The sequence below is a fragment of the Candidatus Villigracilis saccharophilus genome (assembly GCF_016711665.1).
Genome location: NZ_JADJSO010000082.1, coordinates 1 through 115343, shown reverse-complemented (window position 1 = coordinate 115343; position 115343 = coordinate 1). Strand labels below are relative to the sequence as shown.

The 115343-nt window shown below is 51.7% G+C and carries 93 protein-coding genes, 3 tRNA genes and 3 pseudogenes (1 of these 99 running past the window's edge); 67 read left to right on the top strand and 32 right to left on the bottom strand.

The genetic code is table 11. The features are described 5' to 3' along the window. Positions 1 to 1241, bottom strand: the 5' portion of a protein-coding gene (locus IPL17_RS26215) for an ATP-binding protein (protein ID WP_345310041.1). 112 nt of this gene lie to the left of the window's left edge; 1241 of the gene's 1353 nt are visible here — the first part of the coding sequence; its start codon is at positions 1239 to 1241; the stop codon falls past the left edge of the window. Positions 1242 to 1541: 300 nt separating this feature from the next. Next, complete coding sequence (locus IPL17_RS26210; protein ID WP_345310040.1) at positions 1542 to 1940, bottom strand: hypothetical protein; 399 nt, start codon at positions 1938 to 1940, stop codon at positions 1542 to 1544. Between the two features lie 96 nt (positions 1941 to 2036). On the opposite strand from IPL17_RS26210, the gene IPL17_RS26205 reads away from it, so the two are divergent. Together IPL17_RS26205 and IPL17_RS26200 are read left to right on the top strand one after the other, a co-directional pair. After that, the gene (locus IPL17_RS26205) at positions 2037 to 2810 is read left to right on the top strand and encodes an enoyl-CoA hydratase-related protein (RefSeq protein ID WP_345310039.1); all 774 of its coding nucleotides are present in this window, start codon (positions 2037 to 2039) and stop codon (positions 2808 to 2810) included. A gap of 2 nt (positions 2811 to 2812) precedes the next feature. Then, entirely contained in the window at positions 2813 to 3598 is a 786-nt protein-coding gene (locus IPL17_RS26200; RefSeq protein WP_345310038.1) for an AAC(3) family N-acetyltransferase, read from the top strand. 147 nt (positions 3599 to 3745) lie between these two features. Here IPL17_RS26200 and IPL17_RS26195 read toward each other — a convergent pair whose 3' ends face one another. Continuing rightward, positions 3746 to 5731: an alpha/beta hydrolase gene (locus tag IPL17_RS26195; RefSeq protein ID WP_345310037.1), complete on the bottom strand. Its 1986-nt coding sequence runs from the start codon at positions 5729 to 5731 to the stop codon at positions 3746 to 3748. Between the two features lie 553 nt (positions 5732 to 6284). On the opposite strand from IPL17_RS26195, the gene rlmB reads away from it, so the two are divergent. The 8 genes from rlmB (at position 6285) to IPL17_RS26155 (ending at position 15763) form a co-directional block, all read left to right on the top strand. Continuing rightward, complete coding sequence (gene rlmB, locus IPL17_RS26190) at positions 6285 to 7013, top strand: 23S rRNA (guanosine(2251)-2'-O)-methyltransferase RlmB (protein WP_345310036.1); 729 nt, start codon at positions 6285 to 6287, stop codon at positions 7011 to 7013. 100 nt (positions 7014 to 7113) lie between these two features. Continuing rightward, positions 7114 to 8439, top strand: coding sequence for a family 1 glycosylhydrolase (locus IPL17_RS26185; RefSeq protein WP_345310035.1), 1326 nt, complete (start codon positions 7114 to 7116; stop codon positions 8437 to 8439). A 65-nt stretch (positions 8440 to 8504) separates the two neighbouring features. Next, positions 8505 to 8834, top strand: coding sequence for a hypothetical protein (locus IPL17_RS26180; RefSeq protein WP_345310034.1), 330 nt, complete (start codon positions 8505 to 8507; stop codon positions 8832 to 8834). 93 nt (positions 8835 to 8927) lie between these two features. Beyond that, on the top strand, positions 8928 to 11084 hold the full coding sequence (locus tag IPL17_RS26175; protein WP_345310033.1) for a Tex family protein: 2157 nt from the start codon (positions 8928 to 8930) through the stop codon (positions 11082 to 11084). After that, positions 11050 to 12057: an aminoglycoside phosphotransferase family protein gene (locus IPL17_RS26170; protein ID WP_345310032.1), complete on the top strand. Its 1008-nt coding sequence runs from the start codon at positions 11050 to 11052 to the stop codon at positions 12055 to 12057. The genes IPL17_RS26175 and IPL17_RS26170 overlap by 35 nt, the downstream gene beginning before the upstream one ends. 3 nt (positions 12058 to 12060) lie before the next feature. Next, positions 12061 to 13272: an ABC transporter ATP-binding protein gene (locus IPL17_RS26165; RefSeq protein ID WP_345310031.1), complete on the top strand. Its 1212-nt coding sequence runs from the start codon at positions 12061 to 12063 to the stop codon at positions 13270 to 13272. Continuing rightward, the gene (locus IPL17_RS26160) at positions 13175 to 13825 is read left to right on the top strand and encodes an ATP-binding cassette domain-containing protein (protein WP_345310061.1); all 651 of its coding nucleotides are present in this window, start codon (positions 13175 to 13177) and stop codon (positions 13823 to 13825) included. Before IPL17_RS26165 ends, IPL17_RS26160 begins: the two co-directional genes overlap by 98 nt. 123 nt (positions 13826 to 13948) lie before the next feature. Then, positions 13949 to 15763 (top strand): ABC transporter ATP-binding protein, encoded by a 1815-nt coding sequence (locus IPL17_RS26155; RefSeq protein WP_345310030.1) that lies wholly within the window; start codon positions 13949 to 13951, stop codon positions 15761 to 15763. 88 nt (positions 15764 to 15851) lie between these two features. Here the strand turns inward: IPL17_RS26155 and IPL17_RS26150 are convergent, their stop codons facing one another. The 16 genes from IPL17_RS26150 to IPL17_RS26075 form a co-directional block, all read right to left on the bottom strand. Then, entirely contained in the window at positions 15852 to 16532 is a 681-nt protein-coding gene (locus tag IPL17_RS26150; protein WP_345310029.1) for an NAD-binding protein, read from the bottom strand. A 1-nt stretch (position 16533) separates the two neighbouring features. Next, a complete protein-coding gene (locus IPL17_RS26145; RefSeq protein ID WP_345310028.1) occupies positions 16534 to 17202 on the bottom strand; it encodes a TrkA family potassium uptake protein in 669 nt (222 codons plus the stop codon). A gap of 11 nt (positions 17203 to 17213) precedes the next feature. Next, a complete protein-coding gene (locus IPL17_RS26140) occupies positions 17214 to 19175 on the bottom strand; it encodes an APC family permease (RefSeq protein ID WP_345310027.1) in 1962 nt (653 codons plus the stop codon). A 78-nt stretch (positions 19176 to 19253) separates the two neighbouring features. After that, positions 19254 to 22565: an ATP-binding protein gene (locus tag IPL17_RS26135; RefSeq protein WP_345310026.1), complete on the bottom strand. Its 3312-nt coding sequence runs from the start codon at positions 22563 to 22565 to the stop codon at positions 19254 to 19256. Positions 22566 to 22604: 39 nt separating this feature from the next. Then, the gene (locus IPL17_RS26130; protein ID WP_345310025.1) at positions 22605 to 23333 is read right to left on the bottom strand and encodes a lysophospholipid acyltransferase family protein; all 729 of its coding nucleotides are present in this window, start codon (positions 23331 to 23333) and stop codon (positions 22605 to 22607) included. Continuing rightward, entirely contained in the window at positions 23334 to 24017 is a 684-nt protein-coding gene (locus IPL17_RS26125; protein ID WP_345310024.1) for a lysophospholipid acyltransferase family protein, read from the bottom strand. A gap of 4 nt (positions 24018 to 24021) precedes the next feature. After that, on the bottom strand, positions 24022 to 24699 hold the full coding sequence (gene cmk / locus IPL17_RS26120) for a (d)CMP kinase (protein ID WP_345310023.1): 678 nt from the start codon (positions 24697 to 24699) through the stop codon (positions 24022 to 24024). A gap of 39 nt (positions 24700 to 24738) precedes the next feature. Further along, positions 24739 to 26433 carry a hypothetical protein gene (locus IPL17_RS26115; protein WP_345310022.1) on the bottom strand — a complete coding sequence of 565 codons (1695 nt, stop codon included), beginning with the start codon at positions 26431 to 26433 and terminating at the stop codon, positions 24739 to 24741. Between the two features lie 50 nt (positions 26434 to 26483). After that, positions 26484 to 28958 (bottom strand): DUF2298 domain-containing protein, encoded by a 2475-nt coding sequence (locus IPL17_RS26110; RefSeq protein WP_345310021.1) that lies wholly within the window; start codon positions 28956 to 28958, stop codon positions 26484 to 26486. A 17-nt stretch (positions 28959 to 28975) separates the two neighbouring features. Further along, entirely contained in the window at positions 28976 to 29350 is a 375-nt protein-coding gene (locus tag IPL17_RS26105) for a DUF952 domain-containing protein (protein WP_345310020.1), read from the bottom strand. Then, on the bottom strand, positions 29347 to 34212 hold the full coding sequence (locus IPL17_RS26100) for a DUF2298 domain-containing protein (RefSeq protein ID WP_345310019.1): 4866 nt from the start codon (positions 34210 to 34212) through the stop codon (positions 29347 to 29349). The genes IPL17_RS26105 and IPL17_RS26100 overlap by 4 nt, the downstream gene beginning before the upstream one ends. A 91-nt stretch (positions 34213 to 34303) precedes the next feature. Beyond that, a complete protein-coding gene (locus IPL17_RS26095; protein ID WP_345310018.1) occupies positions 34304 to 36481 on the bottom strand; it encodes a glycosyltransferase family 39 protein in 2178 nt (725 codons plus the stop codon). 13 nt (positions 36482 to 36494) lie between these two features. Further along, positions 36495 to 37208, bottom strand: a complete 714-nt coding sequence (locus tag IPL17_RS26090; RefSeq protein WP_345310017.1) for a class I SAM-dependent methyltransferase — start codon at positions 37206 to 37208, stop codon at positions 36495 to 36497. 58 nt (positions 37209 to 37266) lie between these two features. Then, positions 37267 to 38034 carry a class I SAM-dependent methyltransferase gene (locus tag IPL17_RS26085; RefSeq protein WP_345310016.1) on the bottom strand — a complete coding sequence of 256 codons (768 nt, stop codon included), beginning with the start codon at positions 38032 to 38034 and terminating at the stop codon, positions 37267 to 37269. Continuing rightward, positions 38035 to 38247 (bottom strand): transcriptional regulator, encoded by a 213-nt coding sequence (locus tag IPL17_RS26080; RefSeq protein WP_345310015.1) that lies wholly within the window; start codon positions 38245 to 38247, stop codon positions 38035 to 38037. A gap of 2 nt (positions 38248 to 38249) precedes the next feature. Continuing rightward, positions 38250 to 39413, bottom strand: coding sequence for a glycosyltransferase family 4 protein (locus IPL17_RS26075; RefSeq protein WP_345310014.1), 1164 nt, complete (start codon positions 39411 to 39413; stop codon positions 38250 to 38252). Positions 39414 to 39530: 117 nt separating this feature from the next. Here IPL17_RS26075 and IPL17_RS26070 point away from each other — a divergent pair, with 117 nt between their 5' ends. The 5 genes from IPL17_RS26070 to IPL17_RS26050 all read left to right on the top strand — a co-directional run bounded on the left by IPL17_RS26070 (position 39531) and on the right by IPL17_RS26050 (position 48689). Then, entirely contained in the window at positions 39531 to 39938 is a 408-nt protein-coding gene (locus tag IPL17_RS26070) for a hypothetical protein (protein WP_345310013.1), read from the top strand. Between the two features lie 209 nt (positions 39939 to 40147). Continuing rightward, on the top strand, positions 40148 to 44140 hold the full coding sequence (locus tag IPL17_RS26065; protein WP_345310012.1) for a hypothetical protein: 3993 nt from the start codon (positions 40148 to 40150) through the stop codon (positions 44138 to 44140). Positions 44141 to 44159: 19 nt separating this feature from the next. Beyond that, on the top strand, positions 44160 to 45197 hold the full coding sequence (add, locus tag IPL17_RS26060) for an adenosine deaminase (RefSeq protein ID WP_345310011.1): 1038 nt from the start codon (positions 44160 to 44162) through the stop codon (positions 45195 to 45197). Positions 45198 to 45285: 88 nt separating this feature from the next. Then, a complete protein-coding gene (acnA, locus tag IPL17_RS26055) occupies positions 45286 to 47982 on the top strand; it encodes an aconitate hydratase AcnA (protein WP_345310010.1) in 2697 nt (898 codons plus the stop codon). 86 nt (positions 47983 to 48068) lie between these two features. Further along, on the top strand, positions 48069 to 48689 hold the full coding sequence (locus IPL17_RS26050) for a PH domain-containing protein (protein ID WP_345310009.1): 621 nt from the start codon (positions 48069 to 48071) through the stop codon (positions 48687 to 48689). Between the two features lie 82 nt (positions 48690 to 48771). Here the strand turns inward: IPL17_RS26050 and IPL17_RS26045 are convergent, their stop codons facing one another. Continuing rightward, positions 48772 to 49689, bottom strand: coding sequence for a CPBP family intramembrane glutamic endopeptidase (locus IPL17_RS26045; protein ID WP_345310008.1), 918 nt, complete (start codon positions 49687 to 49689; stop codon positions 48772 to 48774). Positions 49690 to 49942: 253 nt separating this feature from the next. Here IPL17_RS26045 and lepA point away from each other — a divergent pair, with 253 nt between their 5' ends. The 6 genes from lepA (at position 49943) to IPL17_RS26015 (ending at position 57061) form a co-directional block, all read left to right on the top strand. Continuing rightward, the gene (gene lepA, locus IPL17_RS26040) at positions 49943 to 51742 is read left to right on the top strand and encodes a translation elongation factor 4 (protein ID WP_345310007.1); all 1800 of its coding nucleotides are present in this window, start codon (positions 49943 to 49945) and stop codon (positions 51740 to 51742) included. Between the two features lie 77 nt (positions 51743 to 51819). Continuing rightward, entirely contained in the window at positions 51820 to 52809 is a 990-nt protein-coding gene (locus tag IPL17_RS26035; RefSeq protein ID WP_345310006.1) for a lysylphosphatidylglycerol synthase transmembrane domain-containing protein, read from the top strand. Positions 52810 to 52922: 113 nt separating this feature from the next. Then, on the top strand, positions 52923 to 53948 hold the full coding sequence (locus IPL17_RS26030) for a GDP-mannose 4,6-dehydratase (RefSeq protein ID WP_345310005.1): 1026 nt from the start codon (positions 52923 to 52925) through the stop codon (positions 53946 to 53948). A gap of 297 nt (positions 53949 to 54245) precedes the next feature. Further along, on the top strand, positions 54246 to 55370 hold the full coding sequence (gene hutI / locus IPL17_RS26025) for an imidazolonepropionase (RefSeq protein ID WP_345310004.1): 1125 nt from the start codon (positions 54246 to 54248) through the stop codon (positions 55368 to 55370). An 18-nt stretch (positions 55371 to 55388) separates the two neighbouring features. Continuing rightward, on the top strand, positions 55389 to 56288 hold the full coding sequence (gene rocF, locus IPL17_RS26020; RefSeq protein WP_345310003.1) for an arginase: 900 nt from the start codon (positions 55389 to 55391) through the stop codon (positions 56286 to 56288). A 2-nt stretch (positions 56289 to 56290) separates the two neighbouring features. Beyond that, positions 56291 to 57061 (top strand): inositol monophosphatase family protein, encoded by a 771-nt coding sequence (locus IPL17_RS26015; protein ID WP_345310002.1) that lies wholly within the window; start codon positions 56291 to 56293, stop codon positions 57059 to 57061. Between the two features lie 46 nt (positions 57062 to 57107). Here IPL17_RS26015 and IPL17_RS26010 read toward each other — a convergent pair. The 7 genes and pseudogenes from IPL17_RS26010 to mscL form a co-directional block, all read right to left on the bottom strand. Beyond that, a tRNA-Ile gene (locus tag IPL17_RS26010) sits at positions 57108 to 57180 on the bottom strand. 73 nt (positions 57181 to 57253) lie between these two features. Continuing rightward, positions 57254 to 58129 (bottom strand): pentapeptide repeat-containing protein, encoded by an 876-nt coding sequence (locus IPL17_RS26005; protein ID WP_345310001.1) that lies wholly within the window; start codon positions 58127 to 58129, stop codon positions 57254 to 57256. A 256-nt stretch (positions 58130 to 58385) separates the two neighbouring features. Continuing rightward, positions 58386 to 58457 (bottom strand) — tRNA-Gly (locus IPL17_RS26000). A 135-nt stretch (positions 58458 to 58592) separates the two neighbouring features. Next, positions 58593 to 59045 carry an NUDIX domain-containing protein gene (locus IPL17_RS25995; protein ID WP_345310000.1) on the bottom strand — a complete coding sequence of 151 codons (453 nt, stop codon included), beginning with the start codon at positions 59043 to 59045 and terminating at the stop codon, positions 58593 to 58595. Beyond that, a pseudogene (locus tag IPL17_RS25990) lies at positions 59046 to 60022 on the bottom strand (aldo/keto reductase). Positions 60023 to 60068: 46 nt separating this feature from the next. Further along, entirely contained in the window at positions 60069 to 62276 is a 2208-nt protein-coding gene (locus IPL17_RS25985; protein WP_345309999.1) for a UvrD-helicase domain-containing protein, read from the bottom strand. 148 nt (positions 62277 to 62424) lie between these two features. After that, positions 62425 to 62814 (bottom strand): large conductance mechanosensitive channel protein MscL, encoded by a 390-nt coding sequence (mscL, locus tag IPL17_RS25980; protein ID WP_345309998.1) that lies wholly within the window; start codon positions 62812 to 62814, stop codon positions 62425 to 62427. Positions 62815 to 63189: 375 nt separating this feature from the next. On the opposite strand from mscL, the gene IPL17_RS25975 reads away from it, so the two are divergent. The 19 genes from IPL17_RS25975 (at position 63190) to recO (ending at position 84857) form a co-directional block, all read left to right on the top strand. After that, positions 63190 to 65109: an ABC transporter substrate-binding protein gene (locus IPL17_RS25975; protein ID WP_345309997.1), complete on the top strand. Its 1920-nt coding sequence runs from the start codon at positions 63190 to 63192 to the stop codon at positions 65107 to 65109. Between the two features lie 162 nt (positions 65110 to 65271). Further along, on the top strand, positions 65272 to 66471 hold the full coding sequence (locus tag IPL17_RS25970) for an ABC transporter permease (RefSeq protein WP_345309996.1): 1200 nt from the start codon (positions 65272 to 65274) through the stop codon (positions 66469 to 66471). A gap of 16 nt (positions 66472 to 66487) precedes the next feature. Next, positions 66488 to 67486 carry an ABC transporter permease gene (locus IPL17_RS25965; RefSeq protein WP_345309995.1) on the top strand — a complete coding sequence of 333 codons (999 nt, stop codon included), beginning with the start codon at positions 66488 to 66490 and terminating at the stop codon, positions 67484 to 67486. Positions 67487 to 67521: 35 nt separating this feature from the next. Continuing rightward, positions 67522 to 68556 (top strand): ABC transporter ATP-binding protein, encoded by a 1035-nt coding sequence (locus tag IPL17_RS25960; RefSeq protein ID WP_345309994.1) that lies wholly within the window; start codon positions 67522 to 67524, stop codon positions 68554 to 68556. Positions 68557 to 68571: 15 nt separating this feature from the next. Continuing rightward, complete coding sequence (locus IPL17_RS25955) at positions 68572 to 69564, top strand: dipeptide ABC transporter ATP-binding protein (RefSeq protein ID WP_345309993.1); 993 nt, start codon at positions 68572 to 68574, stop codon at positions 69562 to 69564. Between the two features lie 207 nt (positions 69565 to 69771). Further along, entirely contained in the window at positions 69772 to 70761 is a 990-nt protein-coding gene (locus tag IPL17_RS25950) for an ABC transporter ATP-binding protein (protein ID WP_345309992.1), read from the top strand. Continuing rightward, positions 70761 to 71750 carry an oligopeptide/dipeptide ABC transporter ATP-binding protein gene (locus tag IPL17_RS25945; protein ID WP_345309991.1) on the top strand — a complete coding sequence of 330 codons (990 nt, stop codon included), beginning with the start codon at positions 70761 to 70763 and terminating at the stop codon, positions 71748 to 71750. The genes IPL17_RS25950 and IPL17_RS25945 overlap by 1 nt, the downstream gene beginning before the upstream one ends. A gap of 102 nt (positions 71751 to 71852) precedes the next feature. Then, complete coding sequence (locus IPL17_RS25940; protein ID WP_345309990.1) at positions 71853 to 73670, top strand: peptide ABC transporter substrate-binding protein; 1818 nt, start codon at positions 71853 to 71855, stop codon at positions 73668 to 73670. A gap of 132 nt (positions 73671 to 73802) precedes the next feature. After that, positions 73803 to 74804, top strand: coding sequence for an ABC transporter permease (locus IPL17_RS25935; RefSeq protein ID WP_345309989.1), 1002 nt, complete (start codon positions 73803 to 73805; stop codon positions 74802 to 74804). 3 nt (positions 74805 to 74807) lie between these two features. After that, the gene (locus IPL17_RS25930) at positions 74808 to 75797 is read left to right on the top strand and encodes an ABC transporter permease (protein WP_345309988.1); all 990 of its coding nucleotides are present in this window, start codon (positions 74808 to 74810) and stop codon (positions 75795 to 75797) included. Positions 75798 to 75970: 173 nt separating this feature from the next. After that, on the top strand, positions 75971 to 77758 hold the full coding sequence (locus IPL17_RS25925) for an alpha/beta fold hydrolase (protein WP_345309987.1): 1788 nt from the start codon (positions 75971 to 75973) through the stop codon (positions 77756 to 77758). Beyond that, positions 77755 to 78507, top strand: coding sequence for a dipeptide epimerase (locus IPL17_RS25920; RefSeq protein ID WP_345309986.1), 753 nt, complete (start codon positions 77755 to 77757; stop codon positions 78505 to 78507). The genes IPL17_RS25925 and IPL17_RS25920 overlap by 4 nt, the downstream gene beginning before the upstream one ends. Next, positions 78461 to 78772: an enolase C-terminal domain-like protein gene (locus tag IPL17_RS25915; RefSeq protein WP_345309985.1), complete on the top strand. Its 312-nt coding sequence runs from the start codon at positions 78461 to 78463 to the stop codon at positions 78770 to 78772. The genes IPL17_RS25920 and IPL17_RS25915 overlap by 47 nt, the downstream gene beginning before the upstream one ends. Before the next feature lie 180 nt (positions 78773 to 78952). Further along, complete coding sequence (locus IPL17_RS25910) at positions 78953 to 80887, top strand: ABC transporter substrate-binding protein (RefSeq protein ID WP_345309984.1); 1935 nt, start codon at positions 78953 to 78955, stop codon at positions 80885 to 80887. 65 nt (positions 80888 to 80952) lie between these two features. Continuing rightward, positions 80953 to 82032 carry a response regulator gene (locus tag IPL17_RS25905; RefSeq protein ID WP_345309983.1) on the top strand — a complete coding sequence of 360 codons (1080 nt, stop codon included), beginning with the start codon at positions 80953 to 80955 and terminating at the stop codon, positions 82030 to 82032. 27 nt (positions 82033 to 82059) lie between these two features. Beyond that, positions 82060 to 82130, top strand: a tRNA-Gln gene (locus IPL17_RS25900). A gap of 90 nt (positions 82131 to 82220) precedes the next feature. Continuing rightward, complete coding sequence (glmU, locus tag IPL17_RS25895) at positions 82221 to 83582, top strand: bifunctional UDP-N-acetylglucosamine diphosphorylase/glucosamine-1-phosphate N-acetyltransferase GlmU (RefSeq protein ID WP_345309982.1); 1362 nt, start codon at positions 82221 to 82223, stop codon at positions 83580 to 83582. A gap of 23 nt (positions 83583 to 83605) precedes the next feature. Further along, positions 83606 to 84010, top strand: coding sequence for a cytidine deaminase (cdd, locus tag IPL17_RS25890; RefSeq protein WP_345309981.1), 405 nt, complete (start codon positions 83606 to 83608; stop codon positions 84008 to 84010). 88 nt (positions 84011 to 84098) lie between these two features. After that, complete coding sequence (recO, locus tag IPL17_RS25885) at positions 84099 to 84857, top strand: DNA repair protein RecO (protein WP_345309980.1); 759 nt, start codon at positions 84099 to 84101, stop codon at positions 84855 to 84857. On the opposite strand, the gene IPL17_RS25880 is transcribed toward recO, so the two are convergent. The 4 genes from IPL17_RS25880 to IPL17_RS25865 all read right to left on the bottom strand — a co-directional run bounded on the left by IPL17_RS25880 (position 84847) and on the right by IPL17_RS25865 (position 88769). Then, on the bottom strand, positions 84847 to 86037 hold the full coding sequence (locus IPL17_RS25880) for an NAD(P)/FAD-dependent oxidoreductase (RefSeq protein ID WP_345309979.1): 1191 nt from the start codon (positions 86035 to 86037) through the stop codon (positions 84847 to 84849). The genes recO and IPL17_RS25880 overlap by 11 nt on opposite strands. 74 nt (positions 86038 to 86111) lie before the next feature. After that, entirely contained in the window at positions 86112 to 87401 is a 1290-nt protein-coding gene (locus IPL17_RS25875) for an MFS transporter (RefSeq protein ID WP_345309978.1), read from the bottom strand. Positions 87402 to 87410: 9 nt separating this feature from the next. Further along, complete coding sequence (locus tag IPL17_RS25870; protein ID WP_345309977.1) at positions 87411 to 88520, bottom strand: winged helix-turn-helix domain-containing protein; 1110 nt, start codon at positions 88518 to 88520, stop codon at positions 87411 to 87413. 21 nt (positions 88521 to 88541) lie between these two features. Beyond that, entirely contained in the window at positions 88542 to 88769 is a 228-nt protein-coding gene (locus tag IPL17_RS25865) for a hypothetical protein (protein WP_345309976.1), read from the bottom strand. Positions 88770 to 89027: 258 nt separating this feature from the next. Between IPL17_RS25865 and IPL17_RS25860 the strand changes: the two genes are divergently transcribed. The 7 genes from IPL17_RS25860 (at position 89028) to glyS (ending at position 95209) form a co-directional block, all read left to right on the top strand. After that, entirely contained in the window at positions 89028 to 89456 is a 429-nt protein-coding gene (locus tag IPL17_RS25860; RefSeq protein WP_345309975.1) for a helix-turn-helix transcriptional regulator, read from the top strand. A gap of 148 nt (positions 89457 to 89604) precedes the next feature. Beyond that, entirely contained in the window at positions 89605 to 90036 is a 432-nt protein-coding gene (locus tag IPL17_RS25855) for a toll/interleukin-1 receptor domain-containing protein (RefSeq protein ID WP_345309974.1), read from the top strand. Between the two features lie 61 nt (positions 90037 to 90097). Continuing rightward, positions 90098 to 90946, top strand: coding sequence for an SUMF1/EgtB/PvdO family nonheme iron enzyme (locus tag IPL17_RS25850; protein ID WP_345309973.1), 849 nt, complete (start codon positions 90098 to 90100; stop codon positions 90944 to 90946). 111 nt (positions 90947 to 91057) lie between these two features. Next, positions 91058 to 91591 (top strand): transposase, encoded by a 534-nt coding sequence (locus IPL17_RS25845; protein WP_345309972.1) that lies wholly within the window; start codon positions 91058 to 91060, stop codon positions 91589 to 91591. Between the two features lie 208 nt (positions 91592 to 91799). Further along, positions 91800 to 92246 carry a peptidylprolyl isomerase gene (locus tag IPL17_RS25840; RefSeq protein WP_345309971.1) on the top strand — a complete coding sequence of 149 codons (447 nt, stop codon included), beginning with the start codon at positions 91800 to 91802 and terminating at the stop codon, positions 92244 to 92246. Between the two features lie 135 nt (positions 92247 to 92381). Beyond that, positions 92382 to 93332 (top strand): glycine--tRNA ligase subunit alpha, encoded by a 951-nt coding sequence (glyQ, locus tag IPL17_RS25835; protein WP_345309970.1) that lies wholly within the window; start codon positions 92382 to 92384, stop codon positions 93330 to 93332. Positions 93333 to 93340: 8 nt separating this feature from the next. Next, a complete protein-coding gene (gene glyS, locus IPL17_RS25830; protein ID WP_345309969.1) occupies positions 93341 to 95209 on the top strand; it encodes a glycine--tRNA ligase subunit beta in 1869 nt (622 codons plus the stop codon). Between the two features lie 196 nt (positions 95210 to 95405). Here the strand turns inward: glyS and IPL17_RS25825 are convergent, their stop codons facing one another. Then, complete coding sequence (locus IPL17_RS25825) at positions 95406 to 95618, bottom strand: hypothetical protein (protein WP_345309968.1); 213 nt, start codon at positions 95616 to 95618, stop codon at positions 95406 to 95408. On the opposite strand from IPL17_RS25825, the gene IPL17_RS25820 reads away from it, so the two are divergent. From IPL17_RS25820 to IPL17_RS25725, 20 genes and pseudogenes are all read left to right on the top strand, one after another. Beyond that, on the top strand, positions 95617 to 96330 hold the full coding sequence (locus tag IPL17_RS25820; protein WP_345309967.1) for a hypothetical protein: 714 nt from the start codon (positions 95617 to 95619) through the stop codon (positions 96328 to 96330). The two genes, IPL17_RS25825 and IPL17_RS25820, sit on opposite strands and share 2 nt — an antisense overlap. Before the next feature lie 4 nt (positions 96331 to 96334). Next, on the top strand, positions 96335 to 97069 hold the full coding sequence (locus IPL17_RS25815) for a hypothetical protein (protein WP_345309966.1): 735 nt from the start codon (positions 96335 to 96337) through the stop codon (positions 97067 to 97069). A gap of 188 nt (positions 97070 to 97257) precedes the next feature. Next, positions 97258 to 97512 (top strand): hypothetical protein, encoded by a 255-nt coding sequence (locus tag IPL17_RS25810; protein WP_345309965.1) that lies wholly within the window; start codon positions 97258 to 97260, stop codon positions 97510 to 97512. A 153-nt stretch (positions 97513 to 97665) separates the two neighbouring features. Continuing rightward, a complete protein-coding gene (dnaG, locus tag IPL17_RS25805) occupies positions 97666 to 99594 on the top strand; it encodes a DNA primase (protein WP_345309964.1) in 1929 nt (642 codons plus the stop codon). Positions 99595 to 99664: 70 nt separating this feature from the next. Further along, positions 99665 to 100033 (top strand): annotated as a pseudogene (locus IPL17_RS25800) (sigma-70 factor domain-containing protein); the annotation flags it as partial. 486 nt (positions 100034 to 100519) lie between these two features. Next, a pseudogene (locus IPL17_RS25795) lies at positions 100520 to 101308 on the top strand (sigma-70 family RNA polymerase sigma factor); the annotation flags it as partial. A 168-nt stretch (positions 101309 to 101476) separates the two neighbouring features. Further along, positions 101477 to 101833 (top strand): NADH-quinone oxidoreductase subunit A, encoded by a 357-nt coding sequence (ndhC, locus tag IPL17_RS25790; protein WP_345309963.1) that lies wholly within the window; start codon positions 101477 to 101479, stop codon positions 101831 to 101833. Beyond that, positions 101824 to 102327 (top strand): NADH-quinone oxidoreductase subunit B family protein, encoded by a 504-nt coding sequence (locus IPL17_RS25785; protein WP_345309962.1) that lies wholly within the window; start codon positions 101824 to 101826, stop codon positions 102325 to 102327. The genes ndhC and IPL17_RS25785 overlap by 10 nt, the downstream gene beginning before the upstream one ends. Before the next feature lie 64 nt (positions 102328 to 102391). Continuing rightward, positions 102392 to 102904, top strand: a complete 513-nt coding sequence (locus IPL17_RS25780) for an NADH-quinone oxidoreductase subunit C (RefSeq protein WP_345309961.1) — start codon at positions 102392 to 102394, stop codon at positions 102902 to 102904. Positions 102905 to 102906: 2 nt separating this feature from the next. After that, positions 102907 to 104136 (top strand): NADH dehydrogenase (quinone) subunit D, encoded by a 1230-nt coding sequence (gene nuoD / locus IPL17_RS25775; protein WP_345309960.1) that lies wholly within the window; start codon positions 102907 to 102909, stop codon positions 104134 to 104136. Then, a complete protein-coding gene (locus IPL17_RS25770; RefSeq protein WP_345309959.1) occupies positions 104133 to 104639 on the top strand; it encodes an NAD(P)H-dependent oxidoreductase subunit E in 507 nt (168 codons plus the stop codon). The genes nuoD and IPL17_RS25770 overlap by 4 nt, the downstream gene beginning before the upstream one ends. Further along, complete coding sequence (gene nuoF, locus IPL17_RS25765) at positions 104639 to 105886, top strand: NADH-quinone oxidoreductase subunit NuoF (protein WP_345309958.1); 1248 nt, start codon at positions 104639 to 104641, stop codon at positions 105884 to 105886. The genes IPL17_RS25770 and nuoF overlap by 1 nt, the downstream gene beginning before the upstream one ends. 10 nt (positions 105887 to 105896) lie before the next feature. After that, positions 105897 to 108344 (top strand): NADH-quinone oxidoreductase subunit NuoG, encoded by a 2448-nt coding sequence (gene nuoG, locus IPL17_RS25760; RefSeq protein WP_345309957.1) that lies wholly within the window; start codon positions 105897 to 105899, stop codon positions 108342 to 108344. 1 nt (position 108345) lies between these two features. Continuing rightward, positions 108346 to 109485 carry an NADH-quinone oxidoreductase subunit NuoH gene (nuoH, locus tag IPL17_RS25755; protein WP_345309956.1) on the top strand — a complete coding sequence of 380 codons (1140 nt, stop codon included), beginning with the start codon at positions 108346 to 108348 and terminating at the stop codon, positions 109483 to 109485. Further along, on the top strand, positions 109472 to 109993 hold the full coding sequence (gene nuoI, locus IPL17_RS25750) for an NADH-quinone oxidoreductase subunit NuoI (RefSeq protein ID WP_345309955.1): 522 nt from the start codon (positions 109472 to 109474) through the stop codon (positions 109991 to 109993). The genes nuoH and nuoI overlap by 14 nt, the downstream gene beginning before the upstream one ends. A gap of 232 nt (positions 109994 to 110225) precedes the next feature. Beyond that, on the top strand, positions 110226 to 110585 hold the full coding sequence (locus IPL17_RS25745; protein WP_345309954.1) for an NADH-quinone oxidoreductase subunit J: 360 nt from the start codon (positions 110226 to 110228) through the stop codon (positions 110583 to 110585). After that, positions 110585 to 110887: an NADH-quinone oxidoreductase subunit NuoK gene (gene nuoK / locus IPL17_RS25740; protein WP_345309953.1), complete on the top strand. Its 303-nt coding sequence runs from the start codon at positions 110585 to 110587 to the stop codon at positions 110885 to 110887. The genes IPL17_RS25745 and nuoK overlap by 1 nt, the downstream gene beginning before the upstream one ends. A 33-nt stretch (positions 110888 to 110920) precedes the next feature. After that, complete coding sequence (locus IPL17_RS25735; RefSeq protein ID WP_345309952.1) at positions 110921 to 113089, top strand: NADH-quinone oxidoreductase subunit L; 2169 nt, start codon at positions 110921 to 110923, stop codon at positions 113087 to 113089. Between the two features lie 23 nt (positions 113090 to 113112). Beyond that, a complete protein-coding gene (locus IPL17_RS25730) occupies positions 113113 to 114627 on the top strand; it encodes an NADH-quinone oxidoreductase subunit M (protein ID WP_345309951.1) in 1515 nt (504 codons plus the stop codon). Positions 114628 to 114693: 66 nt separating this feature from the next. Continuing rightward, positions 114694 to 115343 (top strand): proton-conducting transporter membrane subunit (locus IPL17_RS25725; protein WP_345309950.1); only part of this gene is annotated, 650 nt, incomplete at its 3' end.

Below are 115343 nucleotides of genomic sequence, written 5' to 3'. Positions count from 1 at the left end.
TCCCGCATTCCGGCCAAACCAAGATGTTCCTCCCACTTAATGGAATTGGCTGCATCAAAGCCGGGGCCTTTGTCGGATATTTCTATTTGCAAGAGATTGTTCGCGCAAACCACACGGACCCGCTGATCTGCGCAGCCCGCATGAATACAGGCGTTGTTCAGTGCCTCCTGGATCAAACGGTAGACCGTGATCTTTAATGGAAGATTCACCTGTTCCGGCAGGTTGATAACACTCAATATGACCTTTGAACGGGTGCGTTTTTCGTGAGAACGTACAACACGCGCAATCACATCCGCGAGGGTCATATGACTCAACTGTGGAAGACCAAGATTGGAGGCGATGCTTCTCATTTCCTCCAGAGCAATCTGCAAGGATGTTTGAACTGTGGGAAGATGATCATTACACTCAAAATCTTCGTTGACCACGCGGCAGGTTTCGTTCTGGACGTTGACGCGGTCAAGCCGTAAGAGCGCCAGACTGACTTCCTGCACCGGGCCATCGTGCAGTTCCGCGCTGATGCGGCGGAGAAATCGCTCATTAAGCGCGGTCGTGTTGGCGGCGGCGCGGCGCATACGCTTGTCCAGATCCCCATTCTTTGCGATCAACTCCGTCAGCCGGACCACTTGATCTCTTAATCCCTTTTCCTGGCGTCCGATCGTAGATGCAATGGATTGTACGAATCCGATCAGTATCAAATAAATGACTGTCATGGATGTGCCAACGACAAGCCAACTTTTTCTTTGAGCCGCAGCTATTTCTGATTCAAGCCCTTCAATTTTCCTGTAGAATTCTGCAACAGCGATAACTTCTTGTGTGTCATTCAATAGTATTGGAATATATATTTCAAGCAAACGTGAATAAAGTTTTCGCTCCTCAAAATTTTCATCATCTTGCAGATCACTGATCGCCGCAATGATCTCACCCTTGCGAGCCAGTTCCAGATCTTCCGCGCTGGGGAACGAAAGTCCGACCAGTGACGGGGAATTGCTATACAGGATCTGATTATTATTCCCCCATATTTTTATGGTCACGATCTGACGGCCAAGATCGGTCTTGCTAAGCGTATCATTTAAATTCCAGAGATGTTCCGGGGTCAGCGTATTTGCAGTGCCAAGTTCCTGAAGGTTGGGAGTGATAAAGCTGTCCATGTATAGTGCGGTGGTCGCAGCAGATTCGTTGATCACATTGGTTTTTATTTGCTCTGCAACCCAGGTGCCGATCACAAAAGCCCCAAGAATCATAAATACCAGACCTGCCAGCCTGAATCGTTGAACTAAACTCGAGCGTGTTAAAAAATTAGAAATACCGGTAAACAATATGAATATCCCTTTGGAATTTCAAAAAATAATGAGCTGGGAGTATATTTTCCCGGCCAAATTTTTAAGAATGCCATCACTCACTTCTAAAGCCACACTATTATATCTCTAATAAGACAAAATCCACCTGATTTATTTCGCACTTCCCTTTGCATAAAAACACCAGGGAAGACATTTGAATATTGTCTTCCCTGGTGTTTATGTTTGCGGATTTATTCTTTATCCCTATCTGTTCCAGCCACCGGGCAATCGCGCCACCCCAAGGAATACGATCACCAATACGCCCAGCACGATGAACAGGGAATTTCGAAAACGGAGCTTGTCTTCCGAGTTCTTCCAGCGCATCGGAAGGTGCGCCAGCACTGCGGCGAGGATCATGCTGATGGCATGTTCAATGCGGTACATTGGGAAACCTGAACCCGCCAGACCGTTCCCCACCAGAAAGATCAATCCCAGAGTTACCTGCAAATCCATCAAACCGCTAAAACCTGAAGAGAGACCGCGGTCCATGCCTTTGAACGCTCCGCCGCGCAGCCAGCCCAGCCCAAACTTGACAATTGCAATAACAGCCACGACAACGATCAGCCAGCGTAAAATTGAGTGGATCATTAATAAGATGTTCATATTCGTTTTTTCTCCTGACAAAAATTATGATTGCCAATGGTAGCATATTTCCATTTCTCGTGTAGAATCGAGAAAAAATCCAAAGAGGAATCTCCCATGACCTATACAACGATCCTTACAGAAGTCCGCGGACGAGTCGGCATCGTCACGCTCAACCGTCCGCAGGCGATGAACGCGTTCAATACCGTGATGCTGACCGAATTATTCGACGCACTTGAATCTTTTGACCGCGATGATGCCGTCGGCGCGATGATCGTTACCGGCAACGAGAAATCTTTCGCAGCCGGCGCGGATATAAAAGAAATGGCGGATGCCTCTCCGTTCGAAATGATCGGCCAGGGGCGCGTTGAAAAATGGGACCGCATTCGCGGAATCAAAAAAGTAGTGATCGCGGCGGTATCCGGATGGGCATTGGGTGGCGGATGCGAATTCGCGATTTCATGCGATATGATCGTTGCCTCTGAATCAGCCAGGTTCGGTCAACCAGAGATCACGATCGGCATCATCCCCGGCGCGGGCGGAACACAGCGCCTCGCGCGTTTGCTTGGCAAGAACCTCGCCATGGAAATGGTCATCAACAACCGCACACTGACCGCCGCTGAGGCGCTTCAATTTGGATTGGCAAACCGCGTCGTGCCCGTGGATGGATACCTCGATGCCGCAGTCGCTTTCGCGGAAGAGATCGCCTCGCGCGCACCATTGGCTGTCCGTATGGCAAAAGATGCGGTCAATGCCGCGTTCGAGACCACCCTTGCAGAAGGATTGAAAGCTGAGAAGCGGAATTTCTATCCGCTCTTTTCGACGGAAGACCAAAAGGAAGGAATGAAAGCCTTCATCGAGAAAAGAAAGCCGAACTGGAAAGGAAAATAAAATTGTCCGTATCTTTGTCTGACCTGAAAACTGGTCTTTCCAAATTAGGCTTGACCAAAAACCTGGTGATCGCGCACGCATCCCTGAAGGCGTTCGGCCTCATTGACGGCGGGGCGGAGGCGATGCTCAATGCGTTGCTGGATTCCACGCGCGGCATCATCATGCCCACCTTCACATATAAATCCATGCTCAACCCCGAAGTGGGTCCGCCGCAGAACGGGATCACCTACGGCAGTGAAGCCGACCTAAACAAACTGGCTGAGGCGTATCACCCCGATATGCCCGTGGACAAATTGATGGGCGTATTGCCGGAAATACTGCGCAAGCACCCGAAGGCGAAACGATCCCTGCATCCGATCCAGTCCTTTGCCGGCATTCGCGCAGACGGGATCATCGGCAGTCAGCGCATGTACGATCCGCTGGCTCCGATCGGATCGCTTGCAGACCAGGATGGCTGGGCCTTATTACTCGGCGTGGATCATACCGTCAACACCAGCATTCATTATGCAGAGAAACTTGCCGGACGGCTGCAGTTCATCCGCTGGGCGTTGGTGCAGGATCGTGTGGTGGAATGTCCCGGCTTCCCCGGTGATTCAGATGGATTCAATGTGATCGCACCTGCTTTGGAAAAACACACCCGCCGCGTGAAAATTGGAAATGCAACTGTTCAAGCTATTCATCTAAAAAGTTTGTTTAAAGTCGTGGTTGATCTAATTAAAGAGAACCCGTTCGCATTGCTCTGCCAGAGACCGGATTGCGAACGGTGTACTGCGGTGCGGTGGTCGTAACTTTGTTGCCGTGTTATCGGGTTGAAGCAATTTCCTCATAATGTTGGGTGGGGATTGCTCACCTGCACAGAAACATACCTGCTCTTTGCATCGCGTCACGCTGAGGTGCCAGGGAGTGCCGGGCAAACACCCTCGCAAAAGTATCTTCTATTCCGAAAGATCCACAGTCCCGCCGCCATATGTGCCGCTGACATGGATACTGCCCTCATTGTCGCGGGTGTAGGTTAGTGATCCATCTCTTAATCCTGTGACATCCACTTCCAACATGAATGAACCGTCGTCGGCGTTGTACGCACCGCCGCCTGTCATGGCAAAGCCGTTCGAGAAGGCGCAGTTTGTAAAAGTGTAAAGGTCGCCTGTGTCGAATGCGAATGTCCCGCCGTATGGGCAGGCGATGGCGCGCGCGGTCGTGGAATTCATGTAATAGTATTCAGGCAGGTAATTGATCTCATTATCCACCGCGGTAAACGCTTCCAGCAGATCTGCGTAATCGGCGGCATTGGCCGGAGCGAGCGGGACAAATTCGTCAGCTACAACACCTTCGCAGAGCGTTTCACGCTGGGCTGGCATTTTATCCTGCACGAGAAAATCTGTCACCAAACTATCCACACATTCCAATCCCCAGCTAAAGATGACGTGCGGACCGCCGACTTCGGTCACAAGATATCCATCTGTCAAATTCGAGTAAACCGACTGCGCGCCTGAATACGGCGTGGCCGGGTCCGTGGTGGCGTTCAACACCAGGGTCGGGAAGCCTTCGCCTCTGAACGGCTCGGCAAACGGCGCGGGGTGTGAGTCGTCCTGTGGATAAGGCCAATAGGCGCAGGGCAGGTCGCCGTAAAAGACAGATGCGAGGCGCGGCAGGCTGGTGTCGATCTCATCACCCTCTTTGATAAAGTTCGCGGCCTGTTCTTGCGGAGTGTTGCCTGGCTCGGCGTAATCACGGCAAGTGACCCCGTAGTAGATCGCGTCGGAATAGGACAGGTCAATAAACACTTCGAAGGTATCCGGGTTGAGATAAAGCGCGTTGTACACCACGCGCGCGAGCGGAATGATCGTGTTGTCGCGTGAGTACGCGGCCAGGGCGCGCAGGAAGATCATGCGCGCGGTTTCGGAATATAGAAAGCCGGAAGTAGATTCGAGATCTGAGAAGGTGAACTCGCGCTGGTCAACCTCGCCGGTGGAGCGGGTAAATTCAAAGGAAATGGGAGCCTGCTTTAACTGAGCGGCAAGTTCATCGTAAACACTGACTGCATCGCGGCCCATATCGGCGGCGCAGGCTTCATCGGCGTTGCATGCTTCAAGAGTGGTGAGCAGTACCTCGTTGAATGCGGCGGCCTGACCTTTGAGGAATTCTATATCTGTCAGCGTAAGGTCTACAACCCCGTCGAGAACAAGACCAGCCACATGGCCGGCGTGAGCCGCTGCGTAGGTCTGTGCAAATTGCGTCCCGTAACTTTCCCCGTACAGCCAGAATTTTTCATCCTCCATCAATACGCGGAAGTCTTCAAGGTCTTCCACCGCCTGCGTGGTGTCCAGATAGGGCAAAAGGCTGGCATCGCCAATCTCGGTGATGCAGTCGTTCACAAAAGTTTGTGAGACATCAAGCAGTCGTTGTTCGCCTTCGCTCGTGGCGGCATCGCCGCCGGCGCGATAGAAATCCACCGCGGCTTGTGCGCAATACAACCCGTTGGATTCGTTGATGCCGCGCTGGTCGAAGAAAACAATGTCAAAATTTTCCGGGATGGACGGGTCGAAATATGATGTGTAATTATCCGCACTTAACAAGCCGGAACCGCCGGGGCCGCCTACGGATGTAACGAACATGCCTTTGCGTTGACCTGTGGCAGGCAGGACAGCAAAAACAACATCGAACGTGCGCGAATCATTGGGGTCAAAGTGGTCGAATGGGACACTGACTTTGACGCAGGTGAAATCGCTCTCGGGGCATGGATACCCGCCCAGTCTTTTCAAACGGGAGGCTGTATCATCCACTGGAACTTCGGTGGCGCTCGCAGGGGACTCCGTCGCAACGGGCAGCGCGGTGGGAAGCGGCTCAAGCGTGGGCGCAGAAGAAGCGCAAGCCTGCGCGAGAAATAACAGAACGATAAAGCTAATGAATATTTTTTTCATTCAGATCTCTTTTTCTTTCATTTAAATATATTGATTAAAAAACCATAATAGAAAATGGAATTTCCCTGAAAGGTTTTGCGTGGACAAAAAATGTTCGGCGGGTTCCGAAAGGCAGTATACCAAAGGCTGAAAAGACGGGCAGGTATCTTGTTCGGCCTGACCGTGGCGTATTAGATCCATTTTTCTTATTGAGGTATGCAGACTTATTATCTGTATCGCATTAATCTTCTTGGATGGATACTCCCAATTTGTTGAGTGAGTAAGATCAATTTCAAATTATGTGGTTGGAAAGCATTTGATGTTTTAGAATGTTCTTGACCTTAAGAAACCGTCACGAGCCATTATAAAACTACTGGGATATCTGAAATGATGTTTCCCCACTTCACGCCACTCACCCCCACATCTTGTTATTATGCCCAGTATTTTTAGCCAGATGTCCCATTTTCGCTGTGGTTTTCCCTCCTTTTTGAAGGTAGACTCCCACCAGCCATATACTCATGCTTTTCCATCTCTAACCCGCATCCCATTTTTCTAAAGTAAAATCAACATTAATATGAAAGAACTCATCTATTCCCGTAATGCAGTCTATGAAACCTTGAGCGCAAGGCGCAGGCAGATATTCTCGATCGAGATCGCCGAAGGGGTTCAGGAAAAAGGCAAGATCGCCGAGATCATCAAGCTGGCGCTTCAACAGAAAATAAAGGTCAGCCGTGTGCCGCGTCCCAAGCTGGATAAGGTGCATCAGAACAATCAGGGCATCGTGGCCGAGGTCAGCGGATACCCGTACTCGGATGTGATCGAGATCCTCGAACGCGCGAAAGGCGAACTGCCTTTCATCCTGATGCTTGATTCGCTGCAAGACCCGCAGAACTTCGGCACGCTCATCCGCACGGCCGAGGCGCTTGGCGTGCATGGCGTGGTCATCCCGTCCGCGCGCACGGTGGATGTGACGCCCGCCGTGGTCAACGCGTCCTCGGGCGCGAGCGAGCACATGCTCATCGCGCAGGCGAATCTGTCCCAGACGATAGATGCGCTCAAAGAGAATGACATCTGGGTCGTCGGACTGGATCAGGCCGGGGCGGAAATCGAAGCGGGCTCGCGTCATCTGAAAGGTGCGCTGGCGCTCGTCGTCGGCTCGGAGGGCGAAGGGCTGCATGACCTCGTCCGAAAGAAATGCGACATCGTTTTGAAACTGCCCATGAAAGGCAGGATCGAATCCCTCAACGCCGCCGTCGCGGGGTCGGTGGCATTGTATCTCGCGTATTTATCACGCCCGAAATAAATTAACCGCAAAGCACCCAAAGAGCGCAAAGTTAAAACCTTTTTTCTTAGCGACCTTGGCGCTCTTCGCGGTAAAAAATAATCAATCAGGAAAACAATCCATGCCTCAAGCAACATTTCATTTTCCAAAAGGATTTTTATGGGGAACGGCAACTGCCTCGCATCAAGTGGAAGGCAACAACACGAACAACAATTGGCACGCGTGGGAAGAAGCGGGTCACACCGTGCACAAGTCTGGTCTGGCCGCCGATTGGTGGGGTGGCCGCTGGCGGGAGGATTTTGACCGCGCCGCCGAAACTGGGCAGAATGCGCACCGCTTCTCGATCGAGTGGAGCCGCATCCAGCCCACGCCTGACACATGGGATGAAGAAGCCATTGAAAAATATCGCGCCATGCTGCGCGGGTTGAAGGAACGCAACATGACCGCGCTGGTCAGCCTGCATCATTTCACTGATCCGCTCTGGGTGACAGAAAAAGGCGGATGGGAAACAGAAGCAATCGTCCCGTTGTTTGAACGCTACGTGCGCAAGGTGGTGGATGCGTTCAAGGAGTACGTCACGCTCTGGTGCACGATCAACGAACCGAACGTGTACGCATTGAGCGGTTATGTGCAGGGCGCATTCCCGCCTGGAAAAAAGAATTTGAGATTATCCATGCGCGTGCTTGGCAATATGATCCGCGGGCACGCTGCTGCCTATCGTGCCATCCACGAGCTGCAGCCCGAAGCGCGCGTGGGGTATGCGCTGCATTACCGCCCGATGGTTCCGCGCTTGAAGTGGTCTCCGCTGGATAGACTCATGCGCAACATCCGCTACGATGGAATCAATATGGGTTTTCCCTCCGCTGTTTCAACAGGCGTAATGAGATCACCCATCGGCAATCAGAATATTCCTGAGGCCAAAGGCACGCAGGATTATCTAGGGTTGAATTATTACTCTGTGGATACGGTCTGGTTTGACCTGTTTAAGCCTGGTGAGTTATTCTCGAACAGCGGCTACCCCAAAGATGCGGATATGAGCGATACGAATTTCCTCGCCAATATTCCCGAAGGTATTTACAACTCCATCAAATGGATCGACCATACCTATCCTCATCTGCCGATCATCATTACTGAGAACGGCGTGGAAGATTTCGATGATCACATGCGTCCGCGCTATATTGCCCAGCATTTGCATCAAGTCTGGCGCGCGTGTAATTTCAACTGGCCTGTGAAGGGGTATTTCCACTGGTCATTGGTTGATAATTTCGAATGGGAGCGCGGCTGGACCCAGCGCTTCGGTTTGTGGGGATTGGATGTAGACACGCAAAAAAGAATCAGGCGGCCTTCTGTGGATTTTTATGCCGAGATCTGCAAAGAGAACGGCATCTCCTCTGAGATGGTTCAGCAGTATTGCCCCGAGGTTTTTGAGAAGATTTTTCCATCATAAATTATCTTGTAAGCGTAGGTGCGGAGCATTGCTCCGCACCTACAGTTTAATAAAAGGAACAAAAGATGAAACTACGAATCACCTTGTTGGCATTATCCGCGATATTGCTTGCGGCTCATTTTCTGCGGGCTTCCACCCCCATCCCCTTGCTGATATGTTTAGCTGCGCCATTCCTGCTGGTCATCAAGAAACGCTGGAGTCTGAGAACCATCCAGGCATTGACAATCCTTGGCGCGGTGATCTGGTTGTTCACGCTAAGCGATATTATTCAGCAGCGTGTTTTCGAAGGCCGCTCCTGGACCGTCTCTGCAATTATCTTATGCGTGGTTGCAGGTTACACACTTTTGACAGGCTGGTTATTGGAAAGCCCCATCGTAAAAGAAAAATATCCGTAAGTGATTGACGGCGGCGCATTGAGAGTAGTCTCTGTGTGCAATTCTATTTGACGGCCTTCGACGTTTGACCTTTGGCTTTCAACCAATTTCCCCATGATAAAATCCATCCCTATGACTCACGCAGAACAGATCGCATCCCAACTCAATGTCAAGCCTTCGCAAGTTACGGCTGTTATCAACTTACTAGACGAAGGCAACACTGTCCCGTTCATTGCACGTTACCGTAAGGAAATGACGGGCTCGCTCGACGACGAACAGATCCGAATCATTGCTGATGAACTCATCCGCCTGCGCGGACTCGACGAACGCCGAGTTTCCATCCTTGCTTCTATTGAAGAACAAGGCAAGCTCACTGACGAATTACGCGACTCGATCAATGCTGCTGTCAGCATGACCGCGCTCGAAGACCTGTATGCGCCGTATAAAAAGAAACGCCGCACCCGCGCCATGGTCGCCCGTGAAAAGGGGCTGGAGCCGCTGGCTGATCTTATTTTGAAACAAGCATCAGATTCCCCTGAGGAAATTGCAAAGAAATTCTTAAATGAGCAAGTCCCCAACATCGAAGAAGCCCTGCAAGGCGCACGTGACATCGTCGCTGAAATGATCAGCGAGAATGCCAACGTCCGCGCGGCGACACGTGAGAAGGCGCTCAAGTTTGGCAAAGTCCGCGTGGAAAGAATTAAAGACTCTGTCGATGAAAAAGCTGTCTACGAATCCTATTATGAATTTGAAGGCAACGTCAACCGACTTCTGCCGCACCAGATCCTCGCCATCACGCGCGGAGAAAAAGAAGGCGTTCTGCGTGTGCATGTGGATGTGCCTGAACGCGATTGGCTGAATGCCATTCAAGCTGAATTTGAAGAAGACATCATCAGTCCCTTCGCGGAACAGCTCGAACTCGCGATTCGAGATTCTGCTGAGAGATTATTGCTCCCCGCCATCGAACGCGATGTCCGCCGTGAAAAAGGCGAAGTCGCAGACAACCATGCCATTCAAGTCTTCGCCACCAACTTGCGCGCCCTGCTCGGTCAGGCTCCGCTTGCCAATCATGTTGTGCTCGGCCTCGACCCTGGCTTCCGCACAGGCTGCAAAGTTGCTGTTGTGGATGCCACTGGCAAGTTACTCGACACAGGAGTGATCTATCCGCACGAGCCGAAGAACGATTGGAAGGGTTCGATCAACACCTTGCAGGATATGATCAACCGCCACCACGTCACGCTCATTACCATCGGCAACGGCACCGCCTCACGCGAAACGGAGAGGCTTGCCGCTGAACTCGTAAGGGCGCAGCATGCTGCGCCCCTACAAACCAAATATCTCATCGTCAATGAAGCAGGCGCATCGGTTTATTCTGCGTCATCTCTCGCCCGCGCCGAATTCCCCGATCTCGATGTCACCATCCGCGGCGCGGTTTCCATTGCCCGCCGCGCACAAGACCCGCTCGCTGAACTCGTCAAGATCGACCCCAAGTCCATTGGTGTGGGCATGTATCAGCACGATGTCGATCAAACCGCGCTCACGCATGCCCTCGATGGCGTGGTCGAAAGTGTGGTCAACAAGGTCGGCGTGGATGTCAACACAGCCAGTTCCGCGCTGCTGACGCATGTCGCGGGCATCGGTCCCAAACTCGCCACCAACATCGTCACGCATCGCGACAGCAACGGACCGTTCAAGTCACGCGCCGCATTGAAGAAGGTCGCTGGGCTTGGCCCAAAGGCTTTTGAACAGGCAGCAGGCTTCATGCGGATTCGAAATGGGGCGAACCCGTTGGATGAATCAGCGATCCATCCAGAATCCTACGCGATAGCAGAATCCATTCTCGCTCGCGCTGCGCTGACAGTTGATTCGTCCATCCCAGACAGAATCGCCGCCTTGGAATCCCTCACCGCAAAGACCTCCCTCGAAGAGTTAGCCAAAGAATTAAACTGCGGCGTACCCACACTGAAAGACATCCTCGAGCAACTCGTCCGCCCAGGCCGTGACCCGCGCTCCGATACCCCCGCCCCCATCCTGCGCTCGGACGTGCTTAAAGCCGAAGACTTGCTGACAGGCATGCAGCTCAAAGGCACTGTCCGCAATGTAGTGGACTTTGGCGCTTTCGTGGATATTGGTGTGAAGCAGGATGGCTTACTGCACAAGAGCCAGATCCCGTTTGGCACGGTTTTGAAAGTCGGCGACATCATTGACGTTGAAATCCAAAAGATCGAAACCGAACGTGGACGTATTGGTCTGGGCTGGGTCAAAGCCTGAGAACATGCAGCTCCCTGATCCATTCATCACCACCATTCAAAATGTATTCAAAGAGGACGGCAGGAAATTTCTTGCCGTCCTTCCTGTATTGATCGAGGATGCATCGCAACGCTGGGGATTAAAGGATGTACAGCCTGTTTCAAATCTCTCCTATAATTTTGTGGCATTCGCAAAACGTGGAAATCAAGATGTCGTTTTAAAGATCGGTGTTCCCAATCCTGAATTGACTAGCGAGATGGCGGCCTTGAAGTTATTCAACGGGGATGGCGCCTGCCGTTTGCTTGAGGCAGATGAAGAACATGGCGCTTTATTATTGGAAAGGCTTAAGCCAGGTACGATGCTTTCTGAATTGAAGAATGACGATGAACGTACCCACATCGCAGTGGATGTGATGCAAAAGATTTGGAAGCCAGCGGAGATTCTGGAGTCTGGCAGCTTGCTGCCAGATGTGGAACAACAAGCTGTTCCACTCCAGAATAATTTCATAAAATTATCTAATTGGTTCGAAGCGCTGAAAAGCATACGCCCGCATTTCAACGGCGGGCCGGGACCATTTCCAAAAAAACTGTTGGGATATGTCGAATTTGTTTTGCCTGAATTATTTGCGGATAAAAATATAAAATTGCTTCACGGGGATTTCCATCATTTCAACATCCTATCCTCTGAACGCGGCTGGCTGGTGATCGACCCCAAGGGAGTCGTTGGACCTGCGGGCTATGAGATCGGTCCGCTCATGATCAACCCATGGAACAGCACTTCGGACAGAGTCAATTTTAGGGCGCAGACAGAGAGGCGGGTCAGCATCCTCGCGGAGAGATTGGGCTGGGAGCGCGAAATCATTCTTAACTGGGCAGCGGCTCATGCGGTCCTTTCCACATGGTGGGATATTCAAGACGGCATGGATTGGAAATATACAATGGGATGCGCACAGCTGTTTTTCGAAATAAGCAATGGATCAAACTGGTACAATTAAAAAATGTCCTCGATCACACTTCCCGCAGAATTTACTCTACATCGCAAATACACTTATAACCACACCAGCGCCGTCAAATGGATCCTTTCGCATTCGCGTCCATATCTCTGGATCATGGTGATGCTCGTCGTCGGAGCGATCGGAAACGCAGCTCTGGCGGCGTATGTGCCGGTATTGACCGGCGATGCGTTCAATGCGATGATCAAACTGCCGCCGGACACTTCGGTATTGTTGCCGCTGGCCATCACGATTGGCATTTCACAGATCATTCGCGGCGTGCTGCAGCTTGGGCGCAACTTCGGCGCAGAATTGATGGCGCAGTACATGGAACGCGACATCCGCGATGAGTTGTATCTTTCATTGCTCGGAAAAAGCATGACCTTTCACAATTTGCAGCCCGTTGGCGATACGATGGCGCGTGCGACGAACGATGTGCGCGAAGTGAACTTCATGTTCAACCCCGGCGTGAACCTGGTCGTCGGTTCGTTCATGTTCATCGTGATGCTGCTCATCGCCGCGCCGCGCTATCACCCGTCCCTTCTGATCACGCCCGTCATATTCACCATCATTTATTTTATTGCGCTGGTCGGTTATCTAAAAACTCTCTCACCCATCACCGATGAAGTGCGCGCGACCTTTGGCGACATGAACACACATTTATCCGAATCACTGGACGGCGTTGAAGTGATGAAAGGCGCCGCACAGGAAGGCTCGGAGGTGGACCGCTTCGTTTCCAATGCCCGCCGCGTGCGCGATGCCTTTGTGCGTCAGGGCGACCTCGAAGGAAGATATATTGCCATGTTGATCCTCGGCATGGCCTACGCGGGCGGACTTGTGCATGCGCTGCTGCTTTTCCGCGCAGGGACAATTGATCTCGGTGCTGTGGTTGGGTACTTCGGCCTCCTGCGTTTGCTGGAATTCCCGACTTTCACTTCGACATGGGCTTACTCCCTGATCTCTTCAGGTTTTTCCAGCTCACGCCGAATTTTGGAACTTATCAACAGTGAGACTTATCTCGACCAGAACGCATCCGGCCTGACCTCGAACATGCGCGGCGAAGTTGAGTTTCGCGGCGTCTCATTTGCCTACCCCAAAAGGCGAGCCTGTTGTTCAGGATATTTCATTCAAAATAAAACAGGGACAGACCGTTGCCATTGTCGGGCAGACCGGCGCGGGGAAAACCTCGCTGGCAAAATTGATCAACCGCACCTATGATGTCACAGCCGGGCAGGTCTTGATCGATGGCGTGGATGCGCGCGAATGGAATCTGGCCGCGCTGCGTTCGCAGATCTCGATTATCGAGCAGGATATCTTTTTGTTCTCGCGCTCCCTGAGCAACAACATCGCCTTCGGCAAACCGGATGCGACCAGGGAAGAGGTCATCGCCGCATCTGTAGCATCGCAGGCGCATGACTTCATTCAGGGCTTTGACCAGCAATATGACACGGTCGTCGGCGAACGCGGCGTGACCCTCTCCGGCGGACAACGCCAGCGCATCGCGCTTGCCCGCGCATTCCTGACCGACCCGCGCATTCTCGTGCTGGATGATTCCACTTCCGCTATCGACTCTGCCACCGAGGACAAAATTCAGCGCGCCATCTCCAACGCTGCGCGTGGACGCACCACCTTTATCATCACACACCGCCTGTCGCAGATCCGCTGGGCAGACCTGATCATCGTCATGCGCAAGGGACGCATCGCCGCCATCGGCACACATGATGAATTGATGAAGACCTCCGAGGCGTATTCAAGAATTTTTAGGGAATAACCCTTTCAACCGCAAAGAGGGCTAAGAAAAGATTAAAAGGGTTTCTTGGCGACCTTCGCGTGCTTAGCGGTAAAACAACTTTTTAGAAAATCGTAAATCCAAAATCAAAAATCGGAAATCAAAATGGGCTTCTTTGCCGGACTAAACGAAGAAAAATACGACCGTCAGTATACCGACCGTGAACTCACGCGGCGCATCGCTGACTTTTTCCGCACACAGGTCACACGGCTTGTGTATTCATCGATCATTATCATCATCCTCGCCTTCATCGGCGCGGCGCTGCCGGTGGTGGTCAGCCGCATGGTGGACTTGCTGCGCGAGGAACCAACTCCGCAGGCGATCGCCCTGGTGGGCGTCACCCTCATGGGAGTTGGAGTCGGCTTGTGGGGACTGAACTGGATTCGGCGGAGTCTGATCGTGCGCGCGGTCGGAGATGTTGTGCTTGACCTGCGCACGCGCGCATTCCGTGCCGCCGCCGAGCATGACCTCTCGTTCTACGATCAATTTTCCTCGGGGCGCATCGTCTCGCGCATCACCTCCGACACGAATGATTTCGGCCAGCTGGTGGTCATTATCACTGACGTTGTTTCTCAAATGATGCAGGCGCTGATCCTTGGCGTGGTGCTGTTCCGCACCGAGTGGCGTTTGTCCCTGCTCTTGCTGGCGTTCATGCCGTTCATTTTTGGCGTGGCGGCCGGCTTCCGCGCATTGGCGCGCATCGTTACCAAGCGCGGCATGAAAGCCATGGCAGATGTGAACGCCGCCATTAAGGAAACCATCAGCGGTATTTCCATCGCGAAAAATTTTCGGCAGGAAGAAAGTATTTTCAAATCGTTCGACGAATCAAATCAGCAGTCCTATCACGTCAACATCCGGCGCGGATTTGTGCTGGCGCTTGTCTTCCCGACGCTCAACGCGCTATCCGGGATTTTCGTCGGCGTGTTGATCTACGCGGGCGGCATGAGTGCGCAGCAGGGTCTGGTCAGCATCGGCGCGTGGTATTTATTTATTATGAGCCTCGACCAATTCTTCTTCCCAGTTCTGAATCTCACTGCGTTCTGGGCGCAGATCCAGTCGGGATTGTCCGCCGCGGAACGTGTCTTCGCGTTGATCGATGCCGACCCCAATGTCCTGCAAACTGAAAAACAGGATGTGCCGCGGCTCAAGGGCGAGATCAAGTTCGAGAATTTTGATTTCAGCTATTCGGATAAGGAACCGATCCTGACGAACTTCAATCTGGTCATACAACCCGGAGAGACTCTCGCCCTGGTGGGGCACACCGGGGCCGGCAAATCATCCATAGCGAAATTGATCGCGCGCTTTTATGAATTTCAAAAAGGGAATTTATTGATCGATGGCCGCGACATCCGTACGTTTGACCTGGGTCAATACCGCCGCCAGCTGGGGATCGTCTCACAAGTGCCATTTTTGTTCTCAGGGACGGTCATTGATAATATTCGTTACGCAGTACCGGGCGTGCCTGAAGAGCAGATGCTCAAGCTCGCCAAAAAGATCGGCGATGGTGAATGGCTTGAAACTCTGCCCGACGGATTGCATACCGAAGTCGGCGAGCGTGGGAACAGGCTCTCGATGGGTCAGCGTCAGCTCGTAGCGTTGATGCGTGTGCTGGTTCAGAATCCGGCCATCTTTATTCTGGATGAAGCCACCGCCAGCATTGATCCATTCACCGAGTGGCAGATCCAGCAAGCGTTGAATCTAATTCTCAAAAATACGACCAGTATCCTGATCGCGCACCGCCTCTCCACGGTCAAAGCCGCGGACCGCATTGTGGTCATGCAAAAAGGCGCCATCATCGAGCAGGGCAGCCATGACGGATTATTGACTCAAGGCGGGCATTATGCCGAATTGTATAATACCTACTTCCGTCATCAAAGCCTTTCTTATATAGAGCAAGTTAAGGATATGGTGGGGAAGTAAAGATTGGCAGGTCTTAAAGTTTGGATCGCATCGATATATGATAAATCCCCTGATGATGTTTTTACATTTTCAGGGGATTTACTTTTTGTTACAAATTTTCTCTTGAAGGGGGTTCCAGCAATTTTGCCAATTGGATCGCGCCTTCATTATCTGTCACTGCCAGCACTTCGTCGCCTTCTTCGAGTACGGAAGTGCCGCGCGGCAGGGTGATCTGCCCGTGACGGATGATGGCTGCGATCACACATTGATCTGGCAAGCCAAGTTTCTTGAGTTCCATGCCGATGGCCTTCGCACCAGGCGGGACTTTCTCCTCCACCACGGCATAACGTCCGCGGCGCAGTTTTAGCAGGGTCATCATATCGCCGAGCGACATTTCCTCCTGGATCAAATGCGCCATTACATCGGCCTGGTTGATGGTCTCGTCAACATGGAAGTTTTTGTCAAACAACCAGGCATTGCGCGGATTATTGATGCGGGCGATCGTGCGCCTGGTCTTGAACATGGTGCGTGCCAGATAGCACAACACCAGATTGGTGGCGTCGTCTTTGGTGCATGCCACAAGGACATTCGCTTTATCCAGTCCCGCCTGCTTTAAAACATTCGGGTCGGTCGCGATGCCTTCATAAATAACTTCCGTGGGGATTTCGTGATGCAAGAGCGCAAGCAACTCACGGCGATGCTCGATCAGGCGCACTTGATGGTTTTGATCCAATAATTGCGCGGCCAGTTGCGCACCGGTCCTGCCGCCGCCAGCAATAAAAACAAACATATTAAGCCTCCGTACCTTCCTGCAAACGTGCCTGCAGGGCTGTTACACCTTCCAATGTCGCGCTGACGGTGAGAATATCACCGCTTTTCAGGATCGATTCGGGGGAAGCCAATTCTGCGCGGCCCGCACGAGTCAGCGCGGCGACAATGATCGTATTTTTGCAGCCATCCAGCAGGGCCGAAACGGAACGATCCTGCCAGTTATCGGGAATGTACATTTCATATAATTCCACTTCACCATTTCCGGCAGAGAAGACCGCGCGGAAGGAGGCGTTGATCAACAATTCCTGCAAACGTTCCGCACCCCAGGCTGTGGAACTGACGATCTGCAAGCCAAATGCTTCAAGCATTTCACGCATAGCAGGATCATAGTTACGAACTAGCACCTGTTTTACCTGAGGATAATGCATGCGAATGGTATGCCCGATGACCGCGTTCATGGTGTCTGAGTTGGTAACAACAGCCACGCCGTCAGCGTGGTCCATATCGGTCCGTTTCAATGTGTCAGCGGAGAGGGCCTCCCCTTCGACCGTGCGGCCATGAAAATCAGAGTGGATGCGGTTGAAGGCGTCTTTGTTGCTGTCTACAACCACCACTTGATACCCATTTTTGTACAGGCGGTAGGCGAGCTCTGCTCCAACCCTTCCGCAACCTATAACAACAAATTTCATTTTTATGCTCCTTATTCCACGCCTTCTTCATGTACATGATAAGGCACGTTTGTGATCACGATACCGTGTTGATTTTTTAGTTGTTCGCGCAAAATATTGGCCGTGTTGGTATGCAGCGCGCCGGTCATGCGGTTGTCAGAAACAAATTCTGGCACCACGATCGTGATCGTTTCGCCGGGCTGTCTCTTTGCTGCGATCTCGGAGATATATCCCAAAATAGGTTCAATAAAGAGCCGATAGGGAGAATCCAGCAAGACCATGCGCACGCCTTCGCCCCAGGTCTCCCACTTTGCGCGGACTTTTTCAGCGTCAGATGGTTCGATCACGACATGTACTGCGGTCACATCGTCGGATAACATGCGCGCGTAGCGAAGCGCAGCCAATGTCCCCTGATGCACGCCGCTGACCGGCAGGATCACACGATGGCGCATGGTGTGTGGAGGAATCACTCCAAAATTATCGAGCGATAGTTTCTTTGCAAGATTATTGTAATGACGGTGAATGAACCAGAAACCTGTGACCAGGCTTGGAATGAGAATCAAAACGACCCACGCGCCGTCCTTGAATTTCGTGATCGCGAAAACCAACATTACGACAGCGGTGCAGATCGCTCCAAATCCATTGACGAGCATTTTTACAGGCCAGTCTTTCACGAAGCGCAGAGTCGAACCGCGTTCCACTTTCTCTTCGTCAGGTCTGAGTTTGCCGATCTTATACCAGCGCAACGCCATGCCGCCTTGTGACAGTGTAAAGGATAAAAACACACCGATGGCATACAAAGGAATAAGGCGAGTCACGCTTGCCTGGAAAATGATCAAGATGATGGATGCGATCAACGCCAAAGCCACGATGCCGCGCGAGTAGACCAGACGGCTTCCACGATAGGTAAGCTGGCGGGGAAGGAATCCATCTTTTGCAACCAGCGCGCCCAATCGCGGAAAATCTGCAAAGGCTGTGTTGGCCGCCATGATCAGGATGACAGTGGTTGCGCCGATCAACATAAGATACAAGGTGCCGCGCCCGCCAAAGATCGTGCGCGCCAATTGCGAGATCACAGTTTCACTTTCCGACGGAACCGCACCGATCATTTTGGTGAGGTATGAAATCCCCAGGAAGAGTGATCCCAGAATCAAAGACATCCAAATCAGGGTGATGCCTGCGTTCTTGCTGCGCGGTTCCTTGAAGGCAGTGATTCCATTTGAGATCGCCTCCACACCTGTCAACGCGGTGGTACCGCTGGCGAATGCATGCAGGATCAGGAATGGTGTCACTGTAGAGATGCCATGCGCGAGAAGTTCAGGCGGGTCAATGACCGTGCCAAGGGTGCCGGCAACAAATAAACGGAAAAGACCGGTTCCTACTGCAATGAACATCAATACTACAAAGAAATAGGTTGGAATGGCAAATGCCGTGCCAGACTCTTTCACGCCGCGCAGGTTCATTAACATGACGAACATGATAAATCCAACCGAGAGTACGACCCGGTAATCATATAGTTCGGGGAAAGCAGACACGATCTGCGCAACCCCGGACGCGATCGAGACTGAAACAGTCAGGATGTAATCCGTAAGCAAGGATGCGCCGGCGATCAGGGCGGGAAACTCTCCGAGATTATCCCGCGCTACGATGTACGCTCCGCCGCCGTCGGGATAGGCATGAATAGTCTGCTCGTAAGAGATCGTGACAATCGCAAGCAATATCACGATCGCAATGGAAATGGGGACCACAATCCCAAACGCCATCGTACCTGCCGCTGCAAGGATGACGAGGATCTCCTGGGTGGCATAAGCGGTGGAGGAAAGCGCATCTGATGCAAAGACCGCGAGCCCCACGGTTTTCCCAATGGTTTGGTGGGATGCATCTGCTGTAGATAAGGGACGACCGATAAACCAGGACCGCCAGTTTTTGGGTGGAACATAATCTGCAGTACGTTCAATAATGGATGTTTGTGAATTGTGTTCGTGATCGATCATAAATAACCAACTTATAGATAAAATAGATGTGCATTGCCCGTTTCAAGGACAAGGCTGGATTATAGTACGAATCCAGTTTTATGCGGGCTTGGAGTCTTTGGGTTGTATCAGGGGAATTTGTAAATAGAAAGTGCTGCCTTTGCCGATCACGCTGTCCACCCAAACACGTCCGCCATGATTGGCTGCGACAGAATGAACGATGGCAAGACCCAACCCAGAGCCATGCTGGGCGCGCGCTTCGCGTTGTTTGCCGCGATAGAATTTTTCGAACAAATGCGGCAAGTCATCCACTGCGATACCGATGCCGGAATCCTCAACCGCAAAAATTAAATAACCAGGCTGGGATGATGCGCGCACGATCACGCGTCCGTCATTGGGGGTGTATTTGATGGCATTTTCTACAAGATTATAGACAGCCTGATGTAAAAGCGCCTGGTCCGCTTCCAGGGCATGGGGCACATCCCTGGCAAGTTCCACGCTCAAGATAATATTCTTTTGTGAAGCCTGCAATTGCAGGGCGCTGGTCACCTGCTCAATGATATCCAGCACGATCACGTTTTCCACTTGAAGCCCAATCCCGATCTCAATGCGCCCCAGATCGAGCAGGTTTTTCACAAGCCGCGACATATTGTCCACCCCTTCTGTGATCTTCTGGACATATCCCTGCTGAGCTTCGTTCAACTCGCCGACCATTCCAAGCATGCTGGCGTATCCGCTGATCAAGGTGAGCGGCGACCGCAGGTCATGGCTGACCGTTGCCACGAATTCCGACTTCATTTTATCCAGTTCTTTGAAGTGGGTTACGTCACGCATGATACAGACGCGCCCGATCTGCCTGCCTTCCACGATCACAGAAGAAGCTGTGGCAAGATAGGTGCGTTTATCTGCCAGCATGATCTCTGTGGATTGTTCCTCGGTCGTGGCGCTCTGTAATAATGCCAGCAAAGGTTTTAGTTTTACAACTTTTTCAGTTTCCTGTCCGCTCGTTCTCTCAGCATTCTGCCCCAGGGCAACTGCTGCGGCGTGATTGGTAAGCAGCAAGCGGTTGCGATGATCGGTCACCAGCACCGGGTCTGTCGTTGAATTAAGGACCGCCTCCAACTGCCGTCGTGACGCTTCCACATTCATGTACAAATGCGCATTCGCAATTGCCAGCGCAGCCTGCCCCGCCAGCGTGGTCACAAAACGCACATCTGAATCAGGGAACACACGCGGTTGATCAAAACCAGCCCACACCACACCATAGTAGCGATTTTCATGACGCAGTGCCACAGCCAGCATGGCCAGCGGTTGCGGCAGATCCGGGTCAAGGTATAACTCTTGAGACTGACTCACCTCCGCTAACACGATCTTTCCCCTGTTTTGGGCAATAGCCAGTATCTGATCATCAAGATGAGTGTACATATCCTGGTTTACACCCAGGGCAAAACGCGAAGGCAATTCGATAAATGTATCTGGCAGGATACTGGGCGACAGGATAACACTCACTGAATTTGCTCCAGTGTTAAGGATCGCTTCCAGAACCGGTTTTACAGAATCCCGCATCTCAAGACTGGACGCCACATCCTGGCTGACACGCAAGAGACTATTGATCTCTTTCAGCCGCTCCTGCAAACTAGAACGCATTTGCTCGAACGCGCGGCGAAGTTGGCCGACCTCATCTTCGCCTTCCAATTGAAGCGGATGATCAAGATCTCCCTCCGCGATTCGGTTGGCTTCGATCGCAAGCCCTTGCAGGGAACCGGTTACCGCCCCCAGACCCACACGCAAAGAGATCATGGCTGCCAACGACAGAAAGATGATCATGAGCGAAAGCGGCATGGCAATATCCAATGCGATCTGCTGCGCCTGCTGCGCGGGAACCGATAATACAACCGCCCAGGGATGTCCGATGACCGGCTGATAATAAACCAATTGGCGGGTACCGTCCGCGGCTGTGTCATCGTAAAAAATCGCCTCGCTATGGCGCTCGTTCTTGAAAATCGTCAGTGGTTGTGAAATTTCTGATGAATAAATAATACGATTATTTTCATCCAGCAAAAGTCCCGTGCCGCCAAGATCACGCATATGATCAATGCTTTCTATGAGCGATAATGTCAGTGGATTGGTCTCCAATGTGGTACGGCCGATCAATACGCGCTGCACTTGCCCGGAAGAATCCAAAATGGCTGCCATAAAAGAAACACGCGAAGTAGCCACCGCTGAATTCGTCGGGATCGAATAGATCTGAGTCAGCACGCCATTGGAAGCCAGAGACATACCAGAGATTTCATCAGGATGCAGTCTTGGGCTTGTTCCATCTATTGTGTTTGGATAGTCCGCCACTAATGTTTTATCGTCCGCGTTCAAAACAAGGAGTTGATCAAAATATGGAAAGGTTTTGATCCGCGACCCGAGAAATGCCCGCAGCTCATCGCCGCCGGTATCCAGTAAGGGTGGTTCAGAAGCTAACTGCACGGCCAGATTCTGGCCGGTTTCAAGGAAGAAAGGCACACTCTGCGCGGCAAAATTCCCTGCGCTGGCAAGACGGTCTGCAAGCATCTCACGCGCTGCACGGCCTGCCACCACCCAATCTCCGATCAACAAGGTCACAAGCAGCAATAAGATAAATGTGCCCGCAGAAAAAATAAATCTTGATCGCAGGCTCTTTTCACCGGGCGATGGCTGCAAAGGTAATTTGCTTCCCCATAGATATGGGACCACCGAAGATAATATTTGAGCCGCCACCCCCGCCACAAGCATCTCAGCGCTGAATGCTAATGCAATAACGCTGGAGTTGCTTATTGCAAGGTCAAGCCTTGCGGTGACAGGCGCGGAAATATCCACACCCCATTGGGTAAATAATGAACTGATGATATGAAAAAAAAGATGTAGGGGAATCAGCAGCAAAACGCCTATAAGCGGCTGTCGAAGCCACCTGTATGCAGCTGTGCGGTATTGCTGACGATTATTGGCGGCAAACCACGCGCCCATCAGCGCAAATTCGAGGATCGAAAAGAAGGAATAAGTATCCCACACGCCGCGCAAAAGGCCGGCAAATGCGCCCAGCACTGCGCCGCCGATCGGGCCAAGCAAACCGCCTCCCAGGATCCAGGGGATGGCGGAAAAAAACATCAGCGCGGAGCCTGTTGCTTCGGCGGGCAGTCCGGGCAACGGTCGGGTTGAAGCGGATGTCAGTCTTAATCCAATGAACAGGCTGGTGATCGGGATCAAAATAAATAAAGCTGTAAAAATTCCCCACTCGCGTCTTGTCCATTCAGGCTGGTATACACGCCATGACGTCAGCGAGTACACCAATGCTCCGAGCAAAAGCACCCAAACAACCCAGCCTGCAAGAGTCGGCGGAGCAGGGAAGGCGATGCCTGCAATGAGCGTAAAAAAGAAATTCATTGTTTTGGATTATAGCCCCAAAATAAATTGGGCGTGTGGCTATAAGACTTTTTGGTTGGTGGAATATGCCCCGCGATATTTTTCAGGAAGGAGATCGGCCAGCGCCTGCATGATCTGCTGCGTCCCTGAATTAACCGCTTCCTGCCGCCCTTCATCCTGTCCGGTCAACTTGAATATTTTTCCAGCTTTGACATGCACCGCTGCGCGACGGAATTTTTTTAGCGCACCATATACGATTTCATTCTCGGTGCCGGTGATCGCAATCGGCAACACCGCCGCGCCTGATTTATACGCAAGGAAAGCCGCGCCGCCACTGCCCTCCTCCAATGCACCGGTGACGGAATACCGACCCTCGGGCGCGATGACAATCACCCGTCCTTCTGCAAACCCTTTCAGCGCGGCGCGCAAGGCTTTTGTATCGGCGCGTCCGCGATGTAGCCAGATCACACCATACCAATCTATTAATTTTCCGAGGATCGGGAGTTCATATAGTTCGATCTTTCCCAGCGCATCCGGCGGGATTGGCAAGGTTGAGATCAAGGCAAGCACATCAGAATCCCCAAGATGATTGATCACCACCAGCGCCGGACCCTGTGCCGGGAAATTCTCCATCCCCTCAACGGTCACATTTAAACAAATTTTTGCCACTAACTTGATCAGGCCGTGCGCGAATTTTCGAAAAATGCGGCGCGCACGCGTCATTTTTGGCAGACGCACCAGGTCTGGTTTCCATACCTCGCTAACCGGTTTGGGAATAGGTTGGTTCATTTATTGAGGAATTGCCTGACCTGCGTAAACGCCGTGATACTCTGCCGGCAGCAGCCCGGCAATATGATGCATGACCAGGTCGGCATTCTTCTGACGCGCTTCCCTGCGCTCGGCGCCTTTTTCTGTGATGGGCGGAAAGAAGATCGGCTTGCCAATCCGCATTTCAATGGGCGGTTTTTCGCCGCGTTTGGCACGCTGCCAGAAATCATCCAGCGTGCCCAGCAAGCCAACCGGCACGACCGGTACTTGCGCATGCTCGATAATGTAACCGATGCCCGGCATGGCTCGGCGCATGGCTGGTTCATGTGAGCGCCCGCCTTCAGGCGCGATCACGAGCGGGCGGCCGGCTTTTAGGATTGCCAGGATATTTTCAAGCAGGGCGCGGTCATATTCGCCGCGATGGACAGGGATGACGCCATACAAAGAAAGCAATGTCCCCTGTCCTTTTTTCTCAAATACATCCGCCGCGCCGATGACTTCAGGTTGCTCCGGCCAAAAGCAGACTGTCAATGGCGGGTCAAAGATGGAAATATGATTCATCGCTATTACATAGGGTTTCCCAAGCGGAACATTCTCGCGTCCCAGAACTTTCACACGCCCAAAAATATTAAATATTGTACGGATGCCAAACCGCAGATAGAGTCGGTGGAATTGAATATGAAGCGGAATGACGTATGGTTTCACTTGATTATTTACACAATGCCAGCACACGCTCGAAGACCTGAGCGGCGTCCATTTTGTCAGAGTCAATAATGACCGCATCATCGGCGGGGCGCAGCGGAGCAACCGCGCGCGTGGAATCGATGCGGTCGCGCTCGATCACTTTCTTGAGGATCTCATCGTAGTCGGCTTTCTCTCCGCGCGCAATGATCTCTTCATAGCGGCGTTTGGCGCGTTCCTCTGCGCTCGCATCCAGATATATTTTTATATCTGCTTCAGGCAGCACAACGGTGCCAATGTCGCGCCCGACCATAACAACCTTGCCGCGCATACCAATCCGCCGTTGATGATCGGATAATGCCTTGCGCACGCCGGCATAGGCGGAGACAACAGACACGTTCGCATCCACATCATCGCCGCGCATATCCCAGGTGACATCTTTTTCACCGATCAGCACGTCACAGGCGCGACCGTCATCTTTTGAAGGAGGTTGGATATCTATTTGGGCATTCTGCGCGAGCTCGGTGATCGCGGCCTCGTTATGCAGGTCCATATCATGCCGAAGCGCGATCCAGGTGATGGCGCGGTACATGATGCCGGTATCAAAAAAAAGATAGCCGAGCGAATCAGCGAGTGTTCTTCCGAGAGTGGATTTGCCCGACGCGGCAGGACCGTCCAGTGCAATGATCGAAATATTTTTTGTCATGTTTAGCCACACAGTCAACAGGATTTTTTATTCAGAAAGTTACGGTGTAATTGACGATCCTAAAAATAGATCATCACGCACCCAAAGGATGATCGTTTCACCAGACTGCGAAACATCACGCAAAGCAGTCCAGCGGACCCAATCCTGGGGCAGGAGATAATTCCAATCGGGAGTTTGCCGCCATGTAAAATCCTGGCCGCGATAGGATGCGGAAAGGAGCGGGTCATCTTGTAAAGGCGTTATAACAAAATCAGGCGAACTGGATATGTCCAGAGTTTCAGCGATAACCACTTGATGGTCGCGCAGAGTCCATTCAAGCGCGGCAGAGTTTACCCCGGCAATGATGACGGGACCGGCGTGATCATTGCCCAAGCCCCATTCAGACATTTCGCCGACGGTTTTTTGCAAAAGATCCGCCTGCATGGGAATGGATGGAGACCACCAAAGTTCCGGATGAGCCAGTCCGCGGAAGCCCGCCGAACCAAGTGCCCCGCCAAATCCAAGCACGCCCAGCGCAAGGGCCAATCCCCAAACTCCGCCGATGCGCGCAGTGCGGATGGACCAGCCAGCTGCGATCAACAGCAGGCTGAAGACCAGCAATAGCAACGCGCCGATCAACAACCAGAAGCGCATAATATATTCACGGGAGTTTGTGGCAACCCAGATCAGCCCTGAAAAATCGAGCCATGCGAAGGCCCATACAAACGCTGTCAAAAAGATCACCCCGAATATTTCAGCGCGTTCATCCTGGAAAATATAAACATTGCGGACAAGTTCCAGGGCGGCCAGCGCGCAGAGCGGAATCAGCGTCCATGCGAGATCGGTCACCTGGCGCGAGGGAAGGAAGACCGCCAGTAATAAAGAAACCAGAAACCAGACGCTCAAGGGAATGATGCGGGCGCTGCCATTTCGCCACCCGCGAATGACGGCGAATAGCGCCAGTAGAAGAGCCAGCGGTTGATAAACGAGCAGGGAAAGGAACACTCTGCCGGCGGACACATCAGACGGGATAAGCCAGCCATTGATAAAGGCTGGGATGGAAGCCAGCGCGGAACTTATCCCATTGGGGGCGATGAAGAAGAGTGTGCCGGCGGTGATGAAAGTGATGATGAGAGAAGTAGTCGAAAGCCGAAAGTCAAAAGTCGGGCGCTGATCCTCAACAACAGGTTGAGCGGGAACGCGCGTCTTTAATCCCTGCATGATCGCCCATGTGATCCCCAGTCCGAGCAGCCCGGCCCAGATGGATGGTCCGCCAAGCAGGGCGAGGGCGGCAAAGACACCTGCCAAACGCGGTTTATTCTGATCGAAGAAGCCCCAGGCGAAGATCAGGAAGGTGATCGCAATGATGGGACTCGCGGCCTGACGGGATAGGGAGATCAAACCCGGGTCGAGGGCAATGAAAAAGGCGAGGAACAAAGCCGGGCGGGGTTTGATCCGCCTCAAAATAAGCGGGGCAAACACTAGCAGGCTGCCTGTCAAAGCGGGAATAAAACGCGCGAGAAAATCTGTCCCGCTGCCATACAGGAAAAAAAGGATCGATGTTGAAAGGATATAAAAAGGGTATGGACTAAGTGCGGGCTTGAGCCCCTGCGCGATGTGCAGGGCTTGCATAGCCGGCGCAGCTTCGGCGTCGGTGAGAGGCATTGCGCCGAGTTGGATGAAGCGCAAGCCGATGGCGAGTAGAAAAGCCAGCGCATACAGCCAGCCTTCGCGTTTGAAGTGTGGGTGGTTCATGGGCGCAATTGTAATCGGTTTACATTGAGTTGATTTAAGAATCGGATTAATTACGGCACTTCGTAGATGACCGTTTCACCCTGCTGGAAAATAGGCTTGAGGTGCACTTGAAATTTCTCTTCGCTGACAGATCTGGATGCGCGTTCAAGAATACCGATATAAATATAACGGATATTATATTTCTGAATAATGATCTGCGCTTCCTCCCAGCGGGCGGTCGCATATAACTTCGAAATATCCTCGCGGCGGGAGCCTTGCGGTGCAAATGTGCCGCGCCACTGGGATTCATGACCGGGCCAGCCAAGCACGGTCTGTAAGCCGGTATGTGTCGAGATGCGCGCATAACCGCTGTATCCATCTCCGACCGCCTCGGCAATCACGCCATTTGGAACGGTTCGCAGGAATTCGATGGCGGCGGCTTCATCGGGATTTTCGCGGACGATGCGGTCAAAATCATCGAGCGTGTATCCATCCGCCGGCTTGAAATCATTTGTCTTGGTCAGCAAACTAAGGGATGGATATAACAAGCCTGAAAAAATAACCAGTCCGATCAAGATACGGAAGGTGATATTCGTCAGGCCGCGCAGGTGGACCAGAAGTACGCTCACACCAAACGCGGCGGCGAGACTCAATAACATCCACGCTTGATAATAGAACTTGAATACTGTATTAATTCGATAGCCAAATTGGTCGCGCAGATAAACGAACTCAGGGGCAAGGATGAGAACGATGCCTAGGGTGAGGATGAGAAGAATAAATTTATTTTCGATTTGCGGTTTTGGATTAACGATTTCGGATTGATCGTTTTCTGTTTCAGGTTTGCGATACCCAACAAACAAAAACGCCAGCGATGGGATCAGCACTGCAAGCAGGGTGATGAGACTTCCGATATAAGTTAATCTGCGCAGGGAAGTGGCGCTGATGAATTGAGCGGCGGTCATGCCTTGTGAGCTTAAAAAGTTCAGGACAAAATCCTTTTCAACGAAAGAACCGATCCAGCCGAGAGAGAAGGTAAGAAATAAAAGGAGAAAAGTGAAACCAAGCCCGAGTGAAAAACCGAGCTTCCAGTTGGGTTTGATTTTTGGATCAACAAACAGATAGATCAAATAGCCAAAAATGGGAAACAGTAGTGTGCCCCACATGACCCATAAGTGCATTCCGCGAGTGGGATACATGAAGTTGGGCAACAAGCCGCCTGCCTGGGATGAAAATCCCAAATAAAACGGAAAGTATAAGAGGATGGAAATAATTCCAAGCGGTATGGCAAACAGGAAAAGATCTTCAATTCGATCCCAGCGCCAGCCGTCTTCATTGGCACGCCAGAAAATATATGCGGCAATGATCAGCGTGGCACCGACGAGAATATCCCAGGTATTTAGAAATGCAAGTCCGCCAATGACAAGCGCGGAAAATAAAAAGCCTAGGATATTGATGTGCAGACGTGCTCCAAAAAAGTTTATCGCGCCGCGAAACCCGCCAAGATAAAGATTCAGCGCAACGGCAATGGCAAGCAAGCTAAATGGAATAGCCAGCACATGCGGATGCAGGTCACCAAGCAGGAAGGAAAAAAATGGAAATTCATCAATGACTTCGCGAAATCCGCCCACCATGTCGTAATCTTGAATGACACGTGAAGCCCGCCACCACCATAGATAACGGTCTGGCTGCCATTGAAACGGGAAGAATGGCGGCTGTGAGAGTTCCTTCATATCCAGCCATTTCCAGAATGAGCTGGAATACTCACCACTGGAATCTTTCACCCAGAACAATCCGCGGCGATGCAGGACTTCGAGCAAGGCTTCAAAGTTGGAGACGAGGAGCAGGAAGAGCGGAGCAAGGAGGGCCAGAAAGTGGACAGTGGGCAGTGGGCGGTGCGCAGTATCGTCTAGAGTCTGTGGTCTGCGGTCTCTCCTCGAAAGCAGATTATATAAAATCCCGTATGAGCCAATTGCGCCGAGGGCGAAGATGAGCGAAGTCATCAGGTTATGCGCCATACTGCCGGGAATACCGGAAACGCGCGCGAGCATGGCGGTCATGACATAGCCGAAGTAATAGTATGAAATGGCATAACCGGAGAGCCACGGGTCGTGTGGAGGAAACGTTGGCGAACGCAAAATCCCATTGATGAACGCCAGTTCCATTGGCTTCTCCGTGCTGGTCAATTCCGGGTTGGCAGAGCGGACAAAAGCCAGGAATGCGAAAGCGACAAAGAATAAAATTTCAGTTGTGAGGACGAGTGGAAGATTGGATTTTAAGAAGTTTACGGTTTCAGATTTACGATTTGCGAGTGACCAAATGCTTAATCCGATGATGAATGCGAGAGCCAGAAGAATTCCGCCCATGTCATTTTGCGCGACGCCGAGCGAGGCAAGCAGCCAGAAAACATATCCCCAGATCAGCAGACCTGCTGCGCGCGACAGGGTGTAGCCTCTGTCTGCCAGCGCGGGGAAAAGCGTGTACGCGAGCGGAAAGGTCAGCCAGCCAAGGAGCGTGAGGAAAATATACCAGACGAAGAATGCGGTCATGTATCAGTGATCAGTGGTTAGTGATCAGTGTTCAGTAATGTTGACGGCAGGGAAAATATTCCCGAAGCAGGATCAGGCTCAAAGTCCAGAACGGAAGCGACTGCTGTTAAGTTGATCGGGCCGAAGATGTGCGGGAATTTATCGGAGTCGGAAATGCCCGGGGCGGGAGATCCCGCAGGCGGTTCCCATTTAAGCTCGGGCTTGAGTTGTGATTCGTCGAGCTTTAACAACACGAGATCATTTCGTCCGCGATAAAAAGCATTCGCAACGTGCAGGACTTGCTTTTCAGTGGAACAATGAATGAAGCCTTCGGTTTGCAGACTTGGTGCGATGTATTCACCGCGAACTTGCGCTTCGTTCCATTCGGCGCGTGATGTAATGTGCAGGATCATGGCAGGACCTCGTAGATGGTTGTATTTTTATCCTGGTAAACAGCTTTCCAATATTTACCTTCGAATGTCTTGAACTTGAAAAGACCATCCTGTGAAAGTTCAATGGGCGGATAAATATTGCGTTCAAGCTGCCCAACGATAATATATTTGACCTGATATTTTTTCAGGAACGCGAGAGACCACTCAACATCTGATGTCATGTAGAACCTGGCGATCTCGTCAATACGGTCTGAGATCAGGTTGGGCGCAATGAGCGCGCGCTGCTGGCGTTGATGGAAATTCCAGCCGATCACGCCGGGCAGACCTGTGTAGATCGTGAAGCGGGTACACCAGCGATATTCGGAACAATTGGCTTCGACCAGTACAGGCGAGCCCTGCACATTATCCTGCATCCAGCGGATGGCGCGATAGTCTTCGCTCAGGTCCATCATGTTGACATCCCAATGCTGGGAATAGTTCATGAAATTCATGCTGTCCAAAGAATGCGGCGCGGTCGGAGTCATGCGGTCGCTGATCTTGTCGGATGTGGCTGTGATCGTGAACAGGAATGCGCCCGCGAGGAGTACATAAAGCCCGCTCTGATAGATCGTGCGCCAGCGCAAATTCCAGAAGGGAAATACATTGTACAGCCAGCCAAAAGCCGCCGCCGCGCTGACCGAGAACAGCATCCAGACCTGCATGTAAAGTTTGAAGATCGTGTTCATGCGTCCCAGGTCGCCGCGCAAAGCGATCACTTCGACTGCCATGGTCAAAGCGAGACCCGTCCCGATCATCAGCAGGACGCCGCGCTTTACGCCGGGCATGTTCGGGCGCAGCAGCAGAATCCCAGCCCAAACCGCGAGCGGTAACGCGAGCCAGGCGATGCGCGCGCCTTTGATCACAAAGAACGCCAGCAAAGCCACGATCACTGCCAGCCCGATCTCAATGAATAATGAATAGGGATTTATTTTTCTGAGATGTGAAACGGGTGTGGACGCCATCCATTCACGAGTTTCCCAAACCAGCCACGCGGTGATGATAAAGAGGAACAATCCCCACTGCGTGAAGTAGGATGAGAAAGGTGTGTGCGTAGCCGTCCACGGGTCAATGCTGTTATATGCCTGGCTGTACCAGACATTGAACGGCAAATACATCAACGCGCCGAGCGCATATAAAACAACAACCGCACCGATGGATAAAATCGCACGTCCAAGCCAGTCTGGAAGTTTGAACCAACCCTTCCATTCAAAATGGCGGTTAATGGCATAGATCACAGCCAGCGCGGTGAAGGGGAAGAATGTATATAAATCCCAGGTATTGGTGGGCTTCAACGCGCCGATCATCAACGCGCCGATGCCGAAAGCGGCGACCCATTCCGCGCGGCTCATTTGCGCGCGTGATTTAATAAAGGAAACCGCCCAGGCGATAATGAACAAGGTCAATGGCATGACCAGCATATGCGCGTGCAGGTCGCTGTATAGGAATGTGAACAAGGGAAATTCTGTGATCTCATTGCCCGGCCCCGGCGGAATGACGCGGCTGGGATTCCAATACCATTCTCCGCGCCCGATCGGCAGCAGCGCGTCGCCGGCCAGCATCGTGATGCCCTGGAAGGCCCAGACCCATCTTTGCCAGAGCGATGCGTCCGCCAGGATCGTTCCGCCCGGCATGGCCATGCGCTGGAATGCCTGGAACACCAGCTGGAGCGTACCGAGATTCCCGATCAGGACCGCCATCACAGAAGCCGCCAGACCAGAGATCAAAGCAGAAGGCTGGTCTGAATCTTCATCGGTTACCACCAGTGAATAAGCGACAGTGAACGCGCCCATCGCGACCAGTGCGTACCAGGTCGGCAAAATAAAGTTGTATCCAATCGATGGAACGATGCCAAGCAATTTCAACGGCGTGGCAGCCAGTACAAATCCGTAATAGTAGTAATTGATGTAGCCGCCCGCGAACCACGGGTCATAGGGCGGGAAACTCGTGCTCTTCAACACCGCGTTAAAGTATGAAAAATCCATCGGCCGCTCGCCGCCCTTGGCGGGATGCCACAGGTCTGAATTGCCGAGCCGAATAAGCAGATCGATCAGGAAGAAGATGAGAAAAAGGACTTCGACCATGACGAAGAATCTGCGCTGTGAATTCCACTCCGCTTTGAACTGTTGTCTGCGCATCAATCCCAGGCTGATACCTGCCGCGGCGATAATGGCAAACGCCACGCTGATCGTGACTCGCGTATACGGCACGCCGACCGAGCCGCCCATCCAGGATATCCATGCCAGCAATGCCAGCCCCACGATGCGGCTTAATGGATACGCATACTGACGAAGGCCCGGTAAAGCCAGTCGCGCGATCGGGTAGGCAGACAGTCCCAATACAAAAATGAATCCATACCAAAGCAGGATGCCAAGGATCGGATATTTATTTTGCAGCCAATCGTAATCAAATAACTGTGACCAGGTGCCGCCCGCGCGTTGCTGGGCAAGGCGTGGTTCGGGCAGCATCAAATCCTTGTATTCATAAGTGCCAGCCTGCTTTGGGGTGAGATGAATGACATTGGTCAGATCCACCGAGCCAAGCACCGCCTGCACTTTTGCAGAACTAAAGTCCCCCGCTTTTTTAAAGATCAACACTTTGGGATGATCGTAAAACGTGAACGCTTCTTCCGCCGCTTGATCGTTGATGACCAACGGTCCAAGCGTCGGATACGATTCAAAGACCGCCACCAGTTCAAACCCAAGATTGCCCTGATATTGCCCAGGCTGTGCAACACGGTAACACTTGATGATATTTTCAGATTCCGGACAGCCGATCAATTCACGATAATATTTTGTCGTCAGCGGATAGCGTTCCGGCAGGCGTGTGATCTGCGCGTACTGGTGATTGGTCGGGATGAAGATGTAGTCCGTTTGATTCAACGTATCGATGAAGCGGGTCAGCTTATCTGCATTGTCGTCCCAATAGACTTGCAGATTCAGGTCGCCGCGATACATGCCGCCAAATGGATCGTACCCGTCAATACGGAAGGGCAGTCCCCAGTCGTAATCCGTTTCGTTGGCGATCGCTGAACCGGTCAGGATCAAAGTTTCGCCAAATGTTTCAAGACTCATCGCATAGGACGTGTCCGCTGTGACCGGGATGGGCTTGTCAAAAACAAAGGATACCGAAGAACCGCGCGGGTCTTTTGACTCGGCTGGGTCAAGTCTGGCGGAGGCACTCGCAAATATATTGCCCGGATCATCCGCCGCTGAAATTGAAATCTGGAGGGTCGCAGGGGAAGCGGCTGTATCGATCGCATGAGCGAGAGTCACGCCGCTCAACGTCCCATCATGCCTGGGGACAATGATGGTCGTGTACGGAACACCTGTCTGGATCAAACCACCTGACGGGAAGGTCAATGGTTGATTGACCTTCCTGCCGTCGTTTGTTTGGATCTGCAGATTGATCGGGCCCGGTATGTTTTCAAAGATCCAGCGCGAGGCAGCCATGCGTGTTTCAGGACGCAGATAAATGCTTTGGAAGGCGAAGGCCCAGATAGCGGTGAGGATAAGAACGACAGTACCAACGAAAGCAGCGACGATGGACCACTGACGGTTGACCGTTTGGTTCACGGTTTGTTGTCCATCGTCAACGGTCTTCTTAAAACCCACCAGCTCAAAAATAAACCAGGCCGCCATCATTGCCAAAAGCGGATAGACCGGCAGTTGATAACGCATGGTGGGATTGAACTGCATGGATTGCCAGCCAAAGTAGAATGCGGTCCAGCCCCATAGCAGGAGATGTTTCCATTCGCCTTTGATGATCCGCCAGCCCATCAGCAGGAATCCCGCCCACGCCAGAATGCCAAGCGGAAGCCCCAGCCCCCAAACTGTTAAATTCGTGAATGAATATAAATGCGTGCGGCGCGCCCACTGCAAATTCCAGGGGAGGTCAGATTCTCCCGTCGCCTGCGCGCGCTGTTCGCTGATATTTGCAACCCATTGTGGATTAAGTCCAAGCCCGCTAAAGGCATAAGGCTGAAAGATACGGAAGGAAACGAGCGTGGCGATCCCGCCGGCCATCAAACAGATCACGATGAATTTAAAGGCTTCACCGCTGATGGATTTTTTGCCGGCTAGATAGCGCACAATGAAAGCGCCCGGCAGCGCGATCGCCAGCGCAGCCGCGTTGATCTTTGAAGCCATCGCCATGCCCAGCGCAACCCCAAAACCGATACTGAGCCAGAAGAGCGGATCGCGAATAATGGATGATATGGAAAGCGGACTTTGCGTTTCTCCATCCGCCGCGCTTGCTTTGCGGCTAATGATCCCGACCGCAAAATATATTGCCAGGAACATGAACAAATTGACAAACAGGTCTGATGTAAAAAAATGCGATTGCTGGATCTGCATCACGGTAAAAGAAGAGAATGCAGAAGCGATCAACCCAACCCGTTGACCGTATAATTTTGAAACGAAAAGATAAAGCAAAACTATGGTGAACAGATCCGCCAGCGCGGAGAATTGTCTCGCAAAGAATTTAGAGTTCCCAATATCTGCATTGTCAGTCAGTTCGACCGCGTAGCGTACCAGGGTCATCGGCAGGTTGCCGTATACAAAAAATGCCTGCCCGCGATTGTATGGATTCAGCGTCGAATTCGCCGTGTCGAAATATTCCCCGATACTTAATAAGCGCTTCTGTTCCGGCGGACAGGCATCCACCGGAATGGACGCATCTTCACAGGCGTGCGCCCGCAAATTATCCAGCACACCGGTCAGGAATAATTCATCCGGGTGCTGGTGATAGCCCTCGCCCCAATTCACGCCGCTTAAACGCAAATATCCCGCCAACAGCAGGACGAGAATAAAAAGCAGATCGTAGATCCACGTACGTTTTCCGTTCATAGTTTTCCATGCCATTGTAAGGTGCACACTTCCGCTGAAGCGGTCTCCTCATAAAAAAAGGATTGCTTCGCGCAGTACGCTCGCAATGACATTATCTCTCCACAAAAAACATCATAAAATCCTTGCCCGCGAACGTCGAAGTATAGCGGGTCAACGCCCCATCCGGATAGAGTTCTTTAAGAGCATTCTCAGTTTGCAGATCCTCAGGCCAAAAGATGAACATCTTTGGCGCAGGCAGGTTGACCGTCTGTGAAAAATTCTCGGGCCAGAGCGCGAAATCCCGGTTCGGAATACCGGCCCAAACGCCCGGCAGACGCGTATCCACCCAATATGGGAATGGCACGATCCAGAATGTATCCGCCTGTCCATCGGTATCGCGGAAGTCGCTGATCACCTGTCCCATCTCAGAGGTGTTCCAGGCGCCCGCCCTGAAGTTCCTGTCGAATTGATTAAAGACGATATCGTAATTCTGTAGGGCGGATGTGGCCAGTAAAACGCCGGTCAACCCGTATGCAATGAAGAGCCGTCTCGCGATTTTTCCATTGCTCAAGCCTGCCACCAGTCCGTCAAGCGCAAGCGCGCTGGTAAGGATTGCTGCTATTGCGCCTCCGCCTGCGCGGTTCAATGCAGGATTTTCACCTGGGAATGCCAATGACAGAATCGACGGCATCAGCAGCATGGGAATTGAAACCAGCAAGAGCATGTCGCGCCAGTCCCGTTGACGGGCATACCGCACGATCAACAAGACCACCCCGATCACGAACAAGGCGCCGGTCACAATATCCAGAGCGGGACGGTGAGGCATTGAATTTACCCAGATCTCACCGTCGTCCCAATTGAACATCAACAAGGCGTGGTATAGATTTGAGAGGAAGATCTGCAGGAAAGGTCCGGGCAGAGGCGTGCTAAGCCCGGTCACTTGAGAGATGCCGGTTAAACGGGAAATCGCTCTTTCGCCAAAATACTCCGGAAACTCGATCCAATAACGCAGGAGGGGCAGGAAGACAAAGGCCGAAGTGATGACAATGATCCCCAGCCACATGACCGCCTGTTCCCGATTTCCTTTTGACTGGCCATGTAAAAAATAAATGATAAAGGCGGCCACTACCAGGATCGGCACAATGCGGAACGGACTGTATCCGTGCAGGCCAAGCCCGAGGAAAATGCCGGAGAAGATGAAATCGTTTCGGTTGCGGGTCCGCAGGCCGCGGATCAGGTAAAGAAGCGTCGGCGCGGCGAAGAGCGGATATAAGGGGAAGCGCAATCCAATACGGGAGATCACGTTCGGCCAGTAGGCGATCCCAAAAAGAAATAGCGCGAACAGCCCAACACGCTCATTGCCGAATTCCTTTCCCAGCAGGTAAATATAGGGGAGTGTCAGAATCCCGAGCAAGGCTGTGCCAAGTTTGAGACTTAAATAAGAAAGCCCGGTGCCAAAAAGGTTGGCAACCAGGACTGTCCAGTACATTTGTAAGGCTTCACGGCCTGTGTTGCGTGGAAAGAAGATTTTGTAATCGCCCTGCGTGATCTCGTAGACATCCAGTATTTTTTCGGCGTGGTCGCTGAATGGTTCCACGGGAATCGAATCGGTGCGATAGAGACGGAAGAAGACCGCGACGGCAAATACGCCGACCATGATCACACTCCGGATCAACTTCCTTCTGCGTTCATCCGTATTTGATCCTGTTGTGATCTTTGGGTTCTTCAACCACAGACTGTAAACCAGGAAACCAAGCGACGAAACCCACAATGTGATATTGATAATGTCGAATTTGCCACCGCCAAAGCTGAAAAATGCCATTAACGCAATAACGATGGAAACAATAAATGCGGCGGTACGCGTGGTCAGCGGTTCGGGCATTTGCATGAAGGCGGGAAGTGCGGGCAAATGCCATTCATCCTTGACAGCCGCCCAGATCACAAATCCGACCGCGAAAATATAAAGCGCGACGCCAAGATTGGGCTGGCCATGCATCGACTCAAGTGAGAACTGTCCCGCAAGCGCGAGAAAAAGCGCCAGCACCGACCGCCAGGGAAAATAAGCGGCGCGTGCAGGCTCCTCAGGTTTTGATTCTTCGATCGCATAAGCCGCATCAGCAGCGAGGGAACGATTGAGTTCATCGCGGCGGCGCGCATCCCATAAGGAACGGATGAAATTAAAGAACGAAGCCCAGTCTTTGGTGACGGATTTATATAGGTCAAGAACGGTGGGTTCCTGAAGATCTTTATTCTGCAATTCTGGATTTGGCAATTGGGAATCGTTGCTCATTCAAGCATGCTCTTTATTTTTTTCTCGCCACCACAATGATACTTTCCCCCCACGTCATCGGGAGAAACACGAAGCCTGTGACAGCCTGGATCCCGCCCAATGATCCGAAAAATAATTTCTGTAATTGCTTTGGAACAAAACGAATATAGGGTACATCCCAGAAGCCGTCTGAAAAGACGCGGATCAATTCGAAGTTCGCGTTTTGGATCAGACTCAACCATTCAGATGGTTCCTTCAATGAAATATGGGTCGGGTCCTGATACCCTATCCACCTGTTACCCTTCCACGGTTTTAGCATGGAACCAAGGTTCGGCGTGGCAAGGATCAGGGTTCCACCGCTCGCGGTGATTCGACCAATTTCATTGATGGCTTTTTCGGGGTCTGGCAGGTGCTCCACAATATGCTTGATGATGACCACATTGAAAGCGCCGTTCTCAAATGGCAGTTCCTGCGCGGATGCGGTTTGCAAAGATGATTTATTTACAACTGCTTTGGATTGTTTCACCGCCCAATGGTTCAAGTCCATACCGACCGTTTCAAACGTATCTTCGAGCTGGGCAACCAGATGCCCCATACCTGATCCCACCTCAAGCAGGCGCGCTCCGCGTTGGCCGTATCTGCGCGCGAGCATGGCAAAGAAGCGGTTAGACCACCAATACATGCTGTATTTGGCAAAGGTAATGTCTGCGTAGGTGTGCGTGGAGAAATATTTTTCGTCGAATGACATGGGTTAGACAGTGGACAGTAGACAGTGGACAGTGACAGCGCGGTCAACGGTCTGTTGTCTAGGGTCTCTTTTTAGCTATATAAAACGTAAATGTCCCATTGGCCGTTGGTTCCGGCGACGCGTATTTTTTGACAAAACTCTTCGTGAGCGCCAGATTCCATTCAGTGCGTGAGATGATCCACCTGCCGGTTAAGACCCGCGCAACCACAGAGGGGATGCCAAAATAATGTCCCCATTCTAACACGCGCATCGAGGCGGGCGAAAAATAATGCCACCAGCGTTCCAGTTTGAATCCAGCCCGTTCAAGGCGCTGTTCCCAAACATGCGGCTCGTCCGCGTGAGAAACGCGCGAAATCCTGCGGAACCATTCGGTATAGCCTTTGCCCAAAACCTTTGAAATGGACAGTTCACTCAAGTACCTTGTATTCGGTACACAGAAATAGAAGGGCGCGTTGGGTTTGAGAACACGCGCGGTCTCCTTCAACACATCATCGATGTGCGGGATGTGTTCCAAAACTGAATTGCTGATCGCGCTGGAAAAGTGATTCGATGGAAAAGGCGAGCGCGCGCCATCAGCTTCCACCAGGGATTTATACGCGTTGTACTTTTTCGCTTCGCGCATGGAGAACCGCCACGGGTCAAGCCCCACATCCAGTTTTTGATCGAAGGTCAGGGAGGCAAAATGACCGTCGCCGCAGCCGACATCATAAACCGGCGCAGGGAGAGGCAGGTCTTGATAATATTCACTCTCTATCGCGCGCAAAAACGCGCGGAAGTAAGGCAGGTCGCGCAATTGCAGGTAAAGGAAATCTTTTTTCGAGCCCATCTATTTAGTCTCGGCGGAAGGTTTGATGATCCAATAGGCCAGTGAGCCGATCACTGGAATGGCGCAAATAATGAGAACCCATATTCCAAGTGGCACGCCGCTTAAATTTTTCTTTCTAAGGTCAAGCAGCGAAATGAGAGGAAGCCCGAACAATAGAATTATTGGAAGTAACTGAACAATAAGCAGGCCAGTATTAATACCGAGTGGTTCCATGTTTATTTCCCCTTCTTCATCAATCGAGCAAATAATTTTTCATATTCCTGCGCGATCGAGTCAGGGTCATAGGATTTCTTAATTGCTTCAATGTCGCCGCGATATTTGAGCGGATCATCCAATACGCTCAAAATTGATTCTGCCAGGGAAGCAGAATCACCAATTTGAGAGACGACTCCCATGCCGTGCATTTGGACTGGTCTCCGCACTCCGGGCAGCGCAGACGGCACACTGGGTACGCCGTTCATCATCGCTTCGATCTGAACGAGTCCGAAGGCTTCAGTGGAGTTGAGCGAAGGCACGGTCAGCACATCGAGGTTTGGATAGAAGGCTGCCATTTGAATGGGATCTAGATTGCCGAGGAATGTCCAATGTCCCTGCTGTTCATACTCGTGGATACGCGGTGTGAGCCTGTCTGAGTAGGCTTGTTCGCCCATCACGTTTTGATATGTTCCGGCAAACAGGACCTGCGCTTTCGGATATGTTTTTAGAATGGCGGGCAGTGCGTCGAGTAGAACTTCCACGCCCTTTTCAGCGGCGAGACGGGCGGCCATGCCGATGACCGGTCTGCGTTCGTCAATGTGATGCTCGCGCGCGAAAGCAGAAATAGCTTCAGGTGTAGGAACAGGCAGTTCAACCGGAGGCAGGATCGGGGTCAGCTTTGATGCGTAGCGCGAGAGGTAGGGCGAGTTGTCGGCATAGTCCTGTGTGTAAGTCACAATATGATTTGCCAAACGTCCCGCCATATTATTTTGAAAATCCAGCACAAAATTAACAAGGCGATTGAACGTTCCGACCGGAAGCTGCACATCACAGTGATAGGTGAGCACGGCAGGTTTGCCAAACAGGCGGGCGCGGAAGGCAACACCGGGCGCGTCGAATTGCGGCAGGTGCATCTGGACTACATCATGCCGGGCGACAAGTTTTGTGGCGACCCAGCCAAAGGTCGGGGCGATCACACCCTTGCTGATACGTGCCGCGACCGGAACACGGATCACCTTTACGCCATCCATCATCTCTTCAAGCGCAAGGGAAGGGTCGTATTGCGTGGTCATCACGGTCACTTGATGGCCGCGTTTGACGAAGGCGCGCGCAAGGCGCTCAGCGTAAATGGTCAGTCCGCTCGTGTGCGGACGATAGTAGGTAAGAACGGTTAGGATTTTCATAAAGCGGAAAGATTATACCCCAGGGAAAACAAGCGTCTTGCGGATGGCCTGCGGATAACTTTGTGGTTTAATAGGGTTAAGTATTTCAAGACAAATAAATTTCAAAAGGAAAAGAACATGGCGACTAAAAAGACCGATCAACCCCTGAGCAGCAAGGAAAAAGAAATGGAAATCATTGAGAATTGGAGGCTGTTGTTTAAGTGGCTCTTTATTTTTGGCGCGCTTACCGCAGGTGTAACCTATGCACTCTCGCCAGATGAAGGAATTTACCAGCCTGATGCGTTGGTATGGACGTTGATGTTGATCGGCGTTTTTGTGGGTATCTTTTATTTTAACTCGGATGACGTTATCAACATCGGTCTGCGCTATCTTATTTTTGGTACGGTTGTTGGCGCAGTGGAGAATTTTTATGTTGTCGGTATCCATATCACCAATTTTTTGCTGGGAGTCCGTCTATATCTCGGACCGATTGTTTTGACAGTGGTGCTGGTGTATTTCGTAAAGAAGTATTTTTTGAACAAGTAGACAAATAAAGTGATAAGACCTGACAGATTTTCAGGGTTTGGTTTCAAACTCGAATCATTGTGTGCGCACGATGATTGATCAGTATGGACCATAATGAAATTTGTCAGGTCTTCAGCAAGTTAGCGGGGAAACGCTGCTCCAAACATTAACGAAACTCAAATTTTCCATCCAATCTCCCATGCTATAATCCCTTCCTTGAAAGGGAACTTATGCTTAAAAACTTTGTAAAATTATTTAGTGGCGACCCCACAAAAAAGACAGTTGATCAATTTGCCGGCCTTGTGGTCAAGGTCAATGCGCTTGAAGCGGAATATGAGGCATTAAGCGATGAGGCTCTGCGCGCCAAAACGGATGAATTCAAGGCGCGGGTGGCGAAAGCCATTGATGGAGTGCTTGACGAGAAGGATCGCAAAAAGTTCGAGCAGGATGCATTGGGTGAGATCATGCCCGAGGCATTTGCCGCTGTACGTGAGGCTTCTAAACGCACGATCGGCCTGCGTCATTACGATGTGCAGGTCATCGGCGGCGCGGCGCTGCACAGCGGACAGATCGCGGAGATGCGCACAGGCGAGGGCAAGACCCTTGTTTCGACCATGCCTGTCTACCTCAACACACTGACCGGGCGCGGCGTTCATTTAATTACAGTCAATGATTATTTGGCGCGGCGTGATGCGCGCTGGATGGCTCCCATTTTTAACATGCTCGGCGTCTCGGTCGGAGTTCTGCAAATGGCGGCCGCCACCGAGAACGGCAAGAAAGCCTTCATGGTGGATTTCGAGCGCGAGTCGCCGCATGAAGACCAGCATCATCTTCGTCTCGTGGATCGCGTCGAAGCGTATAGCGCGGATGTCACTTACGGCACGAACTCTGAATTCGGTTTCGATTATCTGCGCGATAACATGGCCATGCGCATGGACCAGCGTGTCCAGCGCGGACATTACTACGCCATCGTCGATGAAGTTGACAACGTGTTGATTGATGAAGCGCGCACGCCGCTCATCATCTCCGGCCCTGCTTCTGGTGACCTGGAATGGTACGGCAGGATGGCGCAGGTCGTAAAACAACTTCGCTCCGAAGATTATGAAGTCAATGAAAAAGACCGCAACGTCTCTTTGACCGAAGTCGGCATCAGCCACGTTGAATCCATTTTGGGCACGACCCTGCTCGACCCGGACAGACCCGAAGATCTCACTCCCGAGCAGGCGCGCCTGACCGGTTATCTTGAACAGGCTTTACGCGCGCAATTCCTCTTTATCCGCAACAAGGAATATTTGGTGCAGGGCGGCAAGGTGGTCATCGTGGATGAATTCACCGGGCGACAGATGCCGGGCCGCCGCTGGAGCGATGGCCTGCATCAGGCTGTGGAAGCAAAAGAAGGTGTGAAGGTTGAGCCGGAGAACGTCACCTACGCCACCATCACACTGCAAAATTATTTCCGCATGTATCAAAAACTGGCGGGCATGACCGGTACCGCGCTGACCGAAGCCGAGGAATTCAACAAGATCTATAAACTTGAGGTCGCGCCCGTCCCGCCGAATCTGGAATATCAATCCTTCGGCAAAGGCGCTGTGCTGACCGAGATCAAAACAAAGGACGACGAAGGCTACGCCTATTCATATTTTGCGCGCGCAGGCGAAACCACACCGCTCTTCTATAAAAGAAAAGATTTCCCTGATGTGATCTATCGCACCGTCGAAGCCAAACTGCGCGCCATCGCGACCGAGATCGTCCGCTACAACGCGCTCGGCAAACCGATGCTGGTGGGCACCACTTCGGTCGAATCGTCCGACCAGCTCTCGGGTCGGCTCAAGGCCGAACCTGTCCGCCGCTTGCTGCAAGTGACTCTGGTGCGGGATGCTTTCATTAAAGCCAGCAAGAAGGAAGAGGATGGACGCCTGATTCCTGAACTCGCGCCATTCAATGAACCGCTTGAAAAGATCACGCCGGATGCGATGCGCAAATTCATCCAGCCGTTTGGCGTCACCAATATCAATCCCGAAGAACCCGCGAACTTAAAGACTTTGCTTGAACTGCTGTTCCTGCCTGAAAGCGCAGGTCCGCGCCTGAAGGCGATCATTCAGGGCGGAGTGTCGCATCTCGTCTTGAACGCGCGCAAGCATACCGAAGAGTCGCAGATCATTGCCGGCGCGGGCGCGTTCGGAGCGGTGACCATCGCCACGAACATGGCCGGCCGCGGTGTTGATATTAAACTCGGCGGCGAAGTGGCGGAGGAAGTTATCTCGGCTGCGAATCGTGTGCTTCGAAAAGCGGGATACGAAGATCCGTTTGATATGACTCTCGAAGAGCGCCGTCAGGCTTTGCTGAAAGTTGATCCTGTCAACTTTGGCATTTATGACGCTGAAGTAAAACTATTCCTGCAATATTTCGAGGATATGGAAAGAGTCAAAGAGTTGGGCGGATTGCACGTGATCGGCTCGGAACGTCACGAAGCACGCCGTATTGATAATCAGCTGCGTGGACGCGCTGCCCGTCAGGGTGACCCGGGCTCGTCGCGTTTTTATCTTTCATTGCAAGATGACCTGATGCGCCTGTTTGGCGGCGAGCAGGTCAGCGGGTTAATGGAACGTCTTAAAGTGGATGACTCGCTTCCATTGGAAGTGCGTCTTGTGAGCAATATTATTGAAAGTTCGCAGACCCGCGTGGAAGGCGCGAACTTTGACGTCCGTAAACATTTGCTTGAATATGACGATGTGCTGAACAAACAACGTTCGCAGATCTACGGCCAGCGCGACCTCATCTTCCAGAAGGAAGACTTGAGCGAAGACATCGCCGAGATGCTTCAAAACGAAGTGACCAAGCGCGTTGAAATGGGCATCGCCGATGAGGAAGGCCCGTGGAAATTGATCGCGTGGCTCGAACAGGTCCAGCCGCCATTTGACGCGGCTGCAGGAATATTCCCATCCTATGGGTTCAAGTTGATCCTCAACGAGATCAAGAGCGACGATGCGCAGCGTTCGATGTTAAACATCATCGCGCGTGCCATCGAAGCCGAGGAAGCGCATACCTTGCGCGCCATCGAAGCGCTCGTTGAGAAAACGCGTGAATCCTTCGAGGCGCAGACTGCCGAGCGTGAGGATGCCCTTGATGCGTATTTCCAGGGCTTGCGTGATCTTGAAGAACAGCCACGCCCGCAGAAGATATTGGAAGAAGTCAATTCGCTGGTGCATTTGCAGCTTCGCTTTAATAATGAGATCAACCGCGCGCTGGCAGATGACCCGGAAAGCGCGAAGGAAGATATCCAAGACCTGGTTTCACAGCAGATGGTACTTCTCAATGCCACGCGTCTGATCGGCGCGATCCAGAACCGCGTGGGCGAGCAGCTGCCGTGGCCGAATCCACTGCCTGCGGATGAGGATGAACTTGAAAATGTCATTTTACAGACCGCGCGCGAGGGACTGGTGCGCAGGCGTGAGCGGTTGAATAAAGAGATCGAACGCGATTTGAATGTTTTGCTTCAGCACAAGTCTCTGGACTCGGATGAGTCCAGACTGCGTTTGTTGTTGACTCTCTCTCAGGGCGCGCGCGCTTCGTTCGATCAACGCACGCATAAGCAGGTCAAGCAGATATACTCGCGCTTCACTTATATTTTCCTGGCCGCGCAATTATTGGATGGTCGTGAAGCGTTGGATATTGATGAAGAAGTGATGGCGCATTTGGAATCCGCTGAAGAGACTCTGCGCACCACCTGGGGTCAGAGTGAATTTGCCCGCTTGAACCAGAACGCCCTGAAATTCGCAGACTTCGGACCCGCCGCGCGCATCGCTTTCGGGGAGGAACGACTCAATGAAGCTGTATCAACCATCAGCGAGTCAGACCGCGCGCTCTTGATCGAATCCATTGGTAAATATGTGCTCAATGAAGTCCACCGTCATTTACTATTGAGCGCCTTCAGCGAGTTGTGGGTCGAATATCTGACCAAGGTTGAAGCCCTGCGCATCTCCATTGGCCTCGAGGCTTACGCCCAACGTGACCCGCTGGTACAATACAAAGGACGCGCGTCCGAGATGTTCCAGCAATTGCTTGAAGATGTGCGCGGATTGGTGATCGGGCGCGCATTTGCAACTCGTCCGCGGCGCGTCGAGATCAATCCGATCGAAACCTCTTCTGTCAGTAATGTGGCCGCACCAATTGAAGCAGTGGTAAATATCGCTGGCAATAAGAAGAAAAGGAAGCGTCACTAAAGTTTAGTTTAGAGGTAGATTGCTAAACGATACCAATCCGTTGAACCAATTCGTTTCGCTCCCGAAGGTGGAGTTACACCGCCATCTTGAGGGTTCTCTGCGTCTGATGACCATGTCAGAGATCGCGCGGCAGCACGGCGTTACGGTTCCAGACACTACCTATAATCTAAGCGGGCTGGTGCAGGTACAGGACCAGGACCCGATGACCTTCACCAACTTCCTCGATAAATTCAAAACATTAAGACTCTTTTATAAATCCCCCGATGTCATTCACCGTGTCACACGTGAAGCGGTGGAGGATGCGGCGCACGATAACATTCGCTACCTTGAGCTGCGTTTCACGCCAGTGGCCTTGAGCCGCGCGGAAGGATTCCCCCTGCACGATGTGATGGATTGGGTATTGTCCAGCGCGCGGGAAGCCGCGCAGAAAAATAATATCAAGGTCAGGCTGATCGCTTCGGTAAACCGGCACGAAAGTCCGGAACTTGCCGAGCAGGTGGCTTGGCTGGCTGCGGAACGCATCCAGGATGGGCTGGTGGGATTGGATCTGGCCGGCAATGAAGCTGAGTTTAAGTCTGATCCGTTCCATGAAATATTCAAGGAAGCCAAACAATCGGGACTGCATGTGACGATCCACGCCGGCGAGTGGGGATCTGCCGCGAACGTGCGCGATGCGATCGAGAACCTTGACGCCGAGCGGATCGGGCATGGTGTGCGTGTGATGGAAGATGAAAATGTTGTTGCGCTTGCGAAAGAACATGAGACTGCTTTTGAAGTTTGCGTGACCAGCAATTATCAGTCCGGCGTGGTCGGCTCGCGGACCAAACATCAATTGCCCGGCATGATCGAAGCGGGATTGAATGTGACGGTCAATACCGATGACCCAAGCGTTTCGCGCATTACGCTCTCGCATGAATATCACCATATATTTGAAGAATTGCATGTGCCGCTGGATGTATTAAAAAGCACTGTGATCAATGCGGCGCAGGCGGCGTTCCTGCCTGAAGATGAAAAACAGGAATTGACCGCGCTGCTGAAAAATGAAATGACTTTATAAATCCCACCAATCAAATTCAAGGATATCAAAGGCGCTCCTTTGGGTTCTTGGCTGTGGTGAAAATTCTTAAAAACCAAAGGAGTGAACCATGAATGATCTATTTAAGTCCCGTGACATATTGAAAGTGGGGAATAAGGAATATGTTTTCTTCCGCCTCGATGCGCTGGAGAAGGCCGGTCTCGTCAAGTTAAACAAACTTCCGTTCTCGATCCGCATCGTGCTCGAAGCCGCCCTGCGTCAATGCAATGACCATGAGATCACGCAGAATGATGTCAAAAACATCGCCGCGTGGACGCCGAAAGGCGCGCGGCCCGGCATTCCCTTCCTGCCCGGCCGTGTGGTCATGCAGGATTTCACGGGCGTGCCTGCCGTCGTTGATCTGGCAGCGATGCGCGCTGCGGTTGCCCGCCTCGGCGGCGACCCGAAAAAGGTCAATCCGCTTGTGCCGGTGGACCTGGTCATCGACCACTCGGTGCAGATCGATTTCTTTGGAACGGAAGATGCGCTCAAACGCAATACCGAAATGGAATTCCTGCGCAACCGTGAACGCTATGAATTCCTTAAGTGGGGACAAAAAGCGTTCAGCAATTTCCGTGTTGTGCCCCCGATGACGGGTATTGTGCATCAGGTCAATTTGGAAAATCTGGCTGAAGTCGTGATGACAAAATTAGATGGCAATGATGTGCTTGCCTTCCCCGACACAGTCGTCGGCACCGATTCGCACACCACCATGATCAACGGTCTCGGCGTGGTGGGCTGGGGTGTCGGCGGCATCGAAGCAGAAGCCGTCATGCTTGGTCAGCCGATGGATATGCTCCTGCCGGATGTGATCGGTTTTAAACTTTACGGCAAACTCAATGAAGGCGTCACCGCCACCGATCTTGTGCTCACCATCACGCAAATGCTGCGCAAGAAAGGCGTGGTTGATAAATTCGTCGAGTTCTTCGGCGAAGGTCTTAACAACATGTCTTTGACGGATCGCGCCACGATCGCGAATATGGCTCCGGAATATGGAGCCACGATGGGATATTTCCCTGTTGACGAAGAGACGCTTCGCTATATGCGTCTGACTGGTCGCTCCGACGAAATAGTGGATCGCACCGAAGCATACCTGCGCGCGCAGGGCTTATTCCACGAGGCCGGCACACCCGACCCTGAATATACAGATACACTCGAACTTGACCTCGCGTCTGTCGTGCCCTCCCTGGCGGGACCCAAGCGTCCGCAGGATCGCGTCGCGTTGACCGATATGAAGGACACATTCCGAAAGGCATTGACCGCCCCGATCAAGGAACGCGGTTATGAACTTTCCGGCGAGGCATTGTCCCGCGAAGCCGATTTTGGCACAAACGGCAGCACACAAAAGATGAAACATGGCGCGGTCGTCATCGCGGCGATCACCTCCTGCACAAATACATCCAATCCATCTGTTTTGATCGCGGCTGGACTTGTCGCGAAGAAGGCTGTTGAAAAGGGATTGAATGTCAAGCCGTACGTAAAGACTTCGCTCGCGCCCGGCTCATTGGTCGTGACTGAATACCTTACCAGCGCGGGGTTGATCGAACCGCTTTCCAAACTTGGATTCAACGTGATCGCCTATGGCTGTACAACCTGTATCGGCAACTCCGGCCCGCTGCCAGAGGAGGTTGCCAAAGCGGTGACCAGCGCTGATCTGGTTGCATCGGCTGTCATTTCCGGCAACCGCAACTTTGAAGGCCGTGTGCACCCGCTTGTAAAGGCGAACTATCTTGCGTCACCTCCATTGGTGGTTGCGTATGCGCTGGCCGGCACAGTGGATATTGACCTAAACAATGAACCGCTTGGCACTGGCTCCAGCGGCGAGGCTGTGTATCTCAAAGATCTATGGCCCAGCCAACAGGAAATCAGCGAAGCGATCGAGGCGAATGTGCGGGCTGAGATGTTCAAAGAGAAATACGCAGATGTATTCTCCGGTTCAGACATGTGGAAAGCGGTCAAGGTTGTGGAAGGCGATCTCTATGAATGGGATGAAAACTCGACCTATATCCATCATCCGCCGTACTTCCAGGAGATCTCATTGGATGTCAGCCCGGTCAAGGGCATCAGCTCGGCACGTGTGCTCGGACTGTTCGGGGATTCCATCACCACAGATCATATTTCACCTGCGGGGAATATTGCCGCAACCAGCCCGGCTGGGAAGTTTTTACAGGAAAAAGATGTCGCCCCGGCGTACTTTAATTCCTATGGCGCGCGGCGCGGCAACGACCAGGTCATGGCGCGTGGCACGTTCGCAAATATCCGCTTGAAGAATGTGATGGTTGCGCCAAAAGAGGGCAACTTAACCAGGCATCAACCTGATGGTGAAGAGATGTCGATCTTTGACGCCGCGATGAAATATAAGGATGCCGGCGTTCCAAGCATCGTGCTGGCGGGGAAGGAATATGGCACAGGCTCCAGTCGTGACTGGGCCGCGAAGGGACCGATGCTGCAGGGCGTGAAGGCTGTCATCGCAGAATCGTTCGAACGCATCCATCGCTCGAATTTGGTGGGCATGGGCGTGCTTCCGCTGAGATTCACCCAGGGGCAGAACGCCGAATCTCTCGGCTTGGATGGAAGCGAAGTATTCGATATCGAAGGCGTCAACGATGAGATCAAACCTCAAAGCGAGGTCACGGTTAAGGCCAGGAAACCTGACGGCAAGGTGGTTGAATTCAAAGCCACAGTCTTGTTGAATACATCCGTCGAAGTGAACTACTATCGAAACGGCGGTATTTTGCACACTGTGTTGAGAAATCTGGTGAAGTAGAACGAAAGAGACAGCCAGAGCTGGCTGTCTCTTTTTATTTAAGAGTACAATACCGGGTATCTTGGAAGTTGCTCAAGGAGAAAACCATGGCAAAAACTTACATCGAGAATATGCTGGGTGAAAACGAGCGCATTATATTGGTCACGCGCCAGCATGGATTTGTGCTTTTCAGTTCGATCATCGCGGAGATCGTTGTCACGCTGATCGTGATCGCGGCATTCATTGTCATGACATTATCCAATCCGCTGGCGGCATTTGGTTTTCTGCTCGCGCTGATTCCCCTGGGTATCATGACCTGGGATATTTTTACGTGGAACAACCACCAGTATGTCGTCACCAACCGCCGTGTGATCCAGATCTCGGGCATCTTCAACAAAGCTGTGATCGACTCATCGCTGGAAAAGGTCACCGACATCAAGATGACCCAAAGTTTCTTCGGCAGGTTGTTCGATTATGGCGATGTGGAGATCCTGACCGCCAGCGAGATCGGAGTCAACCTGTTCAAGCGCATCGGCAACCCGATCAAATTCAAGACCGCGATGTTGAATGCCAAGGAGAAACTCGGCTACGAAGGGACAGGCGCTCACGCGCAGCGCTCTGTAAGCATCCCTGCGTTGATTGACGCGCTGGAGGAATTACGCAAGAAGGGCATCCTGACCGAGGAGGAATTCAAGGCGAAGAAAAAAGAACTGCTGGCGAAAATGTAGATTATGAAATGGACTGGTTGCAATGACCAGTCCATCTTTTATCTTCTTGATTTGTTCGCGTAAATAATATTTGGTTCGGATATTACCCTCCCCCGGGTATGATCGAACCGATTGCGAGGAACGAGAAGATCAGCACATCCTGCACAAAATGGATCAGCCACGCCCACCATAATCCGCGCGTCTCAAGCATGGACTTGCCCAGGAACCAGCCAAGAAAACCCGCCATAAGCACGCCGATCACGCCGTATGGGACTCCATAAAAATGACCGATCCCAAAATAGGCCGCCATCAACAAAAGAGCTTGCTGTTTGCCGACCACTTCCTCCAGTGTGGATAGAAAGGATGCCTTGTATATTATTTCTTCGTTGAAGGCGTTGAGCGCTGCCGAGATCAATATGGCTGGGATGAAAGGCACTGCGCGCAGGGCAATATCCAACGGTGGGCGGCCCGCGATCACAAGAAAAGCCAGTGTCCCCAAACTAAGGATAACTGCAAAGTTGCGGCCAATTTTATTCCAACGATCGCCTTGTTGTACGCCCAGCCAGCGGACTGGCTCAGCTGGCGCACTGGTATCTCCTTTGACGAGGAAGAATGCGGCACGACTCTTTTTCAGGAGGAATAAAACCGCAATGATGCCCAGTGTCACCATCAACCTCAGGGATTGTTCCGCGGGCATGAAAATATTGAAGGATGGATTTTTCAACCACGTCTGATAGAACGGCAGTTGGTCCACTTTTGTGTAGACGAACCACTCAATTCCTGTAAGGAAAAGAAATAATATGAAGAATGGCCTCAATGAACGGACAGCGTTGCATGTGAAGGTCAGCACCAGCCCTGTCAGTATGAGAATAGCTGCCATCACAGACTGCAAATCTGCAGGAACATTTTTATGAAAGATCTCCCGCAGAATGATCATGGGAATGGAAGATGCCAGCAAAAGAAAGATCCAGGCAGTGAAGATGATGGGTTTGCGGGAGGAATTCGAGGGGTCGATGACCATTTTTTCTCCTTATTCGATATGACTCTATTGTAGTGATTCTTTGTTTAGAAATCAATTTGCACAAACTCGATCATCTAGTGAGTCAAGGAGCGAAGCTTGAAACTTCGACACCTGATACTTTGACACTCCCCGAATAAATCTCGGTTATACTTTGCACCGCATACAAGGCACTGTGTTGAAGTTTTACATCAATACTATGTGACATAGATGTAATTTATTTCTTAGGCAAAAGAGGTTTTCTCCAGAAAGCAGTATGACTGACCACATCCGTAATTTCTGTATCATCGCCCATGTTGACCATGGCAAATCCACGCTTGCAGACCGCCTGCTTCAATTAACAGGCGCCATCTCTGAGCGCGACATGACCGAGCAGGCGCTCGACAGCATGGACCTCGAACGTGAAAAAGGCGTCACGATCAAGTCCTCCGCTGTCCGCATGTTTTACACTTCACAAGCCAATCAACGCTATGAGATGAACTTGATCGACACGCCCGGGCATGTGGACTTCGGCTACGAAGTCAGCCGCGCGCTCAAAGCCTGCGAAGGCGCGATTTTGGTTGTGGATGCGACTCAGGGAATCGAAGCCCAGACATTGGCGAACCTTTATCAGGCGCTCGAAGCCGACCTGACAATTGTCCCTGTTATCAACAAAATTGATCTCCCCTCAGCCCGTCCCGACGAAGTGGCTGAAGATGTAGGCTCTTTGCTTGGGATTGATCCTGATTCTGTTCTGAGAGTCTCAGCCAAAGAGGGAATCAATATCGAGAGTATCCTAGAGGCGATCGTTCAGCGTGTGCCTTCCCCGAAGGATGTGGATGACAAACCGGTCCGCGCGTTGATCTTTGACGCGCATTATGATTCATATAAAGGCGTGATTGCGTATGTGCGTATCATGGAAGGCAGGATCAAATCCACCGATGTATTGCGCATGTTGGCTACCAAACTCGACCTGCGCCCGGTTGAGATCGGTATCTTTGTGCCGAAGATGCAGCCCGTGGATATGCTCGGCTCTGGGGAAGTAGGTTACATTGCCACGGGATTCAAAACCGTGCACGAATGCCGCGTAGGCGACACGATCACACTTGCATCTGCGCCAGCTGAAGAGCCTTTACCCGGTTACCATGTTCCCAAGCCGATGGTTTTCGCGGGCATTTATCCTGTTGAAGCGGATGATTACACCACTTTGCGAGAGTCGCTCGACAAACTACAACTCAACGACGCTTCACTGACATTCCAACCTGAAACCTCTCAGGCGTTGGGTTTTGGATTCCGCGCTGGTTTCCTCGGTTTGTTCCACATGGAGATCATTCAGGAACGAATTGAACGCGAATATGACCTGAATGTGCTTTTCACCGCGCCATCTGTTGAATATGAAGTCTTGATGATCGGCGATAAAGTCATTACCGTTGACTCGCCCGCCGAATTACCCGACCCAAGCAAGATCGTTGAAGTCCGCGAACCGTGGATGAATATCGAGATCATCACGCCCACTGATTATTATGGTCCCATCATGGATCTGGTCACGAAGCGCCGCGGCATCTTCAAGCAGCAGGAATATCCCGCGCCGCATCGTGTGCAATTGGATTTTGAAATTCCGCTCTCCGAGATCATTATTGACTTCTTTGATTCATTGAAGTCACGCACCAAAGGCTACGCCTCGCTCGATTATCAATTCCTCGAATATCGCGCCGACAAATTGCAGAAGCTGGAGATCCTCGTCAACGGCGAACCGGTCGATGCGCTGGCGGCCATTGTCCATGAGAAGGATGCGTTCCATAAGGGACAGCGTCTCATCACCAAACTCAAGGATCTAATTCCACGCCAATTGTTTGATGTGGCTGTTCAAGCCTCTTCGGGTGGCCGTATTATTTCACGCGCAAACGTTAAAGCCACGCGCAAGGACGTGCTCGCAAAATGTTATGGCGGCGACATCTCGCGTAAAAAGAAATTGCTTGAAAAACAGAAGAAGGGCAAGAAGCGCATGAAGATGGTCGGTAGTGTGGAGATCCCACAGGATGCGTTCATGGCCGTCTTGAAATTGGATGATGATTAATTCTTAACCACGAAGGACACAAAGTTTTTTAATCTTTTTCCTTGGTGCTCCTTTGTGACCCTTTGTGGTAAATAAAAATGAAAGATGTAAAACGCTTGCTCCCAGGCGCGCTGATCAGCATTGCACTGATCGCCGCCATTTTGTATTTCGTTGACTTCCGCACGATGTGGAATGCGATCCGCACCGCCAATTATTCGCTGCTCGCTGGTTCGGCGGCACTTTCATTTCTGTGGATGCTTGGCCGCGCGAAAGTCTGGCAGACCTTGTTGCGCGATAAGCCCAAATATATCGATGTGCTTTTCGCCGCAAGCGAAGGCTATTTACTGAATTCCTTTTTGCCTTTCCGCCTTGGTGAGATCGGACGCGCATTTCTGCTCAGCCGAAAATCTGGGATGCTGTTTGGTGAGATCATTCCCACAATTGTCATTGAAAGGATCGTAGACCTGGCTTTCTCCGCCGCGATATTGCTGGCGGCCTTGCCATTCGTAGTCGGCGCGCAAGGGTCGGGGAATATCGGTTATATCGTTGGCGGTATCGTCATCTTTGGGCTGGCCATGATGTATGTGCTGGCGCGCAACAACAAATGGGCGTTGGATCTGTTCCACAAACTCAGTGTGCGCTGGCCGTCCCTGCAAAAATTTGGCGGTAGTTTCCTCGAGTCATTTTTTCAGGGTCTCGGCGTTCTGACAGATGGCTGGCTCTTCCTGCGCTTCCTGTTTTGGATGACACTGGATTGGGCGATCGCGCTGGTCGCTTATTATTTGATCATCCTCGCGTTCTTTCCGCAGGCTCAACCGGTCTGGACTCTCTTTGTGCTGGGTGCGGCGGCCTTTGGCGGAGCGATCCCTGCTCTGCCGGGCGGAGTGGGTACTGTTGAAGGAGCAGTCAGCGCCGCTTTGGCCTTGTTCACCGGTGACCAATCCACGGCGCTTGCTGCGGCATTGACCATGCGCTTATATAATTATCTCAACAGCGGCATCCTTGGCGGTATTGGTCTGATGCGTGAAGGGCAGACTCTTTCGGGAGTGTATCAACAGATATTGAATTTTAGGAAAAAAGAAGAATAATTAAAAATGTCGTTGTGAGGAGCGGAGCAATGAAGTAACCTCTGTATTGAGTGGATAGGAGATTGCTTCGGGCGAAGTGCAAGTGCGCCCTCGCAATGACATGTGGAGATGCCATGTCAAAAAATTATTTGATCACCGGCGGTGCCGGATTTATCGGTTCGAATTATGTTCATCGCTTATTGAAGCGCGGCGAGAAGGTCACCATCTATGATAACTTCGCGCGCGCTGGTGCTCCGCGTAACCTGGATTGGTTGAAGCAGGAATTTGGGGAGAATGCTTTCGATGTAGTTGTCGGGGATGTGCGCGATGCGGACAGGATCGCTGAATCAGCCAAAGTTGCGGATGTGATCGTGCACCTGGCTGGTCAAGTCGCAGTGACAACATCCGTAATAAATCCCAGAGACGATTTTGAATCCAATGCGTTCGGCACATTTAATGTATTGGAAGCAGCGCGCCTTTCTGGAAGTGACCCGATCTTTATTTACGCTTCCACCAATAAAGTGTATGGCGGCATGGAAGATGTGGAACTGTTCGAGGAATCCACGCGCTGGCGCTATAAGGATTTGGTCAATGGCTGTCCTGAGACTCAACCCTTGGATTTCCATTCACCATACGGCTGCTCAAAAGGAACGGGCGATCAATACGTGCGTGATTATGCAAGAATGTACGGTCTACGGTCCATTGTCTTCCGTCAAAGTTGCATTTATGGCCCGCGCCAATTTGGCATTGAAGATCAGGGCTGGGTGGCGTGGTTCATCATTGCCGCGGTGATGCGGCGCAATATCACCATCTATGGCGACGGAAAACAGGTGCGCGACATTCTGTATGTGGACGATCTGCTGAATGGCTATGATCTCGCGATAGAGAAAATTGATGTCTCTGCGGGGCAGGTCTATAACATGGGCGGCGGACCGCAAAACGTGATGTCGATCTGGGCGGAGTTTGGCCCCAAGCTTGAACGTTTGATCGGCGAATCCATTGAGGTGGCGCGCGGCGATTGGAGGCCCGGCGATCAGCGTGTCTTCTACGCTGATATTTCAAAAGCTGAAAAAGAATTAGGCTGGAGGCCAAATATCAATGTGGAAGAAGGCGTGCAAAAACTGTTCGAGTGGGTGAAGGAAAACCGGAAATTGTTTTAGCGCAAAAGAACCGCCATGAATTCATGACGGTTCTTTTGATTCTATTGTCCCCTGTTTTAAGAATATCTCGTACTCGCATTTGCTCCATAAGCCATATTCTGTGGTTAAATTGCAGAGGAATAAAAACCGCATACCATTGGTGAAAAATGCTTATCCATTCAGCCTCCCAGCTTCTTACCCTTGCCGGCGGTCCGCAGCGCGGACATGCCCTCGGCACGCTTGGTATCATCGAGAACGGCGCGGTTGTTGTCCGCGATGAAAAGATCATTGCGGTCGGCACGACGGATGAACTCAGGAATGCCTATCCCGACGAACCGACTCTGGATGCAGGCCAATGCGTCCTCATGCCCGGGCTTTGTAGACCCGCACACCCACCTGATTTGGGCGGGCGACCGTGCCAACGAATTCGAGATGAAAATGGGCGGCATGGCATATCTCGATATTCTTGCAGCAGGCGGCGGCATTATTTCAACCGTAAAAGCCACACGCACCGCCAGCATGGAAATGCTCATCGCGCAGACCCGTCCGCGCCTTTTACGCATGTTCTCACACGGCACAACCACCGCCGAAGCCAAGACCGGGTATGGCTTGCAAACCTCCACGGAACTGCGACTGCTCAAAGCCCTGCTCACACTCGATGATGAAAGTCCGCTGGACTTAGCCATCACTTTCCTTGGCGCGCACGCCATTGCCCCGGAATATAAAGGCAATCCGCAGGGCTACACTGACGAAGTCACGAACACCATGCTGCCCATGTTAAAAGAATGGTGGGAGACTCATGCTCCGCGGCTGCCGCTACCTTTTGTGGATGTTTTCTGTGAAACAGGCGCATTCAGTCTTGAACAGTCGCGTCAAGTCTTGACCAAGGCTGGGTCGCTGGGATTCCCGCTCAAGATCCACGCTGATGAATTTGACAACCTCGGCGGCGCATCTCTCGCGGCAGAGTTGGGCGCGGCATCTGCAGATCATCTGGTGTGTACCTCTGATGCAGACATTGCTGCTTTGGGCAGATCGGACACAGTTGCGGTATCTCTGCCATGCACGCCATTCGGGCTCGCAGAAAAAGATTACACCCCTGCCCGCAAACTCATTGAAGCGGATGCCATCTTCGCTCTCGCCACAGACTGCAACCCGGGAACGACATGGAACGAGTCGATGCAGTTTGTGATCGCTCTGGCCTGCCGCGCAATGAAGTTGACGCCGGCACAAGCCATCGCCGCCACAACTATTAATTCCGCCCACGCAATTCGCAGGTCAGATTCGATCGGTTCCATCGAAGTGGGAAAACTGGCAGACATGCTCATCCTGTCTGTGTCAGATTATCGCCAGCTTGGATATCGCTATGGCACAAATCTTGTCAAACAAGTCATCAAACGCGGACGTGTATATTCGGTGGATATTGGGTATTACCGGGCCGCGTAATTAATCACTGGAGAAAATATGCAAATTGATATTATCGGTGTTCCGATCGATCTTGGCGCAGACCGCCGCGGCGTGGATATGGGACCCAGCGCGATCCGTTATTCACATTTACAAAAAAAACTGGAAGAGCTTGGCTACGATGTGCATGATGAAGGCAATGTGGAAGTCCCCATTGCTGAAATGTGCCAGATCACAAATCCAAATTTAAAATATATTGATTGCATCGTTCCTGTGTCGCGACGTATAGCAGGCGCGGTGGCCACATCCACGCAAGCCAAACATTTTCCGCTTGTATTGGGTGGAGACCACAGCCTGTCCATTGGTTCTGTGCGCGGCGCGGCGCGCAATAAAAAGATCGGTGTCATTTGGATAGATGCCCACGCGGATTTTAATACCGCTGAAACCACGCCTTCTGGCAACATTCACGGTATGTCGCTGGCAATCCTTGCGGGTCTTGGAGACAAAAGTCTTGTACAACTCTGGGATGAGTCAACTCCCGTGATCGACCCATCTAAGATCGCCATCATCGGCGCGCGTGATCTCGACTCTGGTGAAAAGGTCAACTTGAGCAATGCCGGCGCCATGGTGATGGGCATGGAACAGATCGACCGTTACGGGATGGTCACGGTTCTTGAACGAGCGATTGAGCGTGTCAGTCGCGATGTGGATGGTATTTATCTTTCCCTTGACCTGGATGCGCTTGACCCTGAACACGCGCCCGGTGTTGGGACTCCCGTCCCGGCGGGACTCTCGCAGCGTGAGACGCATCTCGCGTGTGAGTTGATTGCCGAAACAGGATTGCTGGTTGGGATGGATCTCGTTGAAGTTAATCCGATCCTTGATGGACAAAATAGAACCGCTGCGCTCGCTGTCGAGTTTGCGCTGTCCGCGCTTGGCCGCCGCATCTGGGGCGGATAATCATGAAACCAACACTTTCCGATATTGAACAACTCGCGCGCGGCGCAGGCGCGATCCTGCGTGATGGTTATAACAAGGAGCATCAGGTCAGCTACAAAGGCGTGATCGATCTTGTCACAGAAATAGACCATGCCTCGGAATCATTTTTGATCAAAGAAATTCAGTCACGTTTTCCAGACAGCCATATCGTTGCCGAAGAAAGCGGTGAAACGCAAGGAAGCAATGAGGGCATCTGGTACATTGATCCGCTGGACGGGACCGTGAACTATGCACATCACATTCCCCTGTTCTGTGTATCCATCGCATTTGCGTATGATGGAAGTGTAAAACTCGGTGCAGTCTATGACCCACTGCGCGATGAAATGTTTACTGCCGAACGCGGCAAAGGTGCATTCCTGAACGGCAAGCCGATCCACGCATCCGCTGCAACTGAACTGCAAAAAAGTTTACTGGTAACAGGCTTTCCATATGATACATGGAATACCGAGAAGGATAATTTCAAGAATTTTGAGAAACTCGCCAAGACGACTCAGGGGGTACGCAGACTCGGTTCCGCCGCACTGGACGGCTGCTATGTCGCCGCGGGCCGCTTCGACGGCTTTTGGGAGTTGACCCTCAAACCCTGGGACATCGCCGCTGCAGGACTCATCGCCGAAGAAGCTGGATCTCGAGTCACCGCAACGGATGGAAAACCGGATTACATATCTTCTCCCCAATCCATTCTTGCTGCGGCGCCGGGGGTCTATGAAAAATTGTTGGAGCAATTGAATTGACAAAAAAGGACAGGCCAAAGCCTGTCCTTTTTGATGTGAATAACTGTGGGCCCGGCAGGATTCGAACCTGCGACCAAGCGATTATGAGTCGCCTGCGCTAACCGCTGCGCCACGGGCCCGCGTAGAACTGCGCAATTATAGTCAATTTTTCTCTTTGTGTGTAATTTGTTCCTTGCGCAGCTCTCAAACATTTCATGGAACGAGAATTGCCCCGGACTCCTTCGGATCAAATCCATCAGGAAACTTTGTGCTTTTGGCGTAGACAGCTTCGGTAAGCTTGGCCCACCGCAGGTTAGCACCGCTAAAATCGGCGCCAGTCAACTTCGCTTCGGTCAGGTCCGCTTTACTTAAGTTGGCGCCGATCAAATTTGCCTCGCTCAAGTCGGCTTTATTCAGATTAGCCTCGCTTAAGTCGGACTCCCCCATATTGGCGCTTATCAGCTTGGTGCTGCTCAAGTCGGTTTTGCTCAGGTTGGCTTTGCTTAAATTAGCCCAGCGCAGGTCGGCATGATTCAGGTTCGCCCCGCTTAGGTTGGCACTGCATATGAAAACACCGATCAGGCTGGCACTGCGAAGGTTGGCCTCGGTCAAGTCTGCATGATTCAACTTGGCGCTGCTAAGGTTGGCTTTGCCCAGGTTGGCGCGGATCAGCTTTGAGTGGCTCAGATCGGCTTTCGTCAGATCAGCGCCTCGCAGATCTGCACCGCTCAAATTGGCTTCGTTCAACCGTGCGCCAGTCAGCCAGGCATCGATAAGGTCGGCATCCACCAGATCTGTGCCGCTCAAGTTGGCGCCATTTATTTCAGCACGATTCAAGTTGGCGTTGCTTAGGTTAGCCCAGCGCAGATCAACGCCAACCAATTTGGCGCGGCTGAGATCAGATTTCGTCAGGTCGGCATCGACCAGATCGGCTCTGCGTAAATCGGCGTCGCTTAAATTGGCGCCGCTCAATCTGGCATCGGTAAGATCTGCGTCAACCAGGTCAGCATGACTTAGGTCGGCATCCGGCAACCGCAACGGTTTTGATTGCCTTAGTAATTTAGAAAGCTCATCCTTTGAGTATTGCATTGTCCTACCTCCATGTAGATTGTTTATGGATGAACATCGCTTTCAATAGATCTAAAATGATTACGAGTGTTTGAAGAATACCATTATTCCTGCTTTTAGACCTCAACTGCCTGTACAACAAAGCTATATGTAAAAACAATAATATCAGATCATCTTTTCTACTCCGCCAGCCGGCGGAATCAAGGTCGCTCAAAAATCAAGTGCTTCAGAGTCCAGTGTCATGCAATATGACTCCTGACGCTGAAGCACTTATATGAGCGGGAGATGGGATTCGAACCCACGAATATCAGCTTGGAAGGCTGATGCCTTACCACTTGGCGACTCCCGCGTGGATCACTCTATATGTTTGACCGTCAAAATGGTTGAGATAAAACATTAACCATCAAGGCTGATGCCTTAACTAGGCGGGTATTATATGGGTATTTCGAATTTTGAGCAAGTGGAGGGTGAAATTGTGGAAATGTCACCATTCTCCAAATAGCGGGAGAGCTTTTCCCGTTCGGTACTCATCCAATAGTTTTTTATGCGGGGTAAAAACATCTACGGGCAAGTCCTTCAGCGGGAATTCCCTCACTTCCGCGATCTCGCCATCGGCCCCGCCTGTTATCTTGAAGTCTCTACATATAAATACAACGGTGTGATCGGTCTTCCATTCGCTAAAATTGGTATATGCGCCAATCAAGTTGATTTTGTCCAGTTGAGCGCCTGTCTCTTCAAAGGCTTCCCGGCGCGCGGCGTCTGCAAGCGTTTCCCCGCGTTTTACACCGCCGCCCGGCATGTGCCAGCCTGCCACATACGTGTGACGCACCAGCCAGACTTTTTCGTTTTGGATCATCATTGCCCGCACACCCATGCGCACCGGACGAAAGATGAAGCAATATATTTTGAAGACAAGATATATGAAGCGGAAGAACATTTACGAGTGACCCAAAATAGGATGCGGGCGATATGGTTCTTCGAGTTGATTGATCTCTTCGTCTGTAAGTTTGATCTCCAGCGCGGCGATCGCCTGATCCAAATGCTCGATCTTGCTGGACCCGATAATGGGTGCGGCGATATGGGGTTTGCTCAACACCCAGGCCAATGCGATCTGCGAAGCGGTTACATTATGCGTCTTGGCGATCTCTTTTGCGTGTTCCGCCACCGTGAAATCTTCATCGCGAAAATATAATTCATTTGCAAACGGGTCGCTGTTGGCGCGGACACTCTCTCCGCCGCCTCCGCGTTTACGGTCGCCTGCGAAGAATCCGCGCGCCATGGGACTCCAGGGAATCAGTCCGATACCCTGGTCCTTGCAGAGCGGGATCATCTCACGTTCCTCTTCACGGTAGACAAGGTTGTAGTGATTCTGCATCGAGACGAATTTTGCCCAACCGTTCATTTCCGAGACGTGAAGTGCCTTCATGAACTGCCATGCGAACATGGAGGACGCTCCGATATAGCGTGCCTTGCCCGCACGCACCACATCATTCAGCGCTTCCATTGTTTCTTCGATGGGGGTGTTGGTGTCCCAACGGTGGATCTGGTACAGGTCAACATAATCCATTTGCAGGCGTTTCAGGGATTTGTCAATCGAGTCAAAGATGTGTTTGCGCGAGAGACCGCGGTCGTTCACATCATCGCTCATGGTGGAGAATACCTTTGTGGCAACGATAATGTTCTCGCGTTTAATCCCTTCAGCAAATTACCTGTAATGCGTTCGCTTTCTCCCAATGAATATACATCGGCTGTATCGAAGAAATTGATTCCTGCTTCCAGGGCGCGGTCCACGAATGGTTTTGCTTCCTTTTCCTCCAACACCCATTCGCGCCATGATTTTGAGCCGTACGTCATCATCCCCAAACACAGGCGGGAAACTTTTAATCCAGTTTTTCCGAGATTAACGTATTGCATTGTTTCCTCCATTTGGAGTGGGGCAGCTTGCTGCCTCACTCCAGAGTTATATGATCGTCAAATTCGCCAGGCTTGCATCCAGGCGTTTTAATCCGACTAATTTAAATTCGATGACAACGGTTTCGTCGCTGCCTTGTATCTTGCTTTCCAAAACCGTGCCTTCTCCAAATGATGGGTGCTTGACGCGGTCTCCAGATTTGAATTTGCTGACTGCCTGTGCCACAGGAGCAGACCTGGGCGGGGGCGGAAGCGTCCACTTTGATTCGGAAGAGCTTGGTGTGCGGTAAAAACTTTGGGATGAGGAGAATGAAGTCGTAGGACGTCCCGTGCGGGTCTTTCCAACCAGCAGGTTGGCGGGGACATCTTCAAGAAAACGGGATGGGTACGTTTCTTCCGACATACCGCGGCCGCCGCGTGAAATGGCGCGCAGTAAATATAGGCGGTCTTTGGCGCGCGTGATGCCGACATAGAACAGGCGGCGTTCCTCTTCCATTTGGGCGGGTTCATCGAACGAACGGCTGTGCGGAATGATGCCGTCATCCAGGCCGACGATAAAGACTGCGCCAAACTCAAGTCCCTTGGCTGCGTGGAGCGTGAGCAGTGTTGGCGCGTTTGCATCGGTGATAGTGTCCTGGTCGGCGACGAGGGCGATGTTTTCAAGGAACTCATCCAGCGTGCGCTGGGAATATTCGAGCGCGAGGCGTTTCAACTCGAGTACGTTATCCCAGCGGTCCTTGCTTTCCTCTGAATCGTCTTCCACAATAAAATCTTTGTAATTGATATCTTTGACAATTCTGTCGAAGAGTTCCACGATCGTCAGCGTGGGAGCGAGCGCGACCCAGGTTGAGAACATTCCGCCAAAATCGGCGAGTGGAAGTGCGGCGCGTCCGGTGAAGGATTTGTAATAAGGTGACTCTGCGCCGCGCGCGAGATCAAGTAATATTTCACCGGGTGTTGTGTTGGCCTGATTGGCAACGAGGTGAAGCGTGGTCAATGTTTTCTCGCCGATCCCGCGCGGCGGGACATTGATGATGCGTCCGAGCGCGGCTTCATCTGCGGGGTTATGCACCAGGCGAATAAATGAGATCACATCCTTGACTTCGCGGCGTCCGTAAAACCGTTGTGCTCCAACCAGTTTATAAGGAAGACGCGCCTGCAAGAACGCTTCTTCAATTAAGCGCGACATGGCATTGGTGCGGTACATGACCGCGCATTCGCCCGGCTCGAATTGCTTGGAGGCGACCAGCTGCGCGATGGAATCTACGACAAAAGAGGCTTCATCGTAATCGTTGTAGGCTTCATGAAACAATATTTTTTCGCCCGCGCCGCGGTCACTGAAAAGTTTTTTCTTGCGGCGGTTGCTGGCGCGGTCGATCACGCCCATGGCGGCATCGAGGATGTTTTGGTGGGAACGGTAATTTTCCTCCAGCAGCACAACCTGTGCATCCGGAAAATCCTGCTCAAAGCGCTGCACGTTACGGTAGTCCGCGCCGCGCCAGGCGTAAATGGATTGGTCGGGATCGCCGACGCAAAAAATATTTTTGTGGTGTGAAGCGAGATGTTTCACCAGCGCGTATTGTGCGAGGTTCGTGTCCTGGAATTCATCCACGAGCACATGCCTGAATCTTTGCGCGTACTTCTCGCGCACCGCCGGCACATCTTCCAACAGGCGCGCGGTATAAATAAGTAGATCATCGAAATCCACCGCGTTGCTTGCGATCAATCGCTTTTGATACTCAATGTAAACACGTTTGACAACTTCATCACGATAGACGTTGATCGGGTATTCTTCAGCGCTGATCAGCTCATTCTTTGCGCGCGAGATCGAGGCGTGTACGCTGGCCGCCCTGTACAGCTTGTCGTTCAAATTCAATTCCTTGATAATACTCTTTACAATGCGCTCCTGGTCGTCGGAATCAAAGATGACGAAATTCGATCCCAGCGGCAGATGGTCTGATTCGCGGCGGAGGATGCGCGCACAAATGGAATGGAACGTGCCGAGCATGATGCCGTCTGTGGCTTGCTCATTAAGCATCGCTTTCACGCGCGCGTCCATTTCCTTGGCGGCTTTGTTGGTGAATGTGACCGCCAGGATCTGCCACGGACGGATGCCTTCGTTGGCGATCAAATAAGCGATACGCTGTGTCAGAACGCGCGTCTTGCCGGAGCCCGGACCTGCCACGACCAGAACGGGTCCATCGGCGGCTGTGACGGCTTTTCTTTGTTGCGGATTAAGTTTATTAAGGAAGTCCATGGTTGTTAGGATAACCTATAACGAGTGAAAAGTTAAAATGAAAAGATGAAGTACGCCTGCGCGCTGGGAAAAAATATCCCGCACATCCAGGTATGCGGGATATCGAATTTGAATTACGCCCTGCAGGATGCGAACGCTGTAAACTTTCCTAGTCCAGTTCGGAAGTGCAGTTGGGGCAGCGGGTGGCTTTGATGGAGATGATGCTAAAACAGTGCGGGCAGTCCTTTATGGTCGGTTCCGCCACAGGTACGGGTTTCTTTAATCTGTTTGCGGCTTTCACGATAATGAAGATGACAGAGGCGATCAGGAGGAAATCAATGATGGTTTGTACGAACGCGCCCCACTTGATGACCGCTGCTCCTACTATGATGGCTTGTTCGCTGAAATTCACCCCGCCCATAACCAGCCCGATGATTGGGGTGATGATATCACCGACCAGGGAAGTAATGATCTTGCCGAACGCGGCGCCGATGATAACAGCGACCGCGAGGTCCAGAACATTTCCGCGCAACACAAAGTTTTTGAATTCCTTGAGCATAAAGATCTCCTTTTGACCATGATTAATGTGTATTAAATAATTTTGTTCGCCGATCTGCGGACGTTGGATGAAAATAAATTGCGTTTGGATTTTATGTTAGGAAAGGAGGCTTGTCAACAATGTCTTTTCTTTTTTAAATATTTTCCATGAAGGTTTTGGTCGATCTTATTCGGTAATTTAAGCTGACTATACAAATATTATGAGTAATTTCGTTGACGCACTAAAAGAATTAGGTATAATTCGATTTGCAAGTTTGATAAGACCTTTTTGGGTTTTTAAAGGAGGTGTTAGCTTAAGAGATACATATGATCAGCTACGTTTATTTTGCGTCGAAAAAATCACCCCTATATTTCTTCTTTGGAGGAGAAAAAAAACATGTTACGAAACCGTTTGTTCTTCGTTTTGGGTTTGTTGGTTGTTGCCAGCATGATCCTTTCCGCCTGCGGCGCTCCGGCCCCTGCCGCGACTGAAGCCCCCGCTGTTGCAACCGAAGCCCCTGCCGTCGCAACCGAAGCTCCTGTTGTGCCGACTGAAGCCCCCATTACCCCCACTTCCTATACTACGCCTCACCCCATCCTCGGCGATCTTAAAGTGCGCCAGGCTCTTTCCTACTGCACAAACAAGAATGACTTGATCAAGTCAGTTTATCCTTTGCTCTCCGAAGAAGAACAGGGTAAATTGGTCATGCACACCTTCATCCCGACCAGCCACTGGGCCTATGCCGGCGATGAGAACGTCACCATTTACGAATATGATCCCGCCAAGGGCGCCGCTTTGCTCGATGAAGCCGGCTGGACCCTCGCCGAAGGTGCCGGTTTCCGCACCAACGCCGCTGGCGATGAACTCGCTCTTAAGTTCACAACCACATCCGCTGCCTTCCGCCAGACTTGGGCTGCGATCTGGGAAGCTCAGATGGCTGAGTGCGGTGTCCGCGTTGTCCGCTTGCACGCCCCCGCTTCCTGGTGGTTCGGTGACACCACTGGTCTCGCCCGCCGTGACTTCGAACTTGGCGCTTTCGCCTGGGTCGGTCAGGCTGATCCCGGTGGCCAAACCCTTTATGCTTGTGATCAGATCCCGCTTCCTGAAAATGGTTGGGCTGGTCAGAACTCCATGGGTTGGTGTAACGAAGAAGCCAGCAAGAACATCAAACTGGCCAACAATACCCTCATCAAAGATGAGCGCATTGCCGCTTACACCGTCGTCCAGAACGAATTCACAAAGGATGTTCCTTCCATTCCTTTGTTCAACCGCACCGATACCTTCGCTTCTGCTGCTGACTTGGCCGGCTTCGCTCCGACCCCTGGTCAGGAATATTACATGTACAATGCCGGCGATTGGGAACGCCCCGGTCAGGATACCATCATCCTTGGCTTCACCCAGGAACCCGCCTCCCTGTACACTTTAGTTGAAAGCGCTTTCGTTGCTGTTGCGGCTGATTACTTCCTCCGCCCCGGCTTCACCACCAGCCTCAACTATGACTACGCTCCTGTTTACCTGAAGTCATTGCCCACCCTTGAAAGCGGCGCGACCACCAACAACGATGTTGAGGTTGCTGAAGGCGCCAAGGTTGTGGATGCTGATGGTAACGTGGTTGATCTTGCTGCCGGCGTAAAAGTTATCAATGCCGCTGGCGAGACCGTCGAATATACCGGCGGAACCGTAACAATGAAGCAGTTGGTTTCCAAGTTCGAGTTCATTGACGGTATCAAATGGGAAGATGGCGAGCCGATCAAGGCCGCTGACTTCGAACTCTCCAAGACGATCGCTTGCGATCCCGAATCTGGCGCGACCTCCTTCATCACCTGTGATAAGACCGCCAGCGTTGAATTCGCTGACAATGGTTATACCCAGACCTGGATCCCCGGTGTTCAAGATCCGCTATATTTCATCCCTGTTTGGGGTCTCGAACCTTCTCACCAGGTTCTTGCTGACGGACGCAATTTGAAGGATGTCCCCGCCTCTGAGTGGGCTACCATCCCCGAAGTTGCTGAAGACCCGCTATCCTATGGTCCGTACGTTTTGACCGAATGGGTCAAGGGCGAAAAGATGGTCTTTGCAGCCAACCCCAACTGGGTATTTGGCGCTCCCAAGACCCCGAACCTCGTCATCCAGATCATCTCCGCTGAAGGCGCAGAAGCTGCCCTCCTCGGTGGTGAAGTTGACGTGCTCGATTCAACCACATTGGTCGGCCTTACTCAGACCCTTGTGGATGCCGCCACCGCTGGCACCATCAAGACCATTATCAATGCCAGCGCGACCTGGGAACATATCGACGTCAATTTGTTCCTGCGCTAATATGTAATTGCCTGTAATAATTATGGGGTAGGTGAGAGATCGCCTACCCCATAATTTACGTAATCCCCGCAGGCTTGCGTGAATGTTTCAAGGTCTGCGGGAAGTTTTTTGTAAAGTGATGTAAGCAAGAAATTATTTTTTTTATTTTCTGGGAGATGCGGCATGACTGCATATTTAATTCGCAGAGTTTTGCAATCAATTCTGGTGGTGTTCATTTCAGCCGTAGCTTCGTATGTATTGCTAAGTTTTGCGCCCGGGGGGCCAATGGCAGGTTTACGTCAAATAACACAAAGTTCCCGCTTTAAGATCACAGAAGAGGATATTGCCCGTATCCGCGCGTCCTTTGAATTGGATCTTAACCTCCCGATCCGTTTTAGCCGCTGGCTGATTGGTGTTCCGAAGGGTCCGATTGTGATCGGGGGAAAGGAATACTTTGGCGATATGGTGGTCGGGTGCCGCAAACCGATCGAGGCTGAAGTTCTTAATTCCCGCGGTGTGCTCGAAGTCGTTGTAGTGGGCTGCAAGGAAGAAGTATTACTAAAGGATATTGTCGGCCGCCGCACCAGCCGCGGCATTCTCTTTGGTGATTTCGGCTTATCCTGGCGTCTTTTGCGCGACCGCCCTGTCAGTGACCTGATCGCGAGCCGCATCCCTAAGACCCTGCAATTGATCGGTCTTGAAACATTATTGTCACTAATTATTGGCATTCCGCTGGGCATTTATTCCGCAGTGAAACAATACTCCAAGTTCGATTATATTTTTACGACACTGGCCTTTATGGGTTCAGCCATGCCCAGTTTCTTTTTTGGACTTTTGTTCATTTTATTTTTCTCGATTATTCCCAAGGGGGCCGGGCTGCCCTATCTGCCCGCCGCTCTATCAGAATCGATCCGTAATTACACCATCCCCTTGATCGGTGAAGTGATCGCCGGTTCGGCAAAAGACAGGATCCTGCACATGATCCTGCCTGTCGCGGTCTTGACCATTCTCAATATCGCCGGGTGGAGCCGCTTTATCCGCGCCAGCATGCTGGACGTGCTGCGTCAGGATTATGTCCGCACAGCGCGCGCAAAAGGCCTTAGCCAGAACGTGGTCATCATGAAGCATGCTCTGCGCAATGCGCTGATCCCTTTTGTAACGATCGTTGTTTTCACGATACCGGGTTTGTTCGGCGGGGCGATCATCACCGAAAGTATATTCTCATGGCCGGGCATGGGCAGGCTTTACATCCTGGCGCTGGGTGATTATGACTATCCAGTTGCAATGGCGCTTTTCTTTATCCTGTCCGTCTTGACTGTGATTGCGACTTTGTTGCGTGACATACTCTATACAATCGTGGATCCCCGCATCCGTTTAAACTAGCATTGAGGAAACATCAATGACCGTACCCGCTCATATGGATAATCTTAAAGCCGAAGCCGTTACCATCGAGGAACGCAGTCCGTTCCAGGTGGTGTCGATGCGTTTTATGAAACACCGACTGGCGATGGTGTCTTTGGCTGTCATGGCCGTGATCTTTACCCTGACAATTCTGGCTCCTTATATTACATCCTTTAAAGTTGATGAATTAAATGTCAATGATTATTTCCGTCCTTTCGGATATGTTGACGAGCCCACCGGCCGTGTCCATTATTTTGGCACAGATAATATTGGTCGTGATTACTTTTCAAGGTTGTTGTACGCGGGGCGCATCTCGCTTTCTGTTGCCTTATTGTCGGTCTTTATTTCCGAGCTTGTCGGTGTGATCGTTGGGGCGGTGTCAGGTTTTTATGGCGGCTGGGTCGATTCGGTCTTGATGCGCTTTGTGGAATTCATGTTGACCATTCCCACCCTGCCGTTGCTGTTGATCATTTCCTCCATGCTTTTGCGGAACGAAGATCTGATTCCCATTCCAGAGGGGGTGCTCAGAGTGGTGGGGAACATCATGCTGCTCGGTCCCAAAGATGCACGCAGCGCGGTCTTGATCGTGATCGTTCTGGCAGGCTTCGGCTGGCTTTCGTCCGCGCAATTGATGCGCGGAACAGTGCTTTCCCTGCGCGAGCAGACCTTTGTCGAAGCCTCCCGTTCCCTGGGCGCCACGGATGTATGGATCATCTTCAAGCACATGATCCCGAACGCGATGGCTCCGATCATCGTGGATGCTTCGCTCGGATTGGCGGGTTTCGTGGTCGCAGAAGCAGCGCTCGCCTTTTTAGGTTTTGGTATTCAAGATCCCATCCCTACCTGGGGCAATATGCTGTCTGCAACGCAAACGTACATGTTCGATAAACCCTGGCTTCCGCTCGTGCCGGGCCTGCCCATTTTTATTTGTTCTCTTGCTTTCAATTACATTGGTGATGGTCTGCGCGATGCGCTTGACCCGCGCTTGAAGTTATAGCGTTATGAAAAAAATCTCAAATATGGGAGTTACTTGTGGCAACAAATAATCAAACCCCTTTGCTTGAAGTACGTAATCTTAAGACTTACTTCTATACTGAAGACGGCGTTGTGCATGCCGTGGATGGTGTGGATTTCTATGTCAATTCCGGTGAGGTCTTGGGCATTGTGGGTGAGTCAGGTTGCGGCAAAAGCGTAACTTCACTATCCATCATGCGTCTGATCAGCCAGCCCGGCAAGATCGAGGCAGGCGAGATATTGTTTGAAGGCAAGGACCTTGTGAAGGCTACTGAAGAGGAGATGATGAAAATACGCGGCAACCGCGTTTCCATGATCTTCCAACAGCCGCAGTCCGCCCTAAACCCTGTATTCCGCGCCGGTGACCAGATCTCTGAGGTGTTGAATATCCATCAGGATTTCGGCAAGGAAGCGGGTCAAAAGCGCGCCGTGGAACTGCTCAAACTGGTGGGCATTCCCGAGCCTGAAAGCCGCGCCCAATCCTTCCCGCATGAATTATCCGGCGGTATGGCTCAGCGTGTCATGATCGCGATGGCGCTGGCTTGTGTGCCCGATCTGCTCATTGCGGATGAACCGACCACAGCGCTGGACGTCACCATTCAGGCTCAGATCCTGGATCTGATGCGAGACATGCGCACCCAGCTGGGCTCTGCCATGATCCTGATCACCCATGATCTGGGTGTGATCGCTGAAATGGCGGACCGCGTGGCGGTGATGTATGCGGGTGAGATCGTTGAACAATCATCAGTGGCGACATTGTTTGATGCGCCGCTCCATCCCTACACCAAGGGTTTGATCGGCTCCATCCCAGTTTTGGGCGAGGTGCGCGATCGATTGGATGTCATCCCGGGATCGGTTCCAAATCTGGTCAATCTTCCTACGGGCTGCCGCTTTGCGCCGCGCTGTATGGCGCGTGTGGAGCATAACCTGGCAATTTGTTCTGATAAGCGTCCTGAGTTAAACGAAGTTTCCACTGAGCATAAAGTACGCTGTTGGCTCTACCAGGATTCTGATCAGCATGTTGCTCCGATAAAAATTGGCAGTAAATCCTAAAGGGATGATGTGGCTATGAATACAAAAATGCAAACTCAAGAGAAGACCGACCTGTTGGTTGTAAAGAATCTAACAAAATATTTCCCGGTTCGTTCCGGTGTTTTTCAGCGTACGACAGCCTGGGTACAGGCTGTGGACAAGGTAAGCTTTGCGGTGAAAGCCGGCGAGACCTTGGGCATGGTGGGTGAGTCTGGTTGTGGAAAGACCACGGTTGGCCGCTCCATTTTGCGTCTGATCGAACCGACTTCCGGTGAAGTCTCCTTTAATGGTGAAGATATTATCAAGATGCGCCCCAGATCACTAAAAGCCTTACGCCGCGATATGCAGATCATCTTTCAGGATCCGTACGCATCGCTTAATCCGCGTATGCCGATCGGTGAAGCGGTGATGGAAGGATTGCAGATCCACAAGATCGGGCATCCCAAGGAACGCTGGGATGTTGCCATCAATATGTTAAAGAAAGTCGGGCTTGAGGAATATCACGCCCGCCGTTATCCGCATGAATTTTCCGGCGGTCAGCGCCAGCGCATCGGTATTGCGCGCGCCCTGGCGTTACAGCCAAAGTTCATTGTTTGCGATGAACCGGTCTCTGCGCTGGATGTTTCCATTCAATCACAGGTCTTGAACATCCTTAAAGATCTGCAAAAAGAATTCGGCCTCACCTATCTTTTCATTGCGCACAATCTTAGCGTGGTCGAGCATATCTCCGACCGTGTGGCGGTGATGTACCTCGGCAAGATGGTGGAACTTACCGGTCGCGATTCCCTTTACCGCGAACCTTTGCATCCTTATACAAAGGCGTTGCTTTCTGCGATTCCAGTGCCGCATCCAGAAGTCAAGCGTGACCGCACGATCCTCAAAGGCGATGTGCCCAGCCCGTTGAATCCGCCCAAGGGCTGCCGCTTCCACACACGCTGCCCGATCGCGGTCGCCAAGTGTTCACAGGATGAACCTGAATTCAAAGAGGCGAGGCCCGGACATTGGGTTGCTTGCTGGCTTGTGGAATAAAATTTTAAAATATAAAGCAAAAATAAAACCGCTGAAAGGCGGTTTTATTTTTGCTTTAAGGCATTTTTTGGGTTGAAAATACAACACCTTGACATATTAAATAAATAGCTTCCGGAAGTACAACTTATGGTCGTTTGATGTATAATTCGGCGTGCTTTGTTGGCAGTTCGTCCAGTTATTATCCCAATGTAGAAAAGGACCTCGCGCATGCCTGATCTTTTGTTAGATATTAAAGGCCTTGAAACTCATTTCAAGACTCCGGATGGGATTGTTCATGCAGTAAATGGTGTCTCCTTCGGCTTGAAGGAAGGTGAAACTTTGGGGGTGGTAGGTGAGAGCGGTTGCGGTAAGAGCGTGACCATGCTTTCTGTGATGGGGTTGATCCCGTCACCTCCGGGAAAAGTCGTTGCAGGGGAGGCGTTCTTTGTCGGTCAGGACCTGCTAAAGATGTCCAAAGATGATATGCGCCATGTGCGTGGTGCGCAGATCAGCATGGTGTTTCAAGACCCGATGACCTCGCTCAACCCTGTGTTGACGGTCGGTTTCCAATTGGAAGAGCCGCTCATGCTGCATCTTGGAATGACAAGATCGCAAGCCCGTGATCGTGCGGCTGAATTATTGGGAATGGTGGGAATTCCGAATCCCAAAGAACGTTTGAATGATTATCCCCATCAATTTTCCGGCGGTATGCGCCAGCGTGTGATGATCGCCATGGCGCTGTCCTGCAGCCCGCAAATATTGATCGCAGATGAGCCAACCACTGCCCTGGATGTGACCATTCAGGCCCAGATCATGGACCTGGTGAAACGCTTGCGTGATGAGCTGGGAATGACAATTATCTGGATCACACACGATCTGGGTGTCGTTGCCGGTCTGGCCAAGCGTGTGATGGTCATGTATGGCGGTTATATTATTGAAGAAGCGTCTGTCAATGAATTGTTTGCCAGCCCCACCCATCCCTATACGCTTGGTTTGATACAAAGCCTGCCGCGGGTGGATCAGGATCAGCATAAAAAATTATATTCCATTGAAGGTCTGCCCCCCACCCTTTATCAAAAACCGACATTCTGTCCATTCGCGCCGCGCTGCAAATGGGCCATGGAGCGCTGTTGGAAAGAGAATCCGGTCCTGGAAACTGTCGGCCCTGAACATCGTGTGGCTTGCTGGGTAGATACGAAAACGGGGAGAAACCGCTAATGGCTACTGCTAATAAAAATGATACTATGCTTCGCGTTGACAATCTTGTAAAGCACTTTCCGATCTATCGGGGCCTGTTTCAAAAACAGGTCGGCGCAGTGCGCGCTGTGGATGATATTTCTTTTGATATCAAACGCGGCGAGACACTGGGGCTTGTAGGCGAATCCGGCTGCGGCAAATCCACGACCGGGCGCGCCATTCTTCAGTTGTACCGCCCGACTTCCGGTAAAGTGGATTTTGACGGCGTTGATCTTGTTCACCTTAAGGGTGAGGAATTACGCCGTACACGCCGCAAGATGCAGATGATTTTTCAGGATCCATACGCCAGCTTAAATCCACGCATGACCGTCGGAGCCATTATTGGCGAACCGCTCATTGTTCATAATCTTGCTTCCGGCAAGGAAGTGGAAGATCGCGTTAAGCAGCTATTGGAACTGGTTAAGCTCAACCCGGCTTTTTCCTCCCGTTATCCGCATGAGTTTTCAGGCGGCCAGCGCCAGCGTATCGGCGTGGCGCGTGCGCTTTCCCTGCAGCCATCCTTCATTGTCTGCGACGAACCGATCTCCGCGCTGGATGTATCCATTCAAGCCCAGGTCGTTAATTTGCTGGAAGAATTACAGGAACAATTCAACCTGACCTATTTGTTCATTGCGCATGACCTTTCCATGGTGCGTCATATCAGTACGCGTGTGGCTGTCATGTACCTGGGCGTGATGGTTGAATTGGCTGACCGTGCAGGGTTGTATGAATCACCGCTGCATCCCTACACCAAAGCGTTGCTTTCAGCGGTTCCAATTCCTGACCCGATCGCGGAATCGAGTCGTAAACGGATGATCCTGGAAGGCGATGTGCCGTCTCCGGCGAACCCGCCATCCGGCTGCCGCTTCCGCACGCGCTGTCCGATCGCTGAGAAACTTTGTGCCGAGTCGCGTCCGGAGTTTCGCGAGGTAACCCCAGGTCATTTTGTGGCCTGTCATTTAGTCAAGTAAACGATCATTAAAATCTAAACTTAAAAGGAGGTGGTTGCTGCAAGTAGATAAGTACTTTGTTCTTCCAACTGTCTGTTCGTAAACAAACCTTTTTTCAACTATATGAGGAGAAGAAATATGCGTAAAATTTTTGCTTTATTGAGCCTCGTGGTCGTTTTGAGCATGGCTCTTGCGGCTTGTGGCGGCGGCGCTCCCGCTGCGACAGAGGCACCCGCCACCGGCGCTGAACAACCCGCCGCGACCGAAGCCCCCGCTGCTGCAACAGAAGCACCCGCTCCTGGAGCTGTCCGTGAGAACGTACTGCGCGTCAACACCGGTACATACCCCGACATTATCGACCCGCAGAAGTCATCTTTCGTCAATGAAATCGCCCACCTGAACAAGGTCTACATGGGCTTGACCACATTGAATGAAAAACTCGAAACCATCCCCGGCGCTGCTGAATCCTTTACATTCAACGATGATGCGACCGAGTTGGTCTTCGTCTTGAAGCCCGGCCTGCTCTACAGCGATGGCTCCGTACTCAATGCCAAGCGCTTTGAGTTCGCCTTCCAGCGCAATATTGACCCCGCCACCGCTGGCGAATATGCCTCCATCACAGACGAAATCGTCGGTGCTCCTGAATGGCGCGCTGCTGATACCACTGCTGCTGATTACGACCCCGAAGTATTCATTGCCGCCTTGGGTGTCAAAGCCTCTCATGCCGACGGCGCTGAATGCGTTGATTACGAAGACACCGAGTGCAATACCCTGACCATGAACTTCTCGAAGCCCGCCCCTTACTTCGCGACCATCGCGGGTATCTGGGTTGGTTATCCTGCCAAGGAAGAGAACATCGCCGAAGGTGGAGACATCTGGTGGACCAGCTCCAAGTACCAGGTCGGCAACGGCCCCTTCGTCTGGCAGAGCGTTGAGCCTTTCGTGAAGTCCGTCTTCGTCCCCAATGCCAACTTTGTTGGCGCTGGCATCCCCACCTACACACTTGAATTCAGCTACATCACCGACTCTGCCGTGGCTTTTGAAGCCTATAAGAACGGTGAATTCGATGTCGTTGGTTCGGCTGCAGAAGATCTTCCGGTCATCGATGCTGATGCTGATCTGACTGCCCAGCACGTCAAATACGCTGGTTCCTGCACCACCAAGATCCAGTTCAGCCTTCACCCGACCTGGAATGGCCAGCCGAATCCCTTGGCTGATCCGAAAGTTCGCGAAGCCTTTGCTTATGCTTACAATGCCGAAGGTTGGGTTACCGATGTCGATGGCGGCCTCGGCTCTGCCACCTGGAGTTGGATTCCCCCTGGCTATCCTGGATACGACGCTGCCTCCCCGCTTAAATTTGACGTGGAAGCTGCCAAGGCTGCCCTCGCTGCTGCTGGTGAAGAATTTAACTCCGCTGAGAAGCTGAATGCCATGGGCCTCAAGATGACCTATGCTGCCAGCGCCCGTAACCAACAACGCCACGAGTGGCTCGCTGCCAACTACAAGGAAACCCTTGGTGTTGACCTTGCGCTCGACCCCGTTGAACCCACCACCTTCACCGCTCTTCAGAAGGATCCCGATACCTATCCGCTGTTCTCCCGTGGCGGTTGGTGCGCTGACTACCCGGATCCACAGAACTGGTTGAGCGTGTACTGGCGCTCTGACACAACTTTCGCCAACCGCTTTGGTTACAACAATCCTGCCTTCGATGAACTCGTCAATAAGGGCGATGTCGAAACCGATCCGACCGCGCGTATGGAATATTACGCCCAGGCTCAGCAGATCCTTCTCGCTGACATCCCGGCTGCTTTCGGTTACAACTCCCTCAACCACTATCTTGTCAAGCCGTGGGTGACGGGTTTCAATACCACTCCTCAGGATGGAACCTATCCTGGTGATGTCACTCCGTGGACCATCACGATTGACACAATGATGCCGTAAGGTTTAAAAAAACCTTTGGTTTGATTTTGAAGTAAATTTTGGCAGGGGAACGAAAGTTCCCCTGCCAAAAACTTGTAAAATTTTTGCCCTTAAATATTCATTTGACAGGCTGTATTTTTCAAGAGAGATGCCATGCTTACTTATCTGATCCGACGATTGTTTTGGCTCGTTCCAGTTCTTCTTACCGTTTCTTTGGTAACTTTTATTATCATGCACAGTGCCCCTGGTGGTCCCTGGGATACCAGCGATGAACGCCGCCAGGTCGATGCCGCCACAGCAAAATCGCTGTCTGCATATTATGGATTAGATAAGCCGATGTGGCGCCAGTTCATGGCCTATGTCATTGGCGACACCAACAGCCAGACCGGTAAATATGTTTGTGGAGTTATTTGCGGGAATCTGGGACCTTCGTATCGCCAGCGCGGGCGCTCGGTGCAGGATATTCTTTTCGGCGCACCGGAAGGCAAGACCTTCTGGCAAAGCCGTTTTGGATACTCGGTGCGGCTTGGTGTAATGGCGCTTTCCATGGCGATGTTAATTGGAATTCCCCTCGGAATTATTGCCGCGCTAAAACAAAACACCGTCGTGGATTATGTCGCATTGTTAATTGCCACCAGCGGCATCTCGGTTCCAAGTTTTGTCCTCGCCATTTTTTTCATTATTATTTTTGCATCAAAACTGCACTGGGTTAATATTTTAGTTGACGACTGGACCCAGGTTAAATACTGGTTCATGCCCATGTCGGTCTTGGGGTTTGGTACCATGGCCTTCACCGCCCGCCTGACCCGTTCTTCCATGCTGGAAGTAATGCGTCAGGATTATGTGCGCACCGCCCGCGCCAAAGGCCTGGCTGAACGCGTGGTCGTGATGGCGCATATGTTCAGGAATGCTTTGATCCCCGTGATCACCATCCTCGGACCTGCGCTGGCGGGCCTGGTGACCGGTTCCTTTATTATCGAAACCATGTTCAGCTTCCCGGGTATGGGGCGCGCCTACGTGCAGGCCATCGGCCAGCGTGATTATTCCATGATCATGGGAACTACCGTTGTTTACGCTTTACTTGTAGCGGTTGCCAATTTAAGCGTGGATTTTATCTACGTTTTTGTTGACCCACGCATCAGACTGGAGGAATAAAAAATGACCGTTGCCTCTCAACCCGAAACACATAATATCGCCAGCCTGAATGCCATTACAACTCCAAGCAGAAGTCTGGGACAGGAAGCCTGGTCGCGCTTGATCCGCAACAAAGCTTCTGTTGTGGGTATGTTCATTATTGGTTTCTTCCTTTTCCTGGCGGCGTTTGCTTCCGTCATTTCGCCCATGGATCCTCTGAAGTTACATAGCGGCAAGAAGTTTTTACCTCCGCCCTTCGATGCGGGACAGACCAACATCAAATCTGAAGCGGATTTTCTGCTTGGCACCGACTCGCTGGGGCGCGATGTTTTGAGCCGTGTTATCTATGGTTCGCGTGTCTCCATGGCGGTTGGGTTTTTGCCTACAGCCATTATCCTTTTGTTGGGAACAACGATCGGGATGACCGCTGGCTACCTTGGCGGGAGAGCGGATAATATCCTGATGCGTCTGACCGATGTGGTCTACGCCTTCCCGGACTTATTGTTCTTCATCATTGTTATGGTGGCATTGCGTGATACCTTTATCGGACAGTTAATGAATGGCTTGGTGCTGTTATTTGCCGCGCTGGCTATTGTCAATTGGGTGGGCGTTGCCCGTCTGGTACGGGGTCAGGTTCTCTCACTCAAACAAAAGGAATTTGTAGAAGCTGCGCGCTGTATTGGCGCGACCGACTTCCGCATCATGTCCAGCCATATCCTGCCGAACAGCCTCGGGCCATTGATCGTGAGCGCTGCGTTCCAGATCCCCGGCTTGATCATTACTGAAGCCATTCTAGGGTATTTGGGTGTTGGTCTGCGGCCTGCGACAGACAGCACCAGTTTCTTTATTACCAGTTGGGGTACGTTAATGCTTGACGGGCAATCCGCCATTAATACACAGCCCTACCTGCTGCTTACGCCCGCCGTTTGCGTGGCTCTGGTTGTGCTGGCGTTCACCTTCCTTGGGGACGGTTTGCGCGATGCGCTTGACCCGCGTATGCGCGGCACGCAATAAAACATGGATTAAGAAAATATAAAGGATTCGGGTCACAAAACCTGAATCCTTCTTTTATTAAACGCTTCCCTGTTGCCCCCCGCGGAAGGTTTGGGATCAAGAAGCTATGTCGGGCTGGTATTGCAAATTGAACATATTTTGTTTGGTGGTTTCTGTAAAAATGTGAGGTATCCATGGCTTTTGTAACTGTAAACGGCGCGGAAATATATTATCAAACGTATGGAAGAAAACGACCAGGTCAGGCTCCCATTTATCTTATTCATGGGGCAACTGGAACAGGGCATTCCAATTGGAACAAGGTCGCCCCCCAGCTCGCGGAGGATTTTTATGTGATCGTGCCGGACTGCCGCGGGCATGGTCGGTCCACCAACCCGAATATGACCTATTCCTTCAAGGAACTCGCTTCAGATGTGGCTGGTACGATCCGTGCGCTTGGGTTTGAACGCGCGCATGTCATCGGACACAGCAATGGCGGCAATATCGCATTGGTCACACTCGTTGAACATCCTGATGTGATCCAAACCTGCATACCACAGGCAGCCAATGCGTGGGTGAGTCCAGACCTGGTCGAAAAAGAACCGCCCATTTTTGACCCGGACTTCATTCAACGCGAACGCTCGCTCTGGTATGAAGAGCTGGTTAATCTTCATGCGCCGCTTGGCGAGAATTACTGGCGCGATCTTGTTTTAATGACCGTGAAGGAGATTATCAGCGAACCGAACTATACACCCGCAGATCTTGCCAGGGTGAGCCGCCCTACTTTGATGATCCAAGGTGAAGTGGACAGGGTCAACGCGCCGTATAAACATGGTCAATTCATCGCGCGTTATATTCCTGCGGCTGAGGCATGGATTCCCAAGGGAATTGCACATACTGTCCACGATGAGATCATGACGGAGTGGCTTGAACGTGTGCGTGATTTTATTGCGCGGCGTGGAACAGATGCGAGCGAGAAGTTGTATCGCTATCGTCTTGAACGTCATCAAGACAGTCGCAAAGGCATTTTTGATCCGCGATTAAATGCCGATGGTGTATTGATCGGTACGGTTTTGAATGAGGAAATGCAGGCAGAGGTTTTGAAGGTCCTGGATGTTCCTCCGGTTGAGAATAAATTGAAAGTGTTGATTACAAAAGAAACACCATGGGCGCTGATCAATCGTCCGCTAGAGGATGTCCGCCGCAAGCCGTCGATCCTTGCCGAACGGGTCAGCCAGGCACGGATGGGGGAGTCTGCGCGAGTGATCGAAACAAATGGGGATTGGAGCCTGGTCCGCCTGGAGCATGATGGATATTCAGGATGGGTTCATTCTGCATCACTGCATATTTGCGCCGAGAGTCATGTCCGCACTTTTCAAAGTCAGTGCAATGTGATCGTATCCGCTGTCCTGGCAGAAGCGCAGAACGACGAGGATGTCCTGGTGCAGAGAATTCCCTTCGCCACGTTGGCATATCGGGTGGATGAAAAAGAGGCGCTTTCGTTCCTCCAATTGCCGGATGGGCGGATATGGAAAGTCCGCAGTCAGGATCTGACTCCTCTTGAAAATCGTCCCACGACAAACGAAGATGGGATCAAGCGAACATTGGATCTGATCCAGCGCTTCTGTGGCGTGCCATATCTATGGGGCGGGCGCACTCCGTATGGTTTTGATTGTTCTGGTTTGGCTGGTACGTTCTACTCATTCATGGGTGTAACCATTCCACGCGACGCGGATCAACAATATCTCGCGGGTGAAGTGGTGGAAGGCACGCCTGCGCCTGGAGATCTGCTTTACTTTGGGGAGAAGAATGAGGACGATGACTCAGTTCACATCAGTCATGTGGCGGTTTCGCTTGGCGGTGACCTGTTCCTTCATTCCAACGGAGCGGATTGGGGAACTTCATACAACTCGTTTGACCTGGCGAGCAAGATATACCGCAAGTGGCTGCATGAGAATTACCGCGGTGCACGGAGGTTTCGATGAAACTTTCAGTTCAACCGATGACGCTGAATTTGAAGACAACATTTCGCGTATCGCATGGCGCAAGTGACCAGCGCCATAATGTGCTCGCGGTGATCGAACACAATGGCTTGGTTGGGTATGGGGAGGCGGCGGCAGTGTTCTATTATGGCGATACTCAGGAGAGTTTGTCCGCGTATATCAATGCACTTCCGCCATTGGGCGACGATCCCTTTTTGCTGGAAGAAATATTGAACTCGCTTCCACCCGGCCCCCATGCGGCGCAGGCGGCTGTTGATATTGCCTTGCATGATCTGTGGGGAAAGATGCTCGGTCAGCCGCTGTATCGTTTGTTCGGGTTGAAACCCGCGCCTCTGCATCAAACATCATTTACGATCGGCATTGACACTCCTGAGGTAATGGCTCAGCGTGTAAAGGAATCGAACTACCCTGTCATCAAGGTCAAGCTAGGCCCGGATGATGCCGAAGCAACAGTGGCGGCTATCCGTCAATCAACGAATGCGCGTTTGCGCGTGGATGCCAATGCCGCCTGGACGCCTGAGCAGGCTTTGGAGTTGATCACGCGCCTGTCGCAATATGATCTTGAATTGATCGAGCAGCCCCTGCCAGCCGGTGATGTGGAATCTTATTCGTGGCTGCGTGGTCAGTTGCGCGCGCGCGGCGTGCCGACGCCCATTTTTGTAGACGAAAGCGTGAAGACATCCCATGATGTTGCCGGCTTACGCAGGCGCTGTGGATGGGGTGGTTGTTAAATTAATGAAAACGGGCGGCTTGCGTGAAGCGCTGCGAACAATTCATACAGCCCGCGCGAATGACATGAAAATCATGCTTTCCTGCATGATCGAGAGTTCCGTGGGTGTGACCGCCGCAGCGCATCTTGCCCCGCTTTGCGATCATCTGGATCTGGACGGACCTTTGTTGATCGGCAATGATCCATTTAGTGGGATTCGTTATGACGGCGCAAATTTGTTCCTGCCTGAAGGTCCAGGTTTGGGCGTGCTTCCAATAAGCAAATAGTACAGATGTTAAGCAATATTAATAGAAACAAAAAAGAATCATTGAAAAATGGTTCTCTTTTTGTTGTACCTGGTTTGAAATCTTTTGCTCAACGTTAATCGTTTATCGTTGTTATAATTGCGGCGTTATGATTCATATCCTTAAATATTCTCACGCGCGACTTTGTATTGGCAGGCGATCATGAAAAAAACACTTCCCCTTGTGCTCTTACTTTTTATTGTCATTTCTGCATGTGGAATTTCTCAACTGGCAGCACCGACTGAAACTCCCACTGCCGAGGTTGTGACCCCCCTTCCTTCGCCGACGGTTACTCCCGAGCCGCGCTCTCTTTCGATCTGTCTGGGACAGGAACCCAATTCCCTTTATCCATTGGGTGATCTGAATGCGGCAGCGCGCAGTGTCCTGGCTGCCATCAATGACGGTCCGATCGATACGATTGGATATGATTATCAGCCTGTGATCATTACGCGGATACCCTCCCTTGAAAATGGCGACGCTGAGATCGTCAGCACACCAGTGCAGGTTGGGGGGGAGGTGGTGGATGCGGACGGTAATCTGGTCTTCTTGAACACGGGTGTCCGTGTCCGTCCTTCTGGATGCCGCGCCGATGATTGCGTCATTACCTATGACGGCACCACTCCGCTTGAAATGGATCAAATGGTCGTGAAGTTTACTTTGCGCCCAGACCTGACCTGGGCCGATGGCACGCCGCTGACTGCGGACGATTCTGTTTTTGCATTCACGCTCGCGACAGGTCCTGATGCGGCTGTAAAGTCTGTTTTGGTTGAACGTACACAAACCTATGAGGCCACCGACCCGCAGACCCTCCAATGGTGGGGCAAGCCTGGCTTCATTGACCCCACGTATTTCACGAATATTTGGGCGCCAGCGCCGAGGCACGCCTGGAGCCAATTTTCAGCCCAGGAATTACCTGACATTGATATTGCCTCGCGTTCACCGATCGGATGGGGTCCCTATATGGTCGATGAATGGGTTGATGGCGACCACATCACCTTGGTAAAGAATCCATACTATTTCCTTGCCGCAGATGGCTACCCCAAGTTTGACACGCTCACGTATCGATTCATCGAAGACCCGAACATGGCTCTCAGCGAGCTGGTTGCCGGACGCTGTGATATTCTCGACCCAACCATTCGGCTTGATAATTTCGCAGGTCTGTTGCAGGAAATGCAGTCTGGTGAACAGGCTCAGGCTTTCTTTGTGCCCGGTATGACCATCGAGTGGCTTGGGCTTGGCATTACCCCCGCATCTTACGATGATGGATATAGCCCGGCGCGTGAGGGAGACAGGCAGGATATTTTTGGCGATGCGCATACGCGCCAGGGCATTGCTTATTGTCTTGATCGCGAGGGAGTTGTCAAAAATGCCCTCTATGGTCTAACAACTGTGCCATCAACATACATCCCAGCGGGACATCCCGTTTATGACCCTAATTTAAATGCGCTAGCCTATATACCTGAAACCGGCATCTCCCTGCTCGAACAAGCCGGCTGGCGGGATGTGGACGGCGACCCGTCCACGCCGCGCACAGCCGTCAATGTGGAGAATGTAACTGCGGGCACGCCCCTGCAATTAAATTACTACACAACGACCGCCACACAGCGCAGACAGGTGGCGGACATCCTTTCGAAATCGCTTGCCCAATGCGGCATCGGACTCAATGTGCAATATTTATCGCAAAACGATCTGTATTCCCCCGGACCGCAGGGACTTCTTTTTGGACGCCGCTTTGACCTTGTTCAATATGCGATGGGAGTTGACAGCATTGAACCTCCCTGCGGCTGGTTCACTACGAATGAGATTCCCACAGCTTCCAATTCATGGGTCGGCACGAACTTAACCGCCTATAAAAATGAGGAGTTTGATGCTGCCTGCCGCGCAGCCCAATTGACGCTGCCGGGCGATGCCTCCTATGTCGAATCATACCGCCAAACACAGGTGCTTTTCTCGACCGAACTTCCCGCCATTCCACTTTATTACCGTCTGCGGATCGCCGCCGCCCGTCCCGACCTTTGTCATTTTGATCTCGACGCGACTGCCAATCCGCTCTGGAATATCGAAGCCTTTGACATGGGCGAAGCCTGCAAGGATTGATCCGCTGTTCTCCTAAAAGGCGATACTGTTCAGATCGATCATAAATTTAAAAAAGTAGGTTTATTATGGATCGTACTATATTGATCGTTGACGATCATCGGGATATTTTACGTTTGCTCCATTCTGCGCTGGATACGCTCAAGCTTAAGAAAATAAAAATCTATGAAGCCCCATCCGGCGAAGAAGCCTTGCTTGAATCCACACGCAATAAGATCGATTTATTGATCACAGATTACAAACTACCGGGCTTCAGCGGCATGGACCTGATGCACAAGATCCGTGTGCGTCATCCGGACGTACAGATCATCTTTATCACCGGCGTTGCCGATCGGAATGTGCGTGAAGAGATGCTTAATGCCGGGGTCTCGGCAGTATTTGACAAGCCCATTCCCTTAAGCGATTTTTTGGATGCGGTTGAACGCAGTCTTGGGCTTGTGCAAACGATCTTTCCCTCTGAAGGAAAAGATAAAAAAATAGAAGGGCGTCACGCCGTACTTTCAGACCTGCTTGCCAATTTTAGGCAGGATATCAAGGCCGATGCTGTCTTCCTGCTCAATGACCGTGGTCTCGTCCAGGTGCGCGCCGGTAAATTGCATGATGGCAGCATGGAAGTTTCGCTTATTTCCACCCTGATGGCGATCCATGGGGCGAGCCTGAAAGTTGCCCGTCATAATCATCAGGACACGATCGACTCGTATCATGTCTTTTCCGGCGGCGATCACGACCTGCTTTTTATCCCGGTTACTCCGCTGTATGCCTTGCTGGTGGCTGGCAATAAACTTGCCACTGCGGAACGAATCCTCGAGAGCGTCAGCGCTTTACTGGCGCTACGCAAGCAGGTGGAACGTTCGCTTAAGTCGATGGGTGTGACTGGTGAACTCCATCTTTCGCATGTGGATGTAAAACCCGCCCCATTGTCTGTGCCCGAGCCTGATCCTGTTCAAGTGCAAGAATCGCCGGTTGATGCCGTTCCTTCGCCGGAAATGGAGGCGCTTCTGAAGAATGCATCTGCAAACACGACATCCGACGATACTGACGATTTCTGGAATCAGGCTGTCGAAAAACTTGTTAATAAACCGGTTAATTCTGATGTCATGTCAATGGAAGAGGCACGCAAGCTCGGACTTATTCCGGATGGAAATTAAAAAGTTGTGATACAATTTTGCGCGCACTGGGGTATGGTGCAACGGCAGCACACCAGCCTTTGGAGCTGTGGATCTTGGTTCGAATCCAGGTACCCCAGCCTGACAAACCCGTCCAAGCGGGAATTCTTTTCAAAACAGGATTTATACGGATCAGCCCGTGTAGATCCTGTTTTGGTTGAGGTGACATCATGAGAGTAACAGCCATCCTGCTCGCGGCCGGGCAGGGCACCCGTATGAAATCGTCCCTGCCGAAGGTTTTGCATCCTGTCGCAGGCAAGCCCATGATCTGGCATGCGTTGGAAGCGATCAAACAATCCACGACCGAGAAACCGGTTGTGGTGGTCGGTCACGGCGCGGATGAAGTAATAAAATACCTGGGAGACTCCGCGCAAACTGTTTTGCAGGAGCCGCAATTGGGGACTGGACACGCCGTCATGCAAGCCGAAGCCTTGTTGAAAGGTAAAACGGAACTGGTGGTTGTCTGTTACAGTGATATGCCCTTGCTGCGCGGTGAGACTTTACAAAAACTGGTTGAAACACAAAAGAATAACAAGGGGCCAATCTCGATGCTGACCGTTCACGCCGACAATCCGCGCGGATTTGGCCGCGTCATCCGCAATGATGATGGAACTGTGTCGTCCATCGTGGAAGAATATGTTGCCACGGCGGAACAGTTACAGGTCAAGGAATTGAACGTGGGCGGGTATTGTTTCGATGCGGATTGGTTGTGGGATGCGCTGAGCCGCATCCCAAAGAATTCGAAAAAAGGTGAATATTATCTGACCGATACCGTCGAGCTTGCTGCCAAAGACGGCTTGACCGTTCAAGCCACCGTGATGGATGATCTTGAAGAGACGATCGGGGTGAATACGCGCGTACATCTCTCGGAGTGCGAAACGGCGATGCGCAGGCGCATTAATCACGAGCATATGTTGAACGGTGTCACGATGGTTGATCCTGCCTCCGTCTATATTGATATTGGTGTGACGATCGGAGTGGATACGGTCATCATGCCGAATACATACATTCATGGAAAGACAGAGATCGGGGAATGCAATGTGGTCGGCCCGAATTCCATCGTTCGCAATTCAAAGATCGGAAATCGCTGCAAGGTGCTGGCTTCCGATTTGGAAAGCGCGGTTCTGGAGGATGATGTGGATATGGGACCTTTCGCGCGCTTGAGAAAGGGCGCGCATTTGGGTAATCATGTTCACATGGGCAACTTTGGCGAGGTCAAGGATTCGTATCTTGCCGCTGGCGTGAAAATGGGACATTTTTCCTATATAGGCAACGCGCAGATCGGCTCGAATACCAACATCGGCGCGGGGACGATCACATGTAATTATGACGGCGAGAAAAAACATGCCACCGAGATCGGCGAGGATGTTTTCATTGGCTCAGATACCATGCTTGTCGCGCCGCTTAAGATCGGGAACGGCGCGCGCACAGGCGCCGGCGCGATCGTGACAAAGAACGTGGCGGAGGATACCCTGGTGGTGGGTATGCCCGCGCGCCCGATCAAAAAATTGGAAAGAAAAGTGAAGAAGTAGAATAAACCAGAGGATTCTATCTTATGAAACTTACGAACGAAGAACGCCGGTCCATGATCGACCTTGCCAATGAGGCACGCAAACACGCCTATGTGCCATATTCCAAATACCCAGTTGGAGCGGCAATACGAACAAAGAGCGGACGGTTATTTACAGGCGTGAATGTTGAGAATGCCGCCTATCCACAAACCATGTGCGCCGAACGTGTCGCGATCTTCAAGGCTGTCTCTGAAGGCGAGTCTGAATTTGACGTGATCGCGGTCGTTACGAACAATGGCGGCTCTCCCTGCGGCGGATGCAGGCAGGTCATGGCTGAATTTGGACTGGATACGATCGTCTTAATTGCGGATGGAAATGGGGAATTAAAAAAAGAAATGACGGTGGCCGAAATATTACCCGAGGCATTTACGCCGAAACATTTGTTGTGAAAGCAGATAAAAACGCAGGCAGGGAAACAAGCACACATCTTTGTCCGCTTGTTCATCCGCCTGCTTTTGTACGTGTATACTTCATCCCATGACCGAACCCCGCTCTTTCCGCGTTTCTGCTGTTGTGCTTCGCCATAAAGATTGGGGTGAAGCCGACCAGCTGCTGACCATCTATACTCGCGAACTGGGAAAGGTGCGCGCTGTTGCCAAAGGCGCGCGCAAGATCACTTCACGTAAGGCGGGACATTTACAGCCGTTCACCCATGTGACTTTACAACTTGCGCGCGGACGTGACCTGCTGATCGTGACGCAGGCTGAAACTGTCAATGCCTTTTTAGCCATTGGCGCAGACTTGATGAAGACTGGCTATGCTTCCTACGTGATCGAGTTGTTGGATCGTTTCACTTATGACGATGATGGCGGACATCCTTCAACATTCAAACTGCTTGTTGAAACACTTGACCGCCTCGAAAAAGAATCCGATGCGTGGGTGGCGGTCCGCTACTATGAAATGAGATTGTTGGATTATGTCGGCTTTCGTCCGCAGATGTTTGAATGTGCCAATTGCGGGCGCGAGATCCTGCCTGAAGATCAGTTCTTCTCGTTCAGCGCGGGCGGTGTGATCTGTCCGCGCTGCGGGGTGGGACTGTTGAATATTAATAAAATTTCGGTCGAAACACTGAAATATTTGCGTCACTTCCAGCGCTCCACATATCGCGATGCCTCCCGCGCCAATCCGGGTTCTGAAGTCAAGAAGGAAGCGGAAATCTTGATGCAGGGATATTTCACTTATTTGCTGGAACGCGAGTTGAACACGCCGGGCTTTATCAAGCGCGTTAAGTCCTGATCCGTTTTCCCCAATTTAAAACAAAAACCCATGCGACAAGAATAACGATCGGTTTTAAGAACCGCCATAATAGGATCTGGAACCAGCGCCACTTAAGCGGATAAATGATCTGCGTAATGACCCAGCGCGCGAATAATGTTTGACCAAGCCCGCTCCATACGAGCCGACGCTTGTATCCGCTAAATGAAAATTCGCCACGCCGAATCGACGCCCTGATCTCCTGCGCCGCAATGGCGCCGTATCCCAACGCCATACTGATGCCTTCGCCGAAGATCGGGTCTGCTCCCACGGCGTCACCAACCAGCAATACGCGTGGAACTGAAATAGGATTGAACGGGTCATACCAGCGGATGGGATGTCCCTTGAGCTCATGATCATCGAGGTTGAATCCATGCCGCGCCATTTCATCGGCTAAAGGTTTCTTAAGCGGCGGACGTTCCTGGTCTGCAAGCAGGTTCGTATCATAGATTCCCCAGCAGCGCATTGGCTCGCCGTTGATTTGCGTAGGAAAGTCCCATACATAACCCGCGATATTATCTGGTACTGGAAAGAAATCAAAGTAGGCCTGGCTTGTTGCGAGGGATGTCGTTGCGAAGGTCGTTCTTCCCAAGATTGCTTCGTCCTCGTAATGATGGGGTAGTTCTGGAGTAATCACTTCCAACACCTGCGCCGTATAAACTGGCGTGTTTGGCAAAACACTTCTGTGTGTAATTCCATTTGACCCGTCCGCGCCGACAACGATCTGTGCACAGAAATTTCCCTGGTCGGTCTCAACGGTTACGCCATCTTTGTCAGGGATAATATTTTTTACAGTAACGCCTTCTCGAATTTCGATCCCTGCTTCACGAGTTTTCTTTGCCAGCCAGTGGTCGAACTCGTTACGGCGGATCACGCGGATGGTGTGACTCTTTGGCACGCTGATCTTGATGCCCCTGCCCTCAAACTCAAAATGCGCCGCGGATGCATCCACATGCGGGACTTCGCTGACATCCAGACCGAGTCGCTGTAAAATAATTTCTGCATCTGCGACAAGCCCGCCGGCGCACAGTTTTGGGCGTGGGTAATGCATCTTTTCCAGGATCAGGATTCGATGGGACAGATGCGGGGCGATCTTCGTCAGATGTAATGCGGTGGAGAGTCCGCTTGGTCCGCCGCCGATGATCAGGATGTCTTTTTCCATTCCCTAATTTTCCCACATTTTATTTCATCATTGCGAGCCGTAAAGTGCGCGACTCGCAATGACGAAATATATTTTTAATCCGCAGCGGCTGGAGTTGTGACTGCGCTGATGTTCCCTTTCCAGAAGAATGCCCAATACATAAACACCGAGATGGTGTATAGAATGATCGTGCCAATGAACGGCGGACCAAATCCATAGCGCACTTGCAGCCAGCCGCTGATGGTGGGACTGAATGCCCAGCCGAAATTCCACGCCATGCTGGTCAGGCTTGCGACAGTGGCGCGTGCGGACGGTTCAACGTGTTCCATGATGAAAGTTTGATAGACGGGTGAACTCATATTCATTAATGAGAGACGGATGTAATAACTCGCAGCGCCGACCCAGACGATGGGGGAGAAGCCAAGCAGGATCAAGAATGGGATCGAAAGCGCCTGCGTAATCACCACCAACTGTATCTTGCCTGTGCGTTCGGCTAGCGGCGGCGCGATCAACAGGCCGACGCCCATCGCCAGTGATCCCCATGCGAACAATGTGCCGATGACCGTATCTGGTTGATTATGAACAACGCGAAAGAAGACATTCATGAAGGGCATGATCAACCCTGCCCCGAGTGAGGTAAGAAGCATGGGCAGAATTAACTTGCTCAGCAGGAGGGGATTTTTTGCCGCATATTGAAATGGGGCGAACACTGCACGTTGACTCTTCTCGAGTTTTGGTGAGGCGAGCGACAGCAGCGGGATGATCGCAATCGCCGCGCCAATGCCGATGATGAATATGGAATTGCCATAGGCCGTGCTGCTGGTCGCGGTCACATTTTGGGCGTTGCCCATCCATGTCGGGAGATAGCCGCCGACCCAGTTGCCGACAGATGCCATGGTCATCTGCAGGCCCTGGCCGAAACTGAAAAGATAGGTGCGTTCTTTTTCGTCGCTGTTCTCCATCAAAAATGGTGACATTGTTACGCCAGCCAAACTTTGCGCGAGGCCGGAAACAATGTTCATGGCGTAGAACATTTCTTCAGACGGCCAGATCGCCATTGCCAGAATGGAGAAACTCAACAGCCCGCCGGAAATGATCAACGAACCTTTGCGCCCGATCATGTCCGCAAGGTAGCCCAGTGGAAGAGCGGCCAGTAAAGCGACGAAACTGCTGGTTGTGATCAGGTTGCCGAGCATGGCTTCATTGAAGCCGAGACTGAGCACAAAAAAATTGAACAACAAACGAAAGACGCCCATCACGCCGCCGGTGATGATGACGTTTAAAAGATACATACGCGCGTTCGGTTTGAAGGCGCGTATGTGCATCCCATATTCATTGACCAGATGCGATGGGTTGAAGTTCATTTTTGGTCTTTGATTATTCATTCCTGATCGTTATTCCCGGGTTGGATCGTTTTGTAGAAAGGACGTCAGATTCTCGAATGCGCCTTCAAGCGCCTGCTTGCGGATCGCGTATCGTTTTTCTTCATGTTCAAGTGAAAGTTCGACGAGACTTGCAAGGCGTAACTCGCTCAAATGGTGAGTCACTGTTGGCGGGCGCAATTGCAATCGGCGGGCAAGCTCCGTGGGCGTCAGGCTTTCGCGTGAAAGATAGAAGAGGATCTTCAATCGTGTCGGGTCTGCCAATGCTTTGAGAGAACGCACCAGACCATCAGGGACCGTTTCGCCGGGGATGACTGACATATTCACAGGCCGCGCACCGAACACGATCAGCTGGGTGTCTGCATCCAGTTTTTCGAACAAAATAAGCGGCGTCGTCCAGAAGGCGGGGGCGAACACCAGCCTGGAGGCGTGGAATTCCTCTCCCAATTGAACGCCTTGTGAAAGTTCCATGAACAATTCCTGGACTGACAGGCGGGTTGAAAGATCCTTTGCGTGGTCCAGACCGGCCTGGAGGGCAGGCCTGATCCGCTTTTCTTCCTCTTCAAAAAACGCCTGATAGTAAGATTGCAACGCCGAGAGAAAGCCGTCTCCCAATTCATCGGGGCGGCTCCACCAATCGAGAGCGCGTTCCAGAGAGTCTCTCTTTAATGACCTGCCTGGTTTTTTACCAAAGACCTTCATAAAAAAATCAGCATCTTGAAGTGTCCATTGGCGGCTGTCGGCGATCCTTAACAGTGTTTCGTTGAACTGTTTATGCTTTGCCGACATTTCTGTTCCATCATCTTCACATGGCTTGTCAACTTCTTGAAGTTTGATCATTCGTTGTGAGGAGGGAATCTGTTTCAATGCCCAAAGTGCGGTGATGGCGTCTTTGGGCATTGGCAGGTTGCTGATCCAGGACATCGGCACGCCGGTCAGCGAGTACACATCTTCCAGTAATTTTCGCTCCGCTGCGGGAATGCGCGAGCGTACACCGGCCGCCCACGAAGCGCGAATTCCAAACTGATCTGGATTGTGCAGGACGTGCAGGCTGATGAATAATTCGTAAGCGGTGCCGAAGTCCCATTGGATGGTGGGGGAGAAGTTGGCTTCGTTGGTCATGGCTTCCTGATTAGATCCCTGTTATTTCTTCTTTAATTTTTTGCCGATCGAAATCAACATCTGGCCGGTGTTGCGGTCAATGTGGTCGTTGAAAGGCGGGATGTTTACGAACATTTTTCCGATCGTTTCGAGGATCTGCCCGGTCTCATGCGTGAACAGTTCGCGCACATTGCCAGGGTGAGTATGCATGGGGTCAGACAGATCTGAATCAGCCGTTGATCTTTGCTTCTCGATAAAATTGTTGATCATGGCGAACTCCTTTCACTAATAAAGACCAGTTTAGGCATTTGACTATGTTAGACGTATGTCTAATTAGATATTAGTCTAATAAAATCGGTTTGTCAATAGGAAAATGAGATTCCCGCTTCATTTATGACCTTTTGCCTGGTCTGGTCAACGAGAATACTGGTCCCCGCTTTTGTTATGCACTAGAAGCGGCGCTGTCCTTTTACGAATCCATGCGCTGGGAATTTGACTTAGAACAAGTGTTCTAATATAATACCCCTCATGTTTCTTCTACCCCGCCGTCTTCGAGCATTATTCAAAAAGAAAAAGGGAGATGATGAATCGCGGATATTTTTACAGGATGAGCAGATCATTATGCTTGTAAAAAAGGTTGCTGAACAGCAGGGTCGTTCAGAAGAAGAAGTTATCACCGACTTTACCAAAGCCGGCTGGAACCAATTGCAGCACATAACCGAATTGGAGGAACGGTGGGATTCTTTATCCCACCGTGAACAGCAGGTCGTTGCATTGATCTGCCTCGGCCACAGGAATTATCAAATCGCTGAAATATTGGTCATAGCGCCGGAAACTGTGAAGACCCATTTACAAAATATATTTGACAAGTTCAATTTACGCAGCAGCAGGGAACTTCGCCTTGCGCTACGGGACTGGAATTTCGCAGAGTGGTGGGAGCAAGATCGGCAGGCGTAGGACTCTCATTCGGTCTCCTGCCCATATTTGGGTCAACCATTGGTTGACTGCAACAATCCCCCGTGAGGGGATTGTTCTTTAAGTCCATTTGAGCTATTTTGTGAAAGCGGCTTATCGTTAGATGATCACACTGTTTGAGGATTTATAAATGAAAATATTGAAACGAGCGCTCAAGGTATTTCTTATTCATACCCATCGTGACAGGAAAGCTGTCCACGAACTTTACTCCTGTCTTGTAGAAGATGGAATAAGCCCGTGGCTGGATTCAGAAAGGTTGCTGCCCGGCCAGGATTGGAGACATGAGATCCGCAGGTCAATTCTCATGAGTGATATCGCCATTGTGTGTTTGTCCAGAAGGTTTATTCGGCATCACGGATATTGTCAGGAGGAATTGAAGATCGCTCTGCAAAAGGCGAAATTGCTATCAGATGGCGAGGTCTTCATTATCCCTGTGCGGTTGGAAGAATGTGATGTGCCTGAAGCCTTGCTCCGCTGGCATCGTGTGGATTTGTTCTCTACGGATGGTTACACAAAACTTTTTCGTTCACTAAGAGCCCAGGTTGAAGTGGATAAAAAATGATTCCCATGTCCCAATTCAAAGCACTGTATAATTTCAAAACGTTAATTCCGAGGATGGTGATATGAGTGAAACCAAACGATCCATTAGATTATTCATTTTTATATTGACTGGCATTTTGTTATTGGGTGTCATTTTTGTGGCTGGGTTAATGACAATTTTTACACCTATAAGAACGAAGAGCGTACCATCTGCCCAAACGGTAACAGGCATCTCAACCCCTTTGGCTGCTGAAATTATGGATGCGAAAGGTGTCCCCATGCGCCTTGTGCCCGCGGGGGATTTCATCATGGGCAGCGATGACGAGATGGCTCGTGATGCCCAGCCTGCTCGCACAGTTAGCCTGCCGGACTTCTATATGGATCTCTATGAGGTGACGCGGGCGCGTTATAAGGACTGTATCGATGCCGGGGCATGCAGCGACAACCTAAATATTCCCAACTTTGAAGATTACTTTAAAGATTCCAACTTCCCAATGTCAGGACTGAACTGGGAGCAGGCAAAAGCCTATTGCGAATGGCGCGGCGCACGCCTGCCGGGTGAAGCGGAATGGGAGAAAGCCGCGCGCGGGACGGATGGGCGTACTTATCCATGGGGAGAGGAATATGACCCGGCGTATTTTCAAACGCAGGCTGGCGGTCCCCATGAGGTTGGAAGCTATGAAAAAGGCAAAAGCCCGTATGGAATGTACGATATGGCGGGTAATGGCTGGGAATGGACGGCGGACCCGTTGACAGTGTATCCGGGTAACCAGGGAGACCACAGCTACTACCGCGAGACGGATCGGGTTTTACGCGGCGGCTCGTGGGATCATCCCGACCGTTACATTGTCAGTACCTGGTACCGTTTTGCCAGCAATATGGGAGACAATTCAGGCTATATCGGCTTTCGCTGCGCAAAGGATGCCCCGTAAAACATCCCATCATGTTGATATATTCAAAAGCCAGTCCGCTGCGGGACTGGCTTTTCGTTTCCGCGCTTACCATATTCACCGTCCAAATAATTTTGGAAATATAATTGCCGAATGAAATTTGATCCCAAAATCCATCATCGCCGTTCAATTCGCTTGCAGGGATATGATTACTCTCAGGCAGGCGCATATTTTGTGACCATTGCCACGTGGCAACGCGAGATGTTGTTTGGTGAAACCGTAGATGGGGATATGCAATTGAACGATTTTGGGAAAATTGTTTCTGAAAAATGGCAATGGTTGGAAACACAATATGAATATGTGGAATTGGGCGCATGGGTTGTAATGCCGAATCATTTCCATGGAATTTTGGTAATCCATGATGATGGTAGGGGCGGGTCGCGACCCGCCCCTACGCCGACCAAACGTAAATCCTTGGGTGGATTGATCGGCGCATTCAAAACGGTCTCAACCAAACAGATCAATTTGTTGCGCGATACCGAAGGTCAGGTTGTCTGGCAGCGAAATTATTACGAACACATCATTCACAGCGAACCCGAAATGGATAGGATTTCCCGTTACATCGAAGCCAATCCTTTGCGATGGGCGGACGATGATGAAAATCCAAATCGTGTTCGCCCGTTGTAGGGGTCGTTCGCGAACGACCCCTACAATTGACGTATAATCACCCCATCGTGGATATGACACCTGAATCCCAACGCCCCCTCAAAGTCTTTCTCTGCCACGCCCACGCGTGGCCGTGACCCCGTGCGCGGACTTTACACCCGCCTGACCAAGATATGATAGCTTGAATTAAACCATCATGAAAAAAATGTGTGAATCTAACCAGGTATTTATGAAGAGCAAAATAATACTCTCAATTGTAGTTATTCTTTTAGCTTCGCTTGGGTGTAAAACAGTTTCTAATGTGAATATTCCATTATCAACAGCGACGATGACATTAATGTCTCCAACAAATACAGCCAATGTCACTGAACAGGTTTGGGCACAGCTTATAATGGTAGACACTGAGGATGAAGCTGTACAGGTGCTTGATCGCTTGGGTAAAGGTGAAGATTGGAACAAAATTGCGGCAGAGGTATCAACTGATACAAATACTGCTGATATTGGCGGGGACTTAGGATGGTTTGGCAGAGGTGTAATGGTTAAAGAATTTGAAGATGCTGCTTTTTCTTTAGAGGTTGGTGCGATAAGCCAGCCAGTAAAAACTGATTTTGGTTACGCTATTATTCGTGTTCTTGGACACGAATTTCGTTCTGTGAATATAACTGCGACACCATAGTTTATTTCTTAAATAAGTCAAAAACTTTTTGAAGAAGAATTAACTTCCCCCGTCGCGTGAAGCGTAATTCGTTCATCAGTTATAATCCCCTAGCACCTCAATCGTAAATCCCAAATCGACAATCGGAAATCGTAAATGACGAAACCCTCCTCCTTTCAAGAAATCATCCTCAAACTTCAAGACTTCTGGGCATCGCACGGATGCCTGATCACACAGCCCTACTACACCCAGGTCGGCGCAGGGACGATGAACCCTGCCACCTTCCTGCGCGTGCTCGGACCCGAGCCGTGGAACGTGGCGTACGTCGAGCCGTCTGTCCGCCCCGATGACGGGCGTTACGGCGAGAACCCCAACCGCTTCCAACTGCACACCCAGTATCAGGTCATCCTCAAGCCCGACCCAGGCAACCCGCAGGAACTTTACCTCGAGTCGCTCAAAGCCCTCGGCATCGACCCGCGCCAGCACGACATCCGCTTCGTGGAAGATAACTGGGAACAGCCCGCCATCTCCGCGTGGGGCTTGGGCTGGGAGGTCTGGCTCGACGGGCAGGAGATCACGCAGTTCACCTACTTCCAGCAGATGGGCGGCGTGGCGCTCGACCCCGTCTCGGTCGAGATCACCTACGGGCTCGAACGCATCCTCATCGCGCTCAACAACGCCAAAGCCATCTGGAACGAGGAATACGGCGCAGGCGTCACCTACGGCGAGATCCGCCGTCAGGAAGAGTTCGAACACTCCAAATATTATTTCGAGACCGCCGACGTCGAACGCGTCCGCGCCATGTACGACCTCTTCTCCGCCGAAGCCGACGCCTGTCTCGCGCAGGGTCTGATAGTCCCCGCGCACGACTACGTCCTCAAATGCTCGCATTGCTTTAATATTTTAGATACACGCGGGGCAATTTCTGTTGCTGAAAGACAGGCATTTTTTAGGCGCATCCGCGAACTGGCGAAAGGTGTTGCGGTAAGTTATGGGGAGCAGCGTAAAGGACTCGAATATCCGTTACTCAAAGAAAGTCAAAAGTCCGGAAACGTTCAACATAGTGGCTTCCGACTTCGTCCTTCATCCTTCGTCCTTCCTCCTTGAAATTGGCGTTGAAGAATTTCCCGCCAACGATGTGGATTCCGCCTACGAGCAACTCAGCCAACGGATCCCTTCCTTGCTCAAGTGAACTTAGACTCGACCACGGAAATATTCGCATCTTTACTACCCCAAGGCGGATCGTTGTTTCCATTGACTCTCTCTCCCCGAATCAGCCAGACCGCGAAGACCTCGTCAAAGGTCCGCCCGCTGATAAAGCCTTCGACAAAGACGGCAAGCCCACGCAAGCCGCGCTTGGTTTTGCGAAGAAAAATAATCTCGACCCTGCCACGCTCGAAGCCCGCGAGATCGACGGCGGAAAATACGTGGCGGCTGTCGTCAAACAAAAGGGACGCCCCACCCCCGAAGTCCTCGTGGATGCGTTGCCCAAATTGGTCGAAAGCATCAAGTTTGAAAAGTCCATGCGTTGGAACGACTCAGGCATTGCCTTCTCGCGTCCCATCCGCTGGTACGTTGCCCTGCTCGGTGACATGGTCATCCCGTTTGAATATGCTGGCGTGGTATCTGGCAACATCTCCCGCGGACTTCGCCCCTACGGCTCGCCTGATATCACCATCCCTTCTGCTGAAAAATATTTCGACGTGATCCGCGAAGCAGGCATCCTGCTTGATAAAGAAGAACGCAAAGCCTCCATCGTCGAACAGGTCAACCAAGCCGCAGCCTTGCTTGGCGGCGAAGCTATCATCGAAGAAGGCTTGCTCAACGAAGTCACCAACCTAATCGAAATGCCCACCGCTGTCATGGGCGGCTTCAATGAAGAATTTCTTTCATTACCAAGAGATGTTTTGATCTCTGTAATGAAGAAACACCAACGGTATTTTCCTGTCCGCAAGGTAGGGGCGCAGCATGCTGCGCCCCTACTCCCGAATTTCCTCGCCATCCGCAACGGTGACGACATTCACATCGACACCGTTCGCGAAGGAAATGAGCATGTTCTCGGCGCGCGCTTTGCCGATGCGAACTTCTTCGTCCGCGAAGATGTCAAACTCAAGCTCGAAGAATATCGTCCCAAGTTGTCCGCGTTGACCTTCCACACCAAACTCGGCTCCATGCTCGACAAATCCGACCGCATCTTGAAACTCGGCGCGGAAGTGGGCGCGATGCTCGGCTTCAAAGGTGTGGACGAGATCAAGCCGCTCGGGCGTGCAGTCTATCTTGCCAAAGCAGATCTGGTGACTCAAATGGTGACCGAAATGACTTCGCTGCAAGGCATCATCGGCGGCGAATATGCGCTGCGCTCTGGTGAGTCTGCTGATGTAGCGTTGGCAATTTCTGAACAATATCAGACCGTGCCGCAAAGCAAGGTTGGTGTGGCGCTTGCTCTCGCAGACCGCATCGACTCGCTCGTCGGTCTCTTCGGCGCGGGGCTCGCTCCCACAGGCGCGAAAGATCCATTCGGTCTGCGCCGCGCCGCTATTGGTGTCGTTCAACCGCTCATCGAACACGGCATGGACTTTGACCTCGCGCTCATTGTTCAAAAGTCCGCGAAGACTCAGCCGCTCGAAGTCACTGCCGATGCGCAGAAACAAATTCTCGAATTCATCGCAGGTCGCTTGAAAGTAGTCCTCGGCGACATGGGATTCAAGCACGATGTCATCGAAGCCGTGCTTGCGGCGCAATCAAATAACCCTGCGGGAACTGTCCGTGCGGTGAAGCAACTGTCCGCTTGGGTGGGACGCGAAGATTGGTCATCCATTTTGGACGGCTTCGCCCGCTGTGTCCGCATCCTGAGATCGCAGACCGTGGACAATGGACAGTGGACCGTAGATGAGAGTAGATTCGTTGATAAGGAAGAGAAAGACCTTTATCAGGCATTCCAAAAGCGTTCAGCGTTCAACCGTCCACCGTCGACGAATTTCTAGAGATCGTCACAAAACTCATCCCATCCATCACCGCCTTCTTCGATAAAGTGCTGGTCATGGCGGAGGATGCGAAAGTAAAAGAGAACAGGCTGGGCTTACTGCAGAAGATAGCGGGTCTCGCGAACGGGGTGGCGGACCTGGGCAAACTCGAAGGATTTTAGGATTTACGGGAACAAGTCAACACTTGTTCCCGTCTTTATTTAATAAGAGGTGCCATGAATAAAATCCGTACAATTTTCCTGATTGGCATTTTAATGCTCTGTGCCTGTGCCAGCCCTTCACCGGCTGCGCCTCCTGATGTTCCCACCCCTGATCCAACTGTAACTGCAACTCTCATACCAACAAGCCTGCCACCTTCAATTACACCTGCTCCTGTAATAATAATGCCGCCAGGTTTTTCGCCGATCATGTACGGGAAAAAATATGATGCAAATACCTTTTTCTTCCTGCTCGGTGGGGTGCTTGGCAGTGACTGGATCACGCCGGAGGCCGTGACCGGCCAGTTTGCCGCGGAGTGGGACTATGATGTGTATACCTTGTCTGAGAGACTTCAGGTCCACGGCTTTGCGCCCGATTTTTCGCTGCCCAATCAGCTGTACACAATTGGAACAGATGTAACGGTGGATAAAGCCGGGATGGTGGCGGTTGCAAAAGGATGGCCAGTTTTACAGCGTAGCGTGGAAGAACTTTCATCTGAAAATGTGTTTTACCAGCAGGTTGTTCTGGATTGGTTGAAAGTGGAAGGAGTATCCGCGCCCGAATCTGGACTTCTCACGATCTTCCGAGTTGATCTCGAAGGGGATGGCGTGGATGAGATTTTCATCAATGCGGTTCATCTGGATGAATCACAGCATACAACGAAAACCGGGGATTATTCGATCGTCCTGATGCGCAAGGTCGCGGGGAATGATGCGGTCACTGTGCCTGTTGTGGCGGACGTGTATCGGTCACAGGAAGCGCAGATCACTTTCCCGAAGACATATTCCACGACCAATTTTATCGACTTGAATCAGGATGGGGTTTTGGAGATCGTTGTTGGTATTGAGAAATGGGAAGGAGATGGGGCGGTGGTCTATCAGGTCAACGGGCAGGAGGTTGTGGAATGCCTGAGGCTGGAGTAGTAATATGAAAACCATCGCTCACAATCTGACGAAGTATTTTCTTTTACCATTGATCCTTGCCAGCCTTGCATGTTCATTTGGAAATTCCATTGCAACGGAACCTGCGCAGGAAACTTTACAGGATTTGGATGACCTGACGGGTCCGCGCATTGGATATAACGGCATCCGCTTCGTGCTTGACCCTGGGCTGGGTTCACAGCTCCTTGCTTATGATGAAGAGATCGCTTCACCCTCCGGGCAGGTGGCGCATTACACCCGTTTTGCATTGACGGCTGAAGAGTATTGTCAGACTTGGTGCCTGATGGTGTACCCGGTCAGCGAGTTTGAGCAGGCGTTTGGAACATTCATCTTTCCGCCCGACGGATACGGCGGCGGGGCAGCGATTGTGTTCAGCGCGCAGGAAAAGACACTGGAATTTCAAAATGGCAGCGGCGAGCGGGCCTTGCAGGCCTTTGGACAGATGTCATATTTTGTGGGGAGCGAGGCGTTGAAGTATGTCTATCGCGGTATGAGTAGTGACGGAAAAATTGCCGTGTATCTACAGGTGCCGGTGCAGGCGGATGCCCTGTTCTTTCCGACCCCGACCCTCCCGGTCAGCGGGAATGTACAGGAGGGGATTTCTGCACACAACCGTCAACTTGCCAAATCTTTGAATGGGCTTGATGCGTCAGCGTTCAAGCCCGATCTGACTGTGCTCGATGAGTTGGTATCTTCCATTCAAATACAAGTCAAAGAATAGTCACCAATAATTACTGAATCTAAAAGGTCAGCAGGACGGATACAATGCTGACCTTTTTTGAGTTGATAATTCGGACAAAAATGGTTATAATTAGGGTGGTTCGAGTTTAGATTTTTGTGGTGTATTTTCCATATTGTGGCAGGTATTCGACATACACCTGTTGCAGCCAGATAAAAAGGAGAATCAAAATGTCCAAATCGATCGTTCGAATTGTTTTTGCTGTATTGATCAGCGTTGGCGCCATTGCGATGGCTGCCTCCACCAGTGTTCAGGCAAAAGTAAAAACTATTTTGCAAAAGCCGGGAGCAAGCATGAGCGCCTCTGTTTCTGCGAAAGATCAAGCCTTTGGAAAAGCCGGCGGGCGTGATCGCTATCAGTTCCAGCATGAATTCGGTTCAGGCGAAGGCCATGATTGCGGTTCTGATCCGACATCAGATTACTAAACCTTGATATTGCAAAAATAAATTTACTGGTAATTCTTGATCTAAACGGGACGGATTGAAACTCCGCCCCGTTTTCTTATTCTTAAAGTCCCGAGGGTGGAATTATTTCTTAATTTGCCAAATCGCTGAATACGTCTATAATTCAACCACCCTATGTCCACCATTGATGAAGTCAAATCCAAAATAGATATCGTAGACCTTGTGTCTGAAGCGGGCGTTAAGCTGCGCCACGCGGGCAGGAACTATACCGGATTCTGTCCGTTCCACGATAACAAGCACACGCCGGCGTTTGTGGTCTGGCCGGAATCTGGGACATGGCGCTGTTTTGGTCAATGTAACGAAGGCGGGGATATTTTCAAGTTCGTGATGAAGCGCGAGGGCTTGGATTTTAAAGATGCGCTGCAAAAATTGGCAGACCGCGCGGGGGTGAAAGTTGAATCCTTTGTTGCGGAAAAGCCTGAAGTCAAGGAAGCGCATGAGCATCTGCGTATCCTGCTTGAAGATGTGGTCATTTATTATCGAAGCCTCCTGTTTAAGAATAACGAGATATTAACTTACCTGCGTGAGAAGCGTGGATTAACCGATGCGACCATCGAAACCTTTGGTTTGGGATACGCCCCGCTGGGATATGATAATCTGCACAAACACTTCCTGCCCAAAGGATACAGCGAAAAGGATCTGATCGACGCGGGCATGTTGTCTGTGCGTGATGCGGAGGATGAGCGTAACTCGCAGCATGTGACCCGTTCCTTTGACCGCTTCCGCAACCGCATCATGATACCCATTCGGGATGAACAGGGGAAGATGGCGGGCTTTGGCGCGCGGATTGTTGACCCGACCGATATTCCAAAATTCCTGAATTCCCCTGAAACGCCGATCTTTACAAAAGGAAAGATCCTTTACGGATTGGACCGTGCCCGTAAACCGATCCGCGCCGCTGATCAAGCGGTCATCGTCGAAGGCTATCTTGATGTCATCGCACTGCATCAGGCGGGATATGAGAATGTGGTCTCGCCGATGGGCACGGCGTTGACGGAAGATCAATTGCGTTTGCTCAAGAAGCTATCACGACGGATCGTGCTGGCGCTTGACCCGGATACTGCCGGGCAAAAGGCCGTCCTGCGCGGATTGGATGCCGCCCGTTCGGCAATGGATCGTGAGGGCGAACTTGGTTTCGATGCGCGCGGATTGCTCCGCAATGAAGCTCGTTTGCAGGCTGACTTGCGTGTCGCTTCCATGCCTGATGGTCTTGACCCTGATGAGCTTGTGGCGCGTGATAAGGAAGAGTGGAAGCGCTTGATCGAGAACGCGAAACCCATCGTGACACATGTAATGGATTCGCTGGCGGTCGGTCAAAACCTTAATGACGCAAAAGTAAAGAATCAAATTGCCGCTCAGGTGATCCCTTTAATTGAAGATCTGCCCAATGCCTTGGAGCGCGATACCTATCGCCAGGCATTGGCACGCATGTTACGGGTTGATGAACGTTCATTGATGAGCGCTCAGGTCCGGGGTCCGGTTATGAGGCGCAAGCCGCGGACTGTGATCCAAAAGATGCAGCCAGATAGATCCATCATGGCGGTCAATCCTAATTTAAAGATCGAATCGTATTGTCTGGGAGTTTTACTGCGCAAACCCGATCTACTCTACCGTCTTGATAAAAGTTTTCAGGAATTTGGTTTAAGCCCTCTGGCTGCCGAAGACTTCGAGTATACTGACCATCAGTTGTTGTTCGGTGTTATGCGCCTGGCGGTCGAGCAGGATGAGAACGATCATCATCAATACGTCACCAGTCATCTGCCTGAAACGATCAGCGATCTTTCAAAGGAACTGCTGGCGCAGACGGAAAAGCTTGAAGTCGTGGATGATAAGGTTCTGGAAGATCTGTTGGCGCGTTTCATTGACCTGCGCCGCGCCAATGCGATGGTGAATAATATTCAATTGCGATTCCTGCAGGATGAAGATCAGCAGCAGGGAGGCGCAAATATAAAAATGTATCAAGAACAGAATTTAAGGTTGGCAAAACTGCTTCACAATCTGGATCAAGCCAAAAGAAAAATGTCATTAAAGCGGCAGGCGTGATCAAGCCATGCTTTGGGTGACTCCAAAAAATAAGATCTTTTTGCAGCCATAAAGGGAAAGGGAACCAATCATGCCCGCAAAAGCAAAAGCCAAAATCAAAACGAAAATAAAACCCGTGAAAAACTCAAAGCCAAAAAACAATGAGCCTTTGCAGGTTGTTGAAGCCAAATCAGAGGAAGGGCAGGCCCAACATCTGGTGAGTTTCTTTTTAGATACGATCGATGAGGAAAATGTTATTCCACTGGATGGCATCCCAGGCGAGCTTGTCGAGCTGGATGACACATTGCTCGTGGAACCCGAGGAAAATGTTGAAGACGTTCTGAAATTGCACTCGCGCGAACTGGCTGGCGATCTTTCCGAAGACCCTGTGCGTTTATATCTGCGCGAGATCGGCCTTGTAAAACTGCTCGGCTCTGATAGTGAGTTTCGGCTTGCCACGCTCAGTGAAGCCGACCGCCACCTGACCACCCTGCGAAAGTTGAAACAGCGCAAAGGCGTTTCCCTGGCCTCCTCGATCTATCACTCCCTGCTTTTGGAAATGCTTACTTCCTGGGACCGCCTGATCGAAGATACCGAACAGCTTGACCATGAACTTCCGAATCTCGCCTTGATGATCGCCGAATCCCAGTCCCTTCACGCGGGCTGGGAATTTGATTCACCCTCCTACTTCCGCGCCTATTTGGATAACGGTCATTGGGGAGTGGATCATCTTTGGGATAACCTGGCCCGCCATGCTTATAGCGTCTTTCTTAACCTATACCTGCTCCCATTCAAATATGCCGAGTGGCTGCTGACTTATGTCCGCGCCCAGAACGTATTTCCGTCCCAGCGCATCCTCTACCGCAGTCTGCCCTCGGACGAAGAGCTGTTGGCCGAAATGGATGCAGCGCACGCCCGCGCAGTGGAAGGAAATCAAGCCCTCATCCGAGCGAACTTACGGCTGGTGGTGAGCGTTGCCAAGCGTTATCTTGGGCGCGGCATGTCACTGCTGGATTTGATCCAGGAAGGCAATATGGGCTTGCTGCGCGCGGTCGGAAAATTTGATCCGCGCCGTGGTTTCAAATTCAGCACCTACGCTACCTGGTGGATCCGCCAGTCCATTAACCGTTCCATTGCCGAACAGGCGCGCACCATTCGAATCCCTGTGCATTTGTTCGAATCCGTCTCACGCATCCTGCGCGCACAAAGACATTTGACACAAACTTTGGGGCGCACCCCAAACAACGCCGAACTTGCTCTGGAAGTGGGATACCTCTCAGCTTCTGATATGCAAATGATCCTGCAAGCCCATACAGAAAATACGCCCATCAGCCCGGACATCGTACAGCGTTTGGAGGAAGCCTCGCAAAAGGTGAAGCGCGTGCTTCGCTCAGCGGAAGAACCTGTTTCTCTGGAAGGCCCGGTCGGGGATGAAGATTCCAGTTCCCTCGGCGATTTTATTGAAGATGAAGACGCGCCTTCCCCGATGGATTCTGCCGCCCGCGAAATGCTTCGTGAGCAGGTCCAGCGCACACTCGCGGCGCTCTCTGAACGCGAGCGGGATGTGCTCGAACTGCGCTTTGGACTTAAAGATGGAAGAGAACATACGCTTGAAGAGGTGAGCCGCTATTTCAATGTGACCCGCGAGCGTGTGCGCCAGATCGAGGCGAAAGCCCTGCGGAAATTACGACATCCCGTTTATAGCCGCGAACTGCGGGATTATCTCGGAGATTGAAAGAAAAGACACAGTTCTGCTGTGTCTTTTCTTAATAAAACTCATTATGACTAATATCATCATTTTTGTGAAAAGTGACACTTTCTCTATTTCCTCAAAGTTTCTTATGATATACTACGCCGAACGTGCCAGATTTCACGCACAAATTCCACACACCAAGAGGTGTTTATGTTATTGGAATATATAGCCATTGCAGTGATGATCGCGGTAGCCACATTAATTGCGGTCATCGCGATAAGTTTGGGGGAGTTGTTTGGTCCACGTAAAAATTCAGAAGCAAAATCCATGCCTTATGAATCGGGTATGAACCCCTACGGTGAAGGGACGCGGCGCATGCCGGTCCGCTTTTATTTGATCGCTGTATTGTTCATCCTGTTTGATATTGAAGTGGTGTTCTTTCTGCCTTGGGCGATCGCTTTTCGCAAGCTGGGAATTTTCGGCTTGCTTGAAATGGTCGTCTTTATCGTTATTTTATTAATAGGGTACGTGTACGCCTGGAAAAAAGGAGCGCTGGAATGGGAGTAGAGCAAAAACTTGGAAATATGGGCGTGGTCACCACCACGCTTGAAGGTGTTGTCAATTGGGGGCGTACCAATGCCATGTGGCCGATGTTGTTCGGGCTGGCCTGCTGCGCCATCGAAATGATGTCCGCGCAATCTTCAGCCTATGACATGAGCCGCTTCGGCATGGAACTGATGCGCGCCAGTCCGCGCCAGTCTGATCTGATGATCGTGGCGGGACGGGTCTCGAAGAAAATGGGACCGGTCCTACGCCGCTTGTACGATCAAATGCCCGAGCCGAAATGGGTGATCGCCATGGGCGATTGCGCTTCCTGCGGCGGTGTCTTCAATAATTATGCCATCTATCAGGGCGTGGATGAAGTAGTGCCTGTGGATGTTTTTGTGGCCGGCTGTCCGCCGCGCCCCGAGGCTTTGATCCACGGCGTCATGACCATCCATGAGAAGGTCAAAGGCGAAACATTCAAACAGTACACCGAAAAGTACAAACAAACCACTTAATCCCATTTCATCTGCTCTCGACGGCGTCTCGCCGCCGGGGACGGCGGCTGGAGCATACATATTTATGGATAAAAAACTTGAACCCATCGTAAAAGCGATGCAGGAAAAATTCAGCGCGACCCTGGAAGAGTTTCGCGATGAAGTGCATCTGTTCGTGAAGCCGGAGCAGATCATTGATGCGCTGACCCTTTTGCGCGATGAATATAATTTTGAATTGCTTTCGGCGATGACGGCGGTTGATTATTACCCGCAGGCGACCCCGCGTTTTCATCTGGTCTATCAACTTACTTCGATCGTCAAAAATCTATCCGTGCAGATCAGAGTCCCAGTAAACGGGAGCAGCCCCAAGGTCCCGACCGCGACGCAGTTGTTCGGCGTGGCAAATTGGCGTGAGCGCGAACTCCTCGATATGTTCGGGATCGAATTCGAAGGTCATCCCGATCCGCGCCGCCTTCTATCGCCCGAGGATATGGTAGGGCATCCGCTTCGAAAGGATTTCCCGCTTGGGTATGAAGAGCCGCAATTTACTTTTAACTTCGATGAGATCGATCTTCGCAAGCCGTACGCAAAGGAATAGTTATGAGTCAGATTGAAGAAGTCAGCCTCGAAAAATTTAAACATCTTGTTTCAGAGCGCGCCCTGACCGGCGAAACCATGCTCCTGAATATGGGTCCCCAGCATCCATCCACGCATGGTGTGCTGCGTCTGCTGCTTGAACTGGACGGCGAGATCATTGTCAACTGCATTCCCGATATCGGTTTCTTGCACACGGGCATTGAAAAGAACATGGAAGCCAAGACCTATCAAAAGGCCGAAGTGATGACCGACCGCCTGGACTACATGAACCCGATCGGCAACAACCTTGCGTATGTGATGGCGGTTGAAAAACTGGTTGATCTGGACGTGCCCGCGCGCGCGCAGGGATTGCGCGTGATCCTGACCGAGCTGCAGCGGATTTCCTCGCATTTGGTCTGGCTTGGCACTTCAGGGCTTGACCTCGCGGCCATGTCCATGTTCCTGTACTGCTTCCGCGAACGCGAACAGATCCTTGATATTTTTGAACTGGTCTCAGGCCAGCGCATGATGACCACGTACTTCCGCCCCGGCGGTGTCTGGCGCGATGTGCCGGTTGAATTTGAAAAAGCCGTGCGTGAGTTTATTAAGATCTTCCCAAAGCGCATTGATGAATACGAAACCCTGCTGACGAAGAACCCGCTCTTTCTTGACCGTATGCTGGGCATCGGCAAATTGAGCAAAGAGGTGGCCTTGTCATACGGTGTGACAGGTCCTCCGCTGCGCGCTTCCGGCGTGGACTGGGATCTGCGCAAAGCCCGCCCGTACTGCGGATACGAACAATATGATTTCAATGTCCCCACCCGTACCGAAGGCGATACATACGCGCGTTACCTGGTGCGCGTGCAGGAAATGCGCGAGTCCTTGAAGATCGTGGAGCAGGCCTTGAACAAACTCCCGCTTGGTCCCGTGCGTTCCAGCAACCGCAAGTTCGTTACGCCGCCGCGCTCAGAGATCGGTGTCAGCATGGAATCCCTCATCCATCACTTCAAGTTGTGGACGGAAGGTTTCCCTGCGCCGAAGGCATCCGTTTACAGCGCGATCGAATCACCGCGTGGTGAGTTGGGCTTGCTGCTTGAAGGGGATGGCGGGCCGAAACCGTTGCGTGTGCATTTACGCACGCCTTCATTTGATAACCTGGCTGTGCTATCACAGATCGTCAAGGGATATTTGGTGGCTGATCTGGTTGCCATTCTCTCTTCCATTGACATTGTCCTCGGAGATATTGACAGATGAGCCTTGAGAAAACTTATCCGAAGGAAGTAAAACGAATTTTAGCGAAGTATCCGCCCGAGCAGAAACGCTCGGCGGTCATGCCTCTTTTGTATCTTGCCCAGCGTGAGGAAGGGTATGTCAACAAGGCTGCCATGCAGGATATTGCGCAGATGCTGGATATCACAGAGACTGAAGTCGCTTCGATCGTTGGTTTTTATACGCTCTACCATGACGAGAAGGCTGGCAAGTATAGAATGCAGGTCTGCACGGACCTGCCATGCGCTTTACGCGGCGCGGATGAATTTCTCAACAGCTTGTGCGGAAACCTCGGTATCAAGGTCGGCGAAACGACTGCCGATGGCTTGGTCACTCTTGAAGGTGTGATGTGTCTCGCCGCCTGTGACAAAGCGCCGATGTTCCAGACACAGGGTCCCGATGGGATCAAATATCATGAGAACATGACCGTCGACCGCACCATGGAATTGATCGAAGCGCTCAAGCAAGCCGGCAAGGAGGTGAAGTAATGGCTCACGTCCTGTTACGTCATCGTGATGTTCCCGACATCAACAAGCTGGATGTCTACAAAAAGAACGGCGGGATTGACGCTTTCAAAAAAGCCGTAACCAAGATGCAGCCGAATGAAGTGACCGATGTGGTCAAGGCATCCGGTCTGCGCGGACGCGGCGGCGCGGGTTTCCCCACTGGAATGAAGTGGTCCTTCATTGATAATAAGAACTGGCCGCATTATGTGGTTGCCAATGCTGATGAATCCGAGCCTGGTACTTTCAAGGATCGTGAGCTTATGGAAAGCAATCCTTTCCAATTTCTCGAAGGTCTGGCGATCGCATCCTATGCAGTCGGCGCGACAGCGGCTTATGTTTATCTGCGCGGTGAGTTTTGGCAGGTGGCGGCCTTCCTCGATGAAAAGATCGCGGAAATGGAAAAGGCTGGGTATCTTGGTGATAATCTTTTTGGTACTGAATACTCGCTGAAAATTTTTACCCATCTCGGTGCAGGCGCTTATATCTGCGGTGAAGAAACCGCCTTGCTCGAATCTCTCGAAGGCAAACGCGGACAACCTCGTGTGCGTCCGCCGTTCCCGCCTTCCTTTGGTTTATACGGCAAGCCGACCATTATCAACAATGTCGAAACCTTTGCCAATGTCCCGCCCATTATTGCCAACGGCGCGGATTGGTACAAGTCCATGGGCACAGCGGACAGCGCGGGTGTGAAATTATTCTCGCTATCGGGCCATGTGCGCAAACCCGGTAATTATGAACTTCCCTTCGGCAAGACTTTCCGTGAACTGATCTATGAATACGGTGGCGGGATTCAGGATGGGCGTCCGGTAAAAGCCATCATGCCTGCGGGCGCATCCTCCTCATTAATAGTTGTGGATGACAAAGTCCTCGACACACCAATGGATTATGCCACTGTCCGCACGCTCGGCGCCGACCTCGGGTCTGCTTCCGTGATCGTGATCAATGACACCGTCAGTGTGGATTGGATCATCAACAAGACCATCCACTTCTTCAAGCATGAGTCGTGCGGCAAATGCACCCCCTGCCGCGAAGGCAATTATTGGATGCAGACCATCACGCATCGCATTCATTCCGGCGAAGGCAAACAGGGAGATGTTGATCTTCTCTTAAATGTTGCCAAACAAATGCAAGGCAAATGTTTGTGCGCATTGGGTGAGTTCGCCACGATGGCTGTCGTTACCGGTATCGAAAGATTTCCGCAAGACTTCAAAAAAGTAGTAAAGGCTTAACGGAGCACGCATGACGAAACAAGTCACGCTATCAATTAATGGAATAAGTGTAACGGTCCCGGATGGAACGTTGATCGCCGATGCGGCCAAGATGGTTGGCATCGACATCCCCGTCTTTTGTCATCACCCCAAGCTGGAACCCGTTGGCATGTGCCGCATGTGTCTGGTCGAAGTTGGCCGCCCCATGCTGGATCGTGCAACGGGTCAGGCTGTGATCGAGAACGGCCAGCCCAAGATCCAATTCATGCCCAAGCTTGAAACGGCTTGCACCAATCGCGTTTCAGAAGGCATGGTTGTGATGACCACAACCGATAAGGCTTTGGATGGTCAGAAGGGCACTGTTGAGTTCCTGCTCACTTCGCATCCGCTCGATTGCCCTGTTTGCGATAAGGGCGGCGAATGTCCGCTTCAGAATTTGACGATGGCTTTTGGCCCAGGCCAGAGCCGCTTCATCTATGATGAGAAACTGCATCTTGAAAAACAGGTTCCGCTTGGCGAGTTGATCTGGCTTGACCGCGAACGCTGCATTCAATGCGCGCGCTGCATCCGCTTTCAGGATGAAGTGGCGGGCGAGGCAGTGCTCGGTTTCGATGAGCGTGGACGAAATACTCAAATCGTTTCTCTTTCGAACCCCGGATTCGATTCTGTTTTCTCGGGCAATACCACTGATATTTGTCCCGTCGGCGCGTTGACCACTGCCGACTTCCGCTTTGGCGCGCGCCCGTGGGAATTAAAAGCACAGGCATCCATTTGCACGCAATGTCCTGTCGGATGCAATACCACGCTCAACACACGCCGCGAAGCCAAGGCTGGCGGTGATGTGGTTGTGAAGCGTGTCATGCCGCGCCAGAATGAAGAAGTGAATGAGATCTGGCTGTGCGACAAAGGCCGTTTTGCTTATCACTATACAGAAAGCAAGAAGCGTCTTGTCAAGCCGCTGGTTAGAAAAGAAGAAAAATTGGCGCGCGCTTCATGGGATGCCGCGACCAAATTCGCCGCAGAGAATTTCTCGAAAGATAAAAAAGATTTTGTCATATTGACCTCGGGCAGACTTGCAAATGAAGATCTGTTCAACTTGAAGTCGCTTGCCGATCACGCTGGTGGAACGGCGATCCTGTACTCCGATATGGGCGGTGGTGACATTACCCAGCTCGTTGGCGTGGGACAGGGTACGAACATTGGCAAGATGGGTGCGGGCGACGCGATACTCGTCGTTGCGTCTGACTTATATGAAGAAGCTCCCATTTGGTGGCTGAGAGTCAAACAGGCAGCAGACCGAGGCGCGACACTCATTGTCGCAAATCCGCGTGAAACCAAATTGGATCGGTTTGCCAAGTTCGTCATCCGCTATGCGTATGGCGATGAAGTAAAAGCAGTGAATGACCTGAGCGCGAAGAGCAAGATCTCTGATGAATTCGCGAAGGCGAAGAACGCGGTTGTGTTCTTCGGCAGCGAGGGACTCGGCTTGAATGGCACATCCGGACTCGCATCCGCTTGCGCCTCACTTTTGAAAGAAACCGATCACGTCGGCAAACCGAACAACGGTTTGGTTGGTGTTTGGCAGAGAGCCAACGATCAGGGTGCTTGGGAAGTTGGCTTGACCCCCGAACCTGATCTTGAAAAAGCATTGAAGGGCAAGGCTGTTTACATCGTCGGGGCTGACCCGGTGGGGGACGACCCCGCTTTGGCGAAGGCGCTCAAGGGTGCCAAGTTCGTGGCGGTTCAGGATATTCTTGAAACCGCGACGACTGAAATCGCGGATGTGGTTTTCCCCGCGCAGGCTTACACAGAACGCGAAGGGACATTCACTTCCGGTGAACGCCGCGTTCAGCGCTTCTTTGCGGCTGTACCCGTCAAGGGCGATGCGAAACCAGATTTTGCGATCACTTCCATGATCGCAAAGCAGATGGGCGTTATCCTGGAAGGTTCGTCTGTTTCGGTGGTGTTCGATATTCTTGCGAATTCACTGGATGCGTTCACTGATCTCAGTTACGAAAAACTTGCCGAAACACATGGTCAATGGCCGATCGTTGGGCGCGGCGACCTGTATTACGGTGGCACGACTTACGAGAATACGCAGGGCTTGGGTGTGCAGCTTGCCCCGACGGCCCAGTCTGGGAAAACAGTCACCATCCCAAAGATTAGAAAAGAAGCGGCTCTTCGTCCAAAAGAAAAGGAACTGTTGGCGGTCCCGGTCAATAAATTATATGACCGCGGCGTGACAGTCAACCCTGCTCAATTGCTTGATCAAAGAATCGGCGAAGCAACTGTCACACTACATCCATCTGCCGCGAAAAATCTGGGCGTGGAAGCAGGCGCACATGTGCAGCTCAGTTTTGAAGGTGTGAAAGCTGATGTGGTTGTGAAGATAGACGATACGATCTCGGCGGGTGTGGCGCTGGTGCCGCGTAGTATGGGCATCGCGATCCGCGAACCTGTTGTTGCGAAGGTGAAATGATATGGATTGGACTATCTGGGTTGAATGGATCGTAAAAGGGTTTGTGCTCTGCCTGATTCTGTTGACAGGCTTTGCCTACCTGACGTTGTATGAACGCCGCGCGCTGGCCCGCATGCAGGTACGCGTTGGTCCGAACCGCGCCGGTTATCAAGGCTTGTTGCAGCCGATCGCGGATGCGGTCAAGTTGATCTTCAAGGAAGAACTGACCCCTGCGCGGGTTTATAAGGTGGTGTTCGTTCTCGCTCCGATCCTGACCGTTGTACCGTCACTGGTTCTGGCGGCTGTGATTCCGCTTGGAACTTCTTTTAATTTCTTTGGGCGCGAGATCACCCTGTACATTGCGGACTTGAACGTTGGCGTTTTGTATCTGACATCCATCGCGTCGATTGCGGTGTACGGCATCACGCTGGCGGGCTGGTCGAGCAATAACAAGTACGCCATGCTTGGCGGTATCCGCGCTTCGGCGCAGATGATCTCGTACGAGCTTTCACTTGGGCTGTGTTTTGCGATCGCGATCGTGATGGGCAACTCCATGAACCTGGTGGATATCGTCAATGCGCAAAAGGATATGTGGTTCGCTGTGATCCAGCCTGTGGGCGCGTTGATCTTTCTCATCGTGACCCTGGCGGAAGTCAACCGCGCTCCGTTCGATATGCCTGAAGCTGAACAGGAACTGACCGCTGGCTTTCACTCGGAATATTCAGGCATGAAATTCGCGTTGTTCTTTATGGCTGAATACCAGAAGATGATCGTGATCTGTATGATCTCGGCTACATTGTTCTTTGGCGGCTATCGCGAGTTTTGGTTCTTGAAGGATACTTTCTTGAGTGTTGACCGTTACTGGTTCCTCGCTCCGATTTATCTATTGTTGAAAGTGGTCGTGTTGTTGTTCTTTATGATCTGGATCCGCGCAACCTGGCCGCGCATCCGCTATGACCGTTTGATGGCGTTCGGCTGGAAGGTGCTTCTGCCGCTTTCGCTGGTGGTGCTTTTCATCACAGCCACGGGTATTTTGCTGGCGCAGGAACTGAATAATCAATTGTTTATCTATGGCATCCCCGTCTTTTCTATTATCAGTGCAATGGTGGCGGTGGCGCTTGTGTTTAATGACTTGAGGAGAAAATCCAATGGGCGTGTTTGATCCCGTTCTTAACCTTGGGCGCGGTCTCGGCGAAACGCTCCGTTCGTTCTTTTTCGAGCGGACTGTAACCTACCAATATCCCGAACAGAAGCGTGAAGTCCGTCCGCGTTACCGTGGACGTCATGTCTTGAAGCGCTATGAGAATGGCCTTGAGAAATGTATCGGATGTTCACTGTGCGCGGCAGCCTGCCCTGCGGATGCGATCTTCGTTGAGGCTTCTGAAAATACGGATGAAAAACGCTTCTCTCCTGGAGAGCGGTATGCTTCGACCTACGAAATAAATATGCTGCGCTGTATCTATTGCGGCTTCTGCGAAGATGCCTGTCCCACCGAAGCGATCGTGCTTGGCGATAATTATGAGCTCTCGTTCTTGAATCGCCGTGATGCTGTCTATACCAAGGATCTGCTGCTCGAATCCGTTCCAACTGCTGAAAGTCTCACGCCGCGCAAAACTGAAGAAGGTATGTTCACGCGTTCGGTCCCTGAAATGAAAGATGCAACCGATTAACGATTTACGATTTCAGATTTTCGATTGTGTCGTAAATCGTCAATCGAAAATCGTAAATGGAGCATTATGAATTCTGAACTAATTGTTTTCCTCGTTCTCTCCCTGGTAGCTGTGGCCGCAGCGCTTGGCATGGTCTTCAGCCGCAACGCGGTGTATTCGGCGTTGTTTCTCGTGCTGAACTTTATCACGGTGGCTGTCTTTTACCTGCTGCTTGGGTGCGCCGTTCATTGCCATGTCACAGATCACTGTTTATGCAGGCGCGATCATGGTCTTGTTCCTCTTTGTGATCATGCTGCTCGGCGCGGAAAGCCTTGCCCCGACCACATCGCTTCCGTGGCAGAAACCGATGGCGTTTACTCTGGCCGCCATCCTGGTCGTGGAATCGCTCTATCTGTTGATCTCACGAGCCAAGCCAGATGTGGTGGTTACGGCTCCGGATATTGCAGTGAATTCAATGGATAACCTGCGCGAAATGGCGATGACCATGTTCAACCAGTTCCTTTTGCCGTTCGAAGTCACCTCCATTCTGCTGCTTGTCGCCATGGTGGGAGCGATTGTACTAACTAACCGTGAAAAGGCAGGGCGTAAATAATGGTACCTGTAGACTATTACATTATTCTTTCAGCGATCTTGTTCACCATCGGCGCATTGGGCGTGCTTATCCGCCGTAACCCGTTGATCATTTTTATGTCCATTGAGTTAATGCTCAATGCGGGCAACCTGGCTTTTGTGGCTTTTTCCAATATGCACAAGAGCTTCAACGGTCAGATCTTCGTCTTCTTCGTCATCGCAGTGGCGGCGGCGGAAGTGGCGGTGGGTCTCGCCTTGATCGTGGAAATTTTCAAGACCAAGAAGAACATCAATATCGATGAGATGAATTCTCTAAAGGGATAATTCGATACTGGATATCGAATATCGGAGAACTTTATGCACTTAAGTGAAACGACAAGTTCAGGATTTTTCTTTCTTGCCCCGTGGCTGGTCTTTGCGCCTTTAACCGGCTTGCTGATCAATGTGATCTTCAGCAAGTGGTTCAAGTTCAGCGAAAAGATGGTTGGCACGGTGGCGAGCCTTGCTTCGGGAGCGGCATTTGTCGTCTCGGTGCTTTTGGCTTATTCAGTCTCGATCAATCACGGCGAAATGATGCGCTGGCGGCTGGCGGAGTGGATCCACGTTGGAACGCTCAACCTGGATTGGACCTTCCGCATGGACTCGCTCTCGACCACGATGATGCTGGTCGTTTCGGGAGTCGGCACGCTGATCCACATCTACGCCATCGGATACATGCATGAAGATGTACGCTTCAAGAAGGAGGAAGGACGTTTTACGCGTTTCTTCATTTTCCTGAACCTGTTCATCGCCGCCATGATGATCCTGGTCAGCGGCGACTCGTACATGATGCTCTTCGTCGGCTGGGAAGGTGTGGGGCTTTGCTCCTTCCTGCTCATTGGTTTCTGGTACGAGATGGACACGCTTGCGCGGCCATCCTGGGCGAATTCCAATGCCGCCAAGAAAGCCTTCATCACCAACCGCGTCGGCGACTTCGGTTTCCTGATCGCCGGCTTCCTGATGTTCTGGTATCTTGGTTCATTTCAATTTGATGCGGTTTTCGAGGCCGCCCCTGAGATCGCTCATTCTCAACCGTGGGTGATCGTGGCGATCACATTGTTCATGCTTGTGGGCGTGGCCGGTAAATCAGCGCAGATCCCGTTGTACATCTGGCTGCCGGACGCGATGGCTGGCCCAACGCCGGTCTCGGCTTTGATCCATGCCGCGACCATGGTGACCGCTGGTGTTTACCTTGTGACCCGCTCCGCTGAAATTTATACACTTGTCCCGCAGGCGCAATACATTGTGGCAATGGTTGGCGCAGGGACTGCGCTCTTTGCCGCGACGATCGCCGTGGGTCAATATGATATTAAGAAAGTCCTGGCTTACTCCACGATCTCACAACTTGGCTTCATGGTCGCTGCCGTGGGTATGGGCGCGTATGTGGCGGGGATGTTCCATCTTATTACACACGCGTTCTTCAAGGCTTTGTTGTTCCTTTCCGCAGGTTCTGTCATCCTCGGCATGGAGCGCGGCCATCATCATCTCGCTCACGCCCACGCGCATCATGATGAAAAGCCGAAAGGCAAGAAATCTAAAAAAGAAGATCACGGCCATGATAGTCACGGCGATGAACACGGTGAAGTCTTCGACCCGGGTGATATGCGCAACATGGGCGGACTTCGCAAGACCATGCCCGTCACATTCTGGCTATATATGATCGGCACGCTTGCGCTCGCGGGCATCCCCCCGTTTGCGGGTTTCTGGTCAAAGGATGAAATTCTTCTCGATGCCAGTTTGCATTTCACAAGCATTTACTGGCAATTAACCCTCGCCGCGTTCATGACCGCCTTCTATATGGGACGTCAGGTTTGGATGGTCTTCTTCGGCAAGCCGCGGCATGATGCAGCCGCGCACGCACAGGAAAGCCCAAAGGTAATGACCGTGCCCCTTATGGTGCTGGCAGTTTTGAGCGTAGTCGGAGGCGCATTAAATCTTCCCTTTGAAGGTTTCCACAATCTCGGTCACTGGCTTGGTTATACACTAGCCGAAGTCGAAGCCCTTCCGCTTGATCTGAAAGTCGCAGGTATTTCCACTATATTGGCTTTGTCTGCCATCTTTATTTCATGGTGGATCTACGGACGCAACCCGTTAAAAGCTGGAGAGATAGACCCGCTCAAGAAGCCGCTTGGTTTCCTCTTCACGGGCATGGAAAATAAATGGTTTGTGGATGAAGGGTACTTCGCGCTCATCATCAATCCGTTCAAGAAATTGTCCGCCTTCCTTGCGGATGTGATCGACTGGCGTTTCTGGCATGACTTTGTGCATGATACGGTTATTCTGGGAACGTATAACTGGCTGAGTGAAGTTGCTCTGACCCAATACGCTGATCAAAAAGGCATTGACCGATTTGCAAACTGGCTCGGCGAATCAACTCAATCCATATCGGCGACCATGCGCAAGGTCCAGAATGGATTCGTGCGCTCGTATGCGCTGTCCGTCATGTTGGGCGTCGTCTTGATTTTAGGCTATTTGATCTTTAAATAACTCGTAGAAACCGAGGATAGAACATGGAATTTCTTTTACAACCTCTTACTCTCTTGACCTTCTTCCCGCTTCTGGGCGTGCTCGTGCTTCTGTTCATGAACTCTGAAGCAAAGACCGCCATCCGCTGGGTCGCGATGGTCACATCCCTGCTGACATTTGTCATTTCCCTTTGGGTGCTTGGACAGTTCAACGCAGCCAATCCTGACTTGCAGCTCGAGGCTCGATACGCCTGGATCAATGTGGCGGGATGGAACATTTACTATTATCTTGCTGTCGATGGCTTGAGCATTCTGCTTGTTTTGCTCACATCCTTCCTCACGCCGATCTCCATCCTTTCCACCTGGAAAGCTGTGGATGACCGCGTTAAGGATTTCATGATCTTCTTCCTCCTGTTGGAAGTCGGCATGATGGGTGTGTTCCTCGCGCAGGACCTGTTCATGTTCTACGTCTTCTGGGAATTCACGCTCGTCCCGATGTACTTCCTGATCGGCTTGTGGGGTGGACCGCGCCGCGTGTATGCTGCGGTGAAGTTCTTCCTCTACACCATGGCTGGCTCCATTTTGATGTTGGTCGCGATTTTGTTCCTCGGCATCAAGACTGGCACGTTCAACGTCCCTGAAATGCTTGCCGCGTTACCCGGCCTGTATTCATCAGGCATCATCGACCCGAAGACCCAGATGCTGCTCTTTGTTGCGTTTGCTGCGGCATTCGCCATCAAAGTCCCAATGTGGCCTTTACATTCATGGCTGCCCGATGCCCACGTGGAAGCGCCGACAGCTGGTTCTGTGATCCTGGCCGGCGTTCTGCTCAAGATGGGTACCTATGGCTTCCTGCGCTTCAATATTCAACTCTTCCCGAATGCGACCATCGAAGCCGCCCCGTGGATCGCGCTACTCGCGACCATCGGCATCATTTACGGCGCGGCGGTTTCCTATGCCCAATCGGACGTCAAAAAACTGGTTGCGTATTCATCCGTCAGCCACCTCGGCTTTGTCATGCTCGGTATGTTTGCGCTGAATGTTCAAGGTGTATCCGGCGCCATTTTGCAAATGATCAATCACGGTCTTAGCACCGGCGCGCTGTTCCTTCTGATCGGTATGGTTTACGAACAGACGCACACCCGTGAGATCAAGGTCTATGGCGGTTTGTGGAAGGTCATGCCGGTCTTCGGCACGATCATGTTGATCTCCTCGCTTTCTTCAATGGGTCTGCCTGGGTTGAACGGCTTCGTCGGTGAATTCACCATCTTGCTGGGCGCATTCGGCTCGAAGGCGATTGGCAGCCCGTGGTATGCGGGTATCTCAGCCATCGGCGTCATTATGGCGGCAGTCTACATCCTTTACATGTTCCAGAAGATGTTCCTTGGCCCTGCCGGCGAGATCACACACCATCACGAACTGAAAGACCTCAACTGGCGCGAGATTCTCACGGTTGCTCCCTTATTGATCCTTATGTTCTGGATCGGTCTTTACCCCGCGCCTTTCTTCAATTTGATCGCGCCTGCTGTTGAGAAATTGATCTCTGCCCTGCCTTTATAGTAATCTTACCCTCGCCCCAACCCCTCTCCCATTGGGAGAGGGGCAGGGGTGAGGGATGGAGCGTTCATGACGCAAACTGATTTTTACACTATCCTCCCGCTGATCGTCCTTGCCGCATGGGCGTGTGTGCTGTTACTGGCTGATCTCTTCATCCCGAAGGATCGCAAGGACATCACTGCATTCCTATCCGCGTTGGGATTGGCGCTCACTCTGGGACTGACCATCACTCAAGTGGGCCGTGAACAAACCGGCTTCAACAACATGGTTGTGGTGGACGGCTTTTCGGTTTTTATCAATATCATCCTCATTTCCAGCGGATTGCTGGGCATTGCGCTCGCCTATGGTTACATCAAACGCATGGGAATTGAGCGCGGCGAGTATTACACCCTGATGCTGTTCAGCATCACTGGGATGATGCTCATGGCGCAGGCCTCAGACCTCATCATCGTCTTCCTTGCGCTTGAATTACTTTCCATCCCGCTGTATGTGCTGGCCGCGTTTGCGCGTCCAAACCTGCAATCAGAAGAAGCAGGCGTCAAATACTTTTTACTCGGTGCATTCTCAACTGGATTTGTTGTTTACGGTACAGCTCTGATCTACGGGGCGACCGCTACCACCTCCCTGAGCGGGATATTCACAGCCGCTTCAAACGGGACCCCGAGCCTGCTCCTGACCATTGGGGCTGCCCTGCTGCTGGTGGGATTTGGCTTCAAGGT

What these genes read in the sequence shown, in the direction of transcription:
- IPL17_RS26210 (WP_345310040.1), bottom strand. Translation starts at nt 1,940, where the DNA reads ATGAACATCTTATTAATGATCCACTCAATTTTACGCTGGCTGATCGTT.
- IPL17_RS26205 (WP_345310039.1), top strand. Translation starts at nt 2,037, where the DNA reads ATGACCTATACAACGATCCTTACAGAAGTCCGCGGACGAGTCGGCATC.
- IPL17_RS26195 (WP_345310037.1), bottom strand. Translation starts at nt 5,731, where the DNA reads ATGAAAAAAATATTCATTAGCTTTATCGTTCTGTTATTTCTCGCGCAG.
- rlmB (WP_345310036.1), top strand. Translation starts at nt 6,285, where the DNA reads ATGAAAGAACTCATCTATTCCCGTAATGCAGTCTATGAAACCTTGAGC.
- IPL17_RS26185 (WP_345310035.1), top strand. Translation starts at nt 7,114, where the DNA reads ATGCCTCAAGCAACATTTCATTTTCCAAAAGGATTTTTATGGGGAACG.
- IPL17_RS26180 (WP_345310034.1), top strand. Translation starts at nt 8,505, where the DNA reads ATGAAACTACGAATCACCTTGTTGGCATTATCCGCGATATTGCTTGCG.
- IPL17_RS26175 (WP_345310033.1), top strand. Translation starts at nt 8,928, where the DNA reads ATGATAAAATCCATCCCTATGACTCACGCAGAACAGATCGCATCCCAA.
- IPL17_RS26165 (WP_345310031.1), top strand. Translation starts at nt 12,061, where the DNA reads ATGTCCTCGATCACACTTCCCGCAGAATTTACTCTACATCGCAAATAC.
- IPL17_RS26155 (WP_345310030.1), top strand. Translation starts at nt 13,949, where the DNA reads ATGGGCTTCTTTGCCGGACTAAACGAAGAAAAATACGACCGTCAGTAT.
- IPL17_RS26150 (WP_345310029.1), bottom strand. Translation starts at nt 16,532, where the DNA reads ATGTTTGTTTTTATTGCTGGCGGCGGCAGGACCGGTGCGCAACTGGCC.
- IPL17_RS26145 (WP_345310028.1), bottom strand. Translation starts at nt 17,202, where the DNA reads ATGAAATTTGTTGTTATAGGTTGCGGAAGGGTTGGAGCAGAGCTCGCC.
- IPL17_RS26140 (WP_345310027.1), bottom strand. Translation starts at nt 19,175, where the DNA reads ATGATCGATCACGAACACAATTCACAAACATCCATTATTGAACGTACT.
- IPL17_RS26135 (WP_345310026.1), bottom strand. Translation starts at nt 22,565, where the DNA reads ATGAATTTCTTTTTTACGCTCATTGCAGGCATCGCCTTCCCTGCTCCG.
- IPL17_RS26130 (WP_345310025.1), bottom strand. Translation starts at nt 23,333, where the DNA reads ATGAACCAACCTATTCCCAAACCGGTTAGCGAGGTATGGAAACCAGAC.
- cmk (WP_345310023.1), bottom strand. Translation starts at nt 24,699, where the DNA reads ATGACAAAAAATATTTCGATCATTGCACTGGACGGTCCTGCCGCGTCG.
- IPL17_RS26115 (WP_345310022.1), bottom strand. Translation starts at nt 26,433, where the DNA reads ATGAACCACCCACACTTCAAACGCGAAGGCTGGCTGTATGCGCTGGCT.
- IPL17_RS26110 (WP_345310021.1), bottom strand. Translation starts at nt 28,958, where the DNA reads ATGACCGCATTCTTCGTCTGGTATATTTTCCTCACGCTCCTTGGCTGG.
- IPL17_RS26105 (WP_345310020.1), bottom strand. Translation starts at nt 29,350, where the DNA reads ATGATCCTGCACATTACATCACGCGCCGAATGGAACGAAGCGCAAGTT.
- IPL17_RS26100 (WP_345310019.1), bottom strand. Translation starts at nt 34,212, where the DNA reads ATGAACGGAAAACGTACGTGGATCTACGATCTGCTTTTTATTCTCGTC.
- IPL17_RS26095 (WP_345310018.1), bottom strand. Translation starts at nt 36,481, where the DNA reads ATGAGCAACGATTCCCAATTGCCAAATCCAGAATTGCAGAATAAAGAT.
- IPL17_RS26090 (WP_345310017.1), bottom strand. Translation starts at nt 37,208, where the DNA reads ATGTCATTCGACGAAAAATATTTCTCCACGCACACCTACGCAGACATT.
- IPL17_RS26085 (WP_345310016.1), bottom strand. Translation starts at nt 38,034, where the DNA reads ATGGGCTCGAAAAAAGATTTCCTTTACCTGCAATTGCGCGACCTGCCT.
- IPL17_RS26080 (WP_345310015.1), bottom strand. Translation starts at nt 38,247, where the DNA reads ATGGAACCACTCGGTATTAATACTGGCCTGCTTATTGTTCAGTTACTT.
- IPL17_RS26075 (WP_345310014.1), bottom strand. Translation starts at nt 39,413, where the DNA reads ATGAAAATCCTAACCGTTCTTACCTACTATCGTCCGCACACGAGCGGA.
- IPL17_RS26070 (WP_345310013.1), top strand. Translation starts at nt 39,531, where the DNA reads ATGGCGACTAAAAAGACCGATCAACCCCTGAGCAGCAAGGAAAAAGAA.
- IPL17_RS26065 (WP_345310012.1), top strand. Translation starts at nt 40,148, where the DNA reads ATGCTTAAAAACTTTGTAAAATTATTTAGTGGCGACCCCACAAAAAAG.
- acnA (WP_345310010.1), top strand. Translation starts at nt 45,286, where the DNA reads ATGAATGATCTATTTAAGTCCCGTGACATATTGAAAGTGGGGAATAAG.
- IPL17_RS26050 (WP_345310009.1), top strand. Translation starts at nt 48,069, where the DNA reads ATGGCAAAAACTTACATCGAGAATATGCTGGGTGAAAACGAGCGCATT.
- IPL17_RS26045 (WP_345310008.1), bottom strand. Translation starts at nt 49,689, where the DNA reads ATGGTCATCGACCCCTCGAATTCCTCCCGCAAACCCATCATCTTCACT.
- lepA (WP_345310007.1), top strand. Translation starts at nt 49,943, where the DNA reads ATGACTGACCACATCCGTAATTTCTGTATCATCGCCCATGTTGACCAT.
- IPL17_RS26035 (WP_345310006.1), top strand. Translation starts at nt 51,820, where the DNA reads ATGAAAGATGTAAAACGCTTGCTCCCAGGCGCGCTGATCAGCATTGCA.
- IPL17_RS26030 (WP_345310005.1), top strand. Translation starts at nt 52,923, where the DNA reads ATGTCAAAAAATTATTTGATCACCGGCGGTGCCGGATTTATCGGTTCG.
- hutI (WP_345310004.1), top strand. Translation starts at nt 54,246, where the DNA reads ATGCCTATCCCGACGAACCGACTCTGGATGCAGGCCAATGCGTCCTCA.
- rocF (WP_345310003.1), top strand. Translation starts at nt 55,389, where the DNA reads ATGCAAATTGATATTATCGGTGTTCCGATCGATCTTGGCGCAGACCGC.
- IPL17_RS26015 (WP_345310002.1), top strand. Translation starts at nt 56,291, where the DNA reads ATGAAACCAACACTTTCCGATATTGAACAACTCGCGCGCGGCGCAGGC.
- IPL17_RS26005 (WP_345310001.1), bottom strand. Translation starts at nt 58,129, where the DNA reads ATGCAATACTCAAAGGATGAGCTTTCTAAATTACTAAGGCAATCAAAA.
- IPL17_RS25995 (WP_345310000.1), bottom strand. Translation starts at nt 59,045, where the DNA reads ATGTTCTTCCGCTTCATATATCTTGTCTTCAAAATATATTGCTTCATC.
- IPL17_RS25985 (WP_345309999.1), bottom strand. Translation starts at nt 62,276, where the DNA reads ATGGACTTCCTTAATAAACTTAATCCGCAACAAAGAAAAGCCGTCACA.
- mscL (WP_345309998.1), bottom strand. Translation starts at nt 62,814, where the DNA reads ATGCTCAAGGAATTCAAAAACTTTGTGTTGCGCGGAAATGTTCTGGAC.
- IPL17_RS25975 (WP_345309997.1), top strand. Translation starts at nt 63,190, where the DNA reads ATGTTACGAAACCGTTTGTTCTTCGTTTTGGGTTTGTTGGTTGTTGCC.
- IPL17_RS25970 (WP_345309996.1), top strand. Translation starts at nt 65,272, where the DNA reads ATGACTGCATATTTAATTCGCAGAGTTTTGCAATCAATTCTGGTGGTG.
- IPL17_RS25965 (WP_345309995.1), top strand. Translation starts at nt 66,488, where the DNA reads ATGACCGTACCCGCTCATATGGATAATCTTAAAGCCGAAGCCGTTACC.
- IPL17_RS25955 (WP_345309993.1), top strand. Translation starts at nt 68,572, where the DNA reads ATGAATACAAAAATGCAAACTCAAGAGAAGACCGACCTGTTGGTTGTA.
- IPL17_RS25950 (WP_345309992.1), top strand. Translation starts at nt 69,772, where the DNA reads ATGCCTGATCTTTTGTTAGATATTAAAGGCCTTGAAACTCATTTCAAG.
- IPL17_RS25945 (WP_345309991.1), top strand. Translation starts at nt 70,761, where the DNA reads ATGGCTACTGCTAATAAAAATGATACTATGCTTCGCGTTGACAATCTT.
- IPL17_RS25940 (WP_345309990.1), top strand. Translation starts at nt 71,853, where the DNA reads ATGAGGAGAAGAAATATGCGTAAAATTTTTGCTTTATTGAGCCTCGTG.
- IPL17_RS25935 (WP_345309989.1), top strand. Translation starts at nt 73,803, where the DNA reads ATGCTTACTTATCTGATCCGACGATTGTTTTGGCTCGTTCCAGTTCTT.
- IPL17_RS25930 (WP_345309988.1), top strand. Translation starts at nt 74,808, where the DNA reads ATGACCGTTGCCTCTCAACCCGAAACACATAATATCGCCAGCCTGAAT.
- IPL17_RS25925 (WP_345309987.1), top strand. Translation starts at nt 75,971, where the DNA reads ATGGCTTTTGTAACTGTAAACGGCGCGGAAATATATTATCAAACGTAT.
- IPL17_RS25920 (WP_345309986.1), top strand. Translation starts at nt 77,755, where the DNA reads ATGAAACTTTCAGTTCAACCGATGACGCTGAATTTGAAGACAACATTT.
- IPL17_RS25915 (WP_345309985.1), top strand. Translation starts at nt 78,461, where the DNA reads ATGATGTTGCCGGCTTACGCAGGCGCTGTGGATGGGGTGGTTGTTAAA.
- IPL17_RS25910 (WP_345309984.1), top strand. Translation starts at nt 78,953, where the DNA reads ATGAAAAAAACACTTCCCCTTGTGCTCTTACTTTTTATTGTCATTTCT.
- IPL17_RS25905 (WP_345309983.1), top strand. Translation starts at nt 80,953, where the DNA reads ATGGATCGTACTATATTGATCGTTGACGATCATCGGGATATTTTACGT.
- glmU (WP_345309982.1), top strand. Translation starts at nt 82,221, where the DNA reads ATGAGAGTAACAGCCATCCTGCTCGCGGCCGGGCAGGGCACCCGTATG.
- cdd (WP_345309981.1), top strand. Translation starts at nt 83,606, where the DNA reads ATGAAACTTACGAACGAAGAACGCCGGTCCATGATCGACCTTGCCAAT.
- recO (WP_345309980.1), top strand. Translation starts at nt 84,099, where the DNA reads ATGACCGAACCCCGCTCTTTCCGCGTTTCTGCTGTTGTGCTTCGCCAT.
- IPL17_RS25880 (WP_345309979.1), bottom strand. Translation starts at nt 86,037, where the DNA reads ATGGAAAAAGACATCCTGATCATCGGCGGCGGACCAAGCGGACTCTCC.
- IPL17_RS25875 (WP_345309978.1), bottom strand. Translation starts at nt 87,401, where the DNA reads ATGAATAATCAAAGACCAAAAATGAACTTCAACCCATCGCATCTGGTC.
- IPL17_RS25870 (WP_345309977.1), bottom strand. Translation starts at nt 88,520, where the DNA reads ATGACCAACGAAGCCAACTTCTCCCCCACCATCCAATGGGACTTCGGC.
- IPL17_RS25865 (WP_345309976.1), bottom strand. Translation starts at nt 88,769, where the DNA reads ATGATCAACAATTTTATCGAGAAGCAAAGATCAACGGCTGATTCAGAT.
- IPL17_RS25860 (WP_345309975.1), top strand. Translation starts at nt 89,028, where the DNA reads ATGTTTCTTCTACCCCGCCGTCTTCGAGCATTATTCAAAAAGAAAAAG.
- IPL17_RS25855 (WP_345309974.1), top strand. Translation starts at nt 89,605, where the DNA reads ATGAAAATATTGAAACGAGCGCTCAAGGTATTTCTTATTCATACCCAT.
- IPL17_RS25850 (WP_345309973.1), top strand. Translation starts at nt 90,098, where the DNA reads ATGAGTGAAACCAAACGATCCATTAGATTATTCATTTTTATATTGACT.
- IPL17_RS25845 (WP_345309972.1), top strand. Translation starts at nt 91,058, where the DNA reads ATGAAATTTGATCCCAAAATCCATCATCGCCGTTCAATTCGCTTGCAG.
- IPL17_RS25840 (WP_345309971.1), top strand. Translation starts at nt 91,800, where the DNA reads ATGAAGAGCAAAATAATACTCTCAATTGTAGTTATTCTTTTAGCTTCG.
- glyQ (WP_345309970.1), top strand. Translation starts at nt 92,382, where the DNA reads ATGACGAAACCCTCCTCCTTTCAAGAAATCATCCTCAAACTTCAAGAC.
- IPL17_RS25820 (WP_345309967.1), top strand. Translation starts at nt 95,617, where the DNA reads ATGTACGGGAAAAAATATGATGCAAATACCTTTTTCTTCCTGCTCGGT.
- IPL17_RS25825 (WP_345309968.1), bottom strand. Translation starts at nt 95,618, where the DNA reads ATGATCGGCGAAAAACCTGGCGGCATTATTATTACAGGAGCAGGTGTA.
- IPL17_RS25815 (WP_345309966.1), top strand. Translation starts at nt 96,335, where the DNA reads ATGAAAACCATCGCTCACAATCTGACGAAGTATTTTCTTTTACCATTG.
- IPL17_RS25810 (WP_345309965.1), top strand. Translation starts at nt 97,258, where the DNA reads ATGTCCAAATCGATCGTTCGAATTGTTTTTGCTGTATTGATCAGCGTT.
- dnaG (WP_345309964.1), top strand. Translation starts at nt 97,666, where the DNA reads ATGTCCACCATTGATGAAGTCAAATCCAAAATAGATATCGTAGACCTT.
- ndhC (WP_345309963.1), top strand. Translation starts at nt 101,477, where the DNA reads ATGTTATTGGAATATATAGCCATTGCAGTGATGATCGCGGTAGCCACA.
- IPL17_RS25785 (WP_345309962.1), top strand. Translation starts at nt 101,824, where the DNA reads ATGGGAGTAGAGCAAAAACTTGGAAATATGGGCGTGGTCACCACCACG.
- IPL17_RS25780 (WP_345309961.1), top strand. Translation starts at nt 102,392, where the DNA reads ATGGATAAAAAACTTGAACCCATCGTAAAAGCGATGCAGGAAAAATTC.
- nuoD (WP_345309960.1), top strand. Translation starts at nt 102,907, where the DNA reads ATGAGTCAGATTGAAGAAGTCAGCCTCGAAAAATTTAAACATCTTGTT.
- IPL17_RS25770 (WP_345309959.1), top strand. Translation starts at nt 104,133, where the DNA reads ATGAGCCTTGAGAAAACTTATCCGAAGGAAGTAAAACGAATTTTAGCG.
- nuoF (WP_345309958.1), top strand. Translation starts at nt 104,639, where the DNA reads ATGGCTCACGTCCTGTTACGTCATCGTGATGTTCCCGACATCAACAAG.
- nuoG (WP_345309957.1), top strand. Translation starts at nt 105,897, where the DNA reads ATGACGAAACAAGTCACGCTATCAATTAATGGAATAAGTGTAACGGTC.
- nuoH (WP_345309956.1), top strand. Translation starts at nt 108,346, where the DNA reads ATGGATTGGACTATCTGGGTTGAATGGATCGTAAAAGGGTTTGTGCTC.
- nuoI (WP_345309955.1), top strand. Translation starts at nt 109,472, where the DNA reads ATGGGCGTGTTTGATCCCGTTCTTAACCTTGGGCGCGGTCTCGGCGAA.
- IPL17_RS25745 (WP_345309954.1), top strand. Translation starts at nt 110,226, where the DNA reads ATGTCACAGATCACTGTTTATGCAGGCGCGATCATGGTCTTGTTCCTC.
- nuoK (WP_345309953.1), top strand. Translation starts at nt 110,585, where the DNA reads ATGGTACCTGTAGACTATTACATTATTCTTTCAGCGATCTTGTTCACC.
- IPL17_RS25735 (WP_345309952.1), top strand. Translation starts at nt 110,921, where the DNA reads ATGCACTTAAGTGAAACGACAAGTTCAGGATTTTTCTTTCTTGCCCCG.
- IPL17_RS25730 (WP_345309951.1), top strand. Translation starts at nt 113,113, where the DNA reads ATGGAATTTCTTTTACAACCTCTTACTCTCTTGACCTTCTTCCCGCTT.